We start from the raw sequence: 115343 nt of genomic DNA on the forward strand, positions 1-115343 counted from the left end.
GCCTACACCTTTACAGGTTTAAGCTTGCCATGACAGTTAGCTCCTTGGCCCGTGTTTCGAGACGGAACGCGTAACACTGATGATTTGAACATCAAATCTTCAACTCTATTGCTAGAATCTCTAATCTGAAAAAATCACCTTCCATGCCACGCACGTCTGTAAGTAATAGGTTTCATGCACTTTTCGCCCCCCTTCCGGGGTACTTTTCAGCTTTCCCTCACGGTACTAGTCCACTATCGGTCTTGAGAAATATTTAGCCTCGGATGCTACTTTCACCCATATTCATTGCCCACTACCAAGGACAACTACTCGGGTATGAATAGGACCATTCCCACTTCGCTTAAGGGGGTATCACCCTCTTTGCCAGAACTTTTCAGATCATTTCAGCTGTGTTCCAGGATTCCATATTATCATACCAAAACACCACATCTCCCGAAGGATTCAGTTTGGGCTCTTTCCTTTTCGATCGCCTCTACTTGGGAAATCTCAATTGATTTCTTTTCCACGTGGTACTAAGATGCTTCAATTCCCACGGTTCGACTTCCAATACTAGTGTACTGGAATGTGCATAAGCACAAGATTCTCATTCGGACATCTCGGGATCATAGGATGCGTGCGCCTACCCCGAGCTTATCGCAGCTTGCCACGTCCTTCATCTCTCCTCAAGCCTAGCAATCCACCTATTACCGTCTTTACACCGGCATATTCAGCCACATATTACACGACTATGCACGACGATCATTGCAAGCCACCGGTAAGTGGCCCACTACATCCTTCATACATCACTTTTGGTGATGCATTGCATCGATGATTTCAATGTGAAGATTATGTACACCCGTACACTTTTCCATGTCTAAGGAGGTGATCCGACCGCAGGTTCCCCTACGGTCACCTTGTTACGACTTTTCCCTTGTCACGAACCCCAAGTTCGATAACGCCAATCAGACGTCACCTCGCTAAGAGCTCACTTCAATGAAACGACGGGCGGTGTGTGCAAGGAGCAGGGACGTATTCACCGCGCGATAATGACACGCAGTTACTAGGGATTCCATATTCGTGAGGGCGAGTTGCAGCCCTCAGTCATAACTGTGGTAACGTTTGAGGATTACCTCATCCTTTCGGATTTGAAACCCATTGTCGTTACCATTGCAGCCCGCGTGTGGCCCCAGAGTTTCGGGGCATACTGACCTGCCGTGGCCCCTTCCTTCCTCCGCATTAACTGCGGCGGTCCCGCTAATTCGCCCCACTACTCCTGAGAGTAATGGTGGCAACTAGAGGCAGGGATCTCGCTCGTTACCTGACTTAACAGGACATCTCACGGCACGAGCTGGCGACGGCCATGCACCACCTCTCAGCTTGTCTGGTAAAGTCTTCAGCTTGACCTTCATTCTGCTGTCTCTCCGGGTAAGATTTCTGGCGTTGACTCCAATTGAACCGCAGGCTTCACCCCTTGTGGTGCTCCCCCGCCAATTCCTTTAAGTTTCATACTTGCGTACGTACTTCCCAGGCGGCAAACTTAACGGCTTCCCTGCAGCACTGCATTGGCCACAAGCCAATGCATCACTGAGTTTGCATAGTTTACAGCTGGGACTACCCGGGTATCTAATCCGGTTTGCTCCCCCAGCTTTCATCCCTCACCGTCGGACGTGTTCTGGTAGACCGCCTTCGCCACAGGTGGTCATCAATAGATCAAAGGATTTTACCCCTTCCTACCGAGTACCGTCTACCTCTCCCACTCCCTAGCTCTGCAGTATTCCCGGCAGCCTGTACGTTGAGCGTACAGATTTAACCGAAAACTTACAGAGCCGGCTACGGATGCTTTAGGCCCAATAATCATCCTGACCACTTGAGGTGCTGGTTTTACCGCGGCGGCTGACACCAGAACTTGCCCACCCCTTATTCGTCAGTGTTTCTAGGACTGACAAAAGGTTCCTTTAGCAGAAACCACTCGGATTAACCTTGTCGTGCTTTCGCACATTGCAAAGTTTTCTCGCCTGCTGCGCCCCATAGGGCCTGGGTCCGTGTCTCAGTACCCATCTCCGGGCTACTCCTCTCAGAGCCCGTACCTGTAATAGTCTTGGTGGGCCATTACCTCACCAACAAACTGATAGGCCGCAGTCCCATCCTACGGCGATAAATCATTTGGAACACAAACCATTCCAGATATAGTGTTCTATCGGGCATTATTCTCAGTTTCCCGAGGTTATTCCCGTCCATAGGTTAGGTTGACTACGCGTTACTGAGCCGTCTGCCTTGTATTGCTACAATGACTCGCATGGCTTAGTATCAATCCGATAGCAGTCAGGTCCGGCAGGATCAACCGGATTCTGATTTATTTTTTGTATTTTGATTATTGAAGTACATTTGTACTTTAATTGGAATTGACGGATGCACATAATCTTCACATTTCAGATATTGATCTTGCAATCAAATCCTCATTCTTGTATGCGTAACTGGAGGCCCATGAATCACAAAGTGGCATCTTGCCATACTTCATCACGAGCGCCGCCTATTGCGTTACGTATGCAGAAGCCGAAGAATGCAGAAACCATATAAACCATACGTGAAATTATGCCTGATCGGGCAAAAAAATGTAAAAATTACATGTTTTTTTGTGGTCAATTTCGTTCAATGATGAAATAAGAATATGTCAATAGTTAAAATGACAGATCTTATTTTGAAAATTGCTTTTGAGTAGCTATCTATCAGAATACAAAAAGAAGACAAAGAGATCAGCAAAAATATTTGCAAAGTCATCAAAACTTCACGTAAATGGTGTTTCTCATAACATACGATTTTATGAACCATATCCATTTGTTGTAAAATCATCCAATGGCACAAACCTCGTCGATGTAGATGACAACAAGTATACAGATTATTGGATGGGTCATTGGTCTTTGATATTAGGACATGGGCAAAAAAATGTCAAAGAGTCATTGAAAAAACAAATTGAAAAAAGTTGGATGTATGGAACTGTAAATGAGCAGACTGTGAAATTATCAGAAATGATTTCAAAAGCAGTTCCCGTTGCTGAAAAAATTCGTTATGTTACATCAGGTACAGAAGCTACGATGTATGCAGTCAGATTAGCTCGTTCAGTAACAGAGAAAAAAATTATTGCAAAGATTGATGGAGGATGGCACGGATATACATCAGATTTACTAAAAAGTGTGAATTGGCCATTTTCAGAATCTGAGAGCAGTGGAATTGTAAATGAAGAGAAAATTGTTTCAATCCCATACAATGATTTAGAAAATTCTCTAAAAATTTTAAAAAAACATTCTAAAGATTTAGCAGGTGTGATTATTGAACCAGTTCTTGGAGGAGGCGGATGTATTCCAGCTACACAAGAATATCTTAAAGGAATTCAAGAATTTGTTCACAAGAATAATTCTTTATTTATTTTAGATGAGATTGTTACAGGATTCAGATTCAGATATGGATGTCTTTATCCCACCATGAAACTAAATCCAGACATTGTAACGTTAGGGAAAATTGTAGGAGGAGGCATGGCCATAGGAGTAATGTGTGGGAAAAAAGAGATAATGGAACAAGCAGATACCACTGGAAAGAAAAAGTCAGAGAGAAGCTATGTCGGAGGAGGAACATTTTCTGCAAATCCTGCATCAATGACCGCCGGGTTTGCTACACTCAATCTGTTAAAATCAAAAAAATCCACATATTCAAAAATAAACTCACTTGGAGAATATGCCAGAAAAGAAATTAACAAAGTATTTGATGGAAAAGTCACCATTACAGGAAAAGGCTCATTGTTTATGACACACTTTCTAAAAGATGGAATAACCAAAGTGACAAATTCTGCAGATGTAGCAAAATGTGACTCACAAATGCTTGCAAAGTATCATTTTAAGATGATTGCACATGATGGAATATTCTTTTTGCCAGGAAAACTAGGTGCAATTTCAGATGCACATTCCAAAGAGGATATCAAAAAGATGATCAAAGCATCAGAAGATTTTAGATTTTAAGAATCATTTGGAAATACTCTATTTTTCCACGAGGTTAGTTCAGTAAAAACATCAACATAGTTTTCTGATTTTATTGTCACATGAACATGGGCCAATAAAGTACCAAATTGAGCCTCAAATATCAAAGTGCATTCTTTTTTGAAAAATGGCACTGTAATTCCAATTTTTTTAAGAGCAGTGAATTTGAAATTTTCAATTTGAATTGTATTTTCTTTAATTGTAACTTGTTTTTTATTTGGGTTTTTGTTAATAGAATCATCTAATTCTTTTTTCACAGAATCATCCCAAAGTGGGCCATCCATAGGCCATCTATGAACATGAATCTTTTCACAAAGGTAGCGAATTTCATGATTAGACAATAAACAAATCAATTCTAAATACAAATTAAGCGTATCTTAATAGATTAGTTTTTTAGAAATTAGTGTTCTAATAGAGCATGGAAAAGAAAAAGGAAGAAAAGGAAGCATATGCAACAGATGACCCAACAAATACAACCGCAGAAGAGCAAGAAAACATGGCAAAAGAGGCAATAAAGAAATTCAAATCACTAGGCTAAGCCAAACTTTCATTATGTCCGGTATTAAACTACTTCTAATGTCTAAAATTTAATCTATAATTTAACATAGGAAATACTGATTTTCTCTTTTAAAGACGGGCTTTGAGAGTAATGGAATTTTACATTACTAAGAATTTGAAAAAGAGTATTTTTCACCACATTTTCCACATCTATCAATAAGACCTTTAGCAGGCTTTGTTAATCCACAAAGACCACAATATCTCATTAATCCATTTTTTACCAATTCAATATTGCATCGGCTTCTTTCTTCAGGATTATGTTGATCAGAGGGTTTGTTGCATATGGGACAAATTTCATCAAAAGACATATCATGCGAATTTGCGATCTGCATCATAATTAGTTTTCATTTTCTTGAAAATCCTGTTTCAACAATTTCATAATAGTTTTCATCTGGATGATACTTGAGGCCAAAAACTGCTTTCGTGTTTGGTTCAGGAATAAGTGTAGCATCATACACAAGTGCCGTGAATTGTTCTGTTCGTTGTCCATCAAACTTGATGTAAGAATTCACTTCAATCACACACTGAGAACGTTGAGGGTAGCCTTTATGTCCCATACAGATTTGAATAGAACCTTCTATTACTGCATCGTATTTCTCAGGGAAAGAATCCTTTGGATCATTTGTAGGAGCAACTTCGATTCTTCTGTTTTCATCAACCAGTTCTCCAACTCTTTCTTTCCAATCTATTTGTCCACGGTATATCTCTGCCACAACAATAGTAGCTACAGAACCAACTACGATTAGTACAACAATTACCAAAAGTCTAGTTTTCATTTTCTATTATCCAATAATTTTCCATCTTTAAGTTAATACAGTCAGCAATCAATTAAAGCAACTCAGAATTCATCGCAATTGTCCCCATCCTCTCTCAATCAGCTTCTTTTGAGTGTCAAGAGTTACACAAGCTGGAACTTTGTTTCCTGAATCGTCCGTTGTTTTGAAAATCAAACGCAAGCCAGGTTTGCAGTCAATTGCAAAGACTCCTGCCTTGTGTTGCTTTAGTGGTGCAAAGTCTTCAGTTACATCAAGCAGTTTTCCAATGTTGATTGTTGGTTGGCCAGTAGCGGTGTTACCTTCTTGATTAATTGTAAATGGCCAATCCACTCGTATCACACATTCTTCGTTGCTTACCCAATTGGGTTTGGATGACTTGAGCAGCATTGCTCCAAAAGTATAGTTTCCAGGCGCATATGTTTGTCTGTCGTGTGTAATGTCCTGGGTGTTTCCAGTAAAGAATCGTTTATAGCTGTCATCAGACAAGGAATTGATTTTTGTATCAGACTCTATTAGTACTGCAATATTTTCATAATCATGATAAAACTCTCCACGAAATTTTTTTGTGTCATTTCTTAGATCAAGAAGATAAGATGGGTATCCCGAACCAGAAGGCAACCCAATTTGCAAGTATTGGTATGATGTATCGTTATGATTTCCAATTACGGCAAAAAAATTATGTATAAACTCATCTATGTTCAACGGGGTTTGCTCAGATGAATCTATAGAGATAATTGCATAGTTTGGTATGTTGAACATACATGGACCTCCATCTAATTCTCGGTACTCTAGAATCCCAGATCCAAAGGAATAATGATTGTCAGAAAGTATCTTCTCAGAATTACCAATTGTGATTGCATATGAGTTCAAAAAAAACCCATTACCAATTAACAGCAGTGAAAAAACAATTGCAATGTATTTCAAGTTACAGTAAAACTCCATTGTAGTAATTCATCAGCCATACCCATTCTCAACCCATCGAGTTTTGTCTTTTAAGTATGTCGTATCAATCATACTATATGATTCACATAATTTGAAAAGTTTTCGATTATTTTACAAATCAAATACATTTGTTGTAAAGCAATTCCTATTTTTTAGTTCTTTTTACGATACGAGTTTGGGAACAAAGATGTATGCAAGCAATATTATTTCTAGACGACCCAATATCATCAAAAACCCAACTAGAATCTTTGAAAACGCATCCAAATCAATGTCAATTATTCCAACCCCCAACCCCGCAGTTGTTATGGCGCCGACGGATTCAAAGTAAGAATCAGAAAAATCATACCCTTGGTTACTCAAATGATATGCTACAGGAATTGGCGCGGTAGGAAACAGCACCATTAGAATCAGAGCAACCCAAATCTCTTTTCTATCATGTGATGGGATTTTTTGCCATTTTGTTTTTTTGAAATATTTTCTAAACTGGTAAATTTGCTGGAGACGAAATATTTTGATTCCGCCAGCTGTTGAGAATCCACATCCTCCAATAAGCATCAAAACTAGCAACAAGATCATCGGAGTAGAACCTATCCCTCCCAAGTCTATTATCTGAGTGCCTGCAGTTGTACTGGTGGCAACTACGGTAAACACAGAATCTATTTCACGTATGTCTGTGAGTACTATAAATAATAGAATTGAACCTGCCAGTATTGCAAAATAAATGCCTACTTCATGAGTTAATTTTATGGACATGAATTTTTTCCTGACAAATGCATAATGAAGGCCAAATGGTAACGTCCCAAGAATCATTCCTCCCATCAATACAAAATACTCTGGCAAAGTCAGAGTTTCTAAAATCGCAGAATCTGGCATGAATCCTCCAGTGGATAAAACACTCATTGCAATGGAGAAATCATCTACGATGTTTCGTTCTCCAAAATAAAACATCAACATGGCAATGATTACGGCATATATGGAAAACACTATGGTAATTGTTGCAAATAACTCTCGCAGTTTTGGGATTTTTCCAGAGATAAATCCCCTCATTGTCACGAGTTTACTTTCTGGATAAAACGCAGTCATTATCAGATATATGAAACTCAAACCGCCTACAAACTGACTAAAACTTCGATAAAACGTAAAACTGTCTGGAAGATCCTCTGGTGTGGAAAAAAGTGTCACGCCAGCAGTAGTGAAGCTTGATGCACTGGAAAAGAAACTGTTTGCAAACAAATCTGCAAAACTGCTTTGACCATATGGTGAAACATACAGATACGGAATTGTACCAAACAACACCAAAATGAAAAAGCTTGCAAGCACCATTATTGCAGAACCTCGCAAATTCAGAGGATGTTTGTCACCGTAAGCATTTAAGAAAAACCCTGTGATCAAAAGCAGTGCTGACATTAAAAATACTCCCGTTGCAACCTCTGTCTCATTTAGAATTGTAGCAAGTATTGATGGAATAAGCATCAAAACCCCTGCAAACTGTGTTACAGTTCCAAGATTCCATAAAATTGCTCTAAGCGAATAGTTTGTAGACGATGTAGATGCTACTTTTTGTTGTATGAGACTTGTAATTGTACGGTGATAAATCATGCCAATGATTTTGTCATCTTGTCCTGTAACAACAAGTTTCTTCAAGTTGTTATTTCTCATAATATTCAATGCCTTTGACAATGTGTCATCATGTTTGACACCTACCAAAGGAAATGTCATGATATCTTCTAATCGGGTCTTGTTTGGATTTGCGTGAGCTTCCCCAATCTTTTGCAGTATGTCCTGATCTGTGACAATTCCTATTGGGGTGTCATTATTATTTACAACAATGATCTCGTCTTTATCATTTTTTTGCATTACACCACATGCAACAGTCATTAAAGTCGAATCCAAAAGTTTCAAAAATGTGGTATTCATATGCTGAGAAACATCTCTATCCAAAATACCTCTTATTGGATTCTGGTTTGCATGTGACATGCCTTGGTGGGTTTTGTTTGAATATTAAAATCATTTTTGAATAATGGCGTCTAATGTGTAATTTTTGGGATTAATTTTGTTATTTTGAGAAAAAGAAAACTAGCCTCTTACTCTTCACAAAATAAATGAGATATGGCTTTCAAGGTTCAGTATAGATTCAAAGAAGATGATAAGGTATACACTTGTTTTTTGACTTTTGAGCAATATATGAATTTCAAAAAATTGCCAATCATACAAGAATGTATTGTGCTGAAGAAAAATCAAAAAGCGGACTATGAAGAGTATATGAAAGAGATGCAAAAGGCCATAAATCTATTGGCAAAAAATGATACTAGTCACATCCACAACTTGTCTGAGTAATTACAAACTCATAATTTCCTACGTGATACCAAGTAAGATTATCTTGTAAACTCATTTCCCATATATGGTCTGAAGAATGGAACTTTTCATGACAACTTCGGGTGTAAACTGGACATTTACTGTGACTTTGTTGTTAAAGTCAATATTCACATTATCAAACAACGACTTGAACTTGTCAACACTTCGCCTGTTCTCAGTAAATGTCTGTCCTGCTTTTATCAGCAATCCCTCTGCAATCAATGCATTGATCTTTCTATACCCTGATGTCTTTGGAATGTCTAGTTTTTCCAAGATTTCTGCAATGGTCCAAGGTTCACCAATTGATGCATTGAGAATTTTTGACATCTCATCATCACTGAATGCCTTTAGAATTGATTGATTGATTGAAGGATTCAGTATTGTAAAGCGTTTTTCGGCCATGTCTTTTTTTGACTTTATGCTGCAAATACAGTCTAAGAATTTCTTTTCCAGACCTTTTGCGCCTGATCCAAAAAATTCAGTCAAAACAGAGTCTAGTTTTTCAAATTCTTTAATTGATTGTGTGATGGATATGCCGTATTTTTCAAACAGTCTATTTTGTATGCTGTGAAATGTGGTGTCACCAAGATTTTCTTGTATTGTTTTTTCAAGGGCTGCTGCAAACAGTTGATCAATTTCAGTCATGTGGTTACAACCTTCGATAAATCACGAATTTTGCTAGTGTTATTTTGTGATGCCAAATCAAGTGCTTTTTGCATCTCATTATCTGATTGGATGTTTTTGTTATTACTGTTTATTATTTCACATTTTTCTATGATGTCCAGTTTTTTAAAATTCCTATATTGCTCATAGTTTACTTTGCAAGAATAGGAATCATAATCATCTTTGAATTTGTATTTGATTTCAAATGATGCAGGCATTGAAATTTCTGTTTTGGAAACATCTTCAATGGTCTGCTTTAACACATTCATGCTAAAGGGCTTGGATATTACAGGTATGTTTATCAATTCAAAAAGATCCGTCTTGCAATCATTTGAATTTGCCGTAACTACAATTATCTTGGCATTTGGATTTTTGTCTTTGATATTTTCTACTGCATATACCCCGTCATATTCAGGCATTGCCAAGTCTGTAAAAACAATATCTGGGGCATGTTTTTCATACAACTCTACTGCATCTTTGCCATTACTTCCTGTGGCAAGAACATCTATTTTGAGAACGTCTAGAAAATCACAAAACATGCCAAGAATGTATTGATCATCATCTATCACAATACAATTAACCATTTAGATGCCCTCCAATTTATGATACATCTTCAACATTAATCATATATTCATACTTTATATGATTATCGTAAACTAGGAAAACCCAGCATTTGGAATTGCTAAAAACAAGAATTGCATTGCACACATCAAAAGATAACGATGTTGATAAATTTTCAATAATAAAACAGAGACCTGAACATAAACACTACATGTAATCTGTGTAATGGAAGTTATGTTTATTTTCCTCATACTCTATTATTGCCTGATGAATGTCTTTTAGTTCTTTTTCATTCATTTTATCTAATAGATGATTAATTTTCAGACCGAATTTCTCAATATTTTTAATTATTTCATCAGTCATAAAAAATATCCAAAAAATAATGCATTTAAGATTTATCTTATAATACGATCATCAGATTTTTTCATATCCCTGTTTTGGGAAATTCACTAGAGATATGGATGTAAAAAAATAGATAAAATCATTTGCAGACAACCCAGATAGTATGGAGATGGCAATATCTCAGATAAGAAGAATAAGAATGGTCAGTAGCCACACATTACCTGTTGTGTATGGTCAGGGCGGAACCATAGATAAAGAGGTTAACTGATTGATTTGCGGTAAAACACCCCTTAAGAGATTAAGACGGTTAGAGTTGTGGAACTATGATGATGTGAACTAGTTTTCATTTTCTAATTCTCTACTACATAAAAATTCGTACTTGTTGTTGTTGGAAAATACTTGTTTGGTTGTTCAAATATCACAGTAATAGTGTATGTCCCAGGGTTTTTTATCGTAATGTTTCCAAATAATTCTCCACGATCATAATAATTAGTTTTGAATTCATGCATTGGCACATTAGGATCACATAGAGGCATTTGTGCCCATCCTTGTAGTTTACCATCCTCATCAGGATAACTTAGATTAATTCCTGCACACTCATGACCATAACCAGATATTACAAAATAAAAAGAATATTCTTCGCCCAACATGTATTCATCTTTGAGTCCAACTATCTCAAGGTTATATCGTTCTCGATATTTTTCTTCTATTGGATATGGTTTTGATGAATCTTTTTCTAGTTTGTCAAAATCAATAAAATGTTTTGTGTTAAGATAAAAAAATCCTCCACTGTCATTTTCTACACAGTACAGAATAGAGTCACGAATTGTTTGTGATAGTTCATAAGGTATTGGCAAATCAAAAATCAAGAGATTTTCATTAAAGTTTCCAGTTGCATGCTCATCAAGCCATCGTCCAAACCCCACACAGTCTTTCTCATCTAGAATCTTTTCAATGTCATATAGTATTTCCTTAGGCGTTAAAATTGCCCATCCGCGCTCAATCAGTTTCTCTTTTGTTTCAGGAGTTACACATGCAGGAGAGTTGTCAGACTTTTTGAATATCTGTACCAGTCCATCTTTGCATTGTATCTCATCAACTGGAATTCCAGACTGTAGTTGTTTTAATGGAGAAGTTGAAGGGATTTCAACTACATGTCCCCAAATTCCTGTAGAATTAGTCTTTACTGTTTGTTCTGATACAACACAGATTCCATCTTGAAATGTTGTTCCAGGTTCGCAGTTCTCATTGATTACTCTACCTTTGTCTTGCTCGGGTTCTGGAACAAGTCTGTCTTTGATATTAAGTACCACTTGATCATTCCATGAGCTTTTTTGCAGTTCATCAGTTTGAAAATGATGCCCCACATATGAAATACTAAGAAAGATCTTGTCATGTTCAATATGCGGATCCACATTAAGGGTTATAGGAATTCTTTTGATCTGTCCTTGCGTGATGCCTATGGAATCAACGTCAACTTTAACAAATTGTCTTGCACTGAATGGGCTAACCTCAAGTACAGGTGCAAAATTTTCCATCGCATATGGTCCAGAGGTATACCAAAACCGAATATTCATGACAGATGATTGACCTGCTACGACTTCAGATATTGGAGGATCAACACTGGAATATCCATTAAATGAATCCTCTGCAAAAGATTCAGGTACAGAAAAGATCAGGAGGAATCCAATTCCAGCAAGTATCATATGAATAGCATTCAATTAATCAAGCTGGAATTATGATATTCATAAGTACTTCGAACCTTTTACTCTCGCAGTCAAGAATAAAATAATTAGCGAGACACACGGATTGAGTCTTGGTTATTTTCGGACATTTCAGGAATTATTGTGTCAGAGACTTGAACCGTTAGATAGGTTATATCGCCTTGGGAATTTGTTAAATCAAATGTAAATGAAGATGTTTGATCTGCATTTAATTCTCCAAAGGTACAATTACGCATAGAAAACGTCCATCCTAGTTCACAAAAATCAGGAACATCAGAAAAGTAAAACCCATTACTGTCAAAAGATAGTAAAACTGTAACATCAGATACGTTTTCTGGTCCATTATTTGTAACAGAAACTGTATAAGTTCCTGTTTCACCTCGCAAGACTTTATCAGGACCATCAATAGATACTACTAGATCATATCCTGTAATACATTCTTCTGAAACTTGAAAATCAGAAACTTTAGCGAGAGATAATTGATTTTCACATGAAATAGCAGGTGGGTGATTGTTTTCTAGTGCAAAAACTCTATCTTGTAAATTATGAATAGCATCCCATATTGCTTCAAAAGGTTGTCCTTTTTGTTCCTCGGTAGCAAAGGCAATGCTGCCAGTTGCAATAGTTCCAGCAAAAAATGAAACAATAATAATTGCAATCAAAGAAGTTTTTCTCAATAATAGATGTAAGAAATGGTTTTTTTATAAACACTACTGAGTTGATTTTTAGAATAATTGACCACTTATGCCACTAAAGGTCAAATGTATCCTGTGATTACTTCCAAGTATCCATATATTTCAGGATGCAACTTGGATGCAATATCTCATTTGTATAACGTAGGCGACTCCAGTCAGATTGTATGTGAAAAATAAATCATGTTTTACATGATTTGTCGCACTAAATCATTACCGCTGCCCATTCGATTTGGAACAATCCTTGAGCGGGATTTACAAGATCAGTTTAACACTCTTTTCAATACCAATTCTAAGAATACTTGAGAAAATATTGTCCTAATTTTTACTTGATTTTAATTATATACTAAAAATATAACGTAGAATATTTAATAAAAAATAGAAAAAAAGAGTCTAAACTCTTATACTGATTTTGGATTTTGCAGTAATTGCAACTATACTTAGTATTGCAATAGACAATACCATCATAGCAACTGTACCAAACTCTGGAACAACTGTACCTATAGTATCCATTTTTTCAAGAATTGCATCTACTTGTGCATTTATTTTGGAAGTAGGTTCTCCATTTTTAATCATGTTTCGAAGATCTTCTCTCAACATGACTTCTACTTCCTCCATGAGTTCTTTTTGATCCAACTCAATTAGAGGAGCTTCAAGAAATTCATAGTTATCAAGATATGCTTTTGTGGCAAGACTTAGTGCCATATCCTTATCTCCATTACCATACTCTAGTTTTGTTTGTTCAAGTAATTCTTGAATATTTTCGACATATTCTAACAGATTATGCCCTTCATCTTCAACACCTAAAATTTCATCAATTTCGTGAATGATTCCACCTGTAAATGTTTCAACTTGTGACGGATCTGCTCTTGCGTCATAGGCTGCCCATAAATCGATGTATAACTCTTCAATTTCTTCAGCCATATGTTGATCAATGTCAGATTCTATTTCGTTGAAAATCTGCTGGGATCTCCATACAAATGCAGAGCCGTCTTGAAATTCAGCCATTTCTCCGATGATACCATCAGATACTGCCTCGCCATATTCTGCTACAGATGTATCTAGTAAAACTTTCATCAAAACAAGTTTTGTGTTTATATCGTTACTAAGATAATCTCCAACAACAGTTGAACGTGCTATTGCAACAACACCTTTTGCATCATCAATTGCTTGCTGAGCTTGTGCTCGAGATACCTTGGTGTTTGCTTTGTTCTGTAATTCCATCAATGTTTGTTGAACTTGGGCATCGAGGTTAGGATCTGATGCCTTTAGTACGGGTTTCATTGAATCATACAGTTCTGCAATAGGATGGGTTGCATGAATTAGTGCAAGCTCGGCATTTTTATCATCAAGATTTTGTTCTAATGCCCAAAAATGTCCCAGTGTTTCTTCAAGGGAAGAAGCAAATTCTATTCTTGATTCATTAGTTTCATCAAGCTCGTGAAGTATGCCATTTACTATAATTGCTACTTGTGACGGATCTGCTCTTGCGTCATAGGCTGCCCATAAATCGATGTATAACTCTTCAATTTCTTCAGCCATATGTTGATCAATGTCAGATTCTATTTCGTTGAAAATCTGCTGGGATCTCCATACAAATGCAGAGCCGTCTTGAAATTCAGCCATTTCTCCGATGATACCATCAGATACTGCCTCGCCATATTCTGCTACAGATGTATCTAGTAAAACTTTGATTAATTCTACCTTAAAGGCAGTTTCATTACTTAATTCATCTCCAACAACAGTTGAACGTGCTATTGCAACAACACCTTTTGCATCATCAATTGCTTGCTGAGCTTGTGCTCGAGATACCTTGGTGTTTGCTTTGTTCTGTAATTCCATCAATGTTTGTTGAACTTGGGCATCGAGGTTAGGATCTGATGCCTTTAGTACGGGTTTCATTGAATCATACAGTTCTGCAATAGGATGGGTTGCATGAATTAGTGCAAGCTCGGCATTTTTATCATCAAGATTTTGTTCTAATGCCCAAAAATGTCCCAGTGTTTCTTCAAGGGAAGAAGCAAAATTGGCTTTGTCTTGGAAAGATTCTGCAGATGCCACTTGGGAAAATGTAAACGTTAGAAGAACAGATGTCATTAGAAGTGTCATTATTGTAACTTTTGTCATTAGCACGTTAATTCAAGAAAGATGATTTAAAGAGTATGTGAATTCTTGGAATCTATTCTAAAAACATAGAATCATGTAAGATGAAATTTTATTTAAAGTTCTAAACTCTATAATTCAATTATTATTGACGCTCGCTCGTTTTCATCCAACTCTTGTCTGACTGCATTTAGTATTTGAGAAGAAGAAATCAAGCTAGAATAATCAATTAGTTTCAAATCATTAATCAAATAAACTTGCGGGGCAACATCATTATTTCTAGATTCCAGGAAATCATCTAATTCTTCAAGAATAGATATTTTTCCACCCTGAAAAATTTTTCCGTTTTTCAAATATTTTTTCATTTTGCCGAATCTATCAAGCACAAGTAGTGGATGACGATGTTTTTTGCTAAAAAGATGTTTTTCTGTAATATGTCCAGAAAATACCATATAATGATCAGATTCAAAACTAAGATCAGTTAATTCTTCTGAAATTTGGAGTATCTCACTGGCTCTATTCTTTGCTTCTTGTAACGTAAAGAAATTTTTTGTAGATTCTGCACTATCAAGTTCTACATTTCCAATTGCTGTAACTCTTAAAATGGATCTATCAGGAATGTACTGACTATCAATTGCAATCGATTCAGGAACTGCTCCTTTACCAATCATTATAGCATGAATTTTTTTATGAGCTTGATTAATCTGCTCAGGGGTAGGATCAATCAAAGTGTGCTCTATTTCTTCTTGTAGCATAGATGAAGCAACTCCAATAGAGGAAATTATTTCCGCATGTTTTGCTTTCTCATATTGTAATTGTAGTTGCTTTGCAACAAATGGCACTAATACAGATGCACCTCCCCCACCACCGATAATTTTTGTGGTTTGAGGGGTCAGTTTGAATTCTTTTATGATTTTACTAATAGTTTTCATAATCTCAAAGGAGGATGTTTGGATGATAGACTGAGCAATTTCAATAAATGTGATCCCAATCTCTTTGGCTAAGATTTCAATTGCTATTTTTGCAGATTCTTTGTTTGCAAATGCATAATCATTTTTATCAATCATACCTAAAGCGTTTGCAGCACATGTATTTGTGATAGCATAAAGCCCACTTTTGCACTCTATGGCTACATACTCATCATCATTTTCTTTAGGTCTTATCATGGTGATTTTTCCATTTTTCAATTCATCAGGGTCTGCAAAACAAGAGTACTTCAATCCAGCAATATGTGCACTTCTTGGACCAACCTTCCAAACGCGATTATCTTTGAGTTGAATCATACTACCACCGGCAACGCCCAAAATTCTTACATCCATTGAACGAACACATGTCGGATGATCTTTAATGGTCACATACTGAAATTCAGGTTTTCCATTTTTTATTATGCATATGTTGGTACTAGTTCCACCGACTTCAACAAAAATACCATTAGTCACCTTGAGATGAAGAAGAGCACCCGCCACACTTGCTGCAGGGCCAGACAAGATAGTGAGAACAGGTCTTGTCTTAAAAGTATCCATGCTTGTAACCCCTCCATCTCCTTTCATAATCATCAGAGGTGCATTAATTCCTGCTTCACGAATTGCTTGTTCTACAAAATTTGCAACTTGGAAAGTTTTTGGCAATACACTTGCATTTATTGCTCCAGTCAGAGTGCGAATTTCAAGACCATACGTTCCAGAAATTTCATGTGATGCAGTAGAAGGAATGTTTAGATCTGCAGCATTTTTCATAACAAATAATTCATTGGAAGGATCGTCTACTCCAAAAGATTCAGTTGCAACAATTACTTTAGCACCTTTGTTTTGTAGATTTTTAATTGTTGTTTTTACTTCTTCTTCAGAAATTAAATGCGAAGTATCTAAAAATGCATGACATGTACTGATGTCTTGATTAAAGTTAATTTTTGTATCTTGTAAATTGGTACGTTTGACTACGTCTTTTTTTTCAGGACCAACACCCATTGCAATTATTCCAACTTTAGAGGTGTCAGATTCTAAGAGAGCATTGATTGCCTGAGTTGTACTATGGGAAATTAATTCAATGTTTTCCAATTCAATTTCAGAATCATTTAATATGTTTGAGATAGTTTGGACTATTCCTTCTGAAACGCCTTTTTCAGATGAATGGGTGGTAGGTACAGTAGATTTTGAGATAATGGATCCAGTTTTAACATCTATTGCAACAGCTTTTGTAAAAGTTCCTCCAACATCAATTCCTATTCTAACTCTTTGATCATTGGACATCTTTTACGCCTCTAGATTTTCTCATGGATGCCAGTTGCTTTTCCTTGTTTGGCCTCAATACAAGTACATATGATGATGCAAGCAAATAAACTCCTAACAATATTGTCTGGGCAACTACCGTTTCTAGTGTAGGATAAATTCCAGTCATTGCTGCAAGATTGATATCTAATCTTGGAATTATTCCTATCATACTAGTGTATGGAACAATATCCAATATCTGAAGTTCACGTATTGCGTTCCCTAAAAATGCAATTGAGAGATATGCTCCAACTCCCATCGTTAATCCAAATAATGCACGCAGTGGTAATCGCTTTCCAAGTTTTCTCATTACAAAGTATAATCCAAAAAGTGATAAGATACCTAGAACAAAACCTAGACCAACATAAAATTCCATATATTTTGCAAATCCAGACATTGCTTGATAAAATAAAACAGTTTCAAATCCTTCTCTATACACAGTAAAAAATGACAACATTACAAAAACCATAACGCTGCCAGTTGTCGTAGCCTGCCAAACCTTGGCTTTTACAAACTCCATCCATTTTTTATGTTCAATTTTATTTAGTACCCAAAAACTCACGTAAAATAAAACAGCAGTTGCAGACAATGCGGCTATTGCTTCTATTAATTCTCGATTAGCTCCTGAAATTTCAATTATATATGATGCAATTATCCAAGTTATTGCAGTTGCTGCAAAAGCTGCAATCACACCATAGTAAATGTATTTTTTTAATTGATTGTGTCTTGATGCCTCAAGATAAGTCATGATTGCCCCAAGAATTAATACAGATTCTAATCCTTCTCTGAAAATAATTGCAAATGATGAAGTAAAAGCAATTGAAGGTGCCAAAGAACCCGTCCCACTAACCAATCTTTCAGATTCATCTAGATTTCTATTTATTGCAATTACAACCTCTCTGACTTTTCCCAAGTCTTCTTTTTTATCAATAAGATTTCGAAGTTCTGCAAATTGATATTCTACCTCCAAAGTAAAATCGGGGGCTATTGTTCTCAGAGGAATTTCTACAAACTCATAACTATCAAGATATGCTGTTCTTGCAGTAGCATATGCTGACTGAAAATCACCATTTTCATAAAAAATCACCACATCATCTAAAGAATCACGAATGAAATCAACTTCATTTCGAACAATAGATTTTGCTTCATCGGTGGAATCCCCCATCTTTTTGAGACCATCATCATTTGTTATCTCATTTTTAGTTAGGAGCAAGGGATTTGATGATAAATGCTCAGACACTAACGATTCAGATTTGTTAAGATCTGGAATGATTTTTTCTTCTAAAAATTGCTTTATTTCATCAGGAGATTTGTTGTTTTTTATCATATCTCGTAAATTTTCACGCATATCTATTTCAAGAGTATAAAGTAATTCTTTGTCTACCTTTTCAATTGCAGGTTCTAGATATTCAAAATTATCAAGATACGCAACTATTGCTTTTTCTTCAGCCACAACATAATTTCCTGCATCAATAGATTCAACAAGTTCATCATATAGAACATAGATGTTTTGATACAATTCGGATTGATCAAATGCAACTGTTTCAGTTCCAAGTACATCTTTTTGTATAACAGTAATCAAATTACCAACTTTGACAAAGTCCTCTCTTTTCTCAGTAAGACTGTTAAGTTCATTGAAAAAAGATTTAATTTCAAGATCAAGCCTATCATCAAAATTAGTTTCAGATAACATAGTTTCAGCTTTTTGAATTAATTTTAGTGAATATTGGTACGAGATTTCATCGTTGTTTTGAATTCCAGTCTGATATTTCTCATCAGCAATAGATAATAAATTAACAATCACATAATCGGGCAAAGATTGATCATAAGGAACTTCTAGAAGCAAATTTTGGATTTTGTCGATCTCAAATAAAACATCGGTATCAGTATCAATTTTTGAATTTAGATCAAGTAATGAAATATGAATTTCGTCTACATGTTCATACCCAGTGGTCCTTAGAATTTGGACATATTTACCAAAGATTTCTGAAGATAATGTAGAGTATTTTTTTGCGTCATCTAAATTATTAGATTTCAAACTGTCTCGAATTTGTTCTAGACCCAAAAAAGTGGAGTCTACAGCAGTTCTGATTGATGCAGAATCTTGTTCAGCGTATAAATCATCAATACAAGTTATACATGCAACAAAAACCAAAAAAACTATAATTATTCTAATTTTCATAAAGAACAAATCGAAAATGTCATAGAAGATATTTAAATTTCTGATTGATTCTACAGTCATAGAATGAAATTGCTCTAAAATTTCTAGCACTTACATTGGTTCTAAAAGATGATTCCATACATTTGAAATAACTGATTTTTTTATTACTTTGTTTACGAGAAGTTGTTTTGCGATGAAAAAAATGAGTCCAATACATGCAACAAAATTTGACATTAATCATAAGATCTTACATCTATTTTCAGACTTGGAATCAAGACATATTTTATTTTCAATTATTAATAAATCAAAAAGTGTTCAAGAAATAACAAAAGAATTGAAAACGCCACTTAGTTCAACATATAAGAAAATTCAATCACTTGAAGAAAATGCATTAATTTCATCTGAATTAATATTTACAAATAATAGACATAAAGTTAAACTATATCAAAGCAGAATTATAGATGTAAATATCATCATTTCCAAATTTAAGCCCACAATCACATTTAAAAAAAATCTTAAAAATCAAAATGTCTAGTTTGATTTCAATTGAAATTTGTTTGTTATGTAGCAATATTTTAACAATTTATCAAGCAACACACCATAAAGACAAATACCTAAAGGGAAATAGATTAATTCTTTAAATTGGCATGTAGAGGAATTTGCGAGAGGTATCGCTCTGAGCGAAGAAGGTATAGTTCCATTACAAAGAGATGCACTTCTTGCGATGCATATCTAGAATTTGATGGAATACAATGTCCGTGCTGCAGAACACAGTTACGTGTAAAAAGAAAAAGTAAATGATTATCAGATGACTATAACGTCTCAAAGAACAATGGTCTCCAGATATGTGCCTGAAGATATCAAAGGTGCTGTATTTGGAGTATACTATCTCTATGTAGGCACAACATTTCTTGTAACAAATCGGGCCCTTAGATTTTTGTGGGATTCATTTGATTCACAAGTAGCATTTGGGCATAGTATATTCACAACTGTAGTTGTGTTAATTTTACTAATCCCTATTTTTAGTTAAAATCAGAAAAGGAATCAAAATGGTGGAACCAGATATTTACATAGAAAGTATTGTCATAGTTTTCTAATTGATTTTTAAGTTTTAAAAAAATAACCATTGAAACAACTGACTGTTGACCAAAAAGTGCCAATAGAAATACTTCCATGGTCGGGTAAGTATGAAGACTATTGCATGTCAGTTGTTCCAATGAGTCAGCCTTGAATGACTTGTGTGGAATGATAGATCAAATACAAGACCAAAGTAATTTTGGTTCTTTAATTATTATAGATGTCTGAAATTTTACAACACTATTTCAAAATCATAAATCAGGTTTAAGAGATTTTTCTACTTTCTATTGTACTATGTAATTATAATAAGAACATATATTCATCATTATGTTTAATATCAAAAAAATATAATTAAAAATATGAAACAAGAAACAAAGAATTGGGTATTAGTAAGTAGCATACAAAAAGAAACCAAACCTATTGATCTTGAGATGATTTCTCCACAGATATCCATTCTAGTAGATGAATGGCAATCACAAGGAAGAATAATGTGGTCAGGCACATTTGATAATCAGGTTTCATCCATGGCAGTTTTTGAAGCAACAGAACAAGAAGCAAAAGAGTTTTTTAAAAAATATGAAAAGATTTGTTCTGGAATACTGACTTATGAAATGTATCAATGGGATGCAATGCCAATTTTATCAGTTTTATCAAATTGATTGGTGAGATTTCTAATTTTTTTAATTATATACTAAAAATATCACGTAGAATATTTAATAAAAAATAGAAAAAAAGAGTCTAAACTCTTATACTGATTTTGGATTTTGCAGTAATTGCAACTATACTTAGTATTGCAATAGACAATACCATCATCGCAACTGTACCAAATTCAGGCACGATTGCGGCAATATTTTGTAGATTTCCTTTAATCTCATCTATTTTTTCAGATACATCTGGTGCAGGTGCTTCATCTTTTATCATTCCACGTAACTCTTCACGCATAGCCCATTCGACTTCTTCTATGAGTTCTTCATTGTATTGTCCTAGTTCTGATTCAATGTATTCATAATGTTCAAGATAAGCAGTGGTCGCATACTTCATTGCAAGATCTTTATTTCCATTGGAATATTCTTCATCTGTTTGTTCAAGTAGTTCATTAATTGAATCAATATGATTCAGAATAAATTCTACATATTCCTCATCAAATTCTTCTTGAGCATATACATTTGGAGTTGTGATAAGGATTAATGCAAACAAAATTAAAATTGGTATGAAATTCATTTCAAACAGTCTCTCTTCAAATCTAATTCATTATTAAGAATTGCCATTTTTGTTTGAATAGATTTTGCTTTACTTAATTGATTTAAGATTTCAGTATATGTAATATTAAGATTCGACAGGATTGTTCTTAAATTATCTTGTAACATATTGTTTTTTCTTTTATTTGTTCCAGTTTTTCTGTTTCATTTGTAATGTTTGTTTCTTGGTAAAGTAAATCTGAATTTATTTCAATTTTTTTGATAATTTGTTCTAGTGTACTAAGTGACGTAATACATCCAGTAATGGCATTTTCAAATTCTGGAATCCCACAATCTATTTTAAGATCCGGTGCTTTTATTTTTTGGTTTGAATTTTTGGAATGTTTAAAGCAATCAATTTCTTTTTTTAGGTATATTTTTTTTTCATCTGTGAGAGGTATATTTTCTGCAATGTCTATTTTAAGATCTTGTAGTTGGTCTTTTTTTTCTGGATTTTCTCTTTCAATTCTATCAATTATTTGAAGTAAAATTTTGGTCTTGTTCTGTTTTTTCTCTTTTTTTGAAAAAAAATCCACTCTCTTTAATGATTTCAACCCCAGATCAATCATTCTTTTAACAACTCCAGCAGTGTATCTTCTTCAGAGTCTTCTTTCTTATCTTCGGGTTTGGTCATTTTTTCTTTACTATCATAAAGGCCACACCACCTCCACCAGAGCCTGCAATCAACAACAACAATGAATAATCATCTTGATAAATTGGGCGGGTTTCAATATCATCATCAGCCTCAAATGTAACTGTTGAGTCTTTGTAAGGGAGATTTTCCCAACCTGCCAATTTCTTTTTGAATAATACAAAGTCATCTTTTGTTGCCGCTGCACTAATTGTTACTTCCTCATCTTCTTCGTATTTTCCAGAACCCTCTCCATCATGAACTGTTATGTCATATGTGATAGTAGTTGGTTTTTGTTCCCCATCTCCAATAATTCGAGGGTTTACTGGAGCCCCTTTTACCGTAATGGTAGATTTTATAGGAATAGAGTTTTTGTCATAGAAAATAATATCATGAGTTCCTGTTTGATTAAAGTAAAACAAGCCATCAATAGTTCCCATATCAGTAACAGAAGAAACCTTTAGAGTGGATTTTCTAATGGGGTTTGAGTTAAGATCATCAATGTGATTCACTATTGGAAATACTTCTCCAGGATACACAGAATTCGGATGAAGTGAAACTAGTATCTTCCTGTCAGGATTGTAAATCTCCAAAGTATCTTGGGTTGTAAATGCATTTGATGAAACGTGTATTTTAGGTTCATCTTCTAGTGATTCTGAGATTTTCCCATGGACAGTGATTACCGATTCACTTTCACTCATCACTTCAAAATCAAATGATGGACGAGATGTAATGCTGATAAGATTTCCATCTTCTTTGGCATCAGTTATAATTTTTTCTTGTGAGGAGCTAATCAAAAACAAGTCCTGTTCTATGTTAAATATTATTGGAAGAGTAACAATACTTAGCTCAGGATCTTTTACATATTTTCCAGACGTTTCTATGTTAATTTCTTCGCTTTCAGCTTCATTTCTTTCAGCAAAAACTACTGCATCACCAAAATCAACAACTCTTGCCTTTATGATTTCATAATTTTCTTCAGTCTTTATGATTCCAGAACTTTTTTCTAGTTGTAATTTATTGTCAGAAAATAGTGTGAATTTTTCATCATCATCTTCGATTACTGGACCATTATCAGAAAAACTCGATACAATAATCTCTAGATCTTTGTAGGCAGGATCTGGAAATGCGTAAATTTTGGTCTCAGTTGTTAAATCATTTGTTGATTTTTCAGTACTTGTTGAAAAAATATTAGAAGATTTTATCGTCTCTTCATCTTCACTTGGAGATATACTTTCAGCCAGACCACTAATGTTGATATCTCCTGCAGAATCAAAGCTGGTATATGCTGTCAGTTTTCCATAATGCGATCCTCCTTTTATTGTGAATGTTTTTTGTGAATCATGTGAAAGTTGAACTTCTGTTCTTGTGATGATTTTTTGAGCATCTGTATTTGTTGTGCCTCTCTCAGCAGTGTTAGGCGTTAAAACAATTGCACCTCTCATTGCAGAGTCAAAAGAAAGGTTAGAACTCTTATCGATAGATATTGTAACTTTAACATCATGTGAAGGGATGTATGGTTTGCCATCTCGTTCCAACCAAAAATAAATCTCACCTGTAGAATCAGTAGGGATTGGATCAGGGCCAACTCCCATCATCAGTTCTATTTCATCTAAATCTTCAAGACTAATTGTTTCTTCATCTGGGAGTAAATTCTGTGCAGATGCTGAAATTGAGCCTTCACCCTGAGCCTTAAACTGAAATTTCACATAATGCTTTCCAGGTGTTATTGTGATAGATTTTGTTACAAGTTCTATCTCCCCATTACTAGTCAAATCAACTAGAACATCTTGCTTTGCAGTTACGGGATTTTCAAAATTATTTAGTAAGAAGACATATCCCGTATGGATATTTTCATCAGCTAAAACATTGACTAGATCCGAGGGTAAAATGAGATCAATTTCTGCAGGCGTATCTGCAGATTCTACAACAGTTACACTTTTTTCCAATAAAACGTCTTGAGATATTGCAAAAACTTTTGCATTGCCAGAACCGATTGTCTCAATTTGAATCAATCCATGATGTTTCCCTTTTGGCACCGTAATTGATTCTGTGATGATTTTTAGAACTTCTTCATTATCTGTAATAATATCAAACGTAACATCTTCGTTTGTTTTAGTATCTATGATGATTGTTCCTTGATATTTTTCCTTAAGCAATATCTCATCAGGAACCCATAACGTTGCTTGTAGTTCACCATTTACTGAGTTTGTAAATCCTACAATCACTAATGCCACAAATAATGAAAGGATTATTTTTTTCAACATATTCTATAACTCACATCCGCAGGTACAATGCATTTTTTCCCAAGATCAGTCACAATCATAATGATATCTGATGCTGGTTGTGTAGTAGCTGAATTTACCGTAATTGTTCTTTCATTTCCAGCATTTATTGAAGAATTAATTTCTCCTTTGTCAATTACTACATTATTTCTATTAATAATATAGGAATGAACAGTTGCAGTGTCACTTCCAATATTATCCAATGTCAAATCATAATGATCATTAGTGAACTCTACAATATTTGTAAAGTTTAATCTTGCATTATTTTTATCTGAAATTTTTTGATTCGCTTCAAGGGATTGATTTATGAGGTTTGTTTGAGATGAACTAATCTCCAAATATGCTACTGATGAAATACCAAAAACCACAATTATCCCAATTAGCGAAATCAGCCCTCCCACTGCACGTCTTTTTTTAAGTTCCATCTCTATCCTGCTCCTCCAAAAATATTGTCAAGGCTAAGACTGAGTCCAGAAAAACTATCCATCATGACTACAGAAGCAATGGCTATTATCCCAATTACTACTACTCTCCAGGTATTGTAAAATGAAAAATCAATTGCTTTTGAAATTACAAATGCGGACAGCATGCTACTAGTTATGATCAAGGTTTTTGTCATTTCCATAAATTCAGGAGTAATAGTAACAAGGTTGGTAAAGTCAGTATTCATTCCAGGAATGCTACCAAATTTGTTTTCAATATTGCCAGATGGTGCAAGTAATGGGGATGACTCAAATGAATCCATAATGCCTAAGATCATGGTTGCTGTAAAGGCCATGATTACAGGTGCTGCAAAAATCACTATTGCAAGCATGGAAATCGAAGACTTGCCTTCTTTTACGACTTGTTTTGCAGTGGTGATAAATCTATTTACGGTTTCCAGGGTTCTGGGATTCCCACCGCCAAATTCGGCCACATATCCTAACAAGTAAAACGAAATTTTTGTAAACCAAGAACGGAATTGAACAGATTTTACACTAGTGATTGGAGATATCCCATTGTCTAAAAGAATACTCACCTCACCAATTCGTTTATTGAAAATAGAATTGTATAGATTTTCTTTTGACAGATGAATAATTGCAAGAATGACATCATATCCAATCTTTTTGTATTCGGTCATATCTCTGAGAAATTGTGGGAGCGATTGCTCAGAACTGTTGATTTCTTTTGTTTGTTTTCCAGTAATTATCGCACTAATAATAGAGGGAATTAATATTCCAAGAGATATGGCAATCCATGTTTGATTAGTAGCATAATACGTAAGAGAGCCAGAAATAATTCCTATTACTGTAAGCAGTATTGTTGTCCTTGGATGCAAACCTAGCTTGTTAAAACTTGCAGGCTGCATTGAAGATATTGCAACGCCCATAACTATAGCAAAGATTGGAATTCCCACAGTTGCAAGAAGGGTTACTTGTTCCATCGAGCTTCCTGGAAGGACAAAAGATGAAACCATAATCATTATTGGTAAAATTATCAATAACGTTACTAGAACTTCTACAATTGTTCCCACACTGTTTGTATATGCTTGATATCTGTCTTTAAGATTTGTAAAAAATTCCTCAGCACGGGATTCCAGATATAGTGAAAGGTCTCCGCCACTTCTCCATATGCTAGTATATCCTAAAAGCAAGTTTTTGAATTGATCACTTTTGTGGGTTCTGCCTAATTCTTCTAGTGCCTCCATTTGAGAAATTCCAAACTGATCAACATTTCTTTTTAGGAGTAATGCCTCTTTTCCAATTGATTTGAATAATCCAGTTTGACTAAACAATTGAAAACTATCATACAACCCAACTCCTACATTTTGTAGAACTGATGAAAAGATTACAAACGAAGGGAGCTCCTCTTCGACTTTTTTCTTTCTCTCTTTGCTTAAGCTTGATTGCTGAATCTTAGGATATGCAAAAATCAGGACAGATACCAAATTAAGTGCAAGAAAAATCGGAGAAAACATAACATAAAGAAATACGCTTACAGGAGCCATAATTATTGCAGAAATAATAATTGATTTTCTTATTCTTTCAAGAAAAACTAGAGTATCAAGAGGTTTTCCTGAAAATAGCACATCATTGTTAATATCCTCAAAGACCGAATTCCATGCAGACTTTATGTTTAATTTTGATGTTGATGTACTCTCTTCCTGAATTTTTTGACTCATTCAATATGTAGACTCTAAATTTTCCTTATAACGAAAATGTAGGGGTAATTAATCAATAATGACAAACAACAAACAAAAAAAGACATTCGCACTCCAAAGACGTCGTGCCATTAGCCCTATTCTAGCAGTAGTAGTACTGCTTGGAATTACTGTTGTTGCAGGTGGAATTGTGTTTTCACTCTTCTCAACTTCTGCAACTACTGCAAGTGGTGCTGATGTGATTGGAATTCAGAATGCTCAAGCTGTCAAGGGATCTAGTCATGCAGACATGACAATGACTGTGAAAAATGCAGGATCTCAGCCATGGACATCAATAGAAATGACTGTTTCAAAATCTGAGCTTAGTGAGCCTATTCTCTATGAATCATTACATGAAAATGTAGTTGGATGTAAAACCACTCCAGGAGTATCTTGGGATGGCAAATCATGTCCAGGGGTTGGAAATGGAGGAAGTGAAGGTGAGCCAGCTGGAAACAGAGATAATCCTCTGAGAGCACAATGGCTCATTTCACTAGATAAAAGCTCTTCAGGTGCAGGTAGTTCCAGAACTGATGGAGAGGCTGATAAAGGTGAAGGTGCCGCAGTTGGAAGAAAACTAGTCTTTCAAAGTAAAGACGATCTAAGAACAATTCAAGTTTTGAATGGTACAGCAGTTGCAACCTTATTTGGCGGAAAGAATCCTTCAAATAGTGCCACATATGGCGGAAATATTGATTCTGCAGATAAGTGTACTCCAGGAACTGGTTCATATGCAGATTGTTCAGCAACATTCAAAGCATTAGATCCAAGTACAAAGGGATTCATAAGTTGTAAAACAGTTCCAGATGATGACGATGTTGCAGCAGAATGCAAAGTGTTTACACATACAAACATCAAAGATTCCCCAATAGGTACAGGCCAATCAATATACTTCTATGCAGATGTATTGACACAGGAAATTCCTGGACTTGACAATCAAATTGTCAGAGTAGGAGATAACCTAGTTGTCAATATATCAACAGAGAATGCTGATGGCGGTACTGCAAGAGTACAATCAGTCATAAAAGTAACGGGAATTTAACCCGCATCTTTTTTTATTTTTTATTTTGATAGTATCATGAATCTAAAAATTCTCTTTATTCTCATAGGATTTTTTCTAATTCTACCCATCAATTTTGTTCATGCTGAAGTCATTCATGAGAATCTGGGAATTATTAATGAGTTGTTGGTTTCAGAAGAGAAATCTGACTTGTATTTTTTTGAATTAGATCAAAACATTAGTTCACAAACTTGGATTCATGATACAAAAATAATGTATGGCAATGAAAATACAATAAGCAAAATTTCTGATGATTTGTTTATTTTTCCAACAGAAATTAATGAGATAGGAGACTATCTTATATTTGCCACATTATCTGAAGAATGTGTAGGAAATACAATTTGTGATTTTCAAGATGTTATTAAAATGTCAAAAAAAGATGGGAGTTATCAGAAAATAATACATCAATTAAAGTCAGCTATCCACATTTCAGTGGAAGGTGAACAAATCTATCTAAGTGAATCAAATGGAAAAATTTGGAAATTCTTCAAAGATGGAAGTGACAAACAACTAGTCTATCAAGGGAATAATATTATCATGGACATTACAGTACAAAATGATAAAGTCTATTGGATTGAAGAAATATCTGAGCAAAACAGCATCATAATGATGCTAAAAGATGGAATAGTAACGAAAATAGCAGAAAACCTCCAAATTCCATATAATTTAGCACATGACGATGACTCTATTTTCTGGAATGAAATACGAATAGGAGCAAAAAGTGGAAAGGTAACAGAATTTACTAAATTTACTTTGTATAATGGAGATAAAATTAAAACAGTTTCTGAATATGATAACAAGACGCCTCTTTCTTCTTTTTCAAAGCCTGTTTACGGACCATACTCTTTCTTGGGAAATTTCCTTTTCATTGCAAACAATACCTCTGACAAATCTACAATTCATCTACTAGACTATAAGACAGATCAAAATTTTGAACTTGAAACAATTTCCAACTATGATGTACGATATTTTAGAAACAGTTTTGATTCGTTGTATGTCCTTGGACAAAACCAAGATGGTTTTTTGATAGAAAAACTGCCTTTACCCGTAACGGTTCCAGAATTCTCAACAGTTATGATATTCTTTTCAGTGACTACAGGTCTAAGTTTGATAATTGCTTCTCAGAAACTTTTTCATTACTGAATTCACCCAAGGATTTTGTTGAAAGCACAGAAATATATCGTTCCAACGGATCATTATAGAACTTCTCTATCTCTTGTTTAACTTTATCAAATTCAATGATGTCATTTTGTACCATTCTATTAAGAAAACACACTCTTGTGATTAATTGATTGACAAGTTCATTTTTTGTCCATCCATTTATCATGGAAATCTCTTTTAGTCTCTCAGATCTTTTTACAAGTTCTTCTACATCCTCAGGAAAAAACTGCATAGCTGCTGCATTCCACCCCATAACTGGTTTTAATTCTATTGTGTTTTCTTTTGGTATGATCTCAGTAATTTGAGTAACTTTTCTTACAATTTTTCCATCTGGTGAAACAAGTCTATTCTGTTGTAAAATACTAGAAATTAGCATCTGACCACTTAGATGAACATTCATCGGAGGGCTTTGCATTCTTACTAAAGTAGCACTTGCATCGGATGCATGAAAACTAGTCAATCCTCCGTGTCCCGTAGCCACTGCCTGAATAAGTGATGAGATTTCTTCACCCCTTACCTCTCCTACAACAATATAGTCAGGACGTGAACGTAATGACAGTCGTACTAGTTCATTCATAGAAACCTCATATTTATCAGAAAATATGCTAGAGCCCTTTCTTGTAATAAGACGCTGCCAGTGAACATGCCCCATTCTCAATTCAGGAGTATCTTCGATTGTTGTTATTTTCATATGAGGATTAATCAACGAAGTCAATGCCCCAATAGTCGTGGTTTTTCCAGCAGCAGTAGACCCAATTAGGAGGACAAAAGCTTTAGAATCTAGCAATGTCCATACATATGCTGCCATCAGTGGACTGATAGTTCCCATTTGCAATAGTTTTGTGATAGTAAGTGGTTTTTTGGTAAACTTTCGTATTGTGAAATTCGGTCCAGGAAGAGAAACTTCTTTTCCAAATGTAGCTGCAATTCTATGCCCTTCTTTTGTCATACTGTCAATGTATGGGACTGCAGCAGTCATGCTTTTTCCAGTTTTTTGGACAAGTTTTTGGACAAAGGAATTCGTAGACTCTACAGAATCAAAAGTAATGTTAGTATCAAGAATATTATATTCACCAAATTTTTTGTGAATTATCCCAATTGGTTTGTCAAAACTCTCTTCTAGAATATCTTCTAAATTTTCATCTTTCATCAATACGTCGATAATGCCATAACCAAATGCATCTCTCATCACATAGTATAACAGAGTATCAATAATTGGGATGACATGTTTTTCTAATTTCATCTTTTTCCCAATTTCTATGACTTTCTTTTTTAGATAGATTCTTGTGGATTGATCATTTTCAATTTCAGAAGGTAGCGAAATGTAAAGAAACCTCATAATTTTTGTATATAGTGCCTTTCCCACATTATCTATTTGTGGTTCATCAATCAGATAATGCATCTTACCTTTCTTGTCTTTGCATATGTAGATCTTACATGCACCTACATCATAATTTGCAAAAATTTCATAATCAGAAATATTTGGCACTGAAAGATTGAATAGTTGAAAGACAAATTTTGACTTTGATTTAGGATCTTCAGAAGGGGCAAAAAATGATGAAATTTTTTCAAAGATAGAGTTTCCACTCTCGTTAAAATTTGATTTTCCCATCTTTTCTCAACTAGAACAGTTTTCTTTTACTTATATGCAAAATTTTTAGGTTTAATAGGTTGATGAGGACTAGACGAGCAATTTCTCCAATACTCGCAGTGATAATTCTAATGACTATTGCAACTATGGGGGGAGGGATTTTGTTTGGAATTCAGAATCAGATTCTTGTAACTGGCCTATCTAAAATTGATCTTAGAGTGGTTGATTTGAGACTAGAAAAGGATATGAGCGGTTCGTGTTATCTTCAAACTGCATTTTATAATTCAGGGACTGAATTGATACAGAAAATTCATCTCAAAACAACATTAGATGATGGTGAAGACTTTGTTAGAGAGATTGATAATTTTGGAGGAATATTAGTACCTGGAGATACTGCTGAAAGTTTTGAAATGATTGAGTTTTCAGATTTCCAGTGTGGAAATTTTACTACATCAAAAACATATTCTGTATTTGTAAATGCATCATCAAATGATTCAAAATTTAGCACACTTCAAACTATGAAAGTGGAGAATGTAACAAAGACATGAACAGGCGAGCAGTGAGTGAGATTATTAGTGCTGTAATAGTCATTACAGTTGTTGTAGCAGGACTTGGAATCTATACTGGCCTTTCTCAACAAAGAATTTTAGGCGATACTCTTTCTGTAAAAGAAACAATTGAACAGCAAAATAATAGAATTTCAGAAATGCTTGAGCATTTAGATATGTTTGTGTATAATATAGCAGATGAAGAGGTAGGAATTTTTGTACATAACTCTGGGTTCAAAAATATTACAATGTCTCAGCTAATTGTTAATGGAACCGTTGCAGAAAGTCCAAGTAATTTTTATGTTCGAGACCTTTCAGGCTTGGACATAGCTCCTGACAATAAAACAATCCCAGTAAGAAAAACAAGTGAAATTGTATTAGATTATGATGGAACTAGTATTACCAATATTGCCAATATTGTAATCAGAACAGAATCAGGTAAAATCATTCAGATTACAAATAACACTGATTGAGACTTTCTTCCAGACTATTTTCAAGTATCATGAATGGACATATTTTTTAAAATACATTAAAACATGATATCATGTTATCTCGTTCTATACTTTTAGATTGTATTCTTGAATTTTCTCTTCAGGTTCTTTTAGCAACAAATCTATCTGATCTCTATTTTCTATACGATTTTCGTTAATTTCCAGCCACAATTTCCCATGATCAGTCAAAACACAGTATTTTGGATGATATTTTCTTCCAGATGAATTGACCCTCTTAATTCTAGAATGATAGCTTATGAGCATATTTTTTTCCTCCAATCTTTGCAAAATTGCGTAGATATTTTTGGGAGGTTTTTGGAAAAACGTACTCAAAAACTGCAATGAAGACTTTTCAGTTTTTCCTAAAACATAGATAATGGATTTTCCAAGTTTTCCGAGCTTTATTTCATCCATCTCTTTTAGAATTTTTACATATTCTTTGCTGATGTTAATTTTAGGCAAATCGATATTTTTTATTGCATGTTTTTCCACTGAGAAATCTTTGCTATTGGACATCAAGCCTTTTATTTTAAGTGAATGAGTGATTGTATCTATTCTTCCTTTCTTTTTGGTAATAATTGTAAATATATCGTTGAGTTGTTTATCATTAATTTTTGGATATTTTTTTAGAATGGCAAGTACTGTTTTTTCACTATCCCCCAATTTCATCAGGAATTGCCTCTGTTAAAACTACATTTACTTCTAATTTTGCATCTCTGATCAATCTAACTAGTTCTTCTTTTGAATAGAATTTTGAAGAAAATACATGGGAATTATTATTGTTTTCAAATTTTTTCTTAATGATTATGTTATTTTGTTCAATGTATTCATATGCAGTATTATTTTTTGTGTTGATATCAAACTTTAAACCACATCTGCAGGTTAATGGGAATTCTTTCACTTTTGTATGAGGGGATCTTTTTTTGTATGTCTTTTTTTGTTTTGTTTCTGAAATCTTTTCGATTTCCTCTAACACTTCCACTACACTTGGAATGGAAACTAATGTTTCATCAGCAGGACCATACATGATATCTCTAAAAATCCAGTCTACCACTCGTGTTTGTTTTTCTGAAGAAAGATCTGAAATATTAGCAAGATGTTCAGGTGTTATTTGGTTTAGAATGAATTGATATTTTTTTTTAGAATTTTCCAATATTTTGCTTATGACTGATTTTGTATCATCATGCAAATTTCTAATTTTTAACAAAGTTGAAACATATTTTTTGTTGACCCCATATTCCAGTGCTATTTCATCAACGTCAGAGCCTGACTGTATCTCTTCATAGAACATGTCTGAAAGTAAGAGAGGGTTGGAGTAACCTTCTTTATTCATTTTAAAAGAGGCAATCCTCAGATCATGGAGATTTTGAATATTTGTCAATAATTGACAGGTGATGTGTTTTTCCCCTGTTTTCTTTGCAGCCCGAATACGAGAATGCCCGTCTATTATGTAGAATTTTTTCTTAATCTGTGCAATTATTGGGCAAGGTATTGATTCAACCCCATTATTTTTTATTGATTCGGCAAGGGACTCAAAATCTCGCTGATACATCAATCTAAAATGCCATGGATTTTCATGGAGTCTGTGGATGTCTAGTTTTTTCATTGATTTCATGCCAAAATTTCCCTAATCTTTGGTTTCATGATGCTCGTAGTACTGTTGAGAATTGCTTCTTTTGCAGATGAACTGGCATCGGTATGAATATTACGTAACAGTTTATGCGAGCGTGTTCTAATGGTTTCAAAATACTCATCTCCAGCTTCTTGGGTTATGACGTTTTGAATTTTAGCTAGATAAGCTTGGTGATAATGATATTTGTTTAATGATGAAATTGAAAATTTTTCTTCGTTAATTTTTTTTGAAATCTTGTTCAATGATCTTAGTAATGATTTTTCGGATCGTCTTACTTTTTTGCCAGAACTATTTTCTAATTCTAAAAAAATATCTTCTAAAAGTCGAGGTATTTCATGTATTCTACATGCATATATGGTTGCAAAAAGCATGGCATGTTTTTTTGAAATATTTTTTTTACGTAGTTTAATTGATGTTTGAATAATTGTTTGAATTGCAAATTGTGGGAGGTTTAGATTTTTTGCCATTTTTGATGCAATAAAGTAATACTCTGAAAAGCCAAACATTCCGATATTGTGACTATTTTTGTCATTTATGCTTGCGACTTCATTGTAACCTAAAACTCGTCCACAGTCTTTACAGACTTGCTCACCTTCAATTTCAGTAATCTTGTGTTTGCATGTGGCAATAGTTAGTGACATTATTAGGTATACCTAATGCTGATTAATTTAAAACAAGAGTAAATTCTTCATTCTTATTTTATTTTTTAATTATATGGGTTGATTTTATGTTTATAATACAACTAAAAATGATTTTTTGATTATTTGTTTCGTATAAAAAAATTTGGTAAAATAAAATTTTTTGAGTTTATCTTTTTTAATTTTTTACAATATTGTATTATGATTCTAGAACATATTGTGATAATCAAAAATTAAAATTATCACCATCTATTATAATAAGAGATTCAAACATAGTTTATTGAAAGAATACACTAATTTACATATGGTGAACCATTTTTCATCAAAAAATATTCTAGAAATGCTTCTTACCCCATCAATCTGATGATGAGGATGGTTCAATCTTTCAATTATTTATTTTACTCAATTTCAACTAAAAACAAACGGATTGAATTTGAATGAAAAAATTAAGTCATTCTCAAATTAAAAGATACGATATTAATCAAAAATTAATTCAAGAGTTAACAGATTTACAGTCCAGATTGATAATATTTTCAATTATAACTCATGCTCAATCTATTGCATATATTTCAAGAATTACTAAAATACCATTAAGCACCGTGTATCAAAAATTAAAAAATCTTGAAGAGATATCTTTGGTTTTTGTTGAAAAAAATGTGCTTGAGGAAGGCCACAAAATAAAATATTATAAAAGTAGAGTAAAAGGAATTGAAATTTCTATTTCAAAACATGAACCCAAAATAATTTTAATCAAAAACAAGATCTAAATCATTTGGTATTTTTCTAGATATTGATTCTACAAATACTTTAGAAGATATTGTCGCAAGTTTGGAAAACTAATTTCTAATTTAGGAGGTCTCTTTGGTTGTATTCTCATCAAACAAGTTAGAGTATTCTTGCAGATGTGCTACTACTGCATTGTTGCAAACCATTCCATATTCAGACCATAATACAACACTGGTTGAAATTACAAAGAGTGTAGAAATTCCAACAATTCCCAAAAGCCTAGTTTTCATTTTCTAATTCCCCATAATACCAATGTTCCAATAGAAGTAAACGACACTCCGAATAGAAAGAATCCAAGCGGTTTTTCTTGATGATCATCAAAAAGATTTGTATCTACAGGCATTCCAAAAAAGTTAATCCCCGAAACATATGACAAATCATTACCACAATCAGACAATATTTCACATACACTCCAAATTATGTGTGGAGTCTGAGGCACAATTGCAACAAATACTAGAACTACAATAATTGGAATTTTGTATCTAGTCTTCATTTTCTACAACTCTCCAAAATCATGATTCAAGCTGTGCTGGATTATTTCTGGATACTTGCACTGGAATCTGTCTTCTGGCTCTATCACAGCATGCCATGTCAAAAAGTAATCCACACCGTCAATTGTCGTAGTTCCAAGATATTGCACTATGGTTGCACCAGTGCCATCAAAGTTTCCGCAATGCGTGATAAACGAATCATATTTTTCAACAATTACATCAAATTCAAAGTTCTCTGTAATCTCATATGTTGTTCTGTCCTTGTTTCCTATGCGATAGTCCTTGTCTGCAAACGTAAACAGTGCGGTATTTTCATCAATGAGTTTCATGTTCTTTATTGTAAATATTCCTCCTTCAAGACCCACTCTATCAAAGTGAAGCTCGCCGTTAATCCCGTTATTTCCAGTGATAAATGAACTCAGGTGGTCTCTGTTTTGTGGGTCATGTATCTTTGGTTTTTTGTAGCAATACTGGTTCATTGACGGAGTGGTATAACATGTGGAATCTTTTTTGTCATGTATCTCTTGGAACTCATTTTGCTGTATAGGGAAGTTTGGAACTATTTTGGCTTTGTTTAATGGAACAGAATAGGTGTAAAAGTCAGATATTGCAGAATAGTTTATGGATATTAGAATAAAACCAACTACAAAAACAGAAATTACAAGTAAAATATTGCTAGTTTTCATTTTTTTCTCCAGAGAATAATTCCTGCAAGAGTTACAAAGATTCCAATTATTCCACTAAACAAAAATGCCTGTTTATACATAAACAAAACATAGTCCATTCCATCTATTGGTCGCATCATTGGCGGTTCTGTTGGCGGAAACATCACAAATGATGAATAGATAACAGATGAAAATCCTTCAATCATCAATGCGATTCCAATAATTACCAAAAGCCTGGTTTTCATTTTCTTTTCTTCCATAGAATAAAAGTGATCACTACCGCAATACTTGTCACCCCAGCTAGCATCAGTGAAAAATTGATGTATGTGTGATTGCCTAATGGAAACTGATTATTGTTTAGATTCTGTTTCATATCTGAGAAAAACATGTCTTGTTTTACCTGATCAATGAATTTACCTTCAAGGTTTGGGATTTCTCCTGCATAAAAATAATAATTAAACACATTATAGTGTGCACGGCTAGGATCTGTGTTGAGCCAATCCTCAATAGTTCCATTGTTTATTGACAACAGCATCTCTTGTTTTTTTAATTCCATCCATTCTGATCCCTTGTAGTTATAGTATTCAGACCATCTCTGTTTCATAAAATCCAGAGAGCATCCTGCCGGACAGTAAGGGGCCCTTGACCATTCATTTGGACCAGGAGGAGCAAAAATTTCAGTAATGGGAAATAGTATTGAAAATGCAAATAGGAGCATCAAAAGTCTAGTTTTCATTTTCTATTCCCAAAAAATCTAATAGTCATCTACGGGAGCATATCCATCCCATTCATCATCAGAATGATCAGAGTCAGGTACATAGTTTTCTATAAATAAAATCACATTAAACATTGATGATTTTGCAGGAAATTTGAATATGTAATCAGTAAAGTACTGCGGATAGGGCGCATCAGGTGCTTGTACATAGAGCTGTTCTTTGTAGGGCACCTCTATTCCATCAACTAAGATGGCCACACTTGTTAAATCCCCTTTGTTCCATTCGTTAGGACCATAACTCATGTAATAGTTCCCACCATTTTGCGGAATTCTGATCTTCACAAACGTGTCGTTCTGAGAGGGTTCAAGTTCAAAGATGGTGTTGCTGTCATTTGGATGATAGCTGATAAAATCCACATTCAGTGATGTCGAGTATTCCATAATCATGTTGTGTGCAGGTTTGACCATCATGTAGTTTCTTTCCAAGAGTTTTTCAACGGAATGGGGTTTAAGATAAACAGTCTCCATCCTGTTGTTCTTCCATCTTTCTAATCCCGGTTCAGGCTCTCCGCTTGAAAACGATACAGAAAATATTTTGGCATCTTTGTTTATTGCACATAACGGAGACATACTGCTTTCCAGATGAAAGTCATCTAAGATGCTATTTTGCATCGCACCGCCAAAGAAGTTAAGACCATGCCCGAAAGGATTCTGAAATTCTCCGCAAAAAGCCAATACATCTTCACCATAATCAAAGTTAAACTTGCCTACCTTAAACTCCTGATTTCCTAGACTTGGATTGCCTCGTAACTCATGTTTTATTGCAGCAGCTATGATCGATTCCTCTTCTTGTGTAAGATATGATTTATCTTCAAGAAATATTGCAGATACTTTTTCTTTTAGCGGACCAAAACACCAGCCCAAGTTCCATTCTTCTATAATTCCAGGAGGTCCGTTTGGTGCTGGTGTTTCAGTGAAAATCTTTGCGTATTGAATGTGTGTGCTATTAATGGCAGCCTCTAGCCAGTAAACCTGTCTGTCTGTATAATCAACAACGTAACCACAGTTGTAGCTTGATGGCTGATATATTGAGAGTTGAGGTCCACGACTAAGGACGATGTCTTTTCTTGCAACATCGACTCCCATAGCCAAAAGTTTTTCCTCAAAGATTTCAGGCATTATTTTTGCAATAAGCAAGTCATAGTCAATTTTTCCATCGGAAGTAAATCGAACATTATAATTTTCGGTGTACGGTACCAAGGTTTTTTCAGAGGGGACTAGATCTTCTTGTTGGCCGAAAGTACTTCCAAACGAAGTAATGGCAAAACAGATCAAAATTAGAAAAATTACAAAATATTTCATAATATGACTAGCAAAACAATACGAAGTTCATAAAGTGTTCTATCTTTAATTTAACATAGGAAATATTGACTTTTTCAATTTTGGTCTACAACAATAACACTACACATAAGAAATTGATTGATAGTTCCAACAAAATTTCTTATTTCAGAGTAATCAAAAACATATTGTTTGTTATTATGAACAATATCATGTCTTATGTCAAATATTTTTAAAAAAACATCCCAATTTTTGTGAAATGGATTTGTGTATTTTATGTGAGCATACTCATAAGAATAACCATCAGCATATTGAACAGATTCATCCTTTATTTCTGCCAAATAATCATCTACACCCAACAATACAGAAAAAACAGTATTCACATCATCCAAGTTCATAAAACTGAATGAAGATATTATTTGATCAGATATAGTTGCATTAGTTTGGATTTGTGAGAATAACTGCCTAGATTTTCGATTTCTTTTAGATTTTCTATAAGCTTGATTTAAAAGAAAAGTTTCAAACATAGATACTGCTTTAACAATAAGATGATTAGAAAGGGCAATTCTAACTTTATCATTTTTTTTACGTGATTTGATTTCTTCTAAAATCGGAATGACTTCTTTTTCAGTGTATATTCTTAAACGGGGATATAATTTTTCATTAAAAAGGGCATTTTTCTTTCGTTTAGAAAATGTACCGCGTCTTTTGTCTACCATATCACGATATTTTTCCTTCTTGTATTAGTTGAACCCCAAATATCAGTAGTTTTCTTTTTTCTATGGGATTTTTTCTTTGTAATTTTTCTTTGGTTAGTTTTCTTTTTAGTTTTTGTAGAACCGAAGATTGAATCCATAGAACTGTTAGAACCCCATATACTATCAGATTTCTTTTTAGTAGATTTCTTTTTTGTAATAGATTTTTTCTTAGTTTTCTTTTTTGCTTCAAAATCATCACTCCAAAAACTAACATTTCCAAATCCAAGAGAACTTGAACGGTCTTTTTTCTTTCTTTTCTTGGACTTGTCAGACTCTCGATTGTTTGACACTAATCCTAAAAGGGTAGGCTCAAGACGTTCTACCACATATTTTTTACCTAAGTAACCTCGTTTTTTCTTTTGAAGTTTAGATAGTTTTGAATTTCCAGTTTTAACTTCAATGTATTTCGTTTCTTTTTTCCCAGTCAACCAATCTTTTTTTTCTGCCTTTAGATCATGACCTTTTCCGGTTCGTTTTACTTTGTAGCCTGAAAATTCGTACTCTTCTTTGATTCTTCTTTCTCCTATTTTTCCTTGTTCTTGATTTTCTCGGTTTACTTGTTTTCTACTTTTTTTGAATGTGTCAAAGAATCCCAATAAATTATCTATATGAGTATGAACTTAAGCATATTGATTGTTTTGCCACGTCGCCTTTTACTCTACCAATCAACCTTTCAACTTCCTTGTCAGAAAATATTACAAATTGATTTTCCAAATAGGAATTAATGTCATCTAATTAGTAAAAATATTCTAATTAAATCAAAATTTCATTGGTTTTAAGACCATGGCCACCACAATTTAAAGGGATTAAATACAATATTTGGTTCAGATTCTTTTTTATTCGTTTTTTTAGTCATTTTGATTGATTGTAGTTTTTTCATAAGAGATTTTCGTTCTAAAAGAATTGTAGAGTATTTTTTCTTAAGACTGGGAGTGAATTCAGTTGTTCTATATTCTTTAACATATCCTAAACAATGTAGAAGGTTAGTCAACATATCATTAGAATATGTTTTAAATTTAGAAAAATTTTCAGAGGATGTCCACTCAAGACTTTTATTTTTTGATGCTCGTGTATTTTTCATTATGTGATTTTTTATTTCTAAAATTAAATTTTCTGTAAATGAAAGAAGTGTTTTTGGAGGTACATTATTCCTAAATTCATGATTGTTTAAGGAACTATGAAGAATATTTTTAGTCTTTTCAATCTCATCGATTGAATCAAATTTGATTTTGAAATTAAGTAATGCATCATTTAAGAAAATTGGATCGACCCCTGAAGAATTAGATAAAATTTTTTCAATAATATTTGATAGCAGTTTTTTCTTCCAATATGGAGGATTTTTGATAAAAATAAGTAAAAGAGATTTCAGATTTTTATATTGAAAGAAAGATTTGATGAATTCATCAGCATAGTCTGAATCATTAATATCTTCTAGAAAATCATAAAAGTTATTCTTTATTTCTTTATTTTTCAATTTCACTATTTTATTAATGAAAGTTTTTTTGAGTTCATATTCATCAGTTCGTTTTAATGCATTTTCAATTAGTTTAACATTTAGTGGGGATTCAATGATTTCTTGTAGAATTTCACCTGTTTCTATTTGATCTAATAGATTTTTATTATTTGATTTCATACAATACTGTTTAGCTTTTTTAAGATAATCTAATGTTAAAGAAGAATCTATTTTTTTAGTTGTTTTTGCACATTCTAATAAATAAATAGAAATTTTTTCTGGGTCAGTTGTATTTTGAGATAAATTTTCATAGTTAATCAATTTCATTGCTTCATAGGTAGATAGCTCATGCATATTCATTATTTTTTCATGAAATTGTTTTATTCCAGATTCATTTTTTTCTATAACTAAATTTGCAATATATTGAAAATCCAATATTGGAAAATTCAATTTTTTCTTATATCCAATGATATTTTTTATTGGTATTATTGTCCATTTTTTGCTAAATTCAATATCAGGTGGGGATTGAATTATGTCATATTCATTCTGACGTTTAGGTTCAAATACATGAGAAGAAAAAGAAACTAATCGTAAAGATTCAGGCAAAACCATCAAAATATTCTGAATTAAATCATAGTGATCAAATCCGATTATTGCTGTTTTTTTTGCTTGTGTAATTGAATTCAACAGATGAGATAAAATATTTTCATCAAGATTACTAAAGACATCGAAATTAATTTTTTTAGAACTTGGTTTAAGTTGAATTTTATCTAAAATTCCATGTGATTTTACATTTAAAGTAAAATAATCATCTAAATTTCTTGAATCAAATCCTAATTTTTCAAATTCATCTTGATTTAAAATAAATGTATGATTATAGAGAGTTCCTCGTCTTCCATCATAACCAACTCCTATATTCTTTACGATACTATACGCAATTTTGTGATTATCAAGTAATACTAAGCTTCTAGATTCTTCAAATTTTTCAATATTCGTACCTATTGGATAAAGATAGCCAGCTAGTTGAGAAACTATTTGTGGTGTTATACCTTCACTTTGTGCAATTATTTGATAGCCTTCTTTTTCAGGCGTCTTAGCTGCAGTGTAGATAAATTGTTCACATTCTAACAAGAGTTACTCTTTTAATTTTTGATCTAACCAAGAAATAAAGTTAACATATTCATCCTCACTATACGATAATGGGACTTTAACTTGGAATGTTTTTTGTATATCAGTAGTTGTAGTTTCTGATGTAGTTTTTGGTGTAGCTTCTGGTGTAGCTTCTGGTGTAGCTTCTGGTGTAGCTTCTGGTGTAGCTTCTAAATTTGAGGAATTTGGTTCTATAGTAATTTCTACTGGTTTGTTATCTGCTCCTCGTTCAACATCAAGAAATACTTTGAAATATGCTATGTTGCCAGAAATGGATTTTATTTGACTGTGTAAAGCAGGCATGTGTTCATTTAATAATTCTTCAGGGTTTTTAACACGATTACTTTCATCTAATAAATCACATTTTGTAAACATGATTGAAATTGGATTTGTAATTTTGTTATTATTTGCTTCACCTGTTAATTCTTTAAGTTTCAGTAAATTATTTAGAAGTTGCATGTAATCAAATGATAATTCTTCCCAATTTTTAAAATCTTCACAATCAATTAGTATTGCATAGGCTTTTGAAAAAATCAGAAAGCTAAACGGCCCATACAGATAACCTTTTTGTTTTTCATGATTTAATATTCTATCTCTTAATCCATCAGAGGATAATTCTTTTGATAACAAATATTTTTGTAATTCTCCAGATATGTCATTAAATTTTAATGAAATTGTACCACCACTTGGTTGTTGGGTGAGTAACATTTCCACACGATCAATATCGGATTCTTCAGTTCTAGAAGGAAATTTACCATTTTTTAATGAAAGCATATTTTTTTCATAAATTGAATGCCTTTGTTTACTCTAAATTCATAATCCTTATGCTCTGGAAGAAACTTGTTAACTAATGCTTCCAATAATAATGATGCAACCACTGTTTTTCCTGAACCTGAAGAACCTAAAATTGTCAATAATTTTTGGGATTCATACTGTTTCTTAGCAGAATCAAAAGCAGATTGAGGATCTTTACTCATATGTAATCACTATCATAACTTCCAACTGATATTAATGTTAATCATTGATAAATTCCCTATATTTCTGAATGTCTTTAACATAGAAACTTGAGCTGTCTTTATTTTGATAATCAGCAAGAGCAACACAAATCCTTAGAGCACCCACTCCATCTAATTTGATAGCAGTTTGAGTACGAATTGGATTATCTTTTTCATATATTTCCAATACAGATTTTGATTTTTCTACGATTAAATCAATGTCTTTAAGAGTAGCATACCCAAGTGCAGATAATTGTTCTATCATTTCAATTAACGATGAGTCATCAGCTTCAGGTCTTTCGTCAAATTTGTAGTTAATATAGGCGGATAAGGAATCGGCATTTAACGGTTGTTCTAAATTTGGTATTTGTTTTTCTTTTTTAGTTTGAGCCTTTTTAATTTTCATATATCTATCAAATTGATGATCTGCAAAAAAGAATAAACTACTTAATGCATACATTTCTCGTTCAAAATCAGATTCAACTAATTTTTTCTTGTAAAAAAGATCATGTGAAACAGAGGACCAAGAATGCATTAGTGCAGTTCTGACTTGAATTTCACATAAACAATTACCTATATCACTATGAAGAAATTTGTCAGCATTTGTAACCGACTCTTTTTTTAATTTAACAATATAATGATCTGATTGATATCCAGTTTTGTCTACACGATTATCAAAATTAAGATGTTTTTCACGAATAATTTGAAAGTTTTTTTGGATAATATTTCTAATTTTTTCCATTTCCTCCAAATACACACATACAATTCTTACTCCAGCTAAATCATCAATTTTTACAAAATAATCTCCCTCAATTTCATATCGAAAAATTTTTTTGTAAAATGAATCAAATTTTTTTTCTCTAGCAGTTAATGAGATTATCTTTATTTCTTTAGTTAATAGATCTTCATTCAATAATGTTTTAATTTTTGAGATTAGATATTGATAAGTTCCTATTTTTTTAGCGTATTCAGATTTTAGAGAGGCGGTGTTTGGAGGTATGAACATATTCTACTATGATTCTTCATTATTCTATGACATTTAAAATAATCATTTTTCATAAATTTAGGTTCATAAACAAGAAACTTTTTGAATATATTTACTAAAATAGTAAATTTAGATTAAAAAAATGTGCTCCATATAGAGCAAGAAAAATAGTGAATGGAATAGAGATAAGATAGCTTGTTTCTCTGAAACTTTAATCTTAGCTAATTTTGGATAAATGAATTTATGATATAATTCCACAAATATTGCACATGTGACCTACAGATTTGCTTTTGTTATAGAATTTCTCAACAAATTCTTCTTTGGTGAAGGTAGTTCTAAGAGACTTTTGAAGGGTTTTCAAGCTGATTTGGAAGTATTTTTCAATTTAATAAGAACAATTTTGTTTACTAAAGAAATTTAGTTCTTGACATAAACATATCCATATTTTTTGTTGTAGGGGATAGTTCCTTGAAGAGATAATAACACGCTAGTGATAGGAGGTTCTAATTGTAAAGAACTTTAATAATTGCCTGACCCAGCGGGGTTCGAGGACATTCGACTTTTTCTGCCCTTATGGTATTTCCAACAGGCAATTTTTTTGCATAAAATCTCATAAAACCACAACATACCTCATTAACTGAGAGGTGGAATTGAGGAGCGTTCAACTCCAAAGAACCATCTTTGTTCAGATGATAATGTGTGATAATCCATTCATGTACAGGAGGTAGTTGTACTTTGGATATTCCAAAAATATGATAAGAAATTTTGGACAGATGTTCCAATAATATAAAAAATCCCTGCATGTCATATACAAGGGGTTTGAAAGAGCATCCGATATCAATCTGAATCGTTTTTGGATAGACTAGAATTTTGGTGACGATGTTGTTATCATTTGATTCAAATTTGAGCGAGATGCACTTGTTGTGCGGATTTACAGAAGATCCATTTTTGACAAGTGTTTCATATACTAAGGAATTGGGAATTTTTATTTTCAGATCATGCATCATCAAGGGCTCATTAATCAGGACTTCAACCAGATTGAGAAAATCATGACCCGCCGTAGGCTTTTGTGTTATTTTATGAGAATCGCCAGTCATCGGCATGCCTTTAATTTTGTAGGAAACAGGTCGGGAATTGATAAAGACTTCCAAATAATCTTTCAATTTTAAGATATATTGGCTTGCATTGCTTGCCGACATATTAAAATCACCGCGTGTAAACCCACGATGATAATCACGATTGATTTTAAATGCATGTTGAAGAAATGATTCTTGTTTAGGTGTAAAACCGTTAGTGATTAGTGTTAGTAATCCGTTATTTTCGTGTATTTTGAAAACTCTGTTACTTACAGTCATCGGAATTTTCCATGTCAAATGACTGCTGAGATATATTGTTTGGCGGTGATCTAATCATGATTTTGTGGATTAGTTCGGAATTTGAGAGAATTAGGTTTAAAGATTCAGTGATAAAACCGCTTCTGGAGATTATCGGGATGTTTGTACCGCGAAATAATTCTAATTTTTCAAAAGTGTTTTTGTTAACTGTGATGTTTATTCTGTGAACGTTTTTCATTCAATACACACTTACACATCGGTCCTTTATAAAACGAAATTACGCGTCGTAAGACAATTGTCTTACAATTGTATGACATGATAATAATGGTACCAAAATTTCTTCTTTAATCATAAAGATTAACCTATATTATTATACATAGAATACAACTACGTATGGGCTTAACACTTGAAGAAAAAAGAAAACTAGTCAAAAATATGAAAAATAAAAAATTTTACAGCATCCCTGAAAACAGGGATAGACACAATAAGCAAATGCAGGAATACTATCGATTAAACAAAGAGAAATTAATTAAAAAAGCAAAAAAATACAAAAAAGAACATGCAGATAAAGTCAGAGAGCAAAATAGAATATACTATGAAAAAAACAAAGAAAAGTTAAAGGAAAGAGCTAGAATCCTTGCAAGAAAGAAATCTAAAAAATAAAACCACATCACAGGTTTACACAACATTAAATTCGGGATTAATCAGATTTTGGTGATTTTATAGAAGGCATCTCATTTGCAAGTGACATCATGAAGAGCAATTATTGTTTTACAAACTACGATAAAATCAAATATTCAAAAAAATAAACTGATTGTACGTGACAATAGATGTGGATAACGGCATATCAATACTACATACCACAATTGAGAATCATTGATCAATATTTGATTACAAATAATTAATTATGTATTATAGTAGTAGTATCTAAAACAATGGAATTTTTTCAAAAGTATCTCTAAACAATATAATTTGCCACATCAATTGGAATTTTTAGATTATTTTTATAAAAATCAGGCATGATTTGCAGCAATATCGAGACATTATCATGTTATTTCTGCCTCTAGTATCACACTAGAATTGTGCGATTGATTGTAGATTACAAAATTAAATTTAAAAACAAAGTATCAAATTTCCAACATCTAGGCATGCTTGTTGTGATAGCTGTCCCCTAGAGGACAAAATTACAGTTTCTCGTGGTTCTTTTGGAAAAATTTGAGAAGATTTCAAGGGGGTTTAAAGGGATTATTTCAACAGGTTTAATTTGAAGATTATTCAGTATTTTTCTTCTTTCTTCTTTTCTTCTTTCATTTGAATTAATAGATAATAGACAAGGCATTGATTGTAATTACAAACTTTTTTCAATATGTCATTACTAGTTTTACATATACCGTATACAAATATGGAAATTCCTATGCTCGACAATCATCACTATTCATTAGTCAACAAACTGCTATGCCCTTCTTACGCCACTTTCGTAACGCAATGCAATACAAAAAAAGAGTGTATTAGAAAGTGACTGCGTTACGGTGTAACTCTAACTCACGTTCTATACGCTCCATCTTTTGTTTCATGTCAATGACCTCTTTGGTGAGCATCACCTCATCACGAACTGATCTGCTTTTCAACTCGTCTATGATGGCTTTCTGCCTGTTCTTCTCCAAGAGTGTCAGGTTTGGTATTGCCTTTTTGTATTCTTCAAACAAATTTGGGATTTCTGCATCATTGTATCCTCCCTTCAATCCATTCTTGTGTCCCATCATCTTTTCGATGGCGTTATGATCAACATGAGCAATGTTGAGTTGGGTATTGAAGAACTTTCTAAATCCATGTGCCATGGAAATATTGTATCTGTTCTTACCGACCCGTTCTTTCTTGATGCCTGCTTTTCTTAACAGCATGAACAACGCATGGGCTATTATTTGATCCCTACCTGCATTTGGGCCAGTTCTTGGTGTGGTGCTGTCCATTTGTAACAGCATGCTTTCAGGGGTGATAACTTCACCACCATCCTTTCTCCATTCAAAGTATTGATCTATTACGGTTCTGGTTTCAGGTGTACAGAATGTAATATACTCTTCTATCTCACCGTTGTAAACCTTAATGGCATAACAGTTTTCGATGGGTACCAAATCACCCACCTTCAAGTGAGCAAGGCCACCTTTTCTGACACCACTGCAAGCAGAAAGCATCACAATGACTTTCATTCTAAGGATAGATGTACTATCCAGCATTGCCTGTATTTGCTCTAGTTTGTAGGCGTTCTTGCCTGCCAGTTTTTGCCGTGGCGGTAGCAAACGCTTGATCTTTTTTTCAGAGTAAGAAACCTCATGAAAAATCAAAAAGCTCTCAATACCTGCCATGTACAACTTTACAGTGTTTCGTGACAGTCCTCGTTTCTTTAGATACACCATGTAATCTTCCAGTATTTCGTTGAGGATTTCCTTTGGATGCTCTATGAGTTCATTAATCATCCCGATCGGATGTTTGGTGGATTGTGACCAGTTTACAAAATACCCCATATTTTCAGTGTAAGTACGCTGTGTGTTTGGGTTAACTGTGCCTATCCATATCTCGAATTCTCTGCATTCGTTCCATTTTTTCAGTTTCATATACTGATAACCATTAGAGGCTTTACTTAAGGCTATCGATTCAGGTTCGGTCGAACTATTTGTGTTTGGATTAGTGTTTTCCATACCCTAACTTTCATTAGCAATATCATTTTTGAGAAATTATGGGATTGTTCGGATCTAAAGATAACATCGAAGATTTAATGTATAATGCAATGTCACTGATGGAAAAGAACCAGCCAAAAGGAGCAATATCACTTTTTAACAAAATTCTAAAACAAGAATCTAAAAACACTTCAGCGTTATTTAACAAAGGTCTTGCATTAAATCAAATAAAAAAATATAGTGACGCTATCACATGTTTTGATATTTTATTAGAAATCAATCCAAAAGATGCCCAAGCTTGGAACAATAGAGGCATAGCAATGGCAGAAAACGGCAACATTCAGGCAGCTGCTGAATGTTATGACAAAGCAATTGAATCAGACCCAAAGAATGCATCATCTTATTTTAACAAAGGTGTTTTACTTGACAAACTGCAGGAGCACGAGGAGGCATTAGAATCATTAGAAAAGGCAATATCAATGGATCCAAGAAAACCAAATGCAATGATCTACAAAGGGATCATACTAGGAAAAATGAAAAGACATGAAGAGGCATTAAATTGTTTTTCAAATGTTTGTAAAAAATACCCAAACAATCAGGACGCATTTTTCCAAAAAGGCGTCCAGCTAGCAGAACTAGGACATCATGAAAAAGCATTAGATGTGTTTGATGAGATTTTAAAGAAATTCAAAGACAATGTAAATGTCATTTATGCAAAATCAAGAAGCAAGGCAGCACTTGGGCAACATCCTGAATCCCTAGAATTGTTAAAACAAGCAGTATCTAAAAACCCCAAAGTGATTCGGTCGTGGGCAAAAGAAGAACCAATATTTGTTAAATTACATTCAAATGATCAATTCAGAAAACTAGTAAAGCTATAGAATTTTCTTTCTAACTGCGTCTATTCTAAGTAATCCGACTTTCTTTTTTGGGCCAATCAATCTTGCCTCAAATATAGGAACGTAGATTTCTGAAATATCATGTAAAATGAATTCTTCATTTAGATTTCTAACATCTGCTTCCATTGGTTTTTTTAAGAGAGTCTGAAGATTGTCAATGGCAGTATCATGAGCTATTTCAGGTTTTTTCACAGTAGAAGAATTTTCTTTTAGTAATTCCTCAGGATAGTTTTCTACAGTCTTTGAATTGATTTTAAATGGAAATTCTATTTCCCTGCCATGATGATCAAAAGTTAATTCATCTTCTTCTTCAACAAAAACATGTTCTTCTAGTTCCATGTCGACCTTGTTTTTTCCACGTTTTCCAACAAATGCCTTTTCAAGTTTAGATTTTGAGCGTACAGGAAATATGCCATCTCCTAGCACTACCTCATGCACATTAGAATCAACTGAAATGGTATGAGTTGCTTTTCTAAAATAATCGGCAACGTATTTTCCTGAAACCTTCAACATGCATTCATAGTATAATTTAAGAGAATGAAAATGAACTTCCTCTTTTTTTGGCCTAGATAACAAAGACTTGAAAGGAGTGGTCTTTTTTTCCTCCACCATCTCTGACGCATCTTCTTCTTCAATGCTCTTTTTCAAGACAACTGTTTTTACATCATAATTTGATTGAGTCAACGATACAGCAAGGTATACACTTGTGCCTATTAAACGAATTCTACTAGAGATTAAATAATAGAATTTGTAACCAGATGACATGGCAACAAAAAAGAAAACAGGATACATTGAACGATTTTTAAAAAAAGCAGACAAAGCGATTGACGAAGGAATCAAAAGAGCTGATGAAGCATTAGAAGACGCAGTAGAATTTGGTGAAATGGCAGCATCTCAAGCAAAAAAAGCAAGTGAGGAGTTAACAAAAAAAGCATTAAAAGAAAAAGAGCAAATAAAATTAAAAGGAGTAAAAAAAATCAATGAAGGAATTACGGCTGCAAAAAATGCAACAAGTAAATCTGAAGAAGACCTAATAACGCTTGAAAAACTTGGAAAACTAAGAAAAGCAGGAGTTTTAACTGAAAAAGAGTTTCAGGAAAAGAAAAAGAAAATACTCTCCAGGATTTAAAATGAAAAAGTCAAACATTCATGGTACTAATGACAAAAGAAATGTAAATCCAGAATGGTTTACTGCAAAGACATGGATGAAGGTATTGTCAGAGAAAATCAAATCAAAAGATCAAGATATCTATCATGTTCATTTTGAGAAAGGATCCAGAACTAAACTGCATCAACATAATGGAAATCAAGTTCTAATCGGAGTAAAGGGAAAAGGCAGTTTAGAAATTTTTAAAAAATATGGAACAAGCAAAAATAATTTTAAAATTAAGAAAATTCAAAAAATTGGCCTAAATGAAGGAGATATCGTACACATTCCAGCAAAAACCCTTCACACGCATGGCTCCATAGACAAGAAAAAAGAATTTTCCCACATTGCAATCAACATTTTGCCAAAAAAAAAATCAACATACAAAACAGAATGGTATGAATCAGATTTTAAAACAAAAGTTTCAAAAATAATTTAGACGAAATGTCATTACGTAAAAATTCTGAAATAAACTATATTGAAGGTAACGAAGGAACAAAAATTAAACAATATTTTCACCCACATAACACACTAAATGGAATCAACTATAGTTTAGCTCAATTTACATTAGAGCCGGGAAAAAAATCTAAACTTCATAAAATAAAATCTTCTGAAATTTACTATATTTTAGAAGGTACAGGAAACATAATGATCGAAGGAGAAAAGCATGTTTTACAAAAAGATGATTCAGTATATGTGCCACCAAACGCCAAACAATTCATCGAGAATTTAGGAACAGAAAATCTACGATTTTTGTGTATTGTAGAACCAGCATGGAAATCTGATGATGAAATGCTATTAGAATAACCAAAAATGTTCAAAAAATATGCAATTATTTTTAACGTATAACAAACCCCTATTGCTAGTGAATACATACCAAGCACTCAGGGTACTTAATGTTGATTCAAGTTCATCGCAAGAGGAGATTAAAACAGCATATAGAAAGCTGGCACTAGAGCACCATCCAGATAAAAATCAAGGCAAAACAGAAGATGGGGAATTTAAGAAAATCACAGAAGCATATAATCACCTAAAGAAAAATCACAATCAGCATTCTTCACCATACCATAATGTAACTAGAACACAGCAAAAGCCAAAAGAAGATTTTAAAAGAAAACCACAGTGGGGGGCACCAGATGATGGAGGCATCCCAGAACAAGATTGGAGTAAATATACACGGGAATTTGAGGAAGGAGATCCAGACTTTTGGAAAGAATATGAAAAAAAATTTTGGGAAGATTACAATGCAAGAGTACGCCCAGATGGAAGGAATGGAGAGTATGAAAAAGCACAAGAACCTAAAAAGCAACCTGATCTTTTTGTAGATGTTGACAAAAGCTTGTGTATAGGATGTTGTAGTTGTGAAACTATTGCACCAGAAGTTTTTGAAATCAATAAAACAAGTAAATCAAACCCCAAATCATCAGTGATTAATCAAAAAGGGGCAGGAATTAACAAAATAATGAATGCTGCAGAAACATGTCCAACAAAAGCAATCAAGGTAGAAAACAAAAATACAAAAGAAAAATTATTCCCATATTAGATTTTTAGCTTGTTGTATAGCTCATTCATTTCAGATTCAGATAAATTTACTTTTGAATTAAACATACTATGAATTGCTCCAGCAGAATCATCATTGCTGCGTGGAACTAAATGTACATGAACATGAGGGATTTCCTGACCAGCATCTTTGCCATTATGTATTGCAACTAATGTAGAACCAGTAATTTTATCCACATTGGATATAATTTTATGAACTAGCGAAAATAAGTCGGCATTTTCTTGAGTGCTCATATCTTGAATTTTTTGATGATGTTTTTTTGGAATAACAAGCACATGTCCAGCTGCAAGAGGAAATGCATCAAGAAAAGATACAGAGTATTCAGTCTCTTTTAAAAATTTAGATTTAATTTCACCAGAAACAATTTTACAAAATATACAATCCATATCAAAGTATCAAACGTTTTAAAATATTAAATCATCGATTAAGGTTCAACAATAGTTGCCCATGCTAAATCTTTTCCAAATTTGATAGTAGCCGCATCACCTGATTTTAGTGTGCAATTTTCAATAATTTTTGGAATAGTGTCTCTAGTCTCCACATAACAAACCCCATCATCATTTGTCAATATGATCACTTCCTCATAGACATCTTCTCGAATTAGATTCCAGAACGGGAAAACTATAGTAGATAAAACAATCCCAGCAGTAAGAAAAGCACCTAGAAAAACAAGACTAGTCTTTTGAGCAGAACTGAGCTCCAATTACCAAGTACCACCATCTCCTGCATTTGGATCCATTTTTTTAGCAGGTACATTCCCATGTGCTTTTTTCATATGTTTTTTTAATCGTTCAGGATCATGCAGTTCTGTTCCACAAACATCACATTTTGTTTTGTTTTCATCGTCCTTCTTACGTTTGAACAAGCCCATAATTTGATAAAATTTCGAAATACATTATAAAACATGCGAAACATCCTTTATAATCTTCAACATTTTTGCAAGGTTCAACTCCACATGGATTCAGGTATCTAACCATGGTAATAATTCCGTACTTAGGACTTCCTGACTAAACTTAGCAAGTAAATAATTACTAATGATGTTAAATATCATAGAGAGAGGTAAAAAATTATGAAACCAAAAATTCTTGCGTTTGCTGGAAGCACTAGGACTGATTCATTTAACAAAAAACTAATCCGGATTGCTGTATCAGGTGCATCAGATGCTGGTGCAGATGTTACAACAATCGATCTACGTGATTTTCAGATGCCACTTTATGATGGAGACTTGGAACAAAATGAGGGTCTTCCTCAAAACGTACAAAAACTAAAGGAATTGATGTTATCACATCAAGGCTTTCTAATTTCTGCACCAGAGTACAATAGCTCCATAACAGGAGTGCTAAAAAACACCATAGACTGGACGTCTCGTCAATCTGAAAATGAAACTCCTTTAGCTTGTTACAAAGGAAAGGTTGCAGGAATAATGAGTGCGTCACCTGGTGGATTAGGAGGACTTAGAGGATTGGTACATGTTCGTGCCATTCTTGAAAATATGGGGGTACTGGTTATCCCAGAACAGATTGCTGTTTCTGCAGCCCATGAAGCTTTTGATGTTGATAATTTACTTAAAGACAAAAAACAAGAAGAAAAAGTAAAAAAAATTGGTGCCAATCTTACAAAAATATTGGCAAAATTATCCAATTAAGATCATAGTTACTTTCTAACACACAAAATTGTTGAACAAATGTGTGTAATGCTATGCAGATAATCATCAGATGGTGAGCCCAAAGGCTTGAACCATTCTTGGAAATAAAATTAGATGCAGTAAGTATAAAGAGAAATTAAGGATTTTCCGGAATTGCTAACCAAAAGGGAGTTTCTCCAACAGACAATCTGTCAATAATTCTTAGACTAGTGATATCAATTACCACAATTTCATTGGTTTGTGTTACTCCAACATACAAATTATTAGAATTCTGATCAGATCTTAATCCATGAGGTCCTTTTCCTACTTGAATTTGTTTAATTAATTCAAGAGAGGCAGCATCAATCACATTTACCTTATCATCACCTATTCCAGAAACAAAAATTTTGTTTCCAAAAGGTGGAATATCGATTCCATGATGTCCCGTGCTAACAGAAATTCTTTTGATTATTTTATTATCAATCAAATCAATTACTGCAACATCATTTGTTCCGATATTTGTCACAAACAGATGTTTTCCATCAGAAATAATATCCAGATTATGTGGCAATGTGCCCACTGGAATTGAATCTATTTTAGTCAAGGATGAAACATCAATTATTGCAATCTCATCACCCCCTTGAATTGTAACATATGCAGTAATTCCATTAGGATGAAAAACAATATTGTGAGGTATCTTGCCAACAGGTATTTCTTTGGTTAATTCCCATGTTTCAAGATCAATAACACTAATGGTACCAGAATTTTCATTTGCTACAAAAGCAATGTCTTTGGTTGGATGAATCTTTACACCTTTTGGTGTTTTTCCAACTGCAATTTCTGATAATTTGTTTCCTTGATAGTCATATACAAAAACAATATCACTTGCACTGCTTGTGGCTAAAATCAAATCTCTATCCTTTGAAACAGAAACATATGTCATCTTAGACCCTGCTTCAAATACATCACCACCAATATTTCCTACAGAATTATCACCTTGAAGTGTAAAGAAAACATCTTCTGAAGAATTTTGAGAGATGTCTTGATAATCATTAGAAATTGATTGTACCGGGGAATATAATCCAAAAGATGCAAATGCCACTCCTATTGCAACAATTCCTATAGACCAGAAAATTGCAGCCTTGTCAATTGTAGTCATTTTTTCCAATCAACATATTTTCAATATATTTCTAGATTCAATTTTAGGATTAATTTTGATTCAGTATTTATTGAAATTGTAAAGGACGTGAAATACATTATAAAGGATACTCGATTTTTCTTTAATTGTGAAAGTAAAGAACATCACAGTTTTAGGATCAGGAGTAATGGGACATGGAATTGCACAGGTTTCAGCAACTGCAGGGTATAATGTAGTTTTACGAGACATTAAACAAGAATTTCTAGATAAAGCAATGGAGAAAATAAAATGGAGTCTAGACAAGCTAGTCTCCAAAGAAAAGATTTCAAAAGATGAAGGCGATGCAATTTTTGGAAGGATTACACCAATTGTGGACTTGAATGAAGCTGTTAAGAATGCAGAACTAGTGATCGAAGTAGTTCCAGAAATAATGGATTTAAAAAAATCAGTTTATGCGGAATTGGATAAAGCAGCAGGACCCGAAGTAATATTTGCATCAAACACAAGTACTTTGCCAATTACAGAAATTGCAAATACAACATCACGTCCTGAAAAATTCATAGGAATTCATTTTTTCAATCCACCACAATTAATGAAATTGGTAGAAATAATTCCAGGAGAAAAAACAGCACCAGAAATTACAGCCTTGACTCAAGAATATGTGAAATCAGTTAACAAGCAAGCAGTACTTTGCAGAAAAGATGTGCCAGGATTCATCATAAATAGACTCTTTATTCCAATGGTTCATGAAGCATGTTTTGTTAAAGACAGAACAGGGGCATCACTAGAGGAAATTGATTCAGCAGTGAAATTCAAACTAGGTTTTCCAATGGGAATTTTTGAATTAGCAGATTTTACTGGAATGGATGTAATACACAAAGCAACAGTTGAAATGCATTTACGAGACAAAAAAGTAATCAACCCACACCCACTTGTTGAAAAAATGTTTGATGAGAAAAAACTCGGGCAAAAATCAGGGGAAGGATATTACAAATATTCTGATGACAAATACGAACGTGTTGCACTGTCAGAGGAACTTGCAGAAAAATGTGATCCAATTCAACTTGTGGCAAATATTCTAAACAATGCAGCATGGCTTGTTACAAATGGTGCAAGTGACATTGAAGAGATTGAGAAAGCAGCGCAATTAGGACTGGGTCTTAAAAAACCATTATTTGAAACTGCAAAAGAGATAGGCATCAAGAGAATTGTAGATGAGTTAAACAAACTAGCTGATGAACACGGAGAGTTTTACAGACCAGATCCACTTTTAGTATCTATGCAGTAATTAATTCCAAAATTGTTTTTACGGCTTCTTTTGCATCATCAACGCCTATAATTTTGACATTTTTTCTATGATCAATAAATCCATCAATGTATTTTTCTATAGGTCCATTTTGATTTCTGATTGCAACCATCGGTTTTTTGTTCATATATGCAGCACATGTTTCAGAAAGAGTGCCTGAACCACCACCTACAATGATTACACCGTCAGCAGTTAATGCATTCAAAAAATCACGAGTCAACCCCATTCCAGTTGGAATTACAATATCACAATATTCATTGGCCTCAGAAGCATCCGCTTGAGGGATAATCCCAACAGTTAGCCCACCAGCATCTTTTGCACCATGAGCAGCGGCAGTCATCACTCCACCCAAACCACCCGTAATTAAGACAGAGTCAGATTTTGCAATCTCCACCCCTACATCATATGCAACTTTTTCATGTTCGGGGGTACAACCATTTGTATTGTGACCGATTACCAAGATCTGCCTTTTCTTTGCCATAGTCAAAGTAGAGAAAATGGTTTCAAATATCTTTCCAAGAGAAAAGGATATTAGTAAAAAATGTAAACGTACAACATGGAAAGACGTTCAATGCCAGTATGTTTCACAGAGAAACAATACAAAATGATCGAAGAATTTGCCAGGAGAAACGGCATGCTAAATGCAAGTCAAGCTCTTGAGAAGATCCTAAGCCAATAAACGCTTTTTTGTTATTTTTATTTTGTTTACATTTATAGAATATATCATACAACAATGATCAAAGAAAATGGGATTATTTAGTAAAAAACCATCATTTTGTAGTGTTTGCAATAAAGAATTAACTCACAAACACAAACCAAAAAGAGAATGGAACATCAAAGGTCCACTTTGCGGAGATTGTCATTTTGAGAAACAAAAAGAATACTATGAAGGCAAAGTCAGACAGCCATGTGTAGTTTGTGGAACAACTCAGAAAATTACAGATTTGTGGGAACCCAGATGGCAATGGGATATGGAAGGATTATTGTGCAAGAAATGCTTTGATCAAAAAGAAGAAGATCAGGGTAAAAAGAAAAATTTCTGTTCATTATGTCAAGGCAAAATGGGATTAATCAGATATAATCCAAAAGGCAGTTGGAAAATTGAAGGTCAGTTATGTAGAAAATGCTGGGATGAAAAAAAAGCAGAGTTCGGATAAACGTGAAATTATTTAAGAAAATTAAATGTGAGCTGTGTGACAAAAAATTTTCAAAAGAAGAAGAACTAATGAATCATAAACAAATCATCCACGGAAAAGATTTACAGTATGATTGTAAAAAATGTGAAAAATATTTTTCAAACATGGAAGATATGAGAACTCATTTACAAAGAGAGCACAGTTACAAAAAAGACAGATAACTAAATTGCTTTTACTGTTTTAACTACAGGTGGTCTTACTTTAGTAAATACTCTGAATCCACAAATACATTTGATTTCAGGTAATCGAGATAATTCAGTGTTTGAGACAGTAGTTCCACATCTCAAACAAGCATAATTTACCTCAAAAGTCTCAACAGGAGTTTCTTCTACTTCATCTAATTCTTCATCAACCATGTTTATCATCAAAATTTCTATAATTTAAGGCTACCAGATTATGTCAGAGATAATTCAATGTAAACATCGTCAGGAATTTTTAGTCTCATTAGTTGCCTAATTGCCTTATCATCAGCGTTGATATTGATTATTCTTCTATGCATTTTCATCTCCCATTTTTCATAAGTTTCAGTTCCACTACCACATGGCGACTTTCTAGTTGCAACATGTAGTCTTTTTACAGGAAGTGGAGTTGGACCTTTAACTTTGACACCGGTTTTTTTACCAATCCCCATGATTTCACCGCATACACCATCTAATTTTGGAAGACTGGTAGAAGTGAGTTTAACACGGGCGGTTTGTGTCATAAAAATACGCCTATGGTTTGTACTCTTCGGTAATTTCCTTTACAATACCTGCTGCGATAGTTGCACCCATATCTCTTAGAGCGAACCTACCCATTTCAGGGAAATCTTGGAAAGTTTCGATACATGTTGGTCTCACCGGTCTAATTTTGACAATTGCAGAATCTCCAACTTTGAGGAATTTTGGATTTTCTTCTTCAACTGCACCAGATGCGGGGTTAATCTTTTGGAGGAACTCAGTAACAGTTGCTGCAACTTGTGTAGTGTGTGCATGCATAACTGGTGTATAGCCAGGAGCAATTGCTGTTGGGTGGTGAATTACAATAATTTGTGCTTTGAATTCTTTTGCAACGTTTGGTGGAGCGTCTGGAGTACCAAGAACATCTCCTCTCTTGATATCTTTCTTTTCAATACCTCTTAGGTTAAAACCAATGTTGTCACCTGCTTCTGCAGATGGCATTTCAGTGTGGTGTGTTTCAATAGATTTGATTTCACCAAGGGCACCAGAAGGCATTACAATAATTTTTTGTCCTGCTTTCATGACACCAGTTTCTACTCTACCTACAGGCACAGTACCTACACCAGTAATTGTGTAAACGTCTTGGATTGGAACACGTAGTGGCTTACCTGTTGGTTTTTCAGTAACGGTAAAGTCATCAAATGCTTCTAACAAAGTTTTACCTTTGTACCAAGCCATGTTCTCAGATCTTTTAACTAAGTTATCGCCTTTCCATCCAGAAACTGGAATGAATGGGACATTTTCTAGTTTATAACCAACAGATTTTACTAGTTTTTCACCTTTCTCTTTGGCTGCATTGTATGCATCTTCTTTGTATTCAACTGCATCCATTTTGTTGATTGCAACAATGAGTTGGCTTACACCGAGTGTTTTGAGCAAGAATGCGTGTTCTCTTGCTTGTCCACCTGCTGCAATAGCAGTGTCAGTTTCACCTTCTTTTGCTGAAAGTACTAAAATGGCGGCATCTGCTTCAGAAGCACCAGTAATCATGTTTTTAATAAAGTCCCTGTGACCAGGAGCGTCAATCAAAGTAAAGAAGTACTTTGGTGACTCAAATTTTTGGAAAGCTAGATCGATTGTAATACCTCTCTCTCTTTCGTCTTTAATGTTATCCATAACCCATGCATACTTGAAAGTATCACCTTTTCCGGTCTTCTCGGATTCTGCTCCGTGAGCTGCAATAGTTCTTTCATCTACAACTCCAAGATCCATCAAAAAATGACCCATAGTAGTTGATTTTCCATTATCAATATGTCCTGTAACAATCAGGTTCAAGTGTGGTTTATCTGCCATATGAAATGCCTAATCGAGGGCATTTATTACTGTTATGAATTTTTGAAGAAAAATTAGAAAATATTCAATTAATTACAGATCACAAAACTTTGCTAAAAGCACATAAATCAAAGGGACAAAAATGAAATTTATGAAAATTACAGTTTCAGTTATCAAAGCAGATGTCGGCGGAGTTGGCGGACATACAAAACCAAGTGATGGACTAATAGAAGCAATTAGAAACACCGTCAAAAATTCAGCAGATTTACTCATTGATTATTACATAGGATATTGTGGGGATGATACCCATATTGTAATGACACATACTCATGGTGTAGACAATCAACAAATTCACAAATTAGCATGGGATGCATTCATGGCAGGAACTCAAGTAGCAAAAGATGAAGGATTGTATGGTGCAGGACAAGATTTGTTAAAAGATTCTTTTTCAGGAAATGTAAAAGGAATGGGACCAGGAGTTGCAGAAATGGAATTTGAGGAAAGACCAAACGAAGCATTCACAGTATTTGCAGCTGACAAAACAGAACCAGGTGCATTCAACTATCCAATCTACAGAATGTTTGTCGATGCACTAAGCAACACAGGTCTTATTGTAAACAAAAGTCTTGCAGCAGGAGTAACAATGCACATCATGGATGTAGAGAAAGCACAAATTGCAGAATTGCATTTATGGGAAGACAAGCCAACTATCGAAGCTGCATTAATGTATCCAGGAAGATATGTGGTAGATTCAGTGTATACAAAAGACGGAGAACCAATACTAGATGCATCAACTGACAGATTACATAACATTGCAGGAACATATGTTGGAAAAGACGATCCAATTTGTCTAGTAAGAACTCAAAAGAACTTTCCAGCAACAGAAGAAGTAGGAAGTGTATTTAACAATCCCCATTATGTTGCAGGAAACACAAGAGGTAGTCACAACATGCCATTAATGCCTGTAAAACTAAATTCAGCAGCTACAATCAACTTTTGTATTCCAATTGTTGAAGCATTAGTGTTCAGCATGCATAATGGAAAACTTACAGGTCCATTTGATGGATTCTCAACACCAGACTGGGATTACATCAGAGAAATTGCAACAAAGAAAGCCATGGCAATTAGAAGTCAAGGATTTATTCATCCAGCAACACTCGTTCCATCCGAATTAGAATATGCTGAAGGATACAGAGCAAGAATGGATGTTCTTGAAACAAAGATGAAACCAATGGAAGGAACATCCAGCGGCGAAAAGAAAGAAAACTACGAAGATCCAGATTAGTAATTTCGGAGATTGCAAATCATAGGAAATAGTTAAATCAAAAAACGTTGTAGTTGAATTATAGTCATGAATGCTTTTCAGAAGGTGTTTGATTGGAAGACGTACATTTTCACAGCATTAGCAGTGATATCTTTTTCAAGTTTTGTAGCAGTACTATTTGGGCAAACAATTCCAGGAATCATTTTAGCGTTTTTTAAAATTGCTGGAGAATATGTAATTTTAGGAGCTGTGTTTATTTTTGCACTTGCATGGCTTTTAAAAGCAAAACCACATAATCGCCCAAAAGAATATTTCGTCATACCATTTGACGTATTTGGAAAAAAAAGTGTGATTGATGGAATTAGAACACAATTCAAAACACATGATGTTGCATGGAGTTTCATGAAACAATACAAAGAATCTTATCCATTTTACAACTTTGCACTAGTTTCAGATCTTCCAAAGTCTGACAAACCAACAATTTTCAGATACATCTAATTCAGACTTTTATTCAGGATTACGTAGAGGAAGGAGAATGGAATATTCAATATTAGCTGAATCATTAAACAAAATGGAATCAACTACGAAAAGATTAGAGTTAACACAGCATTTAGTAGAATTATTTGAAAAAACACCTCATGATGTTATTTCCAAAATAGTGTATTTGATTCAAGGCAAATTAAGACCAGACTTTGAAGGAATAGAATTAGGTGTTGCTGAAAAACTTGCAATAAGGGCAATTTCAAAATCATCAGGGATTCCAATAAAAAAAATTGAAGATGAATATAGAAAAGGTGGAGACCTAGGTCATGCATCGACGGTGATTTTAGAACAAAAAACTCAAACTACATTTCTTGTAGAAGACATCACAGTTGAAAGAGTGTATGACACGTTATTCAAAATTGCAAAACTAGGAGGAACTAGATCACAGGATATGAAAATGAAATACATTTCAAGTCTGCTAAACGATGCAACTCCACTTGAAGCAAGCTACATTTTGAAAATTTTGTTAGGAACTCTGAGATTAGGAATTGCTGAAAATACAGTAATGGATGCACTAGCAATAGCATTTTCAGGCAATAAGGAAAATAGAAAAAAATTACAATACGCATACAACGTTTCCAGCGATTTAGGCAAAGTTGCTGAAACAATTGCAACAAAAGGACTAGAAGGCATAGAAGAATTTGAAATAATTTTGTTTAATCCCATCAGACCCATGCTAGCTGACAGAGTAAAAAGCGAAGAAGAAGCAATAGAAAAAATGGGAAATGAGTTTGCAGCAGAATACAAGCTAGATGGAGAAAGAGTTCAACTTCACATTGAAGGAGATAAAGTTGAATTGTTTTCTAGAAGTTTAGAAAGAATCGAAAGCTATTATCCAGACATAATAGAGAAAATTCCTAAAAACATTCAAGCAGATAATATTATTTTAGAGGCTGAAGCAGTTGCAATCAACGAGAACACAGGAGAGTTTTTACCATTTCAAGAATTAATGCACAGAAGAAGAAAATACAAAATAGAAAAAGCAGTGACAGAGTATCCAATTACGGTAAACTTTTTTGACATTTTGTACTGCAATGGAAAAAGTTGTATAGATCTAAGTTACAAAGAAAGAAGAGAAAAACTTGAAAAACACGTCAAGGAAGATGAATTTGCAAAATACATTCCCATGAAAATAGTGAAAAATCAAAGCGAGATTGAAGACTTTATGGAAAACAGCATCAATGCAGGGAGCGAAGGGCTAATGCTAAAAATGCTAGACAAACCATATCAGGCAGGATCTAGAGGAAGTCATTGGTTAAAACTAAAACGAGAATACAGAAACGAGTTAGGAGATAGTTTAGATCTTGTTGTAATAGGAGGATTTTTTGGTAAAGGTAGAAGAACTGGAAATTATGGGACACTGCTCTTAGCAACTTATGATGAAGATGAAGATACATTCCCCAGTATTTGTAAAGTGGGAACAGGTTTTTCAGATGAATCTTTAGACCAATTATACCAAATACTTCATCCAAAAGTATCAATTAAAAAAAATCCACGCATCATAAGTGATATGGAGGCAGACGTATGGTTTGAACCAGAGTTAGTTATTGAAGTAGTTGCATCAGAAATAACCCTTAGCCCAATTCATAAAGCAGCATTTAATGAAATTCGAAAAGATGCAGGTTTAGCCTTGAGATTTCCAAAATTTACAGGAAAGATCAGAGTTGAGAAAGCAGCAGAAGATGCGTCCACAAATGAAGAAGTAATCACACTATACAAAGGACAGAAAAAAGTAGCACATGACAAAAATTTGATGTAATCCGTGCTCAAATAAGTTCAAAAATCATAGAGGATTTAAATTACCTCGAGGTTTTTTCATTTATGTTATGTATAGCGGAGAGCTTGAAGTTCAAGCAAAAAGAAAGGCTATAGCAGTTTTACAAGACGAAATCAACAGAATTCTAAATGCATCCAGAGAACTTGCAACACTACCTGAATTGATGATGAAAAAAGACAAAGCAGGAATCAAAAACACATTAGAGCAAATTTCAACAATCGAAGAAGAAGTAGAAAACTTGAGAAGAAAAATTACACGTGAAGTTGCAGATGTGGGAGGATTGATCATGAATAGAGAAAATCTTCTAAACACAGCATACACAATGGACGAAATTGCAGGTTACATCACAGGCATTTCATTCAAACTCTCAAATGTTAAAATTACAACATTGAAAAGTGCAAAACTGGACCAAGACATTACAAAACTGATTGAGTTAGTGGTAGACGAAGTTTACAAACTAAATGAAATCATTCGAAGTCTTAACACGAACACTGCTAATGCAATTGAGTTAGCTCAAGAAACTCAAACAATTGAAAGAGAGATAGACATCAAATACAGAGCAGCAACAATAAAACTTCTAAGCGAAGTCACGAACACAAAAGAACTGTTATTGATTAAAGATGTAATAGAAGGAATTGAAGAAATGTCAGACAAATGTCAAAGAGTGTCAGATTCATTTATTCTATTAGCATTAAGCCTATAATCAACCAATATTCTCACATTTTTACTTTATTTTCATATTCTAAAAACCCCATAATTTACTAGTGAATTCATATACAGAGAATTGTTTATGTTGTTAATGAAGAGTGAGTTAATTGAAAACAGGATAATAGTATGGGATATTGAAGATTCAAAAGAACTTTTCAGCCAAGGATATTATGGAAAACCAATAGGAATACCAAAACCAAAAATTGAAGAAATAGACGCTCCATTAATTTTGGATCTCATTGAAGGATTATATCTTTTAGAAAATAAAAAAATCACAATTACAAAATCAAAACAAAAAATTTCAGTAGAGCAATTAATTGAAATTTGTAAAAAAGAAGTTCATGAATTTGACAAAAAATATCTAGTATACAAAAATTTCAGAGATAAAGGATACATCATTAATCCCGGAATCAAATTCGGATGTGACTTTGCAGTATATGAGAAAGGTCCCGGAATTGATCACGCACCATTTTTGGTTCAAGTTTATACAAGAAGTGAACCAATAAAATCAACAGGAATTGTTTTAGCAGGAAGACTTGCATCATCAGTCAAGAAACAATTCATTTTGGCAATTCCAAAAGATAAAGATAAAGTAGATTTCTTGGCTTTGGATTGGTGGAAAGCCTAGACTGATTTAATGTGACCTGCTATGCGATCATAGATTTCAAAGAGTTCTTTTGTAATTCCAAAAGCAATATGATTATCCCACTTGCTTCTAATTCTAACTGCTTTGTTAGTAGGTTCAACATAGATAGTTGCATCTTTGACAGATTGTTTTGCTATCATTTCATTTAGCTCAGTATCATCATTTAATTTCGATGATAGGCTGCCAGAACCAATCCATTCAACCTTTACTACAGATTTTGAGGCAAAATGGCCTTTTGTAGTAAGTTTAGTTTTTGCAACATAATTATTGTAATTACGACCAGTTTCTTTCTTCACTATGAATTGGGCTTGAAATCTATCTAATGCGCCCCATGGAAGTGGATTTGGATCTTGCATGATTATCCCTTTTGAATTATTTGTACAACATCAATGTTAGAATTCTTGATATCAATACATCCACGATTAGTTACCATTCTAGGTGTTTGAGCAAAATATCTACTATAGTAATCATCTTTTTCAACTTCATCAGTTCCAATTTCTTTTGGTTCGGAATCAACACCGATCTTTTTTAACATATCAGCAAATTTTTCAGGCCATGATTGATAGACAAATGTGTCAGACTCTGTATCATGCATTAATCACCATGAATCATACCCACAAATAAAGATATCAAGAAAAAATTTAAAATTGAGATCAATCAAAATAAATATCACAGAAGTTCTGTCAGTTTATCTATGTTAAAATTCCAAAATAAACTTGCACTAATTACAGGTAGTGGCACAGGTATCGGTCAAGCCATTGCCAAACGATTTGTTGAGAATGGTGCCAGTGTAATAATTCTTGGTAGAAGAAGAGAACCATTAGATGAAACAGCCAAAATGCTAGAAGGGATTATTTCTGAGAAAAATAGCGGAGCGTCGGTTAGAATATTTTCAGGAGTAGACGTTGCTGATGAAGCAGCTATGAATGGCATGTTTGAATCACTTGTTAAAGATAATGTTACAATAGATTTCATAATTAACAATGCGGGAGTTTCAGGTCCTGTTACATGTTTTGCAAATGCATCAATGGATGATTTCAAAAGTACAATTGCAATTCACCTAACAGGAACATTCTGGGGCTCTGTTCAAGCACTAAAAGTAATGAAGCCAGGTGGAAAAATCATTACAATTTCAACGTTCTTTACTGAAGAACGTCCATTAGAACAAAGACCATATAGATTTAGAAGTCCATATACTGCATCTCAAGGTGCTAAAAACAGACTAGCAGAACTAATGTCTTGGGAATTAACAGATAAAGGAATAATTTCGATTGCAACAAATCCTGGCCCAGTACATTCAGATAGAATTTACAAAACAGTATATCCAAAAGCTGCAGCAGAATTTATGAGAGTCAGTGGTTTTGAAGATCTTAACCCTGTAGAAGTTGATGCTGCAAATAAAGAATTACTCCCATTACTAGGAGAAGATGAAAGGGTTATCAAAGACGGTATTGCAAAAGCAGCAGAAAAATTAGCAAACGGCAAAGATATTGCTAAACTTACGGAGACATTAACAAATTTGCTAAACAAAATTCAAACCATAGCAGAAAAAGTACAAAACAATACATCACATATGATTGCAAATCAGGAATTTCTTTCACAAGGTCAGGTTTCAGAGTCTGTTCTCAACTTGTGTGATGATGAGATTGCAAAAATTCTAAACGGCAAAGTCATACCAGGAGACAGAGTATTTTATCCAGTAAAACCACATATTGGAACCACAACCCCAGGAGTTCATCAACCGGATTTCGCAGGAAAGGCTATAGTATTTACAATTGATGCAACAGACAAAACAGATGCTGAAAGAGTAGAATTTTTGGCACAACATGTTGAAAAGAACGGAGGAAAAGTAGCATGCTTTATTTCACAATCAACACCAGCTGATCTTCAAGAATACATTAGCAGCAAATTCCATTCCCATGTTGTAGATATCAAAAATCCAGAGGAAGTAGAAAGATGGCTAAACACTGCAAAAACAAACATTGGAGAGATTTTAGGAATTATTCACATTACAGGAAAATTATCAGATGGGTTGAAATTAACTGAATTATCACGCGCGGCATGGGAAGAATTAACTGAGAAATTCATCTCAACCCCAGCAAACGTTGCACAAAGAGCATTGGAGCAATTTGTGCCAGGTGGAAGTAAAGATCCTCGCCTTTACAAAGATGCAAAGGGGGCAATAATGATCATAGGACCAGATTTGCCGATTGGAAGAAAAGTCACAGGAACACAAAGAGCACAAGTAGAAGTATTCAGAGGAGCACTAAGGCCATTTACAACAACTGTAAATCAAGAACTAAGCGATGTGTTAAATTCAAAAATCAGAATATTCACAATTTTCCCAGGTTCAGTTACAGGGTCAGAACCAAATAATCAAAGAATTGCAGATGCATTTAATTTCCTAGTATCAGATAGTTCTGCTTCATCATCAGAAGTAACCTTCTGTGTAGATGAATTAAGATAGGAATGAAAAAATTTTCTGAATTCAGAGTAGGAGATTCATTTTATTCTACATGTAGCATTTCAGACAAAGAACTAGAAGAATATCTAAAATTTTCCAGAGTCAAAAATGCATTCTTGGAAGATAAAAGGAAAGGAGAACAACATCTAGTTTCAGGAAGAGCAGCTCTATCAAGAATGGAAGGGGAATTTACAAGATTAAGTCAGATTTATGGAAATGATATAATTTTGGTCGGCACTGACGGGGATTCTGAATGGGGAAATAGAAGCACTAGATTTCTTAAACCACTATACACAGATCAAGTATTAAAATTAAAATTTACAGTATCTCAAAAGGAAGACGTTGACGAAGAGTATGGGAAAATTTTTGTAGATTATGAAGGAATGAATCAAGAAGATGAAACAGTTCTAATATCAAAAAAGAATATTTATCGAATCAAAAAAGAACCACCAAGATAAAAATCAAAACTCAAACAGGAAAACAGACTAATCCAAGAGATTATTTTTGCATATATCAAAGACAACATATAGAATGTTTCAAAATTATGATGAGTTTAATTGATACCCTACATCATTGGAAAAAGAATTATTTTAATTATAATACAGGAGAGCCGACTAGTCTCCCCCGCCTCTAGATCATAAGACCTAGCGAACAATATACATTACAAAATTAGTATAAAAAGATAAAAAATACCAAGACTAAAATCCGAATACATTACCAGATAAAGAATCATAGAATAATTTTGCAGATGCAATTAGAATAACTACAGAAACCAGAATTTGCAAATAGCGTTCTTTGATATCAATGGATAATCTCGCGCCAACTAATCCCCCGATAAAAGAACCAATAGCAAGCAGTCCTGCTTGAAAGAAATCAGGGTGTCCCAACAAACTGTGTACAACAACTCCAGAAAATGATGCAAACAAGAGAATCATTTGGGATGTGGGTGCAGCTTTTTTCATGGCCATTCCCATGCCAACTACCATTAAAGGAACAAAGATTATTCCCCCTCCAATACCAAAAAAAGAAGAGATAATTCCTGCAAAAAAGCTTGCGCCAATTGCAAAGACCGTCATTTGTTTTGAAATTGTTTTTTCTCTAGTTTCAATTTTTTTTCTCAAAAATATGTATGCAGCAGATGCAATTAATACAAATCCAAACAGTATTTTAAAAACATCAGGTGCAACATCGCTAGAAATCAATGCACCCAAAACGGTTCCAGGAATTGAAAGCAAACCTAGTTTAAGACCTAAAGGATATTCGATTCGTTTTTGTTTTGAATAAGAAATCGTAGATGCAATTGCATTGCTTAATGCAGCAAACAAACTGTTACTTGCAGCAGCAGTTGGAGGAAATCCCAGAAAAGTCAAGACTGGGACAACAATTACTCCACCACCAAGACCAATCATAGAACCTAAAATTCCAGCTGCAAACCCCAGAGGAATTAGCCATAATTGATCAATCATTGTAATGTCAATCAGAGAATTTTCTATTATATAATTAAACTACTTTAGAATAATTAATGTCTGTAAGACCGAATTTTCTTTAGACGTGATTTCTAAAAAGATTTCAGAATTGCTCAAATTATCAATTTTTGATTTAATATTCCGGCCATTAGAATCACTATAGAATTTCTGAGCAGCCAAAATCCAGGCAGAAATTGATTCATAATCTTTGGATTCCTCATCCTCCCAGCAGTCGCAAACAAGAGTTTCAATCATGGTCTCAAATATTGCAACAACATCGTCTTGGTTAGATTCCAAAGTTTTAGTTTCAAGATTAGCTACTGCCATAACAGGAGATTGAATACTGCCTCCAATGTTGATATTTCCTAGCGTAGTTTCTTCAGAATCCAATACAGCGGTTGTGGTACAATATTCCACAGTCATAGGCAGACCATTTTCAAAATATGCACAGTATTGACTGATTGTATGATCAGTGATCGGAGTAGGTGCAGACACCACAATATTTTTTTCAGCTAGAGTGTCTTGAATTTTTTCAATGTCATAATAGGTAAAACCAGATTCATAAATTGATGTAGTGTCAGGAGTTTTATTTATCGACATAGAGGATATCAAAATAACTGCTACAATCCCAAGAATGACAGGAATCACAATGAATTTATTCATAATTTGCAAATTTTTTATTCAAAGATAAGGCTTTGCAATATCAAATGGATATAATTGTCAATTTGGAATCTTCAGTAATGTTATTTTGTTCAACAAAGCCAGATGTGACTTCAAGAACATACGTTGCTTCGTTATCAGGTACAACACTTTGACAACCAGTAATTTCTACTACAGTTTTACATGGAGGAACATCTTTTTCAATATGTACAACATTTCCATCAGCATCAAACCAAATCATATCTAAAGAGAATTGCATGTTTAGCATCCATAAAGAATACAATCCAGGTTCATCAAATACAAAGATCATTCCCTGATCAAAAGGCAATTGCTCTTGAAACATCAATCCTCTAACACGTCGTGGTTCAGAATCTGCGATTTGTACTTCAAGTGCTATGTCGTCTACTAAGATAGCACCTCTAGGAAATTCAACAGATTCTAATTTACTGTCACTTGGAAGCGTAAGCATTCCAATAACCCCAATGATTACGGCAGCTATTGTAATAGGAATTAATGCTTGAGCACGAGTAGTCATGAATAGATTTGTCTCAATCCTTTTAAAAACTAGGGGATTACATTACTGAATTCTTAAAATCACTAATTGAAGACATTGTATGTTTTGTAGTATGCCCAACGTCATGAATTGTTGAACCATTGTATTTCTTGTCAAGATATCGTCCTGCAACAATCATTGGCCCTCCAATAGCACAAGTAACTCCAGTAGGTTCAGGAACCCATAACATTAAAAATCCAATTTTTTGCAGTTTTTTGCCAGGAGCTGGAGCTTTTTGAAGAGCACCTAATGACCGGGCAGTATGCTTGTCATCTATACTAGTAACTTCAGCATACAAATTCGCCCTACGTTTTGCAGAGTCAGAGAATTTTTTTAATTTATCTAGACGTTCCTTTAGAGGATCAACCATTCCAACCTTGATTTAGAAGAAATTAGTTAAGAAACTAAGATCAACTCCCGTCACATTCGAGTCAACAAAGAGTAACTAAATTCAACTCAAAAGACACTCAATTATACTAGATTTTATTTAGATACAAAGACCACATGAAATCTAAAAATTCTAAAAGATTGGATTCAATCAAAGCTGCACACCAATCAGAGAGAGCACGTTCTAGTACAAGAATGGAAGATTATTTGGAAATCATTTCAGAACTAGTGGAATTAAAAGGATATGCCACAACATTGGATATTTCAAGATACATGAATGTCAGTGCTCCAAGTGTAACCAAAATGCTGCAAAGACTTGATGAGAATGGATTTTTAGAATATGAGAAATATCATGGAATTAATCTAACTGAAAAAGGCATAGAGATTGCAGAAGGAATAAGACAAAAACATGGGATATTGTTAGAGTTCTTTGAAATCTTAGGGGTAGGATATGACACTGCAAATCAAGATACAGAGGGAATTGAGCATCACTTGAATCCTAAAACAATCAAACAGTTAAGAAAGTTCATAACGTTTTTGAAAGCAAATCCAAAGATTATTGAGAATTTTAAAAATCTTTAAGGAAGATTTTGATATCACTTTGGGACCTAGAAAAATCCATCAAGGTTCTTGCAACATCAGAACGCTTTGGAATTTTTATTTGTCCTTTTTTACCAATTCTAACAGATGCAATAAATTTCTCATTTGCATAGATGTCAGCATGCATTGAGCTAAAATCTCTATTTACAGTTAGCAGTAATGCAGTTTTTGATTCTGAAAAACTAAATGGTAAATCATTAGTGGTCAGTGAGATATCATCAGATGTTTTTTGAACAACGTCAATATGTACACGGAGTAATTTTTCGATTTCATTAATGTTTGAGCCACCTCTGCCAATAATAGATGGAATGTATTGTTCATCGACCATGACTTTGACTCTATTGTCAGATAAAATTTCAACTTCAGCGCGAGGGTCATAACGCTTGAATGTTTCTTTAATTTTGTCTTCAGCTAGTTTTTCAATTCCAACTTTATCTGCCTTTTTTCCTACAGGAACGATGACATTTTCTTCACCAAATGTGTAAATTTCATGTTCCAAAACATTATCTTCAAAATTTCTAATTTCAATTACAGGTCGAGCCAAATCGGATTCAGTCATACCAGTTGGGACTTTAACTTTTAATTCCAAATCATACACTTTTTGAATTCCACCATCTTTTACAAAAACTACAGTATCCAAAACATTTGGAATTATTCCAAGCTCAATTTTCCCAATAAAACGTTGAATTGCATCCAATGGGGAATTTGCATGAACGACTCCCACCATACCAACCCCAGTTAATCTCAAGTCAGCAAAAGTTCCAAAATCTTCGCGTCTTCTTACTTCATCAAAAATTGTATAATCTGGTCTTACAAGTAATAAAATATCTGCAGAATTGTCAAAACTTCCATCAAGTTTACTGTATTGGGTAACTCCAGGATCAACTTGTAAATCACGTGGAGACTCGAATGTTTTTACAATCTTTCCTTTTTTATGATAGAAATTTGCAAGACCAGAGGCAAGAGTGCTTTTTCCAGACCCAGGAGCTCCTGAAATCACAATGCCTTCCGCACTGTCAGAAAAACGCTCCATTAATTTTTCAGAAATTGTGTAATCATCAAGGGATAACTTCACAATAGGATGCACTATTGTAATCTCAAAAGATTCTGAAAAAGGAGGATATGTAATAGCTATTCTATAATCGCCATGTTGAACTACAGAAGCACCATTTTTGGATATCTCCAAGGTGCTAGAATCATACACATTTACTACATCTAAAATTTGTGATGAGATCATTTCCAAATAATCCTTTGAAAGAATCTCATCACTTAGTTTTGTCAGCACAAATTCCCCAGGCTTGCCTTTTTTTGCCAAAGGACACTGATTTTCTTTAAGATGTATGCTCATAGTTTCAGAATCAAAAAATTTTAGAAATTCCAAAGATTCATTTTTTATTTCAGATTTTAAAAATACTGTTTCGACGCCTTCAGCACGCGCAACCAAATGCTGTACATTATCAGAAGTGTACAATATAGCATTATTTTGCTTTGCCATGTCGACAATTAGAGCATCTATCCTGCCACTGCTGGCAAGTTTGATATCATCAGAAGAAGGGTGAGAACCACTAACAACAACATTTAACCCATGACTCCCAGATAAGGATTTGAGTTTTTGAATTCTTTCCAGCCCAATGAATCCTTGTTCTTTGTTCTTTGATGCTTGAGATTGAAGTTCATCAAAAACAGCTTGTGGAATAATGATATCAGAATTTCTAATACTGCCAGATTCAATTTGAGCAGTAAGCTGACCATTAATTATTACACTAGTATCAGAAACAATTTTTGTCAAGGCGTTAATCATTTAGAATTATTGCAATACCCTAAATTACTTTGCTAAAACGTCGTCAATCCCTTTTAAGACAACTTTGAAATCAAACGGTTTTGAGATATAGGACAATGCACCATGAGACATGCATTCTTGGATAATTTTTTGATCATCACTAGCAGTGATGAGAATTATCTTGGCATTAGAATCAAATGAAATTATTTCCTTAACAACTGACAACCCATCCTTTTTGGGCATTGCCAAATCCAATAAAATCAAATCAGGCTTTACCTCCTTATACAAATCAATAGATTCTTCACCATCGATGGCTTCAGCAACTACATCATGATTTCCAATAGAAATAATATCTTTTAAAACGAGTCGGATTGCATCAGAGTCATCAGCAATCAGGATCTTTGCCATTATAAAATAGACTCAACTGTATTTTAAATAGATTAACTAGTTTGACAAATTCTCAATTTTGGAAATTTTTTCATTAACTTTCACAGAATCATAATCAGGCTCAATCATTAAAGATCTCATGAAAGGCAATATTTCAGACAGTAAAGAAAAGATGCCAACAGCATCAACATCTGTAAATTTTTTCAATAATGAATCAAGGGATTTAGCCACTTCACCAAGAGAAGCATTTCCCATCATTGGGGCCAGCCCCATAATCTTGTGGGTGTGTTTCTGAAATTTAGACGCAATTTCAACAACGTCATGATCATCTTTACATCTATCCAGAAGAGATTCTAACCCACAGATTTCCTCACCGATTTCCCTTTTAGCAACATCCAAAAACTCATCGCTCATATCAAATAATTTAAAGTCGTACCATTATTTTTATACTCTGTGGTAAGAAAATCTAGTTGTGAAACTAATTAGTAAGACATACTTTTTGGTATCGATATTAATTTTTGTAGCAGTGTTAAACTTATTCTTATTTTATCAAGATACCAGTAGTGATTCAAATCAGTCAATCTCAATCCTCAAAATAGCAGATGTAAAGGTAAATTCCGAAGTTATTGCGACATCAGCAATATCAGTAGCTAATGGAAACATGGAAGACAAAGAAATTCTAGAACAAAAAATTCAGAGTGTTGAAAACACAATTAAAGCAATCAAGTCTGGAGGAGTAGTTGATGGGCAAACAATAGAAAAAATTCCTTATTCGTTAAATTCGGAATATGAAAAAATTACAATTTCTTGGAAGAATTTTAAAGATTCAACACGCCAAATTGAAAAAATAACAGTTTTTGATCAAGAAGCATTAAGTGCAATTAATTATATTTTAAGAAAAAACAATGACTTGGTTTTAACAGCAAATGAACTCAATAAAGAAATAGAAGGTTTAGACAGGGATTATTCTAGACACAAAGAGATAGTCAAAGATCTACTCGAATGCAGTAAGATCATAGGACAACAGACATTATTGATTTCAATTGGAGAAGGCACCAATACTCAAGAAGAATTAAAAAATAAGAGGTTACAATTTGATATAGGTCTTAGAAAGCTATTGCAGATATCCACTTTAGATTTGGATGTTCAAAGTGTAGGAGCAGAACACGAAGAGTTAATTCCATTGCCAAGAGAAAAATCCAATTCATTACGAGAACTAGACCCATTGTGGGAATCAATGCAGCCGAAAATCATGATTTTAGAAGAGCGTGTATTACTTTCCCCAGAGTTCAATATAGCTAAGAATGAAATGATTGAAAACAAAGAAGTGTTTTATTCAGACATTGACAGTGTTCTTCAAAAATGGAGTACGCAAATTGTTGAACATAAATCTGATGATTTGATAGTTGTTCAAACCATTCTAGCAGTAGACATAGGTATTTTCTTCATAGTTCTATTTATGATCAGAAAATCATTAAATCCATTTGAAGCAATCATTCAAGCCATATCAAAGATTAAGGAGGGAATGTATGGAGAAACGATACAATATTCAGGAAAAGACGAAGTAGGGCAATTAGTTGAGAATTTCAACATCATGTCAAAAACAATTAAAGAAAAAGAAGAAGAAGCAAAAAAAACAGATATTGCAAAAGATGAATTCTTAGCTATGATTACTCACGAATTAAAAACACCTTTGGTTCCAATTCAGGGATATTCAGATATTTTACTTAGTGAGCATTTAGGAAAATTGACGTCAAAACAAAAAGAAAGAATACGCATCATCAAATCAAGCTCTGAAACGCTACTCTCAATGATTTCAGATTTACTGGATGCACAAAAATTAGAATTAGGACAATTGAAAATGACAAAAACAATTAGCGGAATTAGAGATACGGTAGATAAAGCTATAAAACCATTCAAAATAGAAGCAGAATCAAAAAACATAAAAATTTTTTCAGAAGGGGAAAATATTCAGATAGTGCACGATTCAGATAGAATCTCTCAAGTGATAGCAAATTTGATCAGAAACAGCATCAATGCAATTCAATCAGACAAAGGAGAGATAAAGATCAGCATAGAAGATAATCCAAAAGAAGTAATAGTGCATGTCAAAGATGATGGAATAGGAATACCACAAGACAAACAAAATGATCTATTTAAAAAATTCTACCAAGTAGATGCCACGCTGACCAGAGAGCGTGGGGGTAGTGGGTTAGGATTAGCCATTTGTAAAGGAATTATAGATTATCACTCTGGAAAAATATGGGTCAGCAGCACACCCAATCAGGGAGCCACATTTTCATTCTCACTCCCAAAAGAAATCCCAGACAAAAACAAAACTCCACTATAATCTACTTAAAGAAAACATACTTTCAGAACTAAAATCTCTCACACTCTTGACAAAATGGATATTTTGATAATCAAAGCATGAGTGAAATTAAGAGTAAAAATACAGAGTTTTACAATAATTGCACTCAATATTTTGAATTTTTACGTAAAAAAGGTACTACAGATTATGATTTTGAGGATGAATACTATTTCACCATGCCTGCAATTTCAAATCATTAGATAGCAGAAGACTTACGAGTCACTCAGAATTGTAGATAATGTGGATTCAAGATTACTAAATTTAGCAGATAAGGCAATCAAATATTCAGAAAAGTTAGGACTCCAGTACTGTGATGCCAGGGCAGAACAGCAAAAACGAAAGTCGGCATTAATAGAAAATAATGAGACAGAGCACGTCAGAATAAACGACGATGTTGGAATAGGCATAAGAATAATCAAAGACGGAATGTGGGGATTTTTTTCAATTACAAATCCAAAATCATTTGAACAAATCAAAGAAAGCATGGATTATTCAATTAAAAATATCAGCAACAGATCAAAAAGTCAAAAAAATAAAGTTGATCTTTATCCAAACATTCCAAAAAAAGTAAAAATAGATTTTCCAGTTTTAAAAAAACCATCATTAGATAAAATAATTAGTTTAGGAATTGAATGTAATAAAATCATTTTAGAAACACCCAAAATCATAAAGTCAGTTATCAATCCATGGTATACAGTTAATTCAAAATATTTTGTAAATACAGAAGGTTCTGAAATTCAACAAAATTTTACTGATGTGGTAATAGAAATGACAGCAACAGCTCATGAACAGGGAATTACACAATCAATAAACATTACTGAAGGGGGAAGAGGAGGATTAGAACAAATAACTAATAAAAATAAAGTTCAACACAGTGCAAAAGAGATTGGTGTTAAAGCAGCGCAATTAACAAGTGCAAAGCCAATCAAAGAAGAAAAAACAACCGTTATCATGAATCCAGATTTTGTGTCATTGCTCACACATGAAATACTAGGACATCCATCAGAAGCAGACAGAGTGTTAGGAAAAGAGATGGCATGGGCAGGAGGAGCATGGTGGAAAAACAAACTTGGAACCAAAATAGCTTCAGAGAATCTAAATGTCTTTGATGATCCCACAATAAAAGAAAGTTTAGGATGGTATTACTTTGATGATGAAGGAGTAGAGACTAAAAAAACTACCCTAGTCGAGAAAGGAATTTTAAAAAACCACATGCAAAATAGAGAGACATCAAAAATATTCAATTCTATACCTACTGGCAACATGAGAGCAACAAATTATCGATTTATGCCTCTAATTCGCATGGCATGTACATGCATAGGTAATGGAGATTGGGAAGTAAATGAAATGATCAAAGGAGTCAAGCATGGATATTTGATTTCGAATATGAAAATTCCTTCAATAGATATGAAACGATACAATTGGAGCATATCTTGCCAATATGCACAAAAAATCGAAAATGGAGAAATCACAGACATGTTAAAAGATGTCATAGTCATGGGTACAGCCCCTGAATTTTTTGAATCAATTGATGCATGCGGTAATGATTTTACTATAAGACCAATAACTAATTGTGGAAAAGGAGATCCAATGCAATCAATGATAATGGGTAATGGAGGTCCAACAATAAGAGGAACTGCAACAGTGAAAAGTGTGAATTAGAAAATGAGTCAAAAATTACAAGTTATCAAACAAGAGGTCATAGGATGTGAAAAATGTGATCTATGTAAAACTAGAACAAATTCAGTTCCAGGCAAAGGGAATTTTAAATCAAATGTAATTTTTGTGGGAGAGGCACCAGGGAGGAATGAGGATAAAAATGGAGAGCCATTTGTAGGAGTTGCTGGAAAAAAACTCTCAGCGGCATTAGATGAGGCAGGGGTTTCAAGAGAAGACGTATACATTACAAACATTGTAAAATGCAGGCCTCCAAATAACAGAGTTCCAACCTCAACTGAAAGAGAAACATGCCAAGAATATTTGAAACAGGAAATAGCAATCATCAAACCCAAAATAATTTGTGTTTTGGGAAACACAGCATTTAATTCACTTTTAGGAGGATCAGAGATTACTAAATTTAGAGGAAAACTCGTTTTAAAAGAAAATCAATTGTATTTTTTAACGGTTCATCCAGCAGCTACGATTTACAATCAAGAACTAATCAAAGTGTTAAACAAAGATATTTTAAAATTATTTCATTTAATAACAGAGTTAAAAAATAACAAAAAAGTTAAGATAGATATTGACTATACTTCCTAGAGAATTTTATTCAAAAGATACAGTTACTGTAGCAAAGAATCTTTTAGGGAAAAAAATTGTCAGAAAAATTGGCAAGGATAAAATTTCGGGAATAATTACAGAGACAGAAGCATATAGACACAGAGATGACCCTGCAAGTCATGCATTTACAAAAATTACAGAAAGAAACAAGGTAATGTTCGAAGAGGTAGGAACAGCGTACGTATATTTTACATATGGAATGTATTTTTGCTTTAATGTTGTAGCCCGAGCACCAAAAACAGAGGCAGGTGCAGTACTTATTCGGGCAATTGAGCCCGAAAAGGGAGTAGACATTATGCAAAAAAATAGAAGCAGGGCAGATTTGAAAAATCTTACCAATGGTCCAGGAAAACTAGCACAAGCACTTAGGATTACAAAAGAAGATTATGGGGTAGATTTAACAAAAAGATCAAAATTATACATTACAGAGGGTGTAAAGCCAAATAAAATAATTGCATCACCAAGAATCGGAATCACTAAGGCAGTAGAAAAGTTATGGAATTTTAAAATAGAAATTTAATCTTTGTTGTTTTCATCTAATGTCCAAGGGGCAAACTTTCCAAGAATCTTTGCCCAATCTAGTCTCAATAGTAATATAATCACACTAGTCATCATGACGCCAAAAATAATTATACCAATGTAAACAGGAGTTGCATCATCAACATTTTCAAGGAATGGTTCTACCAAAGACAACCCCAAATGATGAGAGATAAATACAATTGAATAACTTAGAACAATTTTACCAGTCAGTGTCGCAACAAAGAATCTTTTAGGATTGTATTTGGCTAATCCAAGAGGAACATAAACTAAATCGTCAGGAATAGGAGTTGCAGCAGCAAAAAATGCAGCTCCTGCACCATATCTTTTGATCAATCTTTCAAATGGACGCATTCTTTTTCGAGTTTTTTCATTAATTATTTTTCGTCCTCCATAGCTAACATAGAAAATGATTTGTTTGGCAACAGTTGCAGTAATTGCAGATACCAGTGCCAAAATATGTAGATCATATTGATCCCCTACAGACATAGTTGCCAGAAGTAAAAATCCAGGTAATGGTACAAAAGGTATCAAAGAACCAAAGAAATTCACAAGAGCTAAAAGAGAATAACCTACATCAGGTGCAAAAGGAAATAAATCAACAAAATCCACAAATCAGACTATTTTCGGGCGTTATTTAATTAAATCTGGAATCAATCACTTACCATTCATTAAAATATCATCTTTTTAGAACACTATCAAATGTCAAAAAAAGATTTTGAGAAAATTTGTGATACCATAGCAGGAATTAGCCCATTCATTAGATTTGTAGGCGTAATTGGAGAGAGTGGAAATTTGCTGGCCTATAAAAGAAGACCAGACTTGCTTCCGCTTTTAAATGAAAAAGATACCCAGTATCAATTCTCACATATTGCAATAAAGACAGATTTGGAAGGATTCTTTGATAAGAATTTGGGAGAAATTGAATTTGTTTGGGAAGAGAGAAAAAAGGTTCAAACTATTTCGTTTGCAATCAAAAAGAATAGAGTGTGGATTTCAATTGATAAAAAAGTCATCAGATCGGAAATGCTAAGAATTATCGATTCATGCTTGCCAATTGTAAAAAAATTCTCATAATACATTGAAGTGTCCTTATTGCGAAATTGATTTGGATTCATTAAGCATGACAGACGGGTTAAAGCACATACTTGAACATAAAAAGAAAATACAAAATTAACTTATTTGAGTAATTTTTAATTAAAAATATGGAAGAATCAGATGAGATTCAAAAATTAATTGACGAGATAAGTTTTAGAAAATCAAATTCCAAAAATTATGAAAAAATGAAAGCGATAGAAATCAGTAAAGAGTTAAGGGACATTATGAAATTTGAGCAAGAATCAAACAAAAAAATCGAAGAGTTTGGAAAAACTCATGAAAATCAAGAACTGGTAGAATATGCAAAAATAATTTCTAGAAATACAACAGCAAGAGAAATTGCAGAATTACAGGAAACATATTTGAAAAAAATTGATGAAGAATTTTTAAAATGAATTATTTTTCATCTTCATATAACCAGCATCGGACATAACCAGTTTCAGTTTTAAATTTGGGTGGGAGTTCTTTACATTTTTCAACAGATAACGGACATCTTTCAAGGAATCTACATTGTGTAGGAGAATCAAGTAAGCTGGGAGGGATTCCTTTGATGTATTTTGGAGTATTGCCATTTAATGTTGGGATAGACTCCAAAAGTCCTTGCGTGTAAGGGTGTTTTGGATTTTTGTAAATTTCCTCCGAAGAGCCAAATTCTACCATTTGTCCACCATACATAATACCAATTTTGTCGGCAATTTCAGATAAAACTGCCAAATCATGCGTAATTAACATAAATGACATGCCATCTTTTTTCAGGGATTTTAGTAAATTGATAATCTGAGCTTGGATTAAGACATCTAATGCAGTAGTAGGTTCATCTGCAATTACAAATTTTGGTTTTAGCAGTAAGGCCATAGCAATGATTACTCTTTGTTTCATCCCACCACTTAGTTCATGAGGATATTTTTTTAAGACATTTTCATCAAGGGAGACTGAATTCATTGCGTCTGAAATAATTTTTTTTGAATCGCCTTCATATCCATATTGTTTGAGAATCTCTAAAAATTGTTCACTTATTGTAAATACAGGATCCAAAGAATTCATCGCACCCTGAAATACCATAGAGATTTTTTTCCATCTGAATGAATCATCAAAGTCGGACTCACTCATATCCAATATAGAATGACCATCAAAGATGATCTTTCCTTGTGTAATTCCACCCGAAAGCATTCGAATTAAGGACAAGCCCAAAGTACTTTTTCCACATGCACTTTCACCAGCAATGCCAATTGATTCACCGCGATTTAATTCGAAATCGACATCATCTACGGCATAAACTGGTCCTTTTGATGAGGAATATGTGGATGATAATCCATCAACTTTTAGAAGTGCCATAATAATCTCAGAACCGAACTATGATTTTTGTTTTGCACTAAGGGATATAAACAACATTATCAGAATGAAAAAGTCGATTCAAATGAAATTACCAATTTGTGGCTTTGATGCAAAAAATGCAATTCTTTGCCCTCAGTGTGAAAGCAAGGTAGAATCAGGAAAATTGACAAAAGCAGATGTAGATGCATCAATGAATCTTGCAAATATTGCAAAGTCAAACAAAGAAATTGAAAATTTTACACTATATTCATGCAAAGAATTTGATGGGAATTTTGTATTATCATTGGCAAAAAATGACATAATGATAATCAGACAAAGCCGTACACTATATCGAACCCTACAGGAGCGTTTTAATGGAAAAATTTGGCTTGTGGAGGCAGATGAGACAGATAAGCGATTTATCGAAGATTTGTTCTTTCCAACTAAAATTTTATCAATAAATGCGGTTTGGGCGCCAGGAGGGATTCAAAAAACCAAGGCAGTAGTTTCAGGCAAATGGACTCCAAAATTTCCAATAGATACAGAAAAAGTGGTTCAGATAGTCAAGAATGCCCGAAACCTTGACATTGAGATAGAATTTGAGGATAAAAGATAGACATGGTTTTTGTAAAAACCCACGACATTTCGGAATTAAATGAGGAATTGATTGGAAAGCAAGTTGTGTTAGGGGGATGGATTGAAGATTTAAGAAAATTAGGAAAAATGTCATTTATCACATTGCGTGATGTTTCAGGTATTTCACAAGTAATTGTCAAAGGGGAATTAAATGACAATCTTGGAGAGATTAATCGCCAGAGTGTTGTAAGTATTAGAGGGATTGTACAAGAGACTAAAGCTAGAGATTTTGCATTTGAGGTAAAAGCAGAAGAAATTGAAGTGTTGGGAAAAGCAATTCATCCATTACCAGTAGATCCAATAGGAAGGGTGGAAAGCAACATCGATACAAGATTAAATCATCGTGCATTAGATATGAGAAATCAAAAAACGGCATCAATTTTCAAATTACGCCATCATGTTTTGCAATCACTTAGAAAAACTTTGGCCGAAAAAAAATTCATAGAAATTACTACACCAAAAATAATTGGTAGTGCCAGTGAAGGCGGTGCAGATTTATTTTCATTAGATTACTTTGGAAAGACAGCATATCTTGCTCAGAGTCCACAATTATACAAAGAACAGATGACAATTGGATTAGAAAGAGTATTTGAGATTTCAAATTTTTATAGAGCAGAAAATTCCCACACGGGAAGACACTTGACAGAATTTACCAGTATCGATATCGAAGCTGCATTTATGGACTATGAGGACGTCATGAATGTTTTAGAATCACTTGTACTTGCAGTATACAAAGATGTTTCAGAAAAATGTAAAAAAGAACAAGAGACAATTGAACATACAATAGAAGTTCCATCTTCACCATTTGAGAGAATAACATACACTCAATGTATAGAAGAACTGAAAAAAGAAGGTGAAAAAGTGGAATTTGGAGACGACTTGCTGGATTCTCATCTTAGAATTATAGGCAAAAACCATCCAGGATTTTACTTTTTAACAGACTGGCCAATGAAACTAAAACCGTTTTACATCAGAGAGAAAGATGAAGATGCAACACTTTCACGTTCATTTGATTTGCAATATGGATTTTTAGAATTATCATCAGGAGGAACAAGACTTCATAATCCCGAGATGTTAAAAGATAGATTGAAAGAGCAAGGATTAGATCCAACACAATTTGCAGATCATCTTAAAACATTTGACTGGGGAATGCCACCACATTCAGGATGGGGAATGGGCTTGGACAGATTGATGACCACACTTATCGGAATTGATAATGTTCGTGAAGTTGTATTATACCCAAGAGATCCGGATAGATTAAGCCCATAGACATCCAAAGATCATACAACTAAAGTTATCATTGCTGCAATAATTAATGATGTCAGTACATGGTTTTCATTCTTTTTCTTTTTCTAGAATCTTTTTCATGATTTGACGACTCTAATGCATAGTTGTAGTCAGGATACAAGTTCTCAAATCTTGCTTCAACAGAATCTTCATGATCTTCTGAATCATTGGTCGAATTATTATTTGACATAGGGATTACTTCACTTGGTTTTGGGCTTTATCGAGTTGGGATTGTTTGTAATGTAGTGAAACAAACACAACTTGTCTGTGCTACACTGGCATTTCATATTTAATCCTCAAAATCATAATGATACTCCGAATCAACATCATCGTTGAAACCGTCATAATCATCCTGATCTTTTTGATTGTAACTCAATTCAAAAGTGTGTTATAATTCTAGGATATAAACAATATGTACGATTAATTCTAAAGACCATACAGGCAGATCTTACGGATTCATCTTGGCTTCAGATCTATTTTCATGGTTTGAAACTCCAATACGCTTAAGTTCATTATTCTTTAAGAAAATTCATGATAGAGCAAACAGATGCGAAAAAAGTCGTCGAAGTGATTGGAAATAATCTCATAGGGGTTTCACATGATTCAAGTAGCTTTGCAAAATTGCCTGACTCCTTTTGGGGATACTTTGCAAGAGGCCATGACAAAAAAGGAACGTTTGGAGTAATTGTAACCTATTCTGAGGAGGGAAAAGATGTGGATGAATTAATCAAAATGTACGAAGAATGGGCTGCAAAAAACAAAACCAAAAATTCAGAATGATCTATTTTGTTTCTTTGAGTAGTTTGCGATATCCTTGACATTCTTTACAAATGGGCTTTCCTTTGTATTTCGGATTACCATCAGTAATTTTTAGTGTGCCCGGCACAGCTTTGCAAATACAGCAATCTACCATACTGTTGGAACATAATGCCCAATTAATAAAAATTGATATTCTCTGAAAATAAATAAATTCAAAGAAAATAATTTAGTATAGTGTACAAATGTGATTATTGCGGATCATCTTTTGGAGACAGAATTTGTTATTTTTGTGAAAAAAGTTGTTGTACAAACTGTATGACTGATGACAGAACCCGTTGTAAAGACTGCTACATTCAAAAAAGAAAATTAAGCCCAAAACAAATCATCAAAAAAAATAAACCGTTACTAATTTTCATCGGATTGTTATGGTTGTATGCAGTATTTCCAGGACCATTCATTCCAGGACTAGATCCCAATTTTTATTTAATTTCGGCAGTAGCAGCAGTGTTAATCATGATTCCAGTAGGATTTGCCATGTTCTTTTGGTCGTTAAATCCCCCTAAATCAGACGTAAAGAAAAGAAAAGACTAGCAAAAAATCAAGTTTTTTACACTTTTTGATCTTTAACATAAATTCAAAACAAAAAATCATGAATGCAAACTATGAAGTGTTTTTGTGGATAGTCCAAAACCAGAAAAAAACACATGACGAGTACATTCAAAGAATTTCCTAGATCTCACAGACATTATTGTCACTAGATGGCAATTTGGATCATTGTTAAATATGATTTTGACGTAATAGTATTGACGAGAAGCCGTTGTTCTGCGTAGTAGAATGATAGGTCTGGAAAACACATCATGTTAGGAAATACGTCCTGGATTCAGCGTGTTTTCCATGTATCTCGTTGTTTTCAATTATAGATTATATGTAAAAAGGCAGTCTCCCCCGTTTACGAACAAAAATCTGCGTTGCACCATAGTAGAACGATGGTGAGAATTGTTGGAAATTTCTTTTTATCTAGATTTTAAAAATCAAAATCATGATAGTCTAATCTAATAAAAATAAAAAAGGGGTTTAAGCTATACAGAGTTCTATTACTTTGTGGATAGCTATTGTTCCTGAATTTGTAATTGAACCACTACACAAGTTGAGTATGTTTCCCCAGTTAGTGATTGTGTTACTATTAGAAAACAATCCGTCATTTAGAATTGTATCAAAATTCATAACTGGACCACTGTTGGTGAATGTGCCTGATGTCATGATGGTGCCGCTGTTGACTAAGTTCAAAGAGTTGGTAAATGTACCGCTACTAATTAGTACGCCATCTACACCTACTTTGATAGCTCCAGATGTTGTAATTACACCAGTGCTTGTCAAGTAACCTTCATTTTTTATAACACCTGTTGGGCCGTTAGTAATTGTTCCAGAGGATGTTAGTTCACCAATGTTCTTGAAAGGACCGCTATTTGTTATTGTACCTTTAGTGCTATCAATAACACCATTATTGGTAAATTCACCAGATGTTGTAATTACACCACCACTTGCAATGTGGATTGTTCCACGGTTTACTATAACACCACTACTAGTGACGCTACCAATGCTAAAAGTGGTATCTGAACCGATAATTAGTTTATCAGTTGGGCCAATTACAAGAGTTCCAACTACACATGTTGAAGTAACAGAGTTCCATGCTCCACCTATAGCTGGAGCATTACAAGATATTTTATCATCGACGGTAGAAACTAATGCCGATGCGTCTTGACCAGTAAAGGCTAAAACAGAAACTAATGCAACTAATACAGGAAGTATTAGAATTTGCTTTGTATTTGTCATTATACGTCTTATGAAATTTACTGTATTAACTCACGCTGACATGAATGTTGGTTTGAGGCACATGTTTGATAGTATAGTAGACAAATATGTCAATATATTGAACGTTAGATAATTGTTGAATGGTTTTTCTATCCTTTCAGTGTCAATTCAGAGATTCATTGATTTTCTCAGTATCTGTAAATTGTCGGAATTGAACTATTTTTTCATCTTTGATATGATAGACATGTGAAAAGGATACCTCAAATGATTTGTCTTTTTTTGAAATTCCCCGATATTTGCCAGTTACCATGATATGATCTTTCATGTCTCTGATGCTCTCTGGAATAGCGTGAAATTCTTTAAAGTTTGATAGCATTTTTGGAAAGTATTCTTTGAAAACTACATCTTTTCCTACAAACACTCCGCCATTTGGCATTCCTTCTGATAACTGCCATTCAATGTCATCATCACACAACTCAAGATAGGTTTCTTGGTCTTTGTTTTTGAAAGCATGATAGAATTTTTTTATCAATTCCACATTTGTCATAAACCAAATTTGAATAATCCACTAATAATTAATTTCCAACAAACAAACTCACGTCATAATCCTAGTTATTACCAACTATTCAGGCACAAAAGAGGTGTTATTTTACAACCTTTTTAAGTTCGTCATTAATTACACTTGAAAAACTTACAGATTCTGTAGATTTGCTAATCTTTTTTGATTGAATCATTCTTAATTTTTTTATTAGATCATCATCTAAAACAATTGTTATTCTTTTTCCCATGTTAATTAGATTGAGCATTTAAAATTAGTATTTATTTGACGCGGTTATGAATGCAATTTCATAATCGATTCAAATATGAATTGATTCATTTTCAAATTAAATTCCCATCAAACAAACTCACATCATAACTCTAGTTATATCGCACAATTCGTGACTGCAAGGGGGGGATTCCCTTTTTACAGATTATCTGTAATCTGTTTAGTAAATTCTGTAGTACTACTAGTTCCGCCAATGTCTTTTGTTTTCACACCAGATTTTACTAGATCAAATATGACAGATTCCAGTTTTTCTCCAACTTCAATACATTTGGAATCATTGTGTTTGTTTCCCAACCAGTCAAGCATCATCTTAATTGATAACAAAAAGGATGAAGGATTTGCAATGTTTTGTCCTGCAATATCAAAAGCAGCACCATGAACGGGTTCAAACAATGCAAAATTATCTCCAATGTTAGCAGCTGGAGCCATCCCCAATCCACCTACTACTTGTGAAGATTCATCAGATAAAATATCACCAAACAAGTTAGTAGTTACAACAACATCAAACTGCTCTGGTTGTCGAATCAAATTCATGGCACATGCATCAACATACATCTCCTCAAATGCAATATCAGGATAATCTTTAGAAACATCAGTGCAAGCTTTTGCAAACATACCATCTGTAACTCGCATCACGTTTGATTTGTGAACACATGTGACTTTTCTCATAGAGTCACGTTGTTTGGCAGTTTCAAAAGCATATCTTGCTATTCTCTTAGAAGCAGCTTCAGAAATTATTCTTAGAGCTACAGAAGAATCACCTAAGCTAAATTCTTTGCCAGTGTAAAGATCCTCAGTATTCTCTCGAACTATGACCATATCAATATCATCACGTAATGCAGGCATGTGTGGATATGACTTTGCAGGTCGAATATTGGCATAAAGATCAAGCATCCTCCTTAAAACAACAATTACATCAGCTGCACTTTCACCAACAGGGGCCTTCATACAAGCATCTGATTGTTTTATAGCAGCAACTGTTTCATCTGGAAGTGCTTTTCCAGTTTCAGATAAGGCCTTGTCCCCTGCAGATAATGTTGTAATATCAAATTTCAAATCGAGATTATCATGAATGGTATTCAAAACAGAAACTACAGATTCAGATAATTCAGGACCTATCCCATCACCAGTAATCAATGAAATTTTGTACATAACAGTATATCACATCAAGATAATTTTAGGATTTATCGTACCTGTTTTTCATGTAACAATTTTTTGAGCATGATATGATTAATGGCATCAATTACTGCTTTAACTGATGTAGTTACAATGTCTTCACCAACAGATTTTGCAGAGACTTTGTTTCCTAATGCATCTTCAACCTTTACTGTAACCTCACATAATGCACTAGAACCGCCAGAAATTGATGCTAATCCATAATCCTTAATTCTGATTTCAGAAAGCTTTCCAGTAATTTTTTGAATTGCATTTAGTGCTGCATCCACAGGTCCTACCCCATAATCAGTTCCGACATGGTCCTGACCATCAATGTTTAGTTTTACAAATGCATAAGGCATAGTTCCAATTCCAGTGGATACTGAGAATCCAGTTAGTTGAACAATTTTTTTGAGGTCTTTTTCTCCCAAGACGTCACTTGCAATAGAGAGCAACTCCACATCAGTGATCTGTTTTCCTTGGTCACCTAACACTTTGACTTTGTCTAAGATTTGCTGGGATTGTTCTTCAGTAGGTTTTACTCCATATTCAGAAAGCATTGCATTCATACCATGAACCCCTGCATGTTTTCCAACTTGAAGCCATCTTTTTCGTCCTACTAATTCCGGGCTAATCGGCTCGTATGTTAGCGGATTACTCAATACACCATGTGTATGAATTCCTGATTCATGGCCAAATGCGTTTGCTCCAACTATGGCCTTGTTAGGCTGAACAATAATACCCACAGTTTTAGAGATAAATCTTGAGGCATCGTAAATTAATTCAGATTTGATGTTCGTCTCATATTTTTGATCATATGGTAAACACTTCAATGCCATAGAAAGTTCTTCTAATGAAGCATTACCAGCTCGTTCACCAATTCCATTTATTGTAACATGTGCACATGCAGCTCCTGCATGAATTCCTGCCAAAGAATTTGCAACTGCCAATCCAAAATCATTATGACAATGAACACTTACTGGAAGTTTTGTAGCTTCTACTGTATCTTTAGTGATTTTTGCCATGTATTCAGGAGTAGAGTACCCCACAGTATCAGGAATGTTTACACGGTCTGCTCCGGCTTTTGCAACCTCGCCAAATACTTTTTTTAAAAATTCTCTATCAGTTCTAGAAGCATCTTCAGCTGAAAATTCAACTTGCAATCCACGAGATTTTCCATACTCTACTGCTTCAATTGCTTTCTCAAGAGCTTGATCTCGAGTCATTTTGAGTTTATGTTCTAAATGAATATCAGAAGTTGCAATGAATGTGTGGATGTAGTTTAATCCAGCGTCAACTGCAGCATCAATGTCTTTTTTAATAGTTCTTGTTAATCCTGCAATTTCACATGACAATCCTTCACTAGTAATCATTTTTACTGCTTTTAACTCACCTTCAGAGATTACTGGAAAACCAGCTTCAATTGCATCAACACCAAGTTCATCGAGTTTTTTGGCAATGGATAATTTTTGATCTGGAGATAAAGAAACACCAATTGTTTGTTCCCCATCTCTTAATGTTGTATCAAATATTCTAATTTTCATGCTCCGCTCCTTTGCAAAGCAGCAACACCTGTTCGTGCAACATCAAGAATTCCAAACGGTTTTGCTAATTCCTCAAATGCTTTAATTTGATCAGGAGTAGCTGTTAATTCTACCATGATAGAGTCTTTTTTCACATCATGAACTTTGCCACCATATGCATTTGCCAATTTGTTAACTTCCATGCTATCATTAGCATTACTGAGTTTTATCTTAAAAAGGCTAAGTTCACGAAATACTGTTTTGTGCTCATCTAAATGCTCGACTTTTACAGTGTCAATCATTTTATCAAGTTGCTTTACAATCTGATCAATTCGCTTTTCATCGCCATATGTAGTGATAGTCATTTTAGAATAATCAGGATTTTCAGTTGTTCCAACTGAAATGCTATCAATGTTGAAGTTTCGAGATCTGAAAAGATGAGTCACCTTAAACAAGATACCAGGTTTGTTTTCAACTAAAATAGAAAGAATTGCCCACATAATCAATCACTAAGAGGGCAAGATCATTTCTTCAAGCGAAGTTCCAGGAGCTACAAATGGCAATACATCTTCTTCAGGATCAATTGGAATATCAATTACTGTTGCAACATCGCTGCTTAATGCAGTTTTAATTGCCTTGTCAAGTTCATCCATTGATTGAGCTCTGATTCCTTGAGCACCATAAGACTCTGCTAATTTAACATAATCAGGACAGCTTTGTTGGTCCACACCTATCATTCTTCTATCATAGAAAGTTCTCTGCCATTGAGCTACCATTCCCAATGTAGAATTGTTTAAGAGAAATACGATTACAGGAATATCTTCCAACACTGCAGTTGCAAGTGAATTTTCAGTCATAGCAAAGCTTCCATCACCTGCAATGTCAACTACAGGCACATCAGGTCTTGCAACTTTGGCACCAATTGCTGCAGGAAATCCCCATCCCATTGTACCAAGTCCAGTGGAGCTAAAGAAAGTTCCAGGTTGAATTACATCATAAAATAATGAGGCCCACATTTGATGTTGGCCTACTTCTGTAGTCACAACAGATTCTTTTGGTAACAATTCACGGAGTTTACGTAAAATTTTAGCAGCACCCATTTCGCCTGGATGAAGTTTCAAGTTTTCTTTCCAGTAAGCTTTGGTCTCTTTGACATGTTTAATCCAAGGAGTCTCTTCAGATTTTTTGACAGCTCGCTGTAAAAGCAATTTTACCATTACTCTAAGATTTACACGTACATCTCCAATTACAGCAATTTGTGCAGTTTGGTTCTTACCAATCTCTGCAGGATCAACATCCATATGGATAATTTTTAATCTCTTTTCAAATGCCTCAAACGTACCAACAGACCTGTCAGAAAATCTAGTACCAATTGCCAATACACAATCAGCTTCGGACATCATTTTGTTTGCCTCTGCATGTCCATGCATTCCAATTGGCCCTAAGGACAAAGGGTGATTTTCAGGAAATGCACCTTTTCCTTTGAAAGTAGTTACAACAGGAAGCATAAGAGTTTCAGCAATAGCTTGCAATTCAGCAAATGCAGATGATATTATAGTTCCACCACCAGCTAATATGATTGGTTTTTCTGCATGAAGTAGCATATCAATTGCTTTCTCAACATTGGCAATATCAGGATCTGCCCAAGGATGATATCCTTGAATTTTAAATTCGTCTGGAAAATTCATTGGCTCTTCATTTGTTTGTACGTCTTTTGGGATGTCAATTAACACAGGTCCAGGTCTCCCTGATTCAGCAATGAAGAATCCTTTTTTTACAACTTCTGGAATTTCACCAGCAGTTCTTGGTTGAAAAGCATATTTTACAACAGGGTTTGCCATTCCAATAATATCACTTTCTTGAAAAGCATCTTTGCCTATCATTCCAACAGGTACTTGTCCAGTTACTGCAATCATCGGAGCAGAATCAGCTTGTGCAGTTGCAATTCCAGTTAAAATATTGGTAGCACCAGGACCAGATGTTGCAAAACACACACCTGGCTTTCTACTAACTCTGCCAAATCCATCAGCCATGTGGGCTGCGGACTGTTCATGTCTTGTTAAGATGTGTCTAATATTACAACGAGCAAATTCATCATACATCGGAAGATTTGCACCTCCAGGCAAGCCAAATACTTGTTTGACGCCTTCTTTTTCCATAGCCACCATCAAGGCTTTTGCACCTGTCATACTTTCCATTTTATTCATCAAATCAGCTTCCATAATTTTAATCTAGTAAATTTTAAGCACACTTTACAGTTGAACAATAAGAGGCAAACAATTGCCAAATATTCCTGTTAATGTAGTGTTCATTGAAATCAAAAAAATAATCAATTGATAATTAATAAAGATTCTCTGAATAATAATCGAGTTTTTGCGTATTTTGCTACAGAAGACTTAAACTCAGAATTTTCTTATCCGAAATTGAGCTGTTTTGACAGATAATGAAGAAATCATCAATGTTATTGAGACATTGTTTCAAGCAGGAATCACAAAAGAGCTATCAGTGCTAAAAGACATTCATCTGAATGATCCTAAATTTTCCAGTTTCAGCGATTTGCCCCCATATGATCTAAAAGACTATCAAAATACAATTGAACTTGAAGAATTAAAATTTGTCAGCATCTCAGATTATTCTTATGAAATAAAGAATCCGAAGATCAGTATATTTGGAGAAACAGCAGTTGTGGCATTAGAATTAATTCAAAAAGGAATGTTGGTAGATACAAAAGCATACACAGGTGAGCATATGGAAATTAGTGGACGTGCAACGTTTGTACTGGTAAAGCAACCAACATGGAAAATTGCACATATCCACCTATCAAAAATTTAGTAATTATTTCTGATTAAGATTTGGTTTGTTTTGATTAGGGTTGTTTGGTTTGTTTGGTTTGTTTGGTTTGTTTGATTTCTTTTGATTAGGGTTGTTTGGTTTGTTTGATTTCTTTTGATTAGGGTTGTTTGGTTTGTTTGATTTCTTTTGATTAGGTTTTTTCTTTGATTCCTCACTAACTAATTTTTTGTATAGTTTGAATGCTTGATCAACGTTTTGATTGTTGTGGACAATTGCTCTAACAGCCCTTATCATTGAAACGGGATGTTCTGATTGCCAGATGTTTCTGCCCATATCAACACCAACTGCGCCTCCTTTGATTGCATTGTATGTTAATTGTAAGGCATCACGTTCTGGAATCTTTTTCCCACCTGCAACAATTATTGGAACAGGACATGATTGGACAACTTTTTCAAAATTATCACAATAGTAAGTTTTGACAATATGAGCTCCTTGTTCAGCAGCTACTCTACATGCCAATGACAGATATCGGGCATCTTTACCAAGCTCTTTTCCTACTGCAGTTACTGCCAATACAGGCAAGCCATATTTTGCAGCTTCACTAACTAGTTTTCCCAGATTGACAATTGTTTGGTATTCATATTTTGAGCCTACAAAGATTGACATTGCTAGAGCACTAGCATTTAGTCTAATTGCATCTTCAATAGACACGGTTATGTCTTCTTGAGACAAATCCTCTCCAATAATACTTGACCCACCAGATACTCTCAACACCATTGGAGTATCAGTGGTTGCTGGCACAGATGCTCTTTGAACACCTCTAGTAAGCATAAGAGAATCACAATGTTTCAAAAGAGGTGCGATGACTTTTTTTGGGTCTTCTAATTTTTCAGTAGGGCCAAGAAAATATCCATGGTCTACTGCTAACATTAATGCGCGATTATTTTGCGGTTTAATTATACTGGAAATTCTATTTTTTAATCCCCAATCCATATCTCTTCGATTTTGAAGCAATAAAAATCCCTTCTTAAGCGTTTCTTATTTTGTAATAATTATTTTCATAGCATTTTCACCAGTACGTGCATGATCAAATGCTTTTTGAGAATCAGAAATAGTGTAAGTATGAGTGATTAATTGTTTCACATCAATTTGAGAAGACTCGATTAAATCTAGTGCTTCTTTAGTATCAAAATCAGATGCAGCATAACTTGTAACAAGGGTAATCTCTTTTGAATAAATTTTACTCATGTCTAAATCAAGTTTTGCACCTTTAGATGGAACACCGAACATCATTACAGTACCGCCTTTTCTTACCAAGTCTATTGCATCATCTAACGCTTTGAGACTACTGGTAGCAACTATTGCCAAATCTACACCTCTACCATCTGTATCATCGTGAATCTTTTGCTTTCTATTTTCATCCATAGAATTTATTGACTCAGTGATGTTGAATTTTTTTGCAAAACCCAATCGAAAATCATTTACATCAAAACAGAAAATTTTTGAGAATTTTTTGGCATGAGCAAGCATTACATGCATCATTCCAGTTGGACCAACACCGAAAATTGCGGCAGAGTCACCTTCACGATAAGAACACTTTGACCAAGCCCTAACACAACATGCCAAAGGTTCAATCATTGCAGCTTCTTCAAAACTAAGAGAATCAGAAATTTTTAAAACACCACCATGGGAAACATTCCAAGATGGGACAACATATTCTTCAGATAGACCACATGGAGAGAGATTTGTTTCATAGTATTTTTGACACATTGTTTCATATCCATGATTACAAAAATGACAATCATAGCATGGAACATGATGATGAGTAAATACTCTGTCACCTTTTTTGAAATCAGTTACATCAGAACTTGCATCCAATACAATACCAGCAGGTTCATGTCCCAAACGCATAGATGGTTGCCCATATTGACCAAAAACTTTTTCCAGATCAGAACCACAAATCCCACAAGCTTGCATCTGAACTAAAATTTCACCAGACTTTAACTGAGGTTTTTCTGTTTCATCAACAGAAATTACAGATGGCTCTTTAACAGATGCAGTTTTCATGGTAGAACTTTGAAAAATTGATTATAAGTAGATTATACGCCAAGTATCTTCTTTAGCATCACTCTGTAATCAACTTCAGTTTTTTCACTTCCAGTTGCAGGTAATGCAAACACCAAAGTTGATTTTTCAGCTCGAAGTGCAGTTAATTCATCGTTAATAGATTCTGTAATATCATCACTTACTAAAACAAGACCAACGTCAGAATCATCAGTTAATGTTTTAATTTCCTCTAATGCTTTTTGAGGATTTTCAGAAATTTTACCTGGAATTCCAGCTAATTGGAAGCTAGTTACAAAAGATTTGCTTCCGACAGTAAAGATTTTCACAGTTGAGAATTTTGTCCGTTCTAATTTAACCCTTTTTGGCGATAATAGATCAGGAAAGGTTGATTTAGTTTGAAAAACCAGTGAATTTATGGCAGAAATTGACACTCAGAAAGACGTCTATTTGTTCCTGCATGGAAGAATGGATCTTAAAGAAAAAGCAACAAATGCATTGACTGCAAAAGGATTTGCAGCAGATAAAATCATCATGGCCTTGCCAACTAAAGTTGGAGAGGTAGGAGATTACATGGCAATGTTATGGATGCCTCCAAATCCAGATCATATCAAGATTCAACAAATCACCAAAGTTGAAGAAGTAAAACCGGAAGGAATGATAGGTCTGTGGAAAGGAGCTTCAAAAGAAGACATAGACTCTATTCCATTAGAGTAGGTCAGCTAAATCCAGCACCAAACTCATTACCTTTTTCTAAAACATCACTTGAGTCAGAATGTTTTAATTTTCTATAAAGTAATGCCTCGTAAACCATCTTCAAGGCGTTCTCGTCATCAAGATCACAATCTTCTTTGATCTGATTTTTGTATTTTTCTAGTTTAGCAACATCTTGCTCATCAGGAGAAATATCATCATGAACCATAAGATTGGCAATTTTTTCTATTTCAGAATTTTGTTGGTCATCATCCATAATTTAACAATGATTTTCCAGTTATTAATAAGTTCGAATAATTGATCATTACAGATCATCAATTAGACCTGAAAGAAAATCAGAAAATTCATCATCAGAAAAAACAATCTCTTCCACTTGGTTTTGGTGTCTAGCAAGATGAGCAGACTCCAAATGATAGCAAATAGTTTTTCCAATTAGTTTTCCAAAGTAAAATCCAGGACAAGAGCAGTAATTAGAATCAGGATCAATCCAATGTTCTTGGCCTTTTCCAACAACAGTCCAAATCTTTCTTTGTGTGGGCTTGAAAACATGCAACTTTACACGTTTTTCAGAAACAATAGATTGGATTCGGTCCAGATCTTTGTTCATAAGGGTTTAATCAGATATCTACAGTATAACTTTGATGTTACAAACTAGAATCGTTCCATCAAAACCTGCACTGATTTTAGAAGGTAAAAAAAAGAATCTGGTTATTACAGATATCCACATTGGGTTTGAAAATAGCATGGCATCAAACCAAATATTCATAGGCAAAAATTCAACAATTAATGAATCAATTCAAGAATTATCTCAAATTATTGATTTAGAAAAACCAGACTCAGTTATTTTGTTGGGAGATATCAAATCAAGCATCAAGAACATATCAAGAAATGAATGGGATGAAGTCCCATTATTTTTTAAAAAAATAAGAGAAAAGTGCGATGTAACTCTAATTCCAGGCAACCATGATGCGAATATTCAGAGGTTAGTGCCAGACAATATTTCGATGATTAGTTCAACAGGGATGGTTGAAGAAAATGTTTTGTTAACACATGGACATACAATGCCATCAGAGAACTTTTCTCACGTAGATAAGATCATTATGGGTCATGTTCATCCAGTTTTTTTCCAAGAAGATTCAATCATGAACGGGCAAAGAGTGTGGGTTTCAATCAAGACAGAAAAAGAAAATATCTTCCCCAATAAACCAGGGGAGATCGAAATAACAATAGTTCCATCATTTAACAAATATTTTTACGCAACACATAGGAAACAATACAAAAAATCTATTTCTCCAATTATTAATAAAATAAAAGAGATATCAAAAGCAAAAATCATAACGTTGGATGGGACAATAATTGGAACCGAGTCAGACATCAAGCAAGTGATTTGATCAGATAAATTTAGTAACAAACATTCCTTTGAAAGCACAGTTAGGACATCTTTGTGATTTTGCCCATGTTTTGACAGTTTCAGAATATGCAACACGCATTTCATAAGAGTTACCACAATTTTGACATGAGACATTTGATAGATAGCTGTTCTTGTTCCAATCATCATTTGGTTCACGAGTAAATTTAGCAATCAAATCTCTTCCTTTCTCAGAAATGCGGTAAAGAGTCAAATCATGAAAACCAGGTTTATCATCAAACGGAATTCTTTGGACGAGTCCATTTTCATCAAGAAAGACCAAAATATCTTTAAGCTTAAATTCTGCAATCTTTATTTTTACAAAATTCTTCTTTACACTATTTTTTAAATGAATAAATCTAATTCCATCAGCATCAAATTTCTCAATTTTACTTAGAACTTCATCAAGTTCATCATCAGAGAATTTTTTTGCCATAATCCTTTTTTTGAAATACTTGTGTTTATGTTTTTAAAAATTATTCATAATTATCATAAGGCTCGATAGGATCTTTTGTGGTTTCATTATTTCTTAACCACTCTAATGTTTTTACAAAAGAATCGGCCATCTCCATAGTAGTAAGTACAGGAATTCCCAATTCAAGTGATTTGCGTCTAATCTGATATTCATCTTCAAGCATTCCAACATATTTTTCCAGTGTAGAGGTACTTGGAATGTTTATAATGAAATCAATTTTTCGCTCATATAACAAATCAGAAATGTTTGGTTTTCTTTCAGGTTCTGAAATTTTGTGCACAATCTCAACCTGACCGATTTTTTCCTCAAAGAATTCGGCAGTATGCTCTGTTGATAAAATTTTGAATCCTAGTTGTTTGAGTTTTGCAATTGTTGGAAGCAATTTTTCTTTGTTTTGTGCACCGCCAACTGTAACTAGTGCAGACCCCTTATCAGGCAAATTATACCCGACAGACGTCAATCCCTTAGATAGTGCATCATAGAAACTATTTCCAAAACACGCAGCCTCACCAGTAGATTGCATCTCAACACCTAACGCAATGTCTGCGCCTTCTAATTGCATGAATGAAAATTGTGGGACTTTGATTCCATAGTTGGTTATTTTTTGCCATTTATTTTCAGGGATTTTAGGCAGAGGTTTGTCCAAAATGGCTTTGGCGGCAAGAGAAATCAGGTTAATTTTTACTAATTTTGAAACAAAGGGCATGGAGCGAGAGGCTCGTATGTTTAGCTCTATCACATACACGTGGTCATCATGAACCAAAAATTGCAGATTAAATGGTCCTTTGATATTAAATGTCAGAGCAATCTTTTTTGTATATTCATTTATGGTTTCAATAATTTTATTGCTTAAACGCCATGGCGGAATTACCATCATAGCATCCCCAGAATGAACACCTGCACTATCAATGTGTTCAACAATTGCACCAATTACAACTTCCTTACCATTGCTAATTCCATCTACATCTACTTCAAGTGAATTTAACATAAATTTTGAAATCACAACAGGATGATCAGGGGATACATCAGTTGCTTCTTTGACATATGTTTTGAGTTCTTCTTGAGACCAAACGACTTTCATTGCAGCACCTGACAAAACATAAGATGGTCTAACGATTACAGGAAATTCAACTTCCTGAGCAAAAGATTTTGCTTCGTTAAGATTGGAAAAGGCTTGCCATAATGGTTGTTGAATGTGTAGTTTATCAAGTTCTGCACTAAACTTGGAACGGTCTTCTGCTCTATCAACATCTTGTGCACTTGTACCTAAAATATTCACACCGTGTTGTGCAAGGCCTGGAGTTAAGTTATTAGCAGTTTGTCCACCAACACATGTGATTATCCCTTTAGGGTTTTCAAATTCTACAATGTCCAGAATTCTTTCCTGAGTTAGTTCTTCAAAATACAATCGCGTGCAAATATCATAGTCAGTTGAAACTGTTTCAGGATTACAATTAACTACTGAAACATTTTTTTCCCCATTCTCTTGAAGACCCCAAACCATGTTAACAGTACCCCAATCAAATTCAACACTACTGCCAATTCTGTAGGGACCTGCCCCAAGTACTATGATTCCTTGCTGATCTTTTGGAACCTCTATATCATTAGAATGCCCACCATATGTCAGATACAGATAGTTAGTTACTGCAGGCCATTCAGCAGCCAATGTATCAATCTGTTTGACAGAAGGAATTACGCCTAATTTCTTTCTCAAACCACGTATTTCATCAGGAGTGGTGTCTTTGGCACGAGCTATTTGTTTATCAGAAAATCCAGTTTTTTTAGCCTCCCAAAGTAGATATTCATCAAGTTCTAATTTTTTGAGTTTTTCTTCAATATCTACAATATTTTTTATTTTTCTATAAACCAAGGATCAATAGTAGATAGTTTGTAAATTCGTTCAACTGAAATTCCCATCTTCAACGCAATTGCAACATGATAAAGAATGTGATCATCATGATGAGATAACTTGTAATCGATATCTTCTTCAGTATATTTTTGGCCATTTGTACGATTCAGAACTAATCCATCATTTCCAATATCTAACATTCGAATTGCTTTTTGGAATGATTCTTCAAAGGTTCTACCAACTGCCATAACTTCTCCGACAGATTTCATGGTAGGCCCAAGTCGTCTATTTACTAATTCAAATTTGTCAAAGTCCCATCTAGGATGCTTACATACAATATAATCAAGAGAGGGTTCAAAGCAAGCTGTTGTGCTTTTTGTAATTCTATTGACTAGTTCAGATAAATTGTAACCCAAACCAATTTTTGCAGACATGTATGCCAAGGGATATCCTGTTGCTTTACTTGCTAATGCAGATGAACGTGAAAGTCTTGGATTAATTTCAATTGCAACATATCTATCAGAAACAGAGTCGAGGGCATACTGAATGTTGCATTCACCTACAATTCCAACATGTTTTGTTGCACGCAATGCTGCAGAACGCAACATATGATATTCATGGTTATCAATTGTTTGCGATGGTGCAACTACAATGTTATCACCAGTGTGGGCTTTCATTGAAAGAACATTTTCCATGTTACAAACAATTACATTATTTCCGTCATAGTCTTGCATTACCTCATATTCAATTTGCTTCCAATGGCCAATGTATTCTTCAACTAGAACTTGCTTGACAAGACTAGCTTTGAGACCGCGCTCTACAATTTCGTGTAATTCAATTTCATTGTAAGCTACACCACCACCTCGGCCTCCCAGAGTATACGCCACTCGAATGATTACAGGATAGGATAGTTCTTCGGCGGCTTTTTTAGCATCTTCAAAATTATTTACAGTCTTACTTTTCAGTACCGGTACACGGCATTCCTTCATGGAATCCTTGAAAAGCTGCCTATCTTCGGTTTTCTGAATCCCAGGAATCTGGGTCCCAAGCACATTTACGCCATATTTTTTGAGAATGCCAGCCTCATCCAGATTTACTCCACAATTCAGGGCAGTTTGTCCCCCATATGCCAACATAATCCCATCAGGTCTTTCTTTTTCGATAATTGATTCAACATATTCAGCATTTACAGGAAGTAGATACACTTGATCAGCAAATCTTGTGTCGGTCTGAATGGTTGCAATGTTCGGATTAATCAAAACACTGTTTATGCCATCTTCATGAATTGCCTTGAGACACTGACTTCCAGAATAATCAAATTCACCAGCTTCTCCGATTTTGATAGCCCCACTTCCCAGTACAAGAATTTTCTTCAAGGATTCATTTTTAGGCATTTTTTATTTCTCCATGAGTTTTTTTAATTCTTCAAAGACAAATTTACAGTCAAAGGGGCCAGGAGCAGCTTCAGGATGAAACTGTACTGCAATACAATTTTGTTTTTTGTGTTTAATACCTTCTACTGTTTTATCATCAGCATTTGTAAACCATAACTTAAAATCAGATTTTTCAATAGATTCAGGGGTGATTCCATACCCATGATTCTGACTTGTAACATATACTTGATTATTTTCTAAGTTGATGCAAGGTTTGTTTTGTCCTCGATGTCCATACTTTAGTTTGTAAGTTTCAGTATTTCCTGCAATCCCGATTATTTGTGCACCTAAACAAATACCCAATGTAGGAACATTATTTTCAATTAATTTTCTAGCAGTATCAATTGTATTGGGACATTTTTGCGGATCACCTGGACCGCTACTTAGAACTACACCATTAGGATTGTAAGACATGATTTTTTCATACGAAGTATCCCATGGAACTAAAATTGCCTTGTAACCTAGTTCACGAACATTTCTTAAAATTGCATTTTTTGCACCAGTGTCAACTACAACAATGGATTTTTCATCATTGCCAAATACTTGTTCCTTCTTTGTAGATACTACATCCATGAACTGTTCAGAATCATAATGCTTTGCAGACGCAAGTTGCTTTTTTATTGACTCGACATCAATCTCAGTATCAGATACAGCAAGGGCTGCCATCATGACACCACTAGTTCGAAGTTTTTTTGTCAATTCCCTAGTATCAATACCTGAAATTCCAGGTACCCTTTCATTGTTCATCCATTCGTCCAAAGTCATCTTAAGATTCCAATGGCTTGCAGTTAACGATAATTCATGAACCACTAGACCGCGAATTTGTATTTTATTAGATTCAAAGAATTTTGGTATTCCGTCATTATCTTTGATTGATGGATCGGGAACTCCATAATTTCCAACTAAAGGATATGTCAATGTGAGAATTTGGCCATTATAAGACGGATCAGTGAGAGCCTCAGTATAGCCGACCATTCCAGTATTAAAGACGATCTCGCCAAAAACAGTTGTAGAATAACCAAAACCTTGGCCATTAAGAACAGTACCATCGTCAAAAATCAGTTTTCCAAACTTGTTTGCGTGGTTTGATTTCTTTGTAGTAATTGTGACCCTCGTAAAGTCCGAGTCATTAAGAATTTAAGTTTTGTGCGTAATGAAGATTCGAAAATTTGATCGCAAAAAATAAAATTTGATCAGAGGGCTTGGAACTCTTCGCTCCACTTGTGATAAGCACGAATCATTTCAGTGGAGACACTAGGCTTTCTTCTTGACATAATATTTTTGAAATCAGCAGTTACTAGTTCTCGTGGTTGAACAGGTTCCTCTCCTTCAACTGGTTCATGGTAATCAGGTGCATTGAAAATTTCATGAACTGTTTTAATTTGTGCAGCTTGGCAAATATCTTTAATATCACTTGCACTGTATCCATCAAACAATTTTGCCAATTCAGCGTTATTGACTCTATAATTTTTATTTAATTTAGCAGTGTATTGCTTAAAGAGATTTTCTCTTGCTTCTTGTGTAGGCAAGGAAACGTAAATTCTCTTTTGAAATCTTCTAAGAAATGGCCAATCAAGGCTCCATGGTTTGTTTGTTGCACCAATTACATACAACATCAAGTCTTTACCTTTACCATTAACACCGTCCATTTCTGTTAAGAATTGATTTTTGGTTCTTACTTCTCCACCCACTTCACTATTTCTAGAACCCAACAGGGAATCCACTTCATCTACAAATAAAATTACAGGTTTGCCTTCTTTTTCAGCATACTGTCTTGCCATAGCAAATAATTTTGAAACATTCTTTTCTGCTTCACCTAACCATTTACTCATCATAGATGATGCATCCACATTTATGAAATAACCATCCATTTCATTTGCAGTTGCTGCTGCAAGCATAGTTTTTCCTGTTCCTGGTGGACCATACAACAACATTCCCTTTGGCCATCCAAGAGGAAACAAATCAGGTCTTTTAGTTGGATATACAATTGATTCACGCAATGCACTTTTTGCATCATCTAAACCAATTACTTGATCCCAAGTAACATCAGGTTTTTCTTTCATGATTAATTCTTCAAAATCATTTTCATTTTCTTGTCGCTGAACAGATTTCTTTTGTTCTGCCTCAGAAGCTTTAGGGTCAACTGCAGGCTCAACACCATGGGCCTGTTGTAACGCATTAATTCTACCATGGTAAGAGTTACATCGTTCTTTGTAGATTTGATTCAATTTGCTGGTTGGATAAAGTTGTAATAATTTTACGAGAGCATCAATTGCATGTTGATAATTAGTAATTGCCATCCCGCGGGCACCTTGTGAATCAAATTTGATAGCTTCAGAAGCATATTTGCTTGCTGTGTTTTCTAATTCTTGGGGGGCTAAACTCATTCTAATTACCTACGCAGTGTCTCTTTGAGAATTTTGTTGGTATCCTACGGTGTGAATCTCTGTAGCAAAATTGGTTAAATTAATTGCACTTGTTTCACATTCATTATAATCGGGTCCATCATCATATTTTTTTTTAAAATCAGATTTTTCAGAGATATGAGTATGCATGTCTTTAACCTTGTTTATAGAGTCCTCAGCAGATAAAATCAATTCAGATACTTCATCATCCAAATCACCTAATGAACTTGCAGTTTCGTTGATTATAGAAGTAAAATACTTCAGGATAGAACGCATCTCTTTTTTATCTGCATATTTACACATCATAAAATCAGCAATTCCAACAATTTTATCTAAATCCTGTAACTCATCTAAAGAAAGCTTGTCAATTTTCACATCATCAGAAGATTTTACCTGAGACAGTTTTTTGTCAATTTTAGAAGAAATGGCCCTTATGCGCTCTACATCTTTTGAAAAATCTCGTTTTGGAGTTAACATGTCAAGTATTGCATAATTTGAAAAAATCAAGATTAGGGTACTGCTTACTTAATTTAGAGCCGACCATCAATTTTACTTCATTAAGTATAGCAGCAGACTCTGTATTGGACTGACTAAAATCAAATTTTGCCATAGTTAGAGCAGCAGAGTCAAGCACAATGCTACCTAAATGAACAGATATTTCAGATAATTTTTGACTGCAATTTGGAATGATGCCAAATAATTGTGCACTGACTGTCCTAATCATTGGAATTGACGAAGGTAAAACTTCAGGAATAGTACCGACATTAGAAATTCGATTCATGTTATTTTTTACTTGAAGTAAAATCTCTAGAGAATATATCACAAGATGTTCGATATTTAATGCATTGATGTGAGTTTTATCAGATTCATCAAAATCATGAACCAAATCTTTGTTTAGTTCTTTTAATTCAGATTGCTTGTCATCTAGAACATCAATTATTTCATTCAGCAAATTCATAGAATATTCTAACCTAGGGACAAGTGTTACAGAATGAGAAATGTTTTCAATTTCTAATGGATTAACACTACATTTTACCAACATACCAGTTTGCATTTCTAGATTTTGTATATCAGGACAGTGTATCAAATTATTTAGTAACCACAGTTACACCCATCAGCAGATACAATTTTGATTTTTTTTGAGTATTTGTGTAAAGGAATTTAGCTCTCGATTTTACCTAATAACAAATCAAGCAGAATCATGGTAAATGAGCACGTTTTAACAGTTAGCCTAGAAGAATTTGGATTAAGTAAATATGAAGCACAGGCATATGTGGCCCTGATAGCAAGAGGAACAATTTCTGCTAGTGAGTTGGCATATTATTCAGAAATTCCAAGAACAAAAATTTACCCGACTTTACTAAAATTAGAAAATAAGAAACTAGTCATTATTTCAAAAAGCAAACCCATTATGTGTACAGCGATTGCTCCAGAAGACGCTTTTGATGGAATAATTCATGAGCAGATCAACAAAGTTAATGCAATGAATTCATTGATTTCAAATTTGAAAAAGGCAAGCGAAGAGAGCAGAAAATCAAGAGGGTCAGAGGAAAGAAGATATTTTCATTTGAGCGCAAACAATGTTTTGTCTCAACTCCAAACAATGATTGAAGGTTCAAAATCATCAATTAAAATAATGACAGATCAGTGGGGTTTTGGATTATTAGCTGAATGTAAAGAACAACTATTATCAGTTTTGAGAAGAAATTTGGATGTCAAAGTTCTGGCATCACCAGCACAAATTTGTTCAGAATCATATAGATCCATTCCAGATGGAGTTGAAATCAGAGCATCAGAGATTACACAAAATTGTTTCATTTTCGATGAAACAGAATTACTAATGATAAACAATGATAATGGAAAAGGAGCTGTTTTCTCATCTACAGAAATTTTAGGGATTAATCAAGAGAAAGTATTTTCAAACATTTGGAAAAATGCAACTAAAACCAAAGCTCTTGCAGACATGACAAAAACAGAAGCACAGGAGATTTACAAAATAATTAAAACAGTAAATGATGCAGGTTTGATGTATATCCTAAACTCTACAATGATATCTAAAAAAACAGATGCAGATATGCTCAAACTATTAGAGAAGAACGGAATTTCTCTCAAATCTAAAACACTTGATGACATAATTGAGATAATGGATGCAGTAATGCAAATCACGTGTTCAGGCCATGTTAATTTTGAAGCAAACACCAAAAACATTACTGTAGAATCAAAATTGAATAGTGGGCATTCATTACCATGGGTATCAATTTTGGATGGATGTCTTCAAAAACAAGGGTACAAGACAAGAACAATATATCAAAACAATTCAAACAAGGGTGAAAAAGTACTCATAAAAATAAGCAAAAATTAAGATTTTTCAAAATTTAGAAACCCAAATGATTATTCAGATGCATCATCAAATTTTTTCTGCTGTTCTTTGTATGCAATATATGAAATAAAGTCCGAAGTGCTTTGGAAGGGAGTTTTTCCTTTAAGATTTTTCTGAATATAAGCAGATACTTTTTTTGCTAATCTTTCACTGTCAGTCATTTCTGTATTCCTGTTGAATTAATTCAAGAGTTTTAGGATCCAATTTTTCAAAACATTTGGTCAATTCTTCCTCGTCTAGTTCTTCATCATGAAATAACATATTCTAATTATAGATTAAACACTCATTAGATTACCAGATAAGAAACATGTACAAAATGCTCAAAATTCGAGAGGTTTAGAGGACAAAATGGAATTTAGATTAAAATAAGAATAAAAAGACGCCCAAGAATTCAGTTCACCACCAATAAATAATTCCAGATAAAAGACTGTCCATGCAGATGATTTCAATAGAATATATTTTAGAATGTATGAATGATGAAAAAAATTATTTTGGAGATATTTGGAAAAACTGTTTGAATAATAAAAAACGATTCAATAGAACCAAATTAAAAGAAATACTAAAAAAAATGGAAGAATTAGGACACATTAAAAAACACGGTTACAAAAACGAGGCATATTATGAAAAATATTATCACTATTCACTTGAAGAACATATTGGTTTTATCAATAATTTAATTTTTACATATGAATCTAAGATAAATTCTGCATTAAAAAAATTAGAAAGTAAGAAAATATTTTTAGACATATCCAAAGATCTTACATCTTATAAATTCAGCAAGTACACAAAAACAGATTATGAATCAATAGTAACAGGCATGACCAGCATGTTTGAATTAGCATCATCAATTCTATGGACAATAGAAACAAGTGACGACAGCGAATTAAAAAAAGAGTTAAAAAATTGTTTCAAACAAATCAATGAATTCATGGATGAGACAAATCAGAGATTGCTTGAGGGTAGAAAAACAAACGAGCGAATATTATTGCAAAGGGACTTTAGTAGTAAAATTCCAAAAGCAGGCCATCTTAAGATTTAAAAAATACAGTGTTACTAGAGACATTCACTAGATCCTCATCATAAAATGCCCCTAGCAACACGAGTAATCAAAATATTTCACATATACAGTAATGCACAATTATTTTAAAAACATGCAATAAATTCACAAGATAATTGTAAAAACTAAAATCAGACAAAAATTTATCAACATAGTCATGATTGAAGAAAAACTTGAATTGCTAGGAATTAAACTTCCAAACCCTCCAACACCAGCAGGATCATACATTCCAGCAGTAAAGACTGGAAATTTGCTATTCATCTCAGGTCAAATCCCAATGGAGGAAGGAAAAGTACTATTCACAGGAAAAGTTACAGACGACAATCTAGAAACTGCTCAAAAATCGGCAAGAATGTGTGCAATCAATCTTTTAGCACAAATCAAAAGGGAATTAGGCAGTTTGGATAAAGTAACAAGAATTGTAAGACTATCAGGATTTGTAAATTCAGATGCAGAGTTTTACCAACATCCCAAAGTAATCAATCCGGCATCAGATTTGTTCTTTGAAGTATTTGGAGATAAAGGAAAACATTCGCGAATTGCAGTGGGTGTTGCATGTTTACCGCTAAATTCAATGACAGAAATTGATGCAATTGTGGAATTTTCAGAATGAAAAAATCAAAGATTACAAATGTTACGATAAAATCATATATACAATTCATATATATGTAATATTCAGAATGTACGTGTTTAAAATTTCGTTATTAGCATTAATCGCAGTTTCAATATTTTCGACTTCAGTATTTGCGGAACCAACAATACAAGTTAGCGTTTCTGAAGAAAACATCCAGTCTTTGGATTCTATTTGGATAACGGGGAAGGTAACTGATGTCTCACAATGGAAGCCAGTAAGACTTACTGTAACTGATCCAGAGGGAATTGTTGTGTATAGGCCATCAGTGGCAATAAGTGATGATGGGACATTCAGAGATTTAATGCATCCAACTCTTCCAAGTTTCAAATTAGGAACATACACAATAATTGCAAGTCAGGAAGATATAGACATTACAGCAAGGACACAATTCACAGTAACATCTGAAGTAATGCCAAGAAACCAAATAACCCAACCATCTCCAGAACCAGCAGTAAGCACGCCACAATTAACAGATTCAAGCAAGATTACACTCACAGCAGACACAGTTAACGGATCAAACATTATCAAAATTAGCGGATATACAGAAATTAGAAGTACAGACATTACATTTATCGTATATGCACCAAGTGGTAACATAATTTCAGTTGGGCAAGTAAGTCCAAATACGCAAGGAAAATTCCAATTAGAAATTAAAACAGGCGGTCCAGTATGGAAAGAGAATGGAATGTATACAATTACCGCAAATCAAGGAACTTCATCAGAGTACAAAGAATCAATCAAAGTCGAAATCAAAGATGGAGTGGTAGTTCCAGAGTTTGGAGTTGTAGCATCATTGGTTTTAGCAATATCAATAATTTCAATAATTATAGTGTCATCAAAATCAAAAATTGCAATGCCATCTAGATATTAATTTTAGAGCAGGCCAAAATCATTATGATAAATTTAGACGAAATTAAATCCGAAAAATATATCTCGCTTGAAACTTATCGAAAAAATAATCAACCAGTTAGAACACCAGTATGGTTTGTAGTCAAAGATGATTTGATTTATGTCGTCACACGCAGTAAAACAGGCAAGGTAAAACGTCTAAAAAACAATTTACAAGTAAAATTTGCATTGTGTACAATTAAAGGTAAAGTTACAGGAGAATGGATTTCAGGAACTGCCACAATTCTAAATGAAGAAGAGACTAAAAAAGCAGTAAAGAGAAGGGATAAAAAATATGGGTTTATGGCAAAAATTTCAAAATTCCTGAGTAAAAGCAAGGGAGGATTTTTTGCATTTACAATTAAGGCAGATTAAGGAATTGTAATTTCATTTAGGAAATTCTTTTGGTTAATTTAGAATATTTAAGAATAGATTATTTGATTTGCTTATTTAATTCCGTAATGAATTTTTTTATTTTGGGTTTAGGAATTACGGCACCACATGCCTTGTCATGACCTCCACCAGAACCGCCAAGACTAGTAGCCAAGGTGTTGACAATTTTCCCAAGATGGACTTTGCAATCTTTAGAGCCACGAACAGATACAGCATAGATTCCATGATCAACTCTTTCTTTGTATGCAACGCCGACGTCCTTTCCAGACAATCCCATTACAAAATTCACAGCACCACTAGCACCAGCATCTAAAATTTCCATATAACCAAGATTTTTCATAGTTTTCATTCCTTGTTTTACTTTGGCAATCATCTGAGATAGTTTCTCAACTTGAATTTGAGCAAATTCAAAAGTGTTAGGTATTGCATGAGGGAACTTGGATTCAGCCAACTCCTCAACAAGGTACAATAGATAATCAGGTTCTTTTTGATGCCCCACAATATTGTAAGTAAGAACAGTCGCACTAATCAATGCAAATTGTCGGTCATAGATTTGCAGTAATTTTGCACCTATTGGTCTAGTTTCCATGTAGTCAGTAATTGCAGCACATGCTGCAACAAATGATGCATGATCATTTAATTTTGATTTGAATGCAGTGTAAGCTAAAACAGCAGTACATTCATTGATGTCATGAATCACCTTTACTTTTATTTTTTTTAATGCCTTTACAACATCAGGGTCTATATCATGATGATCAATGTAAGTTACTGAGACTTTGTTTTTTCTCAGAGTTGTTAAAATATCAATAAATTCATCCTGGGTTTTTTTACTAAGACCCAAATCACAAATAAATAATGACTTTAATTTTTCATCTAAAACCACTTGATTTAGTGCTTCCATTTGTCCAGGATAGTCAACCAGTATTGCATCACCGCCAAATGCCTGTCTGATAATTGCAGCAGAACTAATACCATCACAATCTTCTTTGTGAGAAATACAAATCACTTTAGTTCTTTGTGGTTTTGTAGTTTTTTTAGATGCAGATTTCTTTGTTACTTTTTTTGCAACAGTTTTCTTAACAGGTTTTTTTGCTGCTGTTTTTTTGGCAACTTTTTTTGCTACTTTTTTAGTTGCTTTTTTCTTAACAGTGGTGGTAGATTTTTTAGTTTTAGATACTGCCAATATAGATAGAAAATTTGCAACCCTCATTTAAATGAAGAAAGTGATCAGGATTTATGAGACTGTTTTTTAATATTTTTGTGAATCAAAGATCTAGAATCAAGGTACACATCAAAAAACGATACTCCTTCAAGCTGAGTCTGATGATCAATCTCCTGAATTTTTTTCAGTTCATCAGATGTCGCATTCAATACCATGTCATCTAATTTTTGCAAATCTTTACGCTCTTTAGGAGTCAAGTAATTTTTTATTAAAAATTCTCATTTATGGCCAAAAGTTGGCATATTAGACTAAATACTAAATTTCATAGACATGATTTTGAGCGAAAATATAATAGAAGAAATTTTGTAGGCTCATTATGGAGACAAAAAATATCGGCCTTCGTGGAATCGAAGTAGCAGATACGAGAATTTCCAATATTGACGGAGAGAAAGGAAAGCTAATCTACCGAGGATATGATATTTTAGAATTAACCAAAAATTCAACATTTGAAGAAACAGCATATTTACTTCTTTATGACAAGCTTCCAAATAGAAATCAATTAGATGAATTTAATGCCAAATTAATTGATGCCAGGTTCATTCCAAAACAAATGCAAAAAAACATGGGCAATTGGAGAAAAGATGCAGATCCTATGGATATGCTTCAGGCTTTTGTGGCAGCACTTGCTGGATATTATGATGAAGAATTTGCAAACAAAGAAGCAAGTTATGATAAGGCAATAAACCTGATTGCAAAAGTTCCCACAATTGTTGCAAGTTGGAACAGAATAAGAAATGGACTAGACATAGTAGATCCAGACCCAACACTAAGTCATGCAGCAAATTTTCTATACATGATGTCAGGTAAAAGACCAGATCCAGAAGTTGAGAAGATCTTCGACGTGTGTTTAATTTTGCATGCAGATCATACGTTTAATGCATCTACATTTACTGCAAGACAAGTGGCATCTACTAGGGCACACATGTATTCAGCATGTAGCGCTGCAATTGGGGCACTAAGTGGGGAACTACATGGTGGGGCCAATACCGAAGTAATGAAAATGCTGCTTGAGATAGGAGATATCGAAAAAGTAGAAGAATGGGTTAAGAAAGAAATGAGCGAAGGCAACAGAATAATGGGAATGGGTCACGCAGTCTACAAAACATATGATCCAAGAGCCCAAGTACTAAAAGAATTATCTAGAAAACTAGCAGAAAAAACAAAAGACCCATGGTTTGACATTACAGAAAAAATAGAAGTCACCACAATTTCTGAAATGAAAAAACAGAAAGGAAAAGATATCTATCCTAACGTAGACCTGTACAGCGCATCATTGTATTACATGTTGAAAATTCCAATGGATCTTAATACTCCAATTTTTGCAATTTCACGTGTTGTGGGATGGGCTGCACACATCATCGAAGAAAAATTTGCAGAAGCTGCACCAAAACCAGCATTGTATAGACCAAAGGCCACTTATGTTGGAAAATATTGTGGACCTGAAGGTTGTGAATACCAAACATTAGACTTGAGAAAATAAATTTAATTTCTAGTACTTAACCAGTCTTTGGCTTTAGAATTTACATCGTGCTTGTATAGAACTTCAAAAACCATATCATAAAATGTGATACCTTTTTTCTGAGCCTGATCATCTAGCCATTTAATTCCATCAGCTAATTCAGGATCATATTCTGAGAATTCAACTAATTCATCAACCATTTTCGAGAAGAAGGCGTGAGATTCAAGCATAAGTACACCTTTCAATCTTTGATCATAAGTGGGGGATTCAAAATATATTAACAAAAGACCCCTTTTTGGTTGACAATTGAACCATGTTTTTTATTCAGATGCAAATGCAACAGAGATTTCATGAATTATCAAAACAGACAATTCAACTGTTGAGCAAAAAAGAGAGCATGTAGAAATTTATAAAAATAAAATTACAGATTTGCAATCAAAATATGTTGCATTGCATATTGGTTTGTTTTGGGGGATAGGAGTGTTCATAATTAAAAATAAAGATACTATTAAAATAAAAATTAATGAAAAAACAATGTTTGATCAGTTATCAAAAGGAATAACGAGTAATGAACAATTTATTCAAAAAAGAATAAAATTTATCAATCAACTAATCACTCAAAGGAAATTAAAAATCGAGTATGAATTGATTTAAAATATATCAGTAAATGCAAAAGAGCTTAAGACCAAAAACGGTTAGTTACTTGGTGAGAGCTCATTTGCAGTTTGTAAATTAATTACGTATTTGATTCATAAAAGAAATATGTGTTCACATTCATTGACAACACCTCAACATCAATTAGAGCGATCTTATGAAATTTACAAAGGATTGGAGATATTTTTGTAAATATTTCAAACATATTAAAAATTAAAGATATCAAGAAAAGAACTGCCCATCATCATAAAAGTAAATCAGCCAAGTTGTGAAAATATGAAAAATATACGTAATTGCAAAGATTAGATTTATTTACCATACATCAAGTGATGGATCAATTATGGCAGGTATAGACAGAGCTGCAATTGCATTTTCTATTGCAATTGTAGTAATCGGTGTAGGATTTGCATTCTATATGGATGGAGTTCAAAATGCCGGTCCCGTTATTTCTGCTCCAGTAGCTTCAAAGACTGTTGAGGAAAAAACTCAAACAGACCCATTTGCAGATATTGCAAATAAGGTAAAACAAGAAGCTCCTGCAAAACCAATGAAATCAGGTTGGGATAGACTAACATCAGAAACAGATCCTGGTGTAGGTCATGAAACACACCAACTTGCAATCATTTTGGCACCAAGTGACAAAGTATATTCAGGTACACTCAAGTATGATGCATCTGAACCAATTCAACTTGTTACACTACACGGTCCATTAGCAGCTGGAGAAGACAAAGGACAAGCAATTTGGACACCAGATGGTGAAACAAAGTTTGCATTAACATTTGTTGATCCAAAGAATGCAAGAGGCGAATGGGAATTTGCCGGTAATGCTTTAGCAGTACATACAATGAATACCGAACCATTCATAGTTGATTACAAAGTAGATTACAAAGAAAAACCAATGTCAGATACTGTAATGACTGGCACAGTCCAGACAGTACAGGATCCTGGTGTAGGTCATGAATCACATCAACTTGCAGTGCTTTTGGCACCATCAAGTGATGTATATTCAGGAATTCTTTCATACTCTGCTTCTGAAAATATTCAACTAGTTACACTACGAGGACCAATCGGTGCTGATGAAAAACCAGCAAAGACATGGACACCAGATGGTGAAACTATCTTTGAATTAACATTTGTTGATCCAAAGAATGCAATGGGTTCTTGGAAATTCTCAGGTAATGCTTTAGCAGTTCACACTATGAAGACAAACCAAGCAACCATTAGTTATTCTGTAAGTGCAACTACAACTGCAGGAAAAACTGTTCAACTAGAAGAAAAAGTCGCCATGAAAGAAACCACGGTAGACAAACCAACAGGACCAACAACTCACACAGTTGATATTCCAGTAGGTACTTCAGTTCCAGGATGTGAAGAAAGTAATGCATGCTACTTACCAGCAGACATCACAATCAATGTTGGAGACACAGTAGAATGGATTAATATCGACACAGCAGCACACACAGTAACTGGTGGTAGTCCAGCTGATGGACCATCCGGCGTATTTGATAGCAGTCTAGTCATGGCAGATGCATCTTATGCATTTACATTCAATGACTCAGGCAGTTATGATTACTTCTGCATGGTTCACCCATGGATGACCGGTAGTGTCACAGTGAACTAACCAAAATTTTTCCTTTTTTCTTATTTTATTTGATTTTTCCTTATTGTTCTATTATATGCCACACCAAATCTATGAGTCTCATCTCTTGCATGTTGTAAAATTTTTAGAGATGATTTGTATTTTGGAATTATTATAGGATTTTTGTGTTTAGGAAGGTATACCTCTTCGTTTTCTTTCGCTAAAGATATGCAAGGCAAATCCAAACCAAGAGATTCTAAAGACTTCACTGCAGAACTAAGTTGTCCTTTACCTCCATCGATCACAATCAAATCAGGGAGTTCAGAATTTTCTTCGAGCAATCTATAGTATCGTCTTTTAATAATTTCTCCAATCATTGCAAAGTCATCTCTTCCAGAAACTGTTTTAATTTTGAATTTCCTGTATCCATTTTTGTTTGGAATTCCCCCAACAAATCTAGACATGGACCCCACAGCAAAATCTTCACCATGATTAGAAATATCAAAACATTCAATGATATTTGGAATTACAGGTAAACTAAGAATTTCTTTTAATTCCACTAAACCAGGATTGCCCCCTTTGGAATGAATCAATTGGATATTTTTCAAAAGCAGATCAATGATGTCTTTTTTCTTTCCTCTAGTAGGAGTTATGATTTTTACATCAAATCCAGACTGTTCTGAAAGCAAAGATTCCAGCAATTTTTGATTTTCAGGAAGTTCACTAACTATGATAAATTTGGGAATTTTATGTGTCGAATAATATTGATATAAGAAATTTGAAAACGAATTATCACCTACTAAATCATAAAAGAACTTGTCACTATCTCTAATCACACCGTTAATCATTCTAAAATTCATCACAGTTGCAGAATGTTCCTGAATACCTATGCCAAAGTATTCTTCATCAGAATTTTCAACATACTCCATTTTCTGTTTAGTTTGTAAGCTTCCTAGTCTAATCAAAGTGTCACGAATATCCTTTGCACGCTCAAATTGTTGTAATTTTGCTGCTTGTTGCATCTCTTCTTTCAATTTTTTTGTAAAAATTTTGGTTTGATTTTTTCCTTTTAGAACATCTTGTAATGCTTGGACATGTTTAGGATATCTTTCCTGAGCATCTTTAAATTCACATGGACCCTCACAATTTCCCAAATGATATTCCAAGCAAACCTTTTTTGGAAGAGTTTTACAAATTCTAATTTGAAATGCCTTTCTTAACGTACCAATTGTAAGTAGTTTAGAACTACCTTGAGTGAAGGGCCCAAATGTCTTACCTTTCCCAAGAAATTTTCCATCTCTAGTTCTTCTTGAAACTAACAGTCGCGGATATTTTTCATCAGATATTCTAAGATATGTGTATCTTTGTTGATCTTTTAATTCAATATTGAATCTAGGGCGATATTTCTTGATCATGTTTGATTCTAAAAGAAATGCTTCGCTTTCATTATCAGTTAAAACAAATTCAACATCAGAAATGTTTTCAACTAGTTTTTGTGTTTTGTAATTTTGATTTTTATTGAAATAGGATTTTACTCTATTTTTCAAATTCTTTGCTTTGCCAATATAGATAATAGTTCCATCAGTATCCTTCATCAAATATATTCCAGGATCAGTAGGGATATTGATTTTAGAAATATCAAAAGTCATTTTTTCAATATTTTCTTCAAATACTTTCCAGTATAACTGCCAGGTGCTTTTGAGATCTCTTTTGGAGTACCAGTAGCTACAACTTGTCCACCTTCATCACCACCTTCAGGTCCAAGATCAATAAGCCAATCAGAATTTTTAATCACATCCATGTTATGCTCAATTACGACAACAGTATTTCCAAGATTAACAAGGCGATTAAGTACATCTAATAATTTTTGAACATCTGCAAAATGCAAGCCTGTTGTAGGCTCATCTAGAATATAGAGAGTTTTTCCAGTTCCTCGTTTTGACAGCTCAGATGCAAGCTTAACCCTTTGAGCCTCACCTCCGGACAAAGTGGTGGAAGACTGCCCTAGTTTGATGTAGCCCAGTCCGACGTCAAATACTGTTTGCAATTTTCGTTTAATTGCAGGAACATTCTCAAAGAAATTTAATGCCTCATATACAGTCATGTCTAAAATGTCTGAAATGTTTTTGCCTTTGTATAGCACAGACAAAGTTTCAGTGTTGTATCTTTTTCCCTTACACTCATCACATTTTACATAAACATCAGACAGAAACTGCATTTCGATTTGTTTTACTCCATCACCATCACATGCAAAACATCTACCATCAGCTACATTAAATGAAAATTGTCCCGGAGCATATCCTCGTTCTTTAGATAATGCAGTATTTGCATAAAGTTCTCTAATTGGAGTAAAGGCGCCAATGTAGGTTGCAGGATTTGAACGAGGAGTTCTGCCAATAGGAGATTGATCAATTGCAATTACTTTATCAATATTTTCTAAACCAATAATTTCCTTGTGAGTTCCAGCCCTTACATTTGACTTGGAAAAGTGGTTTTCTAATGTTTTTAACAATATATCATTGATTAATGTAGATTTACCAGAACCGGAAACCCCAGTTACAGAGACAAAAAGACCTAAGGGAATTTCCACGTCTATATTTTTTAGATTATTTTCAGAAGCATTCTTTACAATCAAAGAACCAGAACGATTACGGATTTTATTTTCTAAATTTATTAATGAATTGTTTTTTAGATATGCACCAGTTACAGATTTTTCATCCTTGAGAATTTGATTTACGGTTCCTTCAAAAACAACATTTCCACCATGAACGCCCGCACCAGGACCTAAATCTATCATCCAGTCTGAATTTCGGATTACTTCTTCGTCATGCTCTACAACTATTACGGTATTTCCCAGATTTCGCAGTTTATTTAGCGTTTTAATGAGTCGGGCATTATCTCGTTGATGCAATCCAATCGTAGGTTCATCAAGCACATACAACACCCCAGTCAAATTAGAACCGATTTGAGTTGCCAATCTAATTCGTTGTGATTCACCACCAGATAACGTTGAACTTAGTCTATTCAATGTCAAATAATTTAATCCAACATTCATTAAAAATTCAAGGCGTTCTTTAATCTCTTTTAACACATCTCTTGCAATGTATTGTTCGTTTTCAGTAAGTTTCAATGAAGAAAAGAAATCATAACAATTATCAATAGACATGTCACATACATCCATGATTCCTTTTTCATTAATTTTGACTGCTAGAGATTCAGGTTTCAGTTTTTTACCATTACATGTGTTACAAGGTGTGTCCCTCATGAATTGTTTTAACCATTCTCGTTTAGATTCAGAATCAGTTTCCATAAATGTACGTTGAAGATTTGACAAAACACCTTCAAACGAATTTGTAGATTGCCAAGAAGAATCTCCAGATTTTGAACGATATGTAAAGTCAATCAAATCATCAGTGCCATGTAAAATTATTTGTAAATGTTTAGGCTTGATTTTATCAAAGGGAGTCATCAAATCAAATCCAAATTTTTTACCAACTGCTCTTAAGGCTTGACGTCTGAATGCTGAAAATCTTCCACTCCAAGGCACTATTGCACCATCCAAAATAGATTTAGATTTGTCAGGGACAACTAAATCTGCATCGAACTCCATCTTGACGCCCAAACCATTACATGTTTTACACATACCAAATGGAGAATTAAATGAAAAAGAACGGGGTTCTAATTCACCTACAGTTAATCCACAGTAAGGACATGCGTTATTTTGTGAGAAAATTTTTTCGGATTTTTCAGTTGCAATCATCACATCACCTTTAGAGGCCTTGATTGCAGTTTGTATGGCTTCAAAAAGTCGAGATCTTTCGGATTTTTCAGTAGTAATTCTATCAACTACAATTTCGATATTGTGCCATTTTTGCCGATCAAGTGGAGGAATTTCATCATCTAGGCTCAAAATCTCCCCATTTAGACGTATTCTAGAGTAACCATCCTTTTTGATTTGTTCAAATAATTTCTCATATGTTCCCTTTTTTCTCTGAATAATAGGAGCCAAAATTAGAATTTTTTCCCCTGAAAAATCTTTGAGTACTGAATCACAGATTCGTTCAACTGATTGGGTCGAAACTTTACGCCCACAATTTGTACAATAAGGAATACCAATTCTTGCAAACAATAACCTAATGTAATCATAAATCTCAGTCGTGGTTCCAACTGTTGAGCGGGGGTTTTTACTAGTAGTTTTCTGTTGTATTGAGATTGCCGGAGAAAGACCTTCAATAGAATCAACATCAGGTTTATCCATCATTTCTAAGAATTGACGTGCATAAGCTGATAGAGATTCAACGTATCTTCTCTGACCTTCAGCGTAAATGGTATCAAATGCTAATGTGGATTTTCCAGAACCTGATAAACCACTGATAACAACTAGTTTGTTTTTCGGAATGTCAATATCTAAATTCTTTAGATTGTGATGTCTTGCTCCTCTAATCTTTAGTTTATTTTCTACCATTTTTAAATTCAATCTCCTTTTCTATTCTTTTTATTCTATCTCTGCATTCAATTGCACGCTCAAAATCTAATTCTTCAGAATATTTTTTCATTTGCGCATCCAAATCAATTATTTCTGTTGCAAGGTCATGTGTAGATTTTAGTTTTGAATCATCTAAAGCAACTTCTTGCTCAGGAACAGATTTGATTATTGTTCTAGGTACAATATTATGATCTTTGTTATATTGCATTTGTTTTTCTCTACGACGCTTAGTTTCATTTATTGCATTTTTCATGGATTGTGTATTTTTATCAGCATACATTATCACAGTTCCATTTGCATTTCTTGCAGCTCTGCCACAGGTTTGAATCAAACTAGTAAAATTTCTTAAAAATCCTTCCTTGTCAGCATCCAATATAGCAACTAAAGAAACCTCAGGAATATCCAGTCCTTCTCGAAGAAGATTAATTCCCACAAGAACATCAAATTCGCCAAGACGTAATTGCCGAATTATCTCAGTTCTCTGTAAGCCTTCAATTTCAGAATGCATGTATCTTACCCTGACTTGTTTTTTCGAAAGGTATTCTGCCAGATCTTCAGCCATTCGTTTGGTCAATGTTGTGACTAAAACACGCTCAGAATTAGCAGATCTTTTCTTAATTTCCCTGATTAAATCATCCATCTGGTCTTTGGTAGGCCTGATTTCAATTTGAGGGTCAAGCAGGCCAGTAGGCCTTACAAGTTGTTCAGCAATTTGAGACGATATTTTTTTT

At 34.0% G+C, this 115343-nt stretch carries 133 protein-coding genes, 2 rRNA genes and 1 pseudogene (2 of these 136 only partly in view); 51 read left to right on the forward strand and 85 right to left on the reverse strand.

The window, feature by feature from the left end:
- Together NSED_RS05845 and NSED_RS05850 are read right to left on the reverse strand one after the other, a co-directional pair.
- Nucleotides 1–705, reverse strand: a 23S ribosomal RNA gene (locus NSED_RS05845); it reaches 2292 nt to the left of the window's first position.
- A 151-nt stretch (nt 706–856) separates the two neighbouring features.
- Nucleotides 857–2327 (reverse strand): 16S ribosomal RNA (locus NSED_RS05850).
- Together the 16S and 23S rRNA genes form the textbook arrangement of a ribosomal RNA operon.
- A gap of 363 nt (nt 2328–2690) precedes the next feature.
- Between NSED_RS05850 and NSED_RS05855 the strand changes: the two genes are divergently transcribed.
- Nucleotides 2691–3989 (forward strand): aspartate aminotransferase family protein, encoded by a 1299-nt coding sequence (locus NSED_RS05855; protein ID WP_016940294.1) that lies wholly within the window; start codon nt 2691–2693, stop codon nt 3987–3989.
- On the opposite strand, the gene NSED_RS05860 is transcribed toward NSED_RS05855, so the two are convergent.
- The 5 genes from NSED_RS05860 to NSED_RS05880 form a co-directional block, all read right to left on the reverse strand.
- Nucleotides 3986–4291, reverse strand: a complete 306-nt coding sequence (locus tag NSED_RS05860; protein ID WP_014965330.1) for a hypothetical protein — start codon at nt 4289–4291, stop codon at nt 3986–3988. The two genes, NSED_RS05855 and NSED_RS05860, sit on opposite strands and share 4 nt — an antisense overlap.
- Before the next feature lie 381 nt (nt 4292–4672).
- Nucleotides 4673–4873, reverse strand: coding sequence for a hypothetical protein (locus tag NSED_RS05865; protein ID WP_026090108.1), 201 nt, complete (start codon nt 4871–4873; stop codon nt 4673–4675).
- A 36-nt stretch (nt 4874–4909) separates the two neighbouring features.
- A complete protein-coding gene (locus NSED_RS05870; protein WP_014965332.1) occupies nt 4910–5341 on the reverse strand; it encodes a hypothetical protein in 432 nt (143 codons plus the stop codon).
- Between the two features lie 69 nt (nt 5342–5410).
- On the reverse strand, nt 5411–6265 hold the full coding sequence (locus NSED_RS05875) for a hypothetical protein (protein ID WP_014965333.1): 855 nt from the start codon (nt 6263–6265) through the stop codon (nt 5411–5413).
- Nucleotides 6266–6445: 180 nt separating this feature from the next.
- Nucleotides 6446–8260: a potassium transporter TrkG gene (locus tag NSED_RS05880; protein WP_014965334.1), complete on the reverse strand. Its 1815-nt coding sequence runs from the start codon at nt 8258–8260 to the stop codon at nt 6446–6448.
- A gap of 132 nt (nt 8261–8392) precedes the next feature.
- Between NSED_RS05880 and NSED_RS05885 the strand changes: the two genes are divergently transcribed.
- Nucleotides 8393–8620: a hypothetical protein gene (locus tag NSED_RS05885; protein WP_014965335.1), complete on the forward strand. Its 228-nt coding sequence runs from the start codon at nt 8393–8395 to the stop codon at nt 8618–8620.
- 51 nt (nt 8621–8671) lie between these two features.
- Here NSED_RS05885 and NSED_RS05890 read toward each other — a convergent pair whose 3' ends face one another.
- From NSED_RS05890 to NSED_RS05920, 8 genes are all read right to left on the reverse strand, one after another.
- Nucleotides 8672–9283 (reverse strand): helix-turn-helix domain-containing protein, encoded by a 612-nt coding sequence (locus tag NSED_RS05890; RefSeq protein WP_014965336.1) that lies wholly within the window; start codon nt 9281–9283, stop codon nt 8672–8674.
- On the reverse strand, nt 9280–9885 hold the full coding sequence (locus NSED_RS05895) for a response regulator transcription factor (RefSeq protein WP_014965337.1): 606 nt from the start codon (nt 9883–9885) through the stop codon (nt 9280–9282). Before NSED_RS05895 ends, NSED_RS05890 begins: the two co-directional genes overlap by 4 nt.
- 184 nt (nt 9886–10069) lie before the next feature.
- Nucleotides 10070–10225 carry a hypothetical protein gene (locus NSED_RS10515; RefSeq protein WP_016940289.1) on the reverse strand — a complete coding sequence of 52 codons (156 nt, stop codon included), beginning with the start codon at nt 10223–10225 and terminating at the stop codon, nt 10070–10072.
- A gap of 329 nt (nt 10226–10554) precedes the next feature.
- Nucleotides 10555–11925: a hypothetical protein gene (locus NSED_RS05900; RefSeq protein ID WP_232212395.1), complete on the reverse strand. Its 1371-nt coding sequence runs from the start codon at nt 11923–11925 to the stop codon at nt 10555–10557.
- A 71-nt stretch (nt 11926–11996) separates the two neighbouring features.
- A complete protein-coding gene (locus NSED_RS05905) occupies nt 11997–12605 on the reverse strand; it encodes a CARDB domain-containing protein (RefSeq protein WP_232212394.1) in 609 nt (202 codons plus the stop codon).
- A 408-nt stretch (nt 12606–13013) separates the two neighbouring features.
- Nucleotides 13014–14747, reverse strand: coding sequence for a PEFG-CTERM sorting domain-containing protein (locus tag NSED_RS05910; RefSeq protein ID WP_014965340.1), 1734 nt, complete (start codon nt 14745–14747; stop codon nt 13014–13016).
- Between the two features lie 107 nt (nt 14748–14854).
- Nucleotides 14855–16972: a hydantoinase/oxoprolinase family protein gene (locus NSED_RS05915; RefSeq protein WP_014965341.1), complete on the reverse strand. Its 2118-nt coding sequence runs from the start codon at nt 16970–16972 to the stop codon at nt 14855–14857.
- Complete coding sequence (locus NSED_RS05920) at nt 16962–19172, reverse strand: FTR1 family protein (protein ID WP_232212393.1); 2211 nt, start codon at nt 19170–19172, stop codon at nt 16962–16964. The genes NSED_RS05915 and NSED_RS05920 overlap by 11 nt, the downstream gene beginning before the upstream one ends.
- A 181-nt stretch (nt 19173–19353) precedes the next feature.
- Here NSED_RS05920 and NSED_RS05925 point away from each other — a divergent pair, with 181 nt between their 5' ends.
- The 3 genes from NSED_RS05925 (at nt 19354) to NSED_RS05935 (ending at nt 20887) form a co-directional block, all read left to right on the forward strand.
- Nucleotides 19354–19686: a hypothetical protein gene (locus NSED_RS05925; RefSeq protein WP_014965343.1), complete on the forward strand. Its 333-nt coding sequence runs from the start codon at nt 19354–19356 to the stop codon at nt 19684–19686.
- A gap of 273 nt (nt 19687–19959) precedes the next feature.
- On the forward strand, nt 19960–20181 hold the full coding sequence (locus tag NSED_RS05930) for a hypothetical protein (protein ID WP_016940287.1): 222 nt from the start codon (nt 19960–19962) through the stop codon (nt 20179–20181).
- A 406-nt stretch (nt 20182–20587) separates the two neighbouring features.
- Nucleotides 20588–20887: a hypothetical protein gene (locus NSED_RS05935; RefSeq protein WP_014965345.1), complete on the forward strand. Its 300-nt coding sequence runs from the start codon at nt 20588–20590 to the stop codon at nt 20885–20887.
- Between the two features lie 79 nt (nt 20888–20966).
- On the opposite strand, the gene NSED_RS05940 is transcribed toward NSED_RS05935, so the two are convergent.
- The 5 genes from NSED_RS05940 to NSED_RS05960 all read right to left on the reverse strand — a co-directional run bounded on the left by NSED_RS05940 (nt 20967) and on the right by NSED_RS05960 (nt 26543).
- The gene (locus NSED_RS05940) at nt 20967–21449 is read right to left on the reverse strand and encodes a PEFG-CTERM sorting domain-containing protein (RefSeq protein ID WP_014965346.1); all 483 of its coding nucleotides are present in this window, start codon (nt 21447–21449) and stop codon (nt 20967–20969) included.
- Between the two features lie 127 nt (nt 21450–21576).
- Complete coding sequence (locus NSED_RS05945) at nt 21577–22035, reverse strand: hypothetical protein (RefSeq protein WP_014965347.1); 459 nt, start codon at nt 22033–22035, stop codon at nt 21577–21579.
- Nucleotides 22036–22096: 61 nt separating this feature from the next.
- Nucleotides 22097–24364, reverse strand: coding sequence for a hypothetical protein (locus NSED_RS05950; protein ID WP_014965348.1), 2268 nt, complete (start codon nt 24362–24364; stop codon nt 22097–22099).
- On the reverse strand, nt 24358–24807 hold the full coding sequence (locus NSED_RS05955; RefSeq protein ID WP_014965349.1) for a hypothetical protein: 450 nt from the start codon (nt 24805–24807) through the stop codon (nt 24358–24360). Before NSED_RS05955 ends, NSED_RS05950 begins: the two co-directional genes overlap by 7 nt.
- 2 nt (nt 24808–24809) lie before the next feature.
- Nucleotides 24810–26543: a type II secretion system F family protein gene (locus NSED_RS05960; protein ID WP_014965350.1), complete on the reverse strand. Its 1734-nt coding sequence runs from the start codon at nt 26541–26543 to the stop codon at nt 24810–24812.
- A 58-nt stretch (nt 26544–26601) separates the two neighbouring features.
- Here NSED_RS05960 and NSED_RS05965 point away from each other — a divergent pair, with 58 nt between their 5' ends.
- Nucleotides 26602–27603: an archaellin/type IV pilin N-terminal domain-containing protein gene (locus NSED_RS05965; RefSeq protein ID WP_014965351.1), complete on the forward strand. Its 1002-nt coding sequence runs from the start codon at nt 26602–26604 to the stop codon at nt 27601–27603.
- A 36-nt stretch (nt 27604–27639) separates the two neighbouring features.
- Complete coding sequence (locus NSED_RS05970; RefSeq protein ID WP_014965352.1) at nt 27640–28764, forward strand: hypothetical protein; 1125 nt, start codon at nt 27640–27642, stop codon at nt 28762–28764.
- Here the strand turns inward: NSED_RS05970 and NSED_RS05975 are convergent.
- Complete coding sequence (locus NSED_RS05975) at nt 28715–30394, reverse strand: type II/IV secretion system ATPase subunit (RefSeq protein ID WP_014965353.1); 1680 nt, start codon at nt 30392–30394, stop codon at nt 28715–28717. The two genes, NSED_RS05970 and NSED_RS05975, sit on opposite strands and share 50 nt — an antisense overlap.
- A 62-nt stretch (nt 30395–30456) precedes the next feature.
- On the opposite strand from NSED_RS05975, the gene NSED_RS05980 reads away from it, so the two are divergent.
- Nucleotides 30457–30921 carry a hypothetical protein gene (locus tag NSED_RS05980; protein ID WP_014965354.1) on the forward strand — a complete coding sequence of 155 codons (465 nt, stop codon included), beginning with the start codon at nt 30457–30459 and terminating at the stop codon, nt 30919–30921.
- 11 nt (nt 30922–30932) lie between these two features.
- Nucleotides 30933–31394 (forward strand): hypothetical protein, encoded by a 462-nt coding sequence (locus tag NSED_RS05985; RefSeq protein ID WP_237737678.1) that lies wholly within the window; start codon nt 30933–30935, stop codon nt 31392–31394.
- Nucleotides 31395–31478: 84 nt separating this feature from the next.
- On the opposite strand, the gene NSED_RS05990 is transcribed toward NSED_RS05985, so the two are convergent.
- Genes NSED_RS05990 through NSED_RS06000 form a run of 3 tightly spaced genes read right to left on the reverse strand, consistent with a single transcriptional unit; the run spans nt 31479 to nt 33686 of the window.
- Nucleotides 31479–32081, reverse strand: a complete 603-nt coding sequence (locus NSED_RS05990; protein WP_014965356.1) for a hypothetical protein — start codon at nt 32079–32081, stop codon at nt 31479–31481.
- The gene (locus NSED_RS05995; RefSeq protein WP_014965357.1) at nt 32065–33027 is read right to left on the reverse strand and encodes a ParB/RepB/Spo0J family partition protein; all 963 of its coding nucleotides are present in this window, start codon (nt 33025–33027) and stop codon (nt 32065–32067) included. The genes NSED_RS05990 and NSED_RS05995 overlap by 17 nt, the downstream gene beginning before the upstream one ends.
- The gene (locus NSED_RS06000) at nt 33024–33686 is read right to left on the reverse strand and encodes a transcription initiation factor IIB family protein (protein WP_014965358.1); all 663 of its coding nucleotides are present in this window, start codon (nt 33684–33686) and stop codon (nt 33024–33026) included. Before NSED_RS06000 ends, NSED_RS05995 begins: the two co-directional genes overlap by 4 nt.
- A 434-nt stretch (nt 33687–34120) precedes the next feature.
- Between NSED_RS06000 and NSED_RS06005 the strand changes: the two genes are divergently transcribed.
- Nucleotides 34121–34450: a hypothetical protein gene (locus NSED_RS06005; protein WP_014965359.1), complete on the forward strand. Its 330-nt coding sequence runs from the start codon at nt 34121–34123 to the stop codon at nt 34448–34450.
- A gap of 81 nt (nt 34451–34531) precedes the next feature.
- Here NSED_RS06005 and NSED_RS10315 read toward each other — a convergent pair whose 3' ends face one another.
- From NSED_RS10315 to NSED_RS06065, 13 genes are all read right to left on the reverse strand, one after another.
- Nucleotides 34532–34699 (reverse strand): hypothetical protein, encoded by a 168-nt coding sequence (locus NSED_RS10315; RefSeq protein WP_016940284.1) that lies wholly within the window; start codon nt 34697–34699, stop codon nt 34532–34534.
- Entirely contained in the window at nt 34696–34962 is a 267-nt protein-coding gene (locus NSED_RS06010) for a hypothetical protein (RefSeq protein ID WP_014965360.1), read from the reverse strand. The genes NSED_RS10315 and NSED_RS06010 overlap by 4 nt, the downstream gene beginning before the upstream one ends.
- A 3-nt stretch (nt 34963–34965) precedes the next feature.
- Complete coding sequence (locus tag NSED_RS06015) at nt 34966–35646, reverse strand: hypothetical protein (RefSeq protein WP_014965361.1); 681 nt, start codon at nt 35644–35646, stop codon at nt 34966–34968.
- Nucleotides 35643–35870, reverse strand: a complete 228-nt coding sequence (locus NSED_RS06020; RefSeq protein ID WP_232212392.1) for a hypothetical protein — start codon at nt 35868–35870, stop codon at nt 35643–35645. The genes NSED_RS06015 and NSED_RS06020 overlap by 4 nt, the downstream gene beginning before the upstream one ends.
- Nucleotides 35867–36361, reverse strand: a complete 495-nt coding sequence (locus NSED_RS06025; RefSeq protein ID WP_232212391.1) for a hypothetical protein — start codon at nt 36359–36361, stop codon at nt 35867–35869. Before NSED_RS06025 ends, NSED_RS06020 begins: the two co-directional genes overlap by 4 nt.
- Nucleotides 36362–36379: 18 nt before the next feature.
- Nucleotides 36380–37702: a hypothetical protein gene (locus NSED_RS06030; protein ID WP_014965364.1), complete on the reverse strand. Its 1323-nt coding sequence runs from the start codon at nt 37700–37702 to the stop codon at nt 36380–36382.
- Nucleotides 37703–37776: 74 nt separating this feature from the next.
- Entirely contained in the window at nt 37777–38397 is a 621-nt protein-coding gene (locus tag NSED_RS06035; RefSeq protein ID WP_014965365.1) for a hypothetical protein, read from the reverse strand.
- Complete coding sequence (locus NSED_RS06040) at nt 38391–39032, reverse strand: hypothetical protein (protein ID WP_014965366.1); 642 nt, start codon at nt 39030–39032, stop codon at nt 38391–38393. Before NSED_RS06040 ends, NSED_RS06035 begins: the two co-directional genes overlap by 7 nt.
- 179 nt (nt 39033–39211) lie before the next feature.
- Nucleotides 39212–41020 carry a GAP1-N2 domain-containing protein gene (locus NSED_RS06045; protein WP_014965367.1) on the reverse strand — a complete coding sequence of 603 codons (1809 nt, stop codon included), beginning with the start codon at nt 41018–41020 and terminating at the stop codon, nt 39212–39214.
- Nucleotides 41021–41023: 3 nt separating this feature from the next.
- On the reverse strand, nt 41024–41812 hold the full coding sequence (locus tag NSED_RS06050; protein WP_014965368.1) for a hypothetical protein: 789 nt from the start codon (nt 41810–41812) through the stop codon (nt 41024–41026).
- The gene (locus NSED_RS06055; protein ID WP_014965369.1) at nt 41800–42015 is read right to left on the reverse strand and encodes an nSTAND3 domain-containing NTPase; all 216 of its coding nucleotides are present in this window, start codon (nt 42013–42015) and stop codon (nt 41800–41802) included. The genes NSED_RS06050 and NSED_RS06055 overlap by 13 nt, the downstream gene beginning before the upstream one ends.
- Nucleotides 42016–42052: 37 nt before the next feature.
- Nucleotides 42053–43039: a GTP pyrophosphokinase gene (locus tag NSED_RS06060; protein WP_014965370.1), complete on the reverse strand. Its 987-nt coding sequence runs from the start codon at nt 43037–43039 to the stop codon at nt 42053–42055.
- 482 nt (nt 43040–43521) lie between these two features.
- Nucleotides 43522–44373, reverse strand: a complete 852-nt coding sequence (locus NSED_RS06065; RefSeq protein WP_014965371.1) for a hypothetical protein — start codon at nt 44371–44373, stop codon at nt 43522–43524.
- Nucleotides 44374–44745: 372 nt separating this feature from the next.
- Between NSED_RS06065 and NSED_RS06070 the strand changes: the two genes are divergently transcribed.
- Nucleotides 44746–45015, forward strand: coding sequence for a hypothetical protein (locus tag NSED_RS06070; RefSeq protein ID WP_014965372.1), 270 nt, complete (start codon nt 44746–44748; stop codon nt 45013–45015).
- A gap of 845 nt (nt 45016–45860) precedes the next feature.
- Here the strand turns inward: NSED_RS06070 and NSED_RS06075 are convergent.
- Nucleotides 45861–47048: a tyrosine-type recombinase/integrase gene (locus NSED_RS06075; protein ID WP_014965373.1), complete on the reverse strand. Its 1188-nt coding sequence runs from the start codon at nt 47046–47048 to the stop codon at nt 45861–45863.
- 38 nt (nt 47049–47086) lie between these two features.
- On the opposite strand from NSED_RS06075, the gene NSED_RS06080 reads away from it, so the two are divergent.
- Entirely contained in the window at nt 47087–47908 is an 822-nt protein-coding gene (locus NSED_RS06080) for a tetratricopeptide repeat protein (RefSeq protein WP_014965374.1), read from the forward strand.
- Here NSED_RS06080 and NSED_RS06085 read toward each other — a convergent pair.
- Nucleotides 47903–48691: a hypothetical protein gene (locus tag NSED_RS06085; RefSeq protein WP_014965375.1), complete on the reverse strand. Its 789-nt coding sequence runs from the start codon at nt 48689–48691 to the stop codon at nt 47903–47905. The genes NSED_RS06080 and NSED_RS06085 overlap by 6 nt on opposite strands.
- Here NSED_RS06085 and NSED_RS06090 point away from each other — a divergent pair.
- The 4 genes from NSED_RS06090 to NSED_RS06105 are packed head-to-tail and all read left to right on the forward strand — an operon-like array spanning nt 48690 to nt 50616.
- Complete coding sequence (locus NSED_RS06090; protein ID WP_014965376.1) at nt 48690–49055, forward strand: SHOCT domain-containing protein; 366 nt, start codon at nt 48690–48692, stop codon at nt 49053–49055. The genes NSED_RS06085 and NSED_RS06090 overlap by 2 nt on opposite strands.
- Nucleotide 49056: 1 nt before the next feature.
- Entirely contained in the window at nt 49057–49512 is a 456-nt protein-coding gene (locus NSED_RS06095) for a cupin domain-containing protein (RefSeq protein WP_014965377.1), read from the forward strand.
- A gap of 5 nt (nt 49513–49517) precedes the next feature.
- Nucleotides 49518–49880, forward strand: coding sequence for a cupin domain-containing protein (locus tag NSED_RS06100; RefSeq protein WP_014965378.1), 363 nt, complete (start codon nt 49518–49520; stop codon nt 49878–49880).
- A 19-nt stretch (nt 49881–49899) separates the two neighbouring features.
- Nucleotides 49900–50616, forward strand: a complete 717-nt coding sequence (locus NSED_RS06105; protein ID WP_014965379.1) for a DnaJ domain-containing protein — start codon at nt 49900–49902, stop codon at nt 50614–50616.
- On the opposite strand, the gene NSED_RS06110 is transcribed toward NSED_RS06105, so the two are convergent.
- Genes NSED_RS06110 through NSED_RS10520 form a run of 3 tightly spaced genes read right to left on the reverse strand, consistent with a single transcriptional unit; the run spans nt 50613 to nt 51505 of the window.
- Nucleotides 50613–51020 (reverse strand): HIT family protein, encoded by a 408-nt coding sequence (locus NSED_RS06110; RefSeq protein WP_014965380.1) that lies wholly within the window; start codon nt 51018–51020, stop codon nt 50613–50615. The two genes, NSED_RS06105 and NSED_RS06110, sit on opposite strands and share 4 nt — an antisense overlap.
- Before the next feature lie 38 nt (nt 51021–51058).
- Nucleotides 51059–51337, reverse strand: a complete 279-nt coding sequence (locus tag NSED_RS06115) for a hypothetical protein (RefSeq protein ID WP_014965381.1) — start codon at nt 51335–51337, stop codon at nt 51059–51061.
- Nucleotides 51338–51505 carry a hypothetical protein gene (locus NSED_RS10520; protein WP_014965382.1) on the reverse strand — a complete coding sequence of 56 codons (168 nt, stop codon included), beginning with the start codon at nt 51503–51505 and terminating at the stop codon, nt 51338–51340.
- A 198-nt stretch (nt 51506–51703) separates the two neighbouring features.
- On the opposite strand from NSED_RS10520, the gene NSED_RS06120 reads away from it, so the two are divergent.
- Nucleotides 51704–52279 (forward strand): NADPH-dependent FMN reductase, encoded by a 576-nt coding sequence (locus NSED_RS06120; RefSeq protein ID WP_014965383.1) that lies wholly within the window; start codon nt 51704–51706, stop codon nt 52277–52279.
- Between the two features lie 136 nt (nt 52280–52415).
- On the opposite strand, the gene NSED_RS06125 is transcribed toward NSED_RS06120, so the two are convergent.
- Nucleotides 52416–53417: a YncE family protein gene (locus NSED_RS06125; protein ID WP_232212389.1), complete on the reverse strand. Its 1002-nt coding sequence runs from the start codon at nt 53415–53417 to the stop codon at nt 52416–52418.
- Nucleotides 53418–53544: 127 nt separating this feature from the next.
- On the opposite strand from NSED_RS06125, the gene NSED_RS06130 reads away from it, so the two are divergent.
- Nucleotides 53545–54684: a 3-hydroxyacyl-CoA dehydrogenase gene (locus NSED_RS06130; protein WP_014965385.1), complete on the forward strand. Its 1140-nt coding sequence runs from the start codon at nt 53545–53547 to the stop codon at nt 54682–54684.
- Here NSED_RS06130 and NSED_RS06135 read toward each other — a convergent pair.
- Complete coding sequence (locus NSED_RS06135; protein WP_014965386.1) at nt 54674–55183, reverse strand: TIGR00725 family protein; 510 nt, start codon at nt 55181–55183, stop codon at nt 54674–54676. The genes NSED_RS06130 and NSED_RS06135 overlap by 11 nt on opposite strands.
- Before the next feature lie 75 nt (nt 55184–55258).
- On the opposite strand from NSED_RS06135, the gene NSED_RS10975 reads away from it, so the two are divergent.
- The 3 genes from NSED_RS10975 (at nt 55259) to NSED_RS06145 (ending at nt 56059) form a co-directional block, all read left to right on the forward strand.
- Entirely contained in the window at nt 55259–55381 is a 123-nt protein-coding gene (locus NSED_RS10975) for a hypothetical protein (RefSeq protein ID WP_016940282.1), read from the forward strand.
- A 67-nt stretch (nt 55382–55448) separates the two neighbouring features.
- Nucleotides 55449–55859 (forward strand): hypothetical protein, encoded by a 411-nt coding sequence (locus NSED_RS06140; protein ID WP_014965387.1) that lies wholly within the window; start codon nt 55449–55451, stop codon nt 55857–55859.
- A 2-nt stretch (nt 55860–55861) separates the two neighbouring features.
- The gene (locus tag NSED_RS06145; protein ID WP_014965388.1) at nt 55862–56059 is read left to right on the forward strand and encodes a C2H2-type zinc finger protein; all 198 of its coding nucleotides are present in this window, start codon (nt 55862–55864) and stop codon (nt 56057–56059) included.
- Here the strand turns inward: NSED_RS06145 and NSED_RS06150 are convergent, their stop codons facing one another.
- From NSED_RS06150 to tuf, 3 genes are read right to left on the reverse strand one after another with little or no spacing between them, the layout of a single operon-like run.
- Nucleotides 56060–56263 (reverse strand): TFIIB-type zinc ribbon-containing protein, encoded by a 204-nt coding sequence (locus NSED_RS06150; RefSeq protein ID WP_014965389.1) that lies wholly within the window; start codon nt 56261–56263, stop codon nt 56060–56062. It abuts the gene before it with no gap.
- A 29-nt stretch (nt 56264–56292) separates the two neighbouring features.
- Nucleotides 56293–56601 (reverse strand): 30S ribosomal protein S10, encoded by a 309-nt coding sequence (rpsJ, locus tag NSED_RS06155; protein ID WP_008299200.1) that lies wholly within the window; start codon nt 56599–56601, stop codon nt 56293–56295.
- Nucleotides 56602–56611: 10 nt separating this feature from the next.
- A complete protein-coding gene (gene tuf / locus NSED_RS06160) occupies nt 56612–57910 on the reverse strand; it encodes a translation elongation factor EF-1 subunit alpha (protein ID WP_014965390.1) in 1299 nt (432 codons plus the stop codon).
- A 130-nt stretch (nt 57911–58040) separates the two neighbouring features.
- Here tuf and fbp point away from each other — a divergent pair, with 130 nt between their 5' ends.
- From fbp to endA, 5 genes are all read left to right on the forward strand, one after another.
- Nucleotides 58041–59174 carry a fructose-1,6-bisphosphate aldolase/phosphatase gene (gene fbp, locus NSED_RS06165; protein WP_014965391.1) on the forward strand — a complete coding sequence of 378 codons (1134 nt, stop codon included), beginning with the start codon at nt 58041–58043 and terminating at the stop codon, nt 59172–59174.
- A 66-nt stretch (nt 59175–59240) separates the two neighbouring features.
- A complete protein-coding gene (locus NSED_RS06170) occupies nt 59241–59651 on the forward strand; it encodes a hypothetical protein (protein WP_014965392.1) in 411 nt (136 codons plus the stop codon).
- A 37-nt stretch (nt 59652–59688) separates the two neighbouring features.
- On the forward strand, nt 59689–61455 hold the full coding sequence (locus tag NSED_RS06175; protein WP_014965393.1) for an ATP-dependent DNA ligase: 1767 nt from the start codon (nt 59689–59691) through the stop codon (nt 61453–61455).
- 67 nt (nt 61456–61522) lie between these two features.
- Nucleotides 61523–62176, forward strand: coding sequence for a DUF47 domain-containing protein (locus NSED_RS06180; RefSeq protein ID WP_014965394.1), 654 nt, complete (start codon nt 61523–61525; stop codon nt 62174–62176).
- Nucleotides 62177–62272: 96 nt separating this feature from the next.
- Nucleotides 62273–62809 carry a tRNA-intron lyase gene (endA, locus tag NSED_RS06185; protein ID WP_014965395.1) on the forward strand — a complete coding sequence of 179 codons (537 nt, stop codon included), beginning with the start codon at nt 62273–62275 and terminating at the stop codon, nt 62807–62809.
- On the opposite strand, the gene NSED_RS06190 is transcribed toward endA, so the two are convergent.
- Both NSED_RS06190 and NSED_RS06195 read right to left on the reverse strand, forming a co-directional pair.
- Nucleotides 62806–63183 (reverse strand): hypothetical protein, encoded by a 378-nt coding sequence (locus NSED_RS06190; RefSeq protein WP_014965396.1) that lies wholly within the window; start codon nt 63181–63183, stop codon nt 62806–62808. The two genes, endA and NSED_RS06190, sit on opposite strands and share 4 nt — an antisense overlap.
- Nucleotides 63184–63185: 2 nt before the next feature.
- A complete protein-coding gene (locus NSED_RS06195) occupies nt 63186–63422 on the reverse strand; it encodes a hypothetical protein (protein WP_014965397.1) in 237 nt (78 codons plus the stop codon).
- 99 nt (nt 63423–63521) lie between these two features.
- Here NSED_RS06195 and NSED_RS06200 point away from each other — a divergent pair, with 99 nt between their 5' ends.
- Nucleotides 63522–65294 (forward strand): SDR family NAD(P)-dependent oxidoreductase, encoded by a 1773-nt coding sequence (locus NSED_RS06200; RefSeq protein WP_014965398.1) that lies wholly within the window; start codon nt 63522–63524, stop codon nt 65292–65294.
- 2 nt (nt 65295–65296) lie between these two features.
- Nucleotides 65297–65749, forward strand: a complete 453-nt coding sequence (locus NSED_RS06205; protein WP_014965399.1) for a hotdog family protein — start codon at nt 65297–65299, stop codon at nt 65747–65749.
- Nucleotides 65750–65989: 240 nt separating this feature from the next.
- Here NSED_RS06205 and NSED_RS06210 read toward each other — a convergent pair whose 3' ends face one another.
- Genes NSED_RS06210 through NSED_RS06225 form a run of 4 tightly spaced genes read right to left on the reverse strand, consistent with a single transcriptional unit; the run spans nt 65990 to nt 68340 of the window.
- Entirely contained in the window at nt 65990–66757 is a 768-nt protein-coding gene (locus NSED_RS06210) for a sulfite exporter TauE/SafE family protein (RefSeq protein WP_014965400.1), read from the reverse strand.
- Nucleotides 66758–66796: 39 nt separating this feature from the next.
- The gene (locus NSED_RS06215; RefSeq protein ID WP_014965401.1) at nt 66797–67420 is read right to left on the reverse strand and encodes a hypothetical protein; all 624 of its coding nucleotides are present in this window, start codon (nt 67418–67420) and stop codon (nt 66797–66799) included.
- A gap of 40 nt (nt 67421–67460) precedes the next feature.
- Nucleotides 67461–67952: a DUF192 domain-containing protein gene (locus NSED_RS06220; protein ID WP_014965402.1), complete on the reverse strand. Its 492-nt coding sequence runs from the start codon at nt 67950–67952 to the stop codon at nt 67461–67463.
- A 37-nt stretch (nt 67953–67989) separates the two neighbouring features.
- Nucleotides 67990–68340 carry a hypothetical protein gene (locus tag NSED_RS06225; RefSeq protein WP_014965403.1) on the reverse strand — a complete coding sequence of 117 codons (351 nt, stop codon included), beginning with the start codon at nt 68338–68340 and terminating at the stop codon, nt 67990–67992.
- A gap of 134 nt (nt 68341–68474) precedes the next feature.
- Between NSED_RS06225 and NSED_RS06230 the strand changes: the two genes are divergently transcribed.
- A complete protein-coding gene (locus tag NSED_RS06230; RefSeq protein WP_014965404.1) occupies nt 68475–68939 on the forward strand; it encodes a metal-dependent transcriptional regulator in 465 nt (154 codons plus the stop codon).
- Here the strand turns inward: NSED_RS06230 and NSED_RS06235 are convergent.
- The 3 genes from NSED_RS06235 to NSED_RS06245 are packed head-to-tail and all read right to left on the reverse strand — an operon-like array spanning nt 68926 to nt 71538.
- On the reverse strand, nt 68926–70758 hold the full coding sequence (locus NSED_RS06235) for a PINc/VapC family ATPase (protein ID WP_016940280.1): 1833 nt from the start codon (nt 70756–70758) through the stop codon (nt 68926–68928). The two genes, NSED_RS06230 and NSED_RS06235, sit on opposite strands and share 14 nt — an antisense overlap.
- Before the next feature lie 24 nt (nt 70759–70782).
- Nucleotides 70783–71145, reverse strand: coding sequence for a response regulator (locus NSED_RS06240; protein WP_014965406.1), 363 nt, complete (start codon nt 71143–71145; stop codon nt 70783–70785).
- Nucleotides 71146–71181: 36 nt separating this feature from the next.
- Nucleotides 71182–71538 carry a hypothetical protein gene (locus NSED_RS06245; protein WP_014965407.1) on the reverse strand — a complete coding sequence of 119 codons (357 nt, stop codon included), beginning with the start codon at nt 71536–71538 and terminating at the stop codon, nt 71182–71184.
- Between the two features lie 85 nt (nt 71539–71623).
- Here NSED_RS06245 and NSED_RS06250 point away from each other — a divergent pair, with 85 nt between their 5' ends.
- From NSED_RS06250 to NSED_RS06265, 5 genes are all read left to right on the forward strand, one after another.
- Nucleotides 71624–73474 (forward strand): HAMP domain-containing sensor histidine kinase, encoded by a 1851-nt coding sequence (locus tag NSED_RS06250; RefSeq protein ID WP_014965408.1) that lies wholly within the window; start codon nt 71624–71626, stop codon nt 73472–73474.
- Between the two features lie 77 nt (nt 73475–73551).
- Nucleotides 73552–73692: a hypothetical protein gene (locus NSED_RS10525; protein ID WP_016940279.1), complete on the forward strand. Its 141-nt coding sequence runs from the start codon at nt 73552–73554 to the stop codon at nt 73690–73692.
- Nucleotides 73693–73732: 40 nt separating this feature from the next.
- The gene (locus NSED_RS06255; protein WP_014965409.1) at nt 73733–75154 is read left to right on the forward strand and encodes a TldD/PmbA family protein; all 1422 of its coding nucleotides are present in this window, start codon (nt 73733–73735) and stop codon (nt 75152–75154) included.
- Between the two features lie 3 nt (nt 75155–75157).
- Nucleotides 75158–75751 (forward strand): uracil-DNA glycosylase, encoded by a 594-nt coding sequence (locus NSED_RS06260; protein WP_014965410.1) that lies wholly within the window; start codon nt 75158–75160, stop codon nt 75749–75751.
- The gene (locus tag NSED_RS06265) at nt 75735–76292 is read left to right on the forward strand and encodes a DNA-3-methyladenine glycosylase (RefSeq protein WP_014965411.1); all 558 of its coding nucleotides are present in this window, start codon (nt 75735–75737) and stop codon (nt 76290–76292) included. The genes NSED_RS06260 and NSED_RS06265 overlap by 17 nt, the downstream gene beginning before the upstream one ends.
- Here the strand turns inward: NSED_RS06265 and NSED_RS06270 are convergent.
- Nucleotides 76289–76921 carry a VTT domain-containing protein gene (locus tag NSED_RS06270; protein ID WP_014965412.1) on the reverse strand — a complete coding sequence of 211 codons (633 nt, stop codon included), beginning with the start codon at nt 76919–76921 and terminating at the stop codon, nt 76289–76291. The two genes, NSED_RS06265 and NSED_RS06270, sit on opposite strands and share 4 nt — an antisense overlap.
- Nucleotides 76922–77011: 90 nt before the next feature.
- Between NSED_RS06270 and NSED_RS06275 the strand changes: the two genes are divergently transcribed.
- Together NSED_RS06275 and NSED_RS06280 are read left to right on the forward strand one after the other, a co-directional pair.
- Nucleotides 77012–77386 (forward strand): hypothetical protein, encoded by a 375-nt coding sequence (locus NSED_RS06275; protein ID WP_014965413.1) that lies wholly within the window; start codon nt 77012–77014, stop codon nt 77384–77386.
- Nucleotides 77387–77514: 128 nt separating this feature from the next.
- A complete protein-coding gene (locus tag NSED_RS06280; RefSeq protein WP_014965414.1) occupies nt 77515–77802 on the forward strand; it encodes a hypothetical protein in 288 nt (95 codons plus the stop codon).
- Nucleotide 77803: 1 nt separating this feature from the next.
- Here the strand turns inward: NSED_RS06280 and NSED_RS06285 are convergent, their stop codons facing one another.
- Complete coding sequence (locus NSED_RS06285) at nt 77804–78742, reverse strand: ABC transporter ATP-binding protein (protein WP_014965415.1); 939 nt, start codon at nt 78740–78742, stop codon at nt 77804–77806.
- An 82-nt stretch (nt 78743–78824) separates the two neighbouring features.
- Between NSED_RS06285 and NSED_RS06290 the strand changes: the two genes are divergently transcribed.
- Entirely contained in the window at nt 78825–79337 is a 513-nt protein-coding gene (locus tag NSED_RS06290; RefSeq protein WP_014965416.1) for a transcription elongation factor NusA, read from the forward strand.
- A 2-nt stretch (nt 79338–79339) separates the two neighbouring features.
- On the forward strand, nt 79340–80626 hold the full coding sequence (gene aspS, locus NSED_RS06295) for an aspartate--tRNA(Asn) ligase (RefSeq protein ID WP_014965417.1): 1287 nt from the start codon (nt 79340–79342) through the stop codon (nt 80624–80626).
- A gap of 52 nt (nt 80627–80678) precedes the next feature.
- Here aspS and NSED_RS10530 read toward each other — a convergent pair whose 3' ends face one another.
- Nucleotides 80679–80834, reverse strand: a complete 156-nt coding sequence (locus tag NSED_RS10530) for a hypothetical protein (protein WP_016940278.1) — start codon at nt 80832–80834, stop codon at nt 80679–80681.
- Between the two features lie 341 nt (nt 80835–81175).
- Between NSED_RS10530 and NSED_RS06300 the strand changes: the two genes are divergently transcribed.
- Complete coding sequence (locus NSED_RS06300; RefSeq protein ID WP_014965418.1) at nt 81176–81424, forward strand: hypothetical protein; 249 nt, start codon at nt 81176–81178, stop codon at nt 81422–81424.
- Nucleotide 81425: 1 nt separating this feature from the next.
- Here the strand turns inward: NSED_RS06300 and NSED_RS10980 are convergent, their stop codons facing one another.
- Entirely contained in the window at nt 81426–81557 is a 132-nt protein-coding gene (locus NSED_RS10980; protein WP_272942429.1) for a hypothetical protein, read from the reverse strand.
- Between the two features lie 161 nt (nt 81558–81718).
- Here NSED_RS10980 and NSED_RS06305 point away from each other — a divergent pair, with 161 nt between their 5' ends.
- Nucleotides 81719–81994, forward strand: a complete 276-nt coding sequence (locus tag NSED_RS06305) for a hypothetical protein (protein ID WP_014965419.1) — start codon at nt 81719–81721, stop codon at nt 81992–81994.
- Nucleotides 81995–82477: 483 nt separating this feature from the next.
- Here the strand turns inward: NSED_RS06305 and NSED_RS06310 are convergent, their stop codons facing one another.
- From NSED_RS06310 to ilvB, 7 genes are all read right to left on the reverse strand, one after another.
- On the reverse strand, nt 82478–83236 hold the full coding sequence (locus NSED_RS06310) for a hypothetical protein (protein ID WP_014965420.1): 759 nt from the start codon (nt 83234–83236) through the stop codon (nt 82478–82480).
- Nucleotides 83237–83378: 142 nt separating this feature from the next.
- A complete protein-coding gene (locus tag NSED_RS06315; protein WP_014965421.1) occupies nt 83379–83762 on the reverse strand; it encodes a nuclear transport factor 2 family protein in 384 nt (127 codons plus the stop codon).
- 97 nt (nt 83763–83859) lie between these two features.
- On the reverse strand, nt 83860–84003 hold the full coding sequence (locus tag NSED_RS10535; protein ID WP_016940277.1) for a hypothetical protein: 144 nt from the start codon (nt 84001–84003) through the stop codon (nt 83860–83862).
- 176 nt (nt 84004–84179) lie between these two features.
- Entirely contained in the window at nt 84180–85193 is a 1014-nt protein-coding gene (locus NSED_RS06320; RefSeq protein ID WP_014965423.1) for an isocitrate/isopropylmalate dehydrogenase family protein, read from the reverse strand.
- 32 nt (nt 85194–85225) lie between these two features.
- On the reverse strand, nt 85226–86740 hold the full coding sequence (locus tag NSED_RS06325) for a 2-isopropylmalate synthase (protein ID WP_014965424.1): 1515 nt from the start codon (nt 86738–86740) through the stop codon (nt 85226–85228).
- The gene (gene ilvN / locus NSED_RS06330) at nt 86737–87219 is read right to left on the reverse strand and encodes an acetolactate synthase small subunit (protein WP_016940276.1); all 483 of its coding nucleotides are present in this window, start codon (nt 87217–87219) and stop codon (nt 86737–86739) included. Before ilvN ends, NSED_RS06325 begins: the two co-directional genes overlap by 4 nt.
- Nucleotides 87220–87228: 9 nt before the next feature.
- Entirely contained in the window at nt 87229–88926 is a 1698-nt protein-coding gene (ilvB, locus tag NSED_RS06335; RefSeq protein ID WP_232212387.1) for a biosynthetic-type acetolactate synthase large subunit, read from the reverse strand.
- Between the two features lie 226 nt (nt 88927–89152).
- Between ilvB and NSED_RS06340 the strand changes: the two genes are divergently transcribed.
- Complete coding sequence (locus NSED_RS06340) at nt 89153–89551, forward strand: YybH family protein (protein WP_014965427.1); 399 nt, start codon at nt 89153–89155, stop codon at nt 89549–89551.
- Nucleotides 89552–89554: 3 nt separating this feature from the next.
- On the opposite strand, the gene lsrF is transcribed toward NSED_RS06340, so the two are convergent.
- The 3 genes from lsrF to NSED_RS06355 are packed head-to-tail and all read right to left on the reverse strand — an operon-like array spanning nt 89555 to nt 91905.
- The gene (lsrF, locus tag NSED_RS06345; protein WP_272942430.1) at nt 89555–90526 is read right to left on the reverse strand and encodes a 3-hydroxy-5-phosphonooxypentane-2,4-dione thiolase; all 972 of its coding nucleotides are present in this window, start codon (nt 90524–90526) and stop codon (nt 89555–89557) included.
- A 24-nt stretch (nt 90527–90550) separates the two neighbouring features.
- Nucleotides 90551–91579 (reverse strand): zinc-dependent dehydrogenase, encoded by a 1029-nt coding sequence (locus NSED_RS06350; protein WP_014965429.1) that lies wholly within the window; start codon nt 91577–91579, stop codon nt 90551–90553.
- Between the two features lie 32 nt (nt 91580–91611).
- The gene (locus NSED_RS06355) at nt 91612–91905 is read right to left on the reverse strand and encodes a V-type ATP synthase subunit F (protein WP_026090104.1); all 294 of its coding nucleotides are present in this window, start codon (nt 91903–91905) and stop codon (nt 91612–91614) included.
- 88 nt (nt 91906–91993) lie between these two features.
- On the opposite strand from NSED_RS06355, the gene NSED_RS06360 reads away from it, so the two are divergent.
- Nucleotides 91994–92293, forward strand: coding sequence for a hypothetical protein (locus tag NSED_RS06360; protein WP_014965431.1), 300 nt, complete (start codon nt 91994–91996; stop codon nt 92291–92293).
- Between the two features lies 1 nt (nt 92294).
- On the opposite strand, the gene NSED_RS06365 is transcribed toward NSED_RS06360, so the two are convergent.
- Nucleotides 92295–92546, reverse strand: a complete 252-nt coding sequence (locus tag NSED_RS06365) for a hypothetical protein (RefSeq protein ID WP_014965432.1) — start codon at nt 92544–92546, stop codon at nt 92295–92297.
- A gap of 48 nt (nt 92547–92594) precedes the next feature.
- Nucleotides 92595–92897 carry a hypothetical protein gene (locus NSED_RS06370; RefSeq protein WP_014965433.1) on the reverse strand — a complete coding sequence of 101 codons (303 nt, stop codon included), beginning with the start codon at nt 92895–92897 and terminating at the stop codon, nt 92595–92597.
- 34 nt (nt 92898–92931) lie between these two features.
- Between NSED_RS06370 and NSED_RS06375 the strand changes: the two genes are divergently transcribed.
- Nucleotides 92932–93681 (forward strand): metallophosphoesterase, encoded by a 750-nt coding sequence (locus tag NSED_RS06375; RefSeq protein WP_014965434.1) that lies wholly within the window; start codon nt 92932–92934, stop codon nt 93679–93681.
- Here the strand turns inward: NSED_RS06375 and NSED_RS06380 are convergent, their stop codons facing one another.
- The 6 genes and pseudogenes from NSED_RS06380 to NSED_RS06405 all read right to left on the reverse strand — a co-directional run bounded on the left by NSED_RS06380 (nt 93682) and on the right by NSED_RS06405 (nt 100902).
- The gene (locus NSED_RS06380) at nt 93682–94134 is read right to left on the reverse strand and encodes a hypothetical protein (protein ID WP_014965435.1); all 453 of its coding nucleotides are present in this window, start codon (nt 94132–94134) and stop codon (nt 93682–93684) included. It abuts the gene before it with no gap.
- A 40-nt stretch (nt 94135–94174) separates the two neighbouring features.
- A pseudogene (gene carB, locus NSED_RS11080) lies at nt 94175–97416 on the reverse strand (carbamoyl-phosphate synthase (glutamine-hydrolyzing) large subunit).
- 3 nt (nt 97417–97419) lie between these two features.
- The gene (carA, locus tag NSED_RS06390; RefSeq protein ID WP_232212399.1) at nt 97420–98517 is read right to left on the reverse strand and encodes a glutamine-hydrolyzing carbamoyl-phosphate synthase small subunit; all 1098 of its coding nucleotides are present in this window, start codon (nt 98515–98517) and stop codon (nt 97420–97422) included.
- A 131-nt stretch (nt 98518–98648) separates the two neighbouring features.
- On the reverse strand, nt 98649–99842 hold the full coding sequence (locus NSED_RS06395) for an AAA family ATPase (protein ID WP_014965437.1): 1194 nt from the start codon (nt 99840–99842) through the stop codon (nt 98649–98651).
- A 9-nt stretch (nt 99843–99851) separates the two neighbouring features.
- Nucleotides 99852–100337 carry a hypothetical protein gene (locus tag NSED_RS06400; RefSeq protein WP_193353266.1) on the reverse strand — a complete coding sequence of 162 codons (486 nt, stop codon included), beginning with the start codon at nt 100335–100337 and terminating at the stop codon, nt 99852–99854.
- 1 nt (nt 100338) lies between these two features.
- Nucleotides 100339–100902 (reverse strand): hypothetical protein, encoded by a 564-nt coding sequence (locus NSED_RS06405; protein WP_026090102.1) that lies wholly within the window; start codon nt 100900–100902, stop codon nt 100339–100341.
- A 159-nt stretch (nt 100903–101061) separates the two neighbouring features.
- Here NSED_RS06405 and NSED_RS06410 point away from each other — a divergent pair, with 159 nt between their 5' ends.
- Entirely contained in the window at nt 101062–102222 is a 1161-nt protein-coding gene (locus NSED_RS06410; RefSeq protein WP_014965440.1) for a TrmB family transcriptional regulator, read from the forward strand.
- A 29-nt stretch (nt 102223–102251) separates the two neighbouring features.
- On the opposite strand, the gene NSED_RS10540 is transcribed toward NSED_RS06410, so the two are convergent.
- Nucleotides 102252–102401 carry a hypothetical protein gene (locus NSED_RS10540; protein ID WP_016940274.1) on the reverse strand — a complete coding sequence of 50 codons (150 nt, stop codon included), beginning with the start codon at nt 102399–102401 and terminating at the stop codon, nt 102252–102254.
- A gap of 278 nt (nt 102402–102679) precedes the next feature.
- On the opposite strand from NSED_RS10540, the gene NSED_RS06415 reads away from it, so the two are divergent.
- From NSED_RS06415 to NSED_RS06430, 4 genes are all read left to right on the forward strand, one after another.
- Nucleotides 102680–103279 carry a hypothetical protein gene (locus tag NSED_RS06415; RefSeq protein ID WP_237737681.1) on the forward strand — a complete coding sequence of 200 codons (600 nt, stop codon included), beginning with the start codon at nt 102680–102682 and terminating at the stop codon, nt 103277–103279.
- A gap of 175 nt (nt 103280–103454) precedes the next feature.
- Nucleotides 103455–103910, forward strand: a complete 456-nt coding sequence (locus NSED_RS06420) for a RidA family protein (protein WP_014965442.1) — start codon at nt 103455–103457, stop codon at nt 103908–103910.
- A 67-nt stretch (nt 103911–103977) separates the two neighbouring features.
- The gene (locus NSED_RS06425; protein WP_232212386.1) at nt 103978–104802 is read left to right on the forward strand and encodes a PEFG-CTERM sorting domain-containing protein; all 825 of its coding nucleotides are present in this window, start codon (nt 103978–103980) and stop codon (nt 104800–104802) included.
- A 23-nt stretch (nt 104803–104825) separates the two neighbouring features.
- On the forward strand, nt 104826–105194 hold the full coding sequence (locus NSED_RS06430; RefSeq protein WP_014965444.1) for a PPOX class F420-dependent oxidoreductase: 369 nt from the start codon (nt 104826–104828) through the stop codon (nt 105192–105194).
- A 58-nt stretch (nt 105195–105252) separates the two neighbouring features.
- On the opposite strand, the gene NSED_RS06435 is transcribed toward NSED_RS06430, so the two are convergent.
- Both NSED_RS06435 and NSED_RS06440 read right to left on the reverse strand, forming a co-directional pair.
- A complete protein-coding gene (locus NSED_RS06435; protein WP_016940272.1) occupies nt 105253–106422 on the reverse strand; it encodes a DHHA1 domain-containing protein in 1170 nt (389 codons plus the stop codon).
- Nucleotides 106423–106439: 17 nt separating this feature from the next.
- Nucleotides 106440–106631, reverse strand: coding sequence for a hypothetical protein (locus tag NSED_RS06440; protein ID WP_014965446.1), 192 nt, complete (start codon nt 106629–106631; stop codon nt 106440–106442).
- Between the two features lie 119 nt (nt 106632–106750).
- Here NSED_RS06440 and NSED_RS06445 point away from each other — a divergent pair, with 119 nt between their 5' ends.
- On the forward strand, nt 106751–107914 hold the full coding sequence (locus NSED_RS06445; protein ID WP_014965447.1) for a citrate synthase: 1164 nt from the start codon (nt 106751–106753) through the stop codon (nt 107912–107914).
- A gap of 2 nt (nt 107915–107916) precedes the next feature.
- Here the strand turns inward: NSED_RS06445 and NSED_RS06450 are convergent, their stop codons facing one another.
- Complete coding sequence (locus NSED_RS06450; RefSeq protein WP_026090100.1) at nt 107917–108123, reverse strand: hypothetical protein; 207 nt, start codon at nt 108121–108123, stop codon at nt 107917–107919.
- Between the two features lie 199 nt (nt 108124–108322).
- Between NSED_RS06450 and NSED_RS06455 the strand changes: the two genes are divergently transcribed.
- The gene (locus NSED_RS06455) at nt 108323–108547 is read left to right on the forward strand and encodes a hypothetical protein (RefSeq protein WP_014965449.1); all 225 of its coding nucleotides are present in this window, start codon (nt 108323–108325) and stop codon (nt 108545–108547) included.
- 340 nt (nt 108548–108887) lie between these two features.
- Nucleotides 108888–110168: a cupredoxin domain-containing protein gene (locus NSED_RS06460; RefSeq protein WP_014965450.1), complete on the forward strand. Its 1281-nt coding sequence runs from the start codon at nt 108888–108890 to the stop codon at nt 110166–110168.
- Nucleotides 110169–110188: 20 nt separating this feature from the next.
- Here the strand turns inward: NSED_RS06460 and uvrC are convergent, their stop codons facing one another.
- The 3 genes in view from uvrC to uvrB are tightly spaced (each overlapping or abutting the next) and all read right to left on the reverse strand, a layout consistent with a single transcriptional unit that may run on beyond the window.
- Nucleotides 110189–111775 carry an excinuclease ABC subunit UvrC gene (uvrC, locus tag NSED_RS06465; protein ID WP_014965451.1) on the reverse strand — a complete coding sequence of 529 codons (1587 nt, stop codon included), beginning with the start codon at nt 111773–111775 and terminating at the stop codon, nt 110189–110191.
- Complete coding sequence (gene uvrA / locus NSED_RS06470) at nt 111772–114591, reverse strand: excinuclease ABC subunit UvrA (RefSeq protein WP_014965452.1); 2820 nt, start codon at nt 114589–114591, stop codon at nt 111772–111774. The genes uvrC and uvrA overlap by 4 nt, the downstream gene beginning before the upstream one ends.
- A protein-coding gene (gene uvrB, locus NSED_RS06475; RefSeq protein ID WP_014965453.1) for an excinuclease ABC subunit UvrB crosses the window boundary here: on the reverse strand, nt 114578–115343 show its 3' portion. 1187 nt of this gene lie beyond the right edge of the window; only the last 766 of its 1953 coding nucleotides appear in the window; its start codon lies beyond the right edge, outside the window — the gene reads right to left on this strand; the stop codon is at nt 114578–114580. The genes uvrA and uvrB overlap by 14 nt, the downstream gene beginning before the upstream one ends.

This window comes from Candidatus Nitrosopumilus sediminis, assembly GCF_000299395.1.
GTDB classification, from domain to species: Archaea; Thermoproteota; Nitrososphaeria; order Nitrososphaerales; family Nitrosopumilaceae; genus Nitrosopumilus; species Nitrosopumilus sediminis.

Bases quoted from the DNA above. Each gene is read 5' to 3' on its own strand.
- NSED_RS05860 (WP_014965330.1), bottom strand. From the start codon at position 4,291: ATGGATGGCCCACTTTGGGATGATTCTGTGAAAAAAGAATTAGATGAT.
- NSED_RS05865 (WP_026090108.1), bottom strand. From the start codon at position 4,873: ATGTCTTTTGATGAAATTTGTCCCATATGCAACAAACCCTCTGATCAA.
- NSED_RS05870 (WP_014965332.1), bottom strand. From the start codon at position 5,341: ATGAAAACTAGACTTTTGGTAATTGTTGTACTAATCGTAGTTGGTTCT.
- NSED_RS05880 (WP_014965334.1), bottom strand. From the start codon at position 8,260: ATGTCACATGCAAACCAGAATCCAATAAGAGGTATTTTGGATAGAGAT.
- NSED_RS05885 (WP_014965335.1), top strand. From the start codon at position 8,393: ATGGCTTTCAAGGTTCAGTATAGATTCAAAGAAGATGATAAGGTATAC.
- NSED_RS05890 (WP_014965336.1), bottom strand. From the start codon at position 9,283: ATGACTGAAATTGATCAACTGTTTGCAGCAGCCCTTGAAAAAACAATA.
- NSED_RS05895 (WP_014965337.1), bottom strand. From the start codon at position 9,885: ATGGTTAATTGTATTGTGATAGATGATGATCAATACATTCTTGGCATG.
- NSED_RS10515 (WP_016940289.1), bottom strand. From the start codon at position 10,225: ATGACTGATGAAATAATTAAAAATATTGAGAAATTCGGTCTGAAAATT.
- NSED_RS05910 (WP_014965340.1), bottom strand. From the start codon at position 14,747: ATGACAAAAGTTACAATAATGACACTTCTAATGACATCTGTTCTTCTA.
- NSED_RS05915 (WP_014965341.1), bottom strand. From the start codon at position 16,972: ATGTCCAATGATCAAAGAGTTAGAATAGGAATTGATGTTGGAGGAACT.
- NSED_RS05920 (WP_232212393.1), bottom strand. From the start codon at position 19,172: ATGAAAATTAGAATAATTATAGTTTTTTTGGTTTTTGTTGCATGTATA.
- NSED_RS05925 (WP_014965343.1), top strand. From the start codon at position 19,354: ATGAGTCCAATACATGCAACAAAATTTGACATTAATCATAAGATCTTA.
- NSED_RS05930 (WP_016940287.1), top strand. From the start codon at position 19,960: ATGACTATAACGTCTCAAAGAACAATGGTCTCCAGATATGTGCCTGAA.
- NSED_RS05935 (WP_014965345.1), top strand. From the start codon at position 20,588: ATGAAACAAGAAACAAAGAATTGGGTATTAGTAAGTAGCATACAAAAA.
- NSED_RS05940 (WP_014965346.1), bottom strand. From the start codon at position 21,449: ATGAATTTCATACCAATTTTAATTTTGTTTGCATTAATCCTTATCACA.
- NSED_RS05945 (WP_014965347.1), bottom strand. From the start codon at position 22,035: ATGATTGATCTGGGGTTGAAATCATTAAAGAGAGTGGATTTTTTTTCA.
- NSED_RS05950 (WP_014965348.1), bottom strand. From the start codon at position 24,364: ATGTTGAAAAAAATAATCCTTTCATTATTTGTGGCATTAGTGATTGTA.
- NSED_RS05955 (WP_014965349.1), bottom strand. From the start codon at position 24,807: ATGGAACTTAAAAAAAGACGTGCAGTGGGAGGGCTGATTTCGCTAATT.
- NSED_RS05960 (WP_014965350.1), bottom strand. From the start codon at position 26,543: ATGAGTCAAAAAATTCAGGAAGAGAGTACATCAACATCAAAATTAAAC.
- NSED_RS05965 (WP_014965351.1), top strand. From the start codon at position 26,602: ATGACAAACAACAAACAAAAAAAGACATTCGCACTCCAAAGACGTCGT.
- NSED_RS05970 (WP_014965352.1), top strand. From the start codon at position 27,640: ATGAATCTAAAAATTCTCTTTATTCTCATAGGATTTTTTCTAATTCTA.
- NSED_RS05975 (WP_014965353.1), bottom strand. From the start codon at position 30,394: ATGGGAAAATCAAATTTTAACGAGAGTGGAAACTCTATCTTTGAAAAA.
- NSED_RS05980 (WP_014965354.1), top strand. From the start codon at position 30,457: ATGAGGACTAGACGAGCAATTTCTCCAATACTCGCAGTGATAATTCTA.
- NSED_RS05990 (WP_014965356.1), bottom strand. From the start codon at position 32,081: ATGAAATTGGGGGATAGTGAAAAAACAGTACTTGCCATTCTAAAAAAA.
- NSED_RS05995 (WP_014965357.1), bottom strand. From the start codon at position 33,027: ATGAAATCAATGAAAAAACTAGACATCCACAGACTCCATGAAAATCCA.
- NSED_RS06000 (WP_014965358.1), bottom strand. From the start codon at position 33,686: ATGTCACTAACTATTGCCACATGCAAACACAAGATTACTGAAATTGAA.
- NSED_RS06005 (WP_014965359.1), top strand. From the start codon at position 34,121: ATGAAAAAATTAAGTCATTCTCAAATTAAAAGATACGATATTAATCAA.
- NSED_RS10315 (WP_016940284.1), bottom strand. From the start codon at position 34,699: ATGAAAACTAGGCTTTTGGGAATTGTTGGAATTTCTACACTCTTTGTA.
- NSED_RS06010 (WP_014965360.1), bottom strand. From the start codon at position 34,962: ATGAAGACTAGATACAAAATTCCAATTATTGTAGTTCTAGTATTTGTT.
- NSED_RS06015 (WP_014965361.1), bottom strand. From the start codon at position 35,646: ATGAAAACTAGCAATATTTTACTTGTAATTTCTGTTTTTGTAGTTGGT.
- NSED_RS06020 (WP_232212392.1), bottom strand. From the start codon at position 35,870: ATGAAAACCAGGCTTTTGGTAATTATTGGAATCGCATTGATGATTGAA.
- NSED_RS06025 (WP_232212391.1), bottom strand. From the start codon at position 36,361: ATGAAAACTAGACTTTTGATGCTCCTATTTGCATTTTCAATACTATTT.
- NSED_RS06030 (WP_014965364.1), bottom strand. From the start codon at position 37,702: ATGAAATATTTTGTAATTTTTCTAATTTTGATCTGTTTTGCCATTACT.
- NSED_RS06035 (WP_014965365.1), bottom strand. From the start codon at position 38,397: ATGGTAGACAAAAGACGCGGTACATTTTCTAAACGAAAGAAAAATGCC.
- NSED_RS06050 (WP_014965368.1), bottom strand. From the start codon at position 41,812: ATGCTTTCATTAAAAAATGGTAAATTTCCTTCTAGAACTGAAGAATCC.
- NSED_RS06055 (WP_014965369.1), bottom strand. From the start codon at position 42,015: ATGAGTAAAGATCCTCAATCTGCTTTTGATTCTGCTAAGAAACAGTAT.
- NSED_RS06060 (WP_014965370.1), bottom strand. From the start codon at position 43,039: ATGTTCATACCTCCAAACACCGCCTCTCTAAAATCTGAATACGCTAAA.
- NSED_RS06065 (WP_014965371.1), bottom strand. From the start codon at position 44,373: ATGACTGTAAGTAACAGAGTTTTCAAAATACACGAAAATAACGGATTA.
- NSED_RS06070 (WP_014965372.1), top strand. From the start codon at position 44,746: ATGGGCTTAACACTTGAAGAAAAAAGAAAACTAGTCAAAAATATGAAA.
- NSED_RS06075 (WP_014965373.1), bottom strand. From the start codon at position 47,048: ATGGAAAACACTAATCCAAACACAAATAGTTCGACCGAACCTGAATCG.
- NSED_RS06080 (WP_014965374.1), top strand. From the start codon at position 47,087: ATGGGATTGTTCGGATCTAAAGATAACATCGAAGATTTAATGTATAAT.
- NSED_RS06090 (WP_014965376.1), top strand. From the start codon at position 48,690: ATGGCAACAAAAAAGAAAACAGGATACATTGAACGATTTTTAAAAAAA.
- NSED_RS06085 (WP_014965375.1), bottom strand. From the start codon at position 48,691: ATGTCATCTGGTTACAAATTCTATTATTTAATCTCTAGTAGAATTCGT.
- NSED_RS06095 (WP_014965377.1), top strand. From the start codon at position 49,057: ATGAAAAAGTCAAACATTCATGGTACTAATGACAAAAGAAATGTAAAT.
- NSED_RS06100 (WP_014965378.1), top strand. From the start codon at position 49,518: ATGTCATTACGTAAAAATTCTGAAATAAACTATATTGAAGGTAACGAA.
- NSED_RS06105 (WP_014965379.1), top strand. From the start codon at position 49,900: ATGCAATTATTTTTAACGTATAACAAACCCCTATTGCTAGTGAATACA.
- NSED_RS06110 (WP_014965380.1), bottom strand. From the start codon at position 51,020: ATGGATTGTATATTTTGTAAAATTGTTTCTGGTGAAATTAAATCTAAA.
- NSED_RS10520 (WP_014965382.1), bottom strand. From the start codon at position 51,505: ATGGGCTTGTTCAAACGTAAGAAGGACGATGAAAACAAAACAAAATGT.
- NSED_RS06120 (WP_014965383.1), top strand. From the start codon at position 51,704: ATGAAACCAAAAATTCTTGCGTTTGCTGGAAGCACTAGGACTGATTCA.
- NSED_RS06125 (WP_232212389.1), bottom strand. From the start codon at position 53,417: ATGACTACAATTGACAAGGCTGCAATTTTCTGGTCTATAGGAATTGTT.
- NSED_RS06135 (WP_014965386.1), bottom strand. From the start codon at position 55,183: ATGGCAAAGAAAAGGCAGATCTTGGTAATCGGTCACAATACAAATGGT.
- NSED_RS10975 (WP_016940282.1), top strand. From the start codon at position 55,259: ATGGAAAGACGTTCAATGCCAGTATGTTTCACAGAGAAACAATACAAA.
- NSED_RS06140 (WP_014965387.1), top strand. From the start codon at position 55,449: ATGGGATTATTTAGTAAAAAACCATCATTTTGTAGTGTTTGCAATAAA.
- NSED_RS06150 (WP_014965389.1), bottom strand. From the start codon at position 56,263: ATGATAAACATGGTTGATGAAGAATTAGATGAAGTAGAAGAAACTCCT.
- rpsJ (WP_008299200.1), bottom strand. From the start codon at position 56,601: ATGACACAAACCGCCCGTGTTAAACTCACTTCTACCAGTCTTCCAAAA.
- tuf (WP_014965390.1), bottom strand. From the start codon at position 57,910: ATGGCAGATAAACCACACTTGAACCTGATTGTTACAGGACATATTGAT.
- fbp (WP_014965391.1), top strand. From the start codon at position 58,041: ATGAAAATTACAGTTTCAGTTATCAAAGCAGATGTCGGCGGAGTTGGC.
- NSED_RS06170 (WP_014965392.1), top strand. From the start codon at position 59,241: ATGAATGCTTTTCAGAAGGTGTTTGATTGGAAGACGTACATTTTCACA.
- NSED_RS06175 (WP_014965393.1), top strand. From the start codon at position 59,689: ATGGAATATTCAATATTAGCTGAATCATTAAACAAAATGGAATCAACT.
- NSED_RS06180 (WP_014965394.1), top strand. From the start codon at position 61,523: ATGTATAGCGGAGAGCTTGAAGTTCAAGCAAAAAGAAAGGCTATAGCA.
- endA (WP_014965395.1), top strand. From the start codon at position 62,273: ATGAAGAGTGAGTTAATTGAAAACAGGATAATAGTATGGGATATTGAA.
- NSED_RS06190 (WP_014965396.1), bottom strand. From the start codon at position 63,183: ATGCAAGATCCAAATCCACTTCCATGGGGCGCATTAGATAGATTTCAA.
- NSED_RS06195 (WP_014965397.1), bottom strand. From the start codon at position 63,422: ATGCATGATACAGAGTCTGACACATTTGTCTATCAATCATGGCCTGAA.
- NSED_RS06200 (WP_014965398.1), top strand. From the start codon at position 63,522: ATGTTAAAATTCCAAAATAAACTTGCACTAATTACAGGTAGTGGCACA.
- NSED_RS06205 (WP_014965399.1), top strand. From the start codon at position 65,297: ATGAAAAAATTTTCTGAATTCAGAGTAGGAGATTCATTTTATTCTACA.
- NSED_RS06210 (WP_014965400.1), bottom strand. From the start codon at position 66,757: ATGATTGATCAATTATGGCTAATTCCTCTGGGGTTTGCAGCTGGAATT.
- NSED_RS06215 (WP_014965401.1), bottom strand. From the start codon at position 67,420: ATGAATAAATTCATTGTGATTCCTGTCATTCTTGGGATTGTAGCAGTT.
- NSED_RS06220 (WP_014965402.1), bottom strand. From the start codon at position 67,952: ATGACTACTCGTGCTCAAGCATTAATTCCTATTACAATAGCTGCCGTA.
- NSED_RS06225 (WP_014965403.1), bottom strand. From the start codon at position 68,340: ATGGTTGATCCTCTAAAGGAACGTCTAGATAAATTAAAAAAATTCTCT.
- NSED_RS06230 (WP_014965404.1), top strand. From the start codon at position 68,475: ATGAAATCTAAAAATTCTAAAAGATTGGATTCAATCAAAGCTGCACAC.
- NSED_RS06235 (WP_016940280.1), bottom strand. From the start codon at position 70,758: ATGATTAACGCCTTGACAAAAATTGTTTCTGATACTAGTGTAATAATT.
- NSED_RS06240 (WP_014965406.1), bottom strand. From the start codon at position 71,145: ATGGCAAAGATCCTGATTGCTGATGACTCTGATGCAATCCGACTCGTT.
- NSED_RS06245 (WP_014965407.1), bottom strand. From the start codon at position 71,538: ATGAGCGATGAGTTTTTGGATGTTGCTAAAAGGGAAATCGGTGAGGAA.
- NSED_RS10525 (WP_016940279.1), top strand. From the start codon at position 73,552: ATGAGTGAAATTAAGAGTAAAAATACAGAGTTTTACAATAATTGCACT.
- NSED_RS06260 (WP_014965410.1), top strand. From the start codon at position 75,158: ATGAGTCAAAAATTACAAGTTATCAAACAAGAGGTCATAGGATGTGAA.
- NSED_RS06275 (WP_014965413.1), top strand. From the start codon at position 77,012: ATGTCAAAAAAAGATTTTGAGAAAATTTGTGATACCATAGCAGGAATT.
- NSED_RS06280 (WP_014965414.1), top strand. From the start codon at position 77,515: ATGGAAGAATCAGATGAGATTCAAAAATTAATTGACGAGATAAGTTTT.
- NSED_RS06285 (WP_014965415.1), bottom strand. From the start codon at position 78,742: ATGGCACTTCTAAAAGTTGATGGATTATCATCCACATATTCCTCATCA.
- NSED_RS06290 (WP_014965416.1), top strand. From the start codon at position 78,825: ATGAAATTACCAATTTGTGGCTTTGATGCAAAAAATGCAATTCTTTGC.
- aspS (WP_014965417.1), top strand. From the start codon at position 79,340: ATGGTTTTTGTAAAAACCCACGACATTTCGGAATTAAATGAGGAATTG.
- NSED_RS10530 (WP_016940278.1), bottom strand. From the start codon at position 80,834: ATGTCAAATAATAATTCGACCAATGATTCAGAAGATCATGAAGATTCT.
- NSED_RS06300 (WP_014965418.1), top strand. From the start codon at position 81,176: ATGATAGAGCAAACAGATGCGAAAAAAGTCGTCGAAGTGATTGGAAAT.
- NSED_RS10980 (WP_272942429.1), bottom strand. From the start codon at position 81,557: ATGGTAGATTGCTGTATTTGCAAAGCTGTGCCGGGCACACTAAAAATT.
- NSED_RS06305 (WP_014965419.1), top strand. From the start codon at position 81,719: ATGACTGATGACAGAACCCGTTGTAAAGACTGCTACATTCAAAAAAGA.
- NSED_RS06310 (WP_014965420.1), bottom strand. From the start codon at position 83,236: ATGACAAATACAAAGCAAATTCTAATACTTCCTGTATTAGTTGCATTA.
- NSED_RS06315 (WP_014965421.1), bottom strand. From the start codon at position 83,762: ATGACAAATGTGGAATTGATAAAAAAATTCTATCATGCTTTCAAAAAC.
- NSED_RS10535 (WP_016940277.1), bottom strand. From the start codon at position 84,003: ATGGGAAAAAGAATAACAATTGTTTTAGATGATGATCTAATAAAAAAA.
- NSED_RS06320 (WP_014965423.1), bottom strand. From the start codon at position 85,193: ATGTACAAAATTTCATTGATTACTGGTGATGGGATAGGTCCTGAATTA.
- NSED_RS06325 (WP_014965424.1), bottom strand. From the start codon at position 86,740: ATGAAAATTAGAATATTTGATACAACATTAAGAGATGGGGAACAAACA.
- ilvN (WP_016940276.1), bottom strand. From the start codon at position 87,219: ATGTGGGCAATTCTTTCTATTTTAGTTGAAAACAAACCTGGTATCTTG.
- ilvB (WP_232212387.1), bottom strand. From the start codon at position 88,926: ATGAATAAAATGGAAAGTATGACAGGTGCAAAAGCCTTGATGGTGGCT.
- NSED_RS06350 (WP_014965429.1), bottom strand. From the start codon at position 91,579: ATGAAAACTGCATCTGTTAAAGAGCCATCTGTAATTTCTGTTGATGAA.
- NSED_RS06360 (WP_014965431.1), top strand. From the start codon at position 91,994: ATGGCAGAAATTGACACTCAGAAAGACGTCTATTTGTTCCTGCATGGA.
- NSED_RS06365 (WP_014965432.1), bottom strand. From the start codon at position 92,546: ATGGATGATGACCAACAAAATTCTGAAATAGAAAAAATTGCCAATCTT.
- NSED_RS06370 (WP_014965433.1), bottom strand. From the start codon at position 92,897: ATGAACAAAGATCTGGACCGAATCCAATCTATTGTTTCTGAAAAACGT.
- NSED_RS06375 (WP_014965434.1), top strand. From the start codon at position 92,932: ATGTTACAAACTAGAATCGTTCCATCAAAACCTGCACTGATTTTAGAA.
- NSED_RS06380 (WP_014965435.1), bottom strand. From the start codon at position 94,134: ATGGCAAAAAAATTCTCTGATGATGAACTTGATGAAGTTCTAAGTAAA.
- NSED_RS06395 (WP_014965437.1), bottom strand. From the start codon at position 99,842: ATGAGTTTAGCCCCCCAAGAATTAGAAAACACAGCAAGCAAATATGCT.
- NSED_RS06400 (WP_193353266.1), bottom strand. From the start codon at position 100,337: ATGTTAACTCCAAAACGAGATTTTTCAAAAGATGTAGAGCGCATAAGG.
- NSED_RS06405 (WP_026090102.1), bottom strand. From the start codon at position 100,902: ATGTTGGTAAAATGTAGTGTTAATCCATTAGAAATTGAAAACATTTCT.
- NSED_RS06410 (WP_014965440.1), top strand. From the start codon at position 101,062: ATGGTAAATGAGCACGTTTTAACAGTTAGCCTAGAAGAATTTGGATTA.
- NSED_RS10540 (WP_016940274.1), bottom strand. From the start codon at position 102,401: ATGACTGACAGTGAAAGATTAGCAAAAAAAGTATCTGCTTATATTCAG.
- NSED_RS06415 (WP_237737681.1), top strand. From the start codon at position 102,680: ATGATTTCAATAGAATATATTTTAGAATGTATGAATGATGAAAAAAAT.
- NSED_RS06420 (WP_014965442.1), top strand. From the start codon at position 103,455: ATGATTGAAGAAAAACTTGAATTGCTAGGAATTAAACTTCCAAACCCT.
- NSED_RS06425 (WP_232212386.1), top strand. From the start codon at position 103,978: ATGTACGTGTTTAAAATTTCGTTATTAGCATTAATCGCAGTTTCAATA.
- NSED_RS06430 (WP_014965444.1), top strand. From the start codon at position 104,826: ATGATAAATTTAGACGAAATTAAATCCGAAAAATATATCTCGCTTGAA.
- NSED_RS06435 (WP_016940272.1), bottom strand. From the start codon at position 106,422: ATGAGGGTTGCAAATTTTCTATCTATATTGGCAGTATCTAAAACTAAA.
- NSED_RS06445 (WP_014965447.1), top strand. From the start codon at position 106,751: ATGGAGACAAAAAATATCGGCCTTCGTGGAATCGAAGTAGCAGATACG.
- NSED_RS06450 (WP_026090100.1), bottom strand. From the start codon at position 108,123: ATGCTTGAATCTCACGCCTTCTTCTCGAAAATGGTTGATGAATTAGTT.
- NSED_RS06460 (WP_014965450.1), top strand. From the start codon at position 108,888: ATGGCAGGTATAGACAGAGCTGCAATTGCATTTTCTATTGCAATTGTA.
- uvrC (WP_014965451.1), bottom strand. From the start codon at position 111,775: ATGACTTTTGATATTTCTAAAATCAATATCCCTACTGATCCTGGAATA.
- uvrA (WP_014965452.1), bottom strand. From the start codon at position 114,591: ATGGTAGAAAATAAACTAAAGATTAGAGGAGCAAGACATCACAATCTA.